This window comes from Chryseobacterium sp. Bi04 (assembly GCF_918698085.1).
Classification (GTDB): domain Bacteria; phylum Bacteroidota; class Bacteroidia; order Flavobacteriales; family Weeksellaceae; genus Chryseobacterium.
Window position 1 is genome coordinate 57,672 of record NZ_CAKKLP010000012.1, and the last position, 96,085, is coordinate 153,756.

The following is a 96,085-nucleotide window of genomic DNA, read 5'->3' on the forward strand; positions in this document are numbered from 1 at the left end:
GAACAGGAAGGCTATGTGAAAAAATATGCTGCGGTTCTTGATCCGGATAAACTTAACCGGGGTTTTACCGTTTTCTGCCAGATCAAGCTGAAAATTCATGACCGTTCTGTAGGCTATGATTTCGTTCATGAAATTCTGGAAATAGAAGAAGTGGCAGAATGTTATAATATTTCCGGAGATTTTGATTTCCTGCTGAAAGTTCAGGTCCGGGATATGAAACATTATCAGGATTTTGTATTCAATACACTGGGTTCTGTAGATTCTATCGGAAGTACGCACAGTACGTTTGTAATGGCAGAAGTAAAAAATACCCATGGATTAACAATCTGATATTTTTGAGTACAATTTTGAGTACAATCGTTTTTAGCGGGTAACAGGTATTTGGAGAAAATAAAGGAATAAATGGGTGAATTCCTGTTGTTTCAGGAGAAAAAGAAATAAAAATAAGACAGAAACAGTTTATTAAAATTGTTTCTGTCTAGGCTCCTATAAAGGTGAAATGTACACTTCTATTTTAGTGCCGTCATAATTAAAGGTTCCGTCTGAATTTCTTTTACCTAAGAAAACCCAGTCCATATCTACGGGAACAGACCATGCTGATCCTAAAGAGAATCCGTTTACAGATCGGATTTCATTACCATTTCCTGTAGTAATTGCTGAATGAAACCATGTTTTGTCGATAAGTCTGTAGAAGCCGATTGCTTTTCCTGCCGGAATGGGAGCGTATCCATCCCACTTTTCTCCTTCCGGATATCTGAATACAGTCAGCCATTTTTGTCCTGCTGATTCAGCAAGCTGATTCGGGCTTATCCGGGCACCTCGCATGTATAAAGCATAAGCTACTACATCATGACATACGCCGGTATTATACTTTGAGATATTTTCTGCGCCTGACAGAACGGCATGAGCAACGGGTGCTCTTTCTGTTACAGACAGCTGAGCTTTCCTTGCTCCTTCTGGGGTTACAAATGACATATTAATAATTTTGTTTGGTTATTGTAAAGATAGCTCTTTTAAATTTAATGCTAGTGAACTGTTGTTTTGAAGGAATTTATTCGAATTTAAAGTGGATTTTCAAGAATTTTAATAAGAATGTAAGTACACACTAAATAATTCTGAAAGCAACATAAAAGTGTAAAAGCTCTGTTTAAAAAAAGAATATAGTCTGAAATTCTGCCCTTCTGATCCCCATTGAGGAACCCGGAAAAACCTTAGTTACCTTATTAAACGATGTTAAACCTGTCTGTAAATAAAATATTAAGCTTCCAACTGAAAAAGTACCATAGTCGCATCATGATAATGGGCAGGAAGCCCTTCGGTATCAGCTATTTTTTTAGCGCCTAATTGGGTAAATCCGCATTGTATATAATAATCAGCCAGTCTTTGGTTTCCTGCTGTGGTATCCATTCTTACATATTTTTTCCCACTTTCCTTTGCGAATTGTGCCGACCATTCAACAATCTGTTCCACAAATTTCTGTCCTCTGAAATTTGGATGGGTAGCAATCCTGTGAATATAAACGGCAGGATCTGCATTTCTTTCTTCCCAAACCTGAGGATCATTAAATGTGATGCTCCAGACACAGGCAATCTGTCCGTCTACTATAATTTTCCAATGGCGGTTTTCTTTAATTTCTGTTTCTATCATGCTTCTGTCAAATTCCGGCCATTGTACCCCGGATACTGTTTTCTTGAAATCAGAAGCCATTTTATAAAGAGCAAAAACTTCATTAATATCCTGTAGAAAGGTGTTCACTATCATTATTACGTTATTGTTCTTCAAAAATACCAAAAAATAAACAGATGTATATTTATTATTGTTATTCAGAATGGGTATAAATTCCATTCTATTGCAGACTTCCGTTGGGAAAAGAAAATAAAAATACTATTTTTATCGTCCGATAAAGAAAACACACACTATGCCGACTGATGCTTCTCTCAAGCTGATTCCGATGACAACCTTTGTAATTGAATACTATTCTAATGAAGGGTATGCCGATCTTCAAATTTTAAATTTGATGAATAATTATGCTAATTTTCTAAGAAAACCACTCTATCTTGGAATGTTTGTTCCTGTAGATAAGCAAGGAAATGTACTGAAGGAGCCTAAAAATTATGCTTCCTGGAAGTCCCTGGAGCATAATGACGGAAAAAGAACGGATGTGGTAGGATTTGAAGAGTATGCAGAGTATCAGCAAGCAGAACAAAAATGTATGTTTGAAGGTTTTAAAGTGGATTATAACGGCTACTCAAAGGTGAGAATCGTAGCATCATATGATCCTTCCATAGAATTATCTTTTAATAAAAATGATATGATTCCTCTGGGTTTCAATGATGTGGAATCTCTTACTGTTTTTGATGATATTTATTTGACACCTGATGCTTTAAAAGTGATTGGAATAAAAAATAAGCGATAAACTAAACATCACCTGCAATATCCTGATTTTAATACAGTTTATACTTAATTTAAGTATTTTCAAGACTATTTATTTTCTTTTCTAAACTCAGACGGAGACTTCTGTTGATAGGCTTTGAATATTTTATTAAAATGGCTGGTATCATTAAAACCCAGTTTATCAGCAATTTCATTGATATTGTAATGACTTTGCAGGAGAAGCTTCTCTGCTGTTTTTATTTTGTATTGAATGATGTGCTGCTGTATTGAAAACCCGGTTTGTTTTTTCACATAAATACTGATGTAGTTGGGAGAAAGCATAAATTCTTTAGCCAGGTTCTCAATTTTCATTTTATCTGTATCCAGTACATTGACATTGATATAGTACAGGATCTTTTCAATCCTGCCTACATGCTGAAAAATCCATTTTTTATGGGTGGTGGTTTCCATGGTATTTCTAATCAGAACCGTTATAATTGCTGAGAAGATATCCGTTAGAATGTCTTTATTATATCTGCTTTGATGACTGAATTCATAGAGGAGAATATGGGCCAGCTGTAACAGGTGAGCTCTGTCAGCTTTATTGTTGATGGCCGACTCATAGACAAAAGACCGATCTTCCATAAGAAGCTGAATGACCTTTTTTAATTCATTCTTTTTATTCATCAACAGGTTTTCCCATATATATTGCTCTGTAAATTTTATATAGATAAACCTTGTTTTACTTTTTATAGAAAACTCATGCCCGTCACTGGGTCTGAGCAGAAAGACATCGCCTTTTTTATAAGGAAATACAATACCGTTCAGGTGGTGGAATCCTTTTCCTTTCTCAATGATAATCAATTCATAGAAGTTATGATTATGATATTCAACATCCCATACTTCTTTTTCAATACTGAAAACATTAAAGGAATTGAAATTAACAATGCGTTTCATAAAGAATGGATTTTTACAAATTTACCATTAATTTTTACAATATATAATGATTGAATACTAAGCAATTTTGCAGAACAAAAATATTCGAAATGAACTATATAAGACAATCAGCATGGTTGCTTTTCTCTACCGTATTCCTGGTTTCCTGCTTCAGTAATGACGACAGGACCCAAGGGGGAAATAGTAACCCAAAGGAAACACAAGTCAAAGGAAAAAATTATTGGCCCAATGGTGCTCAACTGGTTATTTCCGTCTCTATGCAGTTTGAAACCGGTGGACAGCCTGAAGGTGCTGAAAGCCCTTTTAGCGGGACTCCCCTTCCAACGGGCCAGCCGGATCTTCCTGCGGAAAGCTGGTACCGTTATGGGGCCAATGAAGGCATTTACCGTATGCTGGATCTTTGGAAAAAATATAATATTAAAGTAACATCCCATATGGTGGGAACTGCTGCCGAAAAATATCCGGAGGTTGCCAAAGCCATTGCAAATGGAGGCCATGAAGTAGCTGCCCATGGTTTTACCTGGGATAATCAGTGGAATAAAAGCTATACTGATGAATTGTATTTTGTGAAAGAAGGTGTAGACGTTGTTGAAAAAATAACCGGAAAAAGAGCGGTAGGCTATAACAGCAACTGGCTGAGGAGAAGTCCGAATACATTGAAAGTACTACAGGAACTCGGATTTTTGTACCATATAGATGATGTAAGCCATGATGAACCTTTCATTACTAAAGTTAAAGGGAAAAATTTCATGGTAATACCTTATACCATCCGGAATAACGATATTGTGAACATTGAAGGCAAACACTGGAGCCCTGATCAGTTTCTGGCTCAGCTGAAATTTGAGTTTGACCGTCTCTATGAGGAAGGGGCTTCTAAAAGGAGAATGATGAGCATAAGCTTTCATGACCGGATTGGCGGAACGCCTGCTATGATTCATGCCATGGAAGAGTTTATCAAATACACTCAGAAAAAACAGGGGGTTGTTTTTATGAGAAAAGATGATATTGCCAAAATGGTGATGAATGATCCCAGGACTCCTGTGGATAACAGTGAAGAGAAGTATAATAAGTAAGAGAGCATGTACTGTATACTTCCCTTTCAGATCCTCAAAAATAATATAACACATAAAAATAACAACAATGAATAAAAGAACCGGATACTTTTTCCTTCGTATATCAATGGGAATCAATTTTTTTGGACACGGGCTTGTGAGGCTCACCAAATTACAGGATTTTGCAGGCGGAATGACAACGGGTTTTGAAAAAAGCTGGCTGCCACAGGTATTGGTACATGCTTTTAGTACAGCACTACCCTTTCTCGAGTTTACAATTGGTCTGCTGCTTATGATAGGTTTCAAAACCCGTATTGCCACGATGAGTGGAGCATCACTCATTGTGATGCTGCTTTTCGGGTGCAGTACAGTTGAAAACTGGGAGGCCATGGGAATTCAAATGATCTATGCCGGATTATTTTATATCCTGATCAGCAGAATAGAGGATAATAGTCTTGCATTGGACAGGAAGTGATACCATGGCTGAAGGTGAGAAAACTTTTCTCACCTTCAGCCGTCTTTCAGAGATTGTGTTACAAATTCCGATGATTGGGATACCTATTTTTTCCGATGATGCCCGAATTTTGTATCAGAAATAAAGATGGTTATCAATGGTATTTTACTGATGATCAGTTTTAATAAGAAACTCTGAAAATAAAATAGTATGCAAACAATATTAGGAGCCAATGGGCAGATTGGGCAGGAACTGGCAAAGGAACTGAAACGGAACTATACCTCCGATATCAGAATCGTCAGCAGAAAAGCCGTTAAAGTAAATGATACCGATACTGTATTCTCTGCAGACCTCACAGACAGAAATAAAGCAATAGAAGCGGTAAAAGGATGTGAAATTGCTTATTTTACACTGGGACTTCCTATGGATACGGATTTATGGGAGAAACAGTTTTCAATGATTCTAAGAAATGTAATAGATGCCTGTATTATCAATGGAACGAAGTTGGTATTTTTTGATAATACCTATATGTACCCTCAAAATAACAAGGTCCTGACGGAACAGACTGCTTTTGCCCCTGTAGGAAGAAAAGGAATGGTAAGAAAAGAGATGACCGACATGCTTCTAAAGGAAATGGCAGCCGGAACTATAGAAGCGGTGATCTGCAGAGCGCCTGAGTTTTATGGACCTGGAAAGACACAAAGTATTACCAACAGTCTTATTTTCAATGCCATTAAAGAAGATAAGAAACTGAAAGTTCCATTGAGGGATGACCAACTTCGAAGCCTGATCTGGACCCCAGATGCCAGCAGTGCTACTGCTTTAATAGGAAATACGCCCGATGCTTTCGGTCAGACCTGGCACCTGCCTGTAGATGATCATAAACTGACCTATAAACAATTTATGACACTGGTTTCTCAGGTATATGGGAAAGAATTCCGGTATTCTGTCATTCCTAAAATAGCTTTCAGAATAGGTGCCCTTTTCAATAAAAATGCAAAGGAACTGCTGGAACTGCTTCCAAGATATGGGTATGATAATCTGTTCGATGATTCTAAATTTAGAAAAAGATTTCCCGATTTTCAGGTAACGACCTACAGACAGGGAATTGAGCAAATCCGAAAAGAACAGCTGGCAGCAAAGTAAATATATTCTTAGAATAAATCACCCTATTTTAAACCACAACTCGAAAATTCGATGCAGTAAAAGTCACAAAAGATTTTAGCACTTAGGTGGGAAGATCTCCAAAAATAAAATTTTGTACCTTTTTCATTCAATTATCAATACATTTAAAGTGGTAAAAGCAGAAAGCCAATGAAAGCACCTGAAAAAATAACCTCCATTACGACACTGCATCTTTATTTAAAGCTGGGAAGATCTTCCCATCCTTTGATCAGTGTTTTTGACTTTACTGAAGTTTCTGCTGATCCTAAGAGTCTTCGCAGTGCTGTAACTACAGATTTCTATGTTGTGGCCATTAAGAATGATTGTGCAGGAAAATTTAAATATGGCCAGCAATATTATGATTTTCAGGATGGTATCATGTATTTTATTGCTCCCCATCAGGTGGTACAGTTTGAAGATATTTTACTTTCCGAAGTCAAGGGCAGTGTATTGCTTGTTCATCCTGATTTTTTACAGGGATATCCTGTAGCATCCACGGTAAAGGAATATGGCTATTTTTCATATGCTGCCCATGAGGCTTTACATCTTTCTGAAAGAGAAGAAAAGTCTGTTACGGATATCATTGATAACATCCGCAGGGAAACCGAAAATAATATGGATGTTTTCACTCAGGATTTATTAGTCTCCAATATTGATTTGCTGCTGAAATACTGTGACCGTTTTTACAACCGCCAGTTTCTGACCAGAAAGAAAATGAATCATGATCTTTTGATTCAGCTTGAAGGGTTACTGAATGATTATTTTAAAAACGACAGATTAATTATGGATGGAATCCCTACTGTACAGTTTATTGCCTCAGAAATGAATATCAGTCCCAATTATTTAAGTGATATGCTTAGAGTTCATACAGGCCAAACTACGCAGCAGCACATTCAGAACAGGCTGATTGACAGAGCAAAGGAATTACTGTCTACAACAGCGATGACCGTGTCTGAGATTGCTTATCATTTAGGATTTGAGCATCCACAGTCTTTTCACCGTTTATTTAAAAACAGGACGGCAGTTTCACCGCTGGAATTCAGGCAGACGTTTAACTAAAAATAGCTTTATAAAAAGAAACACTTACTCTTAAGTCCTATGAGTATATTACTTATTTGGCCTTTGAAGGAGCAGTTACTTTCACGAGTCTGTAGTTCTTGTAAATATAATTGACCGGGCTGCATCATTCCCTGTACTACTCCATCTTTTATACTTTTAAATTATGACGGGATGTGCCCTTAGTCCTTTTTTTCTTTATCCAATTCTTCCTGAAATTCAATTAAAGCTTTTGTGGTACCGGATTTTAAACTTCCGTTTTTTTCTCCTTCTTCCCAGGTTTTAAAGGCTTTTTCTCTTAATCCCAATGTAAAATAATAAGTTCCCAATACGGTATATCCTTCAGGTTCTCCAAGATCTATAATTTTCTTTGATAGTGAGAGTAGTTCAGGATGAGGTTTTATTTTTTTTGACGCAATGTTTACAGGATCTGTTAGAAGACCAGGAGTATATTGCAGCATTTTTAACCCAAAAAGATTCATACAAGCCTTTGCTAAGCCTTTATTACACAGGTCTTCATTGATTTTTGAGGTTTTACCGGAGGCTAATGCTTCAAAATCAAGATCTGACCCTGTGGAACTTTTTGTTTTGTCATAATATTCGGCTAACAGCTGGGCTTTCTTTTGGGCATCTGCCGGATGACGTCTGTTATTGATTTCTGAGCTGTCTTTTTTGGGAATCCAAACTCCTTTTTCAACCCAAGCTGAGATTCCTGTAAGTTTTCCTTTTTTGATCTTGAAAATGAAGATACTTTTATCCGGATAAATGATCAGGCTGTCATTTCTTGTAAAATAATCCCCATAATCCATATCAGCTATCAATACTTTTCCATTGCCATCGAAATTAAAACTATTGTAAAGTGTTTTATCATTACTTGCCTTATAATAACCTTGTAAAGAATTATCTGCTTCCTGCGCTGATAACATATATGCTGAGAAGAATAGTATGGTTAAGAATAATTTGTTTTTCATCATTTTCTACTTCTTTATTATTGTAATAATTATTTTTTTACAAAGCTATTGAATAGAAAGCGAATTTAATTAGTCAATTTCAGCTATTTTTATTCATTACTTATTGCATTATTCACCCATGATCTGAATACAATTCCTAAAGAGCTTATACCCATTAAGGCAGAGACCGGCATTTATGAAATGGATCCTTTTACATGGCTAAGCTATTTTCTCTATCTTCCACAGACCCTGTATTTACTGTTCCTGTCCCTTTTCCTGTTTCAGGGATGTACCGGATTGGGAATTGATAAAAAATAAGCTCCCGTTATGAATCCTATTTAAACCGAAAAAGCTCCCAAAGGAGCTTTTTTTATGCCTGTATTATAATAATGATTTTATGATGGTGATAAGACTCATGACAATAACAACTACGCCTACTACAGCAAACATTTTATTAGTGGGTAATTTCGAGGTAAGCATCGCTGAAAACGGAGCCGTAAAAACGCCTCCCAACAGAAGCCCCAGCACAATATTCCAATGATGAATCCCAATGGTGAAAATAAAAGTGATGGCACTGGTGACCGTTAACAGGAATTTAGCAACGGTTGAGCTGCCTACCACATACCTTGGAATTCTTCCTTCTTTTATTAATGTTCCGGTAACCAAAGGCCCCCAGCCACCGCCTGCAAAAGAGTCTATAAAACCACCCACCAGTCCCAATACTCTGAGATTCGTTCTCCGTTTTGTTCTGATGCGGCCTGTTTTTTTGTTTTTAAAGGCATTTTTAAGGATATTGACTCCCAGATATAACGTATAACAAGCGATAATAGGCTTCACGATGTGGGCATAGTGTTCACCATAATGAGATAGGGTTAATGCTCCGGTAATGGAACCTACGATGGCTAGCGGGAACAATACCCACACCATTTTCTTATTGACATTTCCTAATTTGTAATGGCTGAATCCTCCGGCTGCAGTGGTAAATGATTCTGCAGAATGGATACTTGCGCTCACTACGGGTGGCGGAACATTGAGCAAAAGCAATATAGTAGTACATATCACACCATATCCCATTCCCATAGATCCGGCAACTATTTCTGCCATAAAACCTGCAAAAAGCATCCAGTAAAAGATATGACCATCTTTACTCAGGAAATTCTGAATATCACCGGAAAGATTGAACTGATAAACAACAAGCCCAAATATTCCAAACAGCAGCAAAACGCCGATAATCACCAGATAAATATTCGCCTTTCTCTGGGCTATTTTGGTAATATTGATCAACTTTTCAATTTCTATATTTGATGTTGCCGGAGAGGCCGTTCCTTCAGATAAATACTGGGTAGTTATTTTATTGAGCTCTTTTACTTTATAATTGAAGTCTCCCTTTAACTGGTTTCGGATATTGTGCATATTATCAAGTATATGCTCCATTTCATCAGGAATGGTTTCTGTAAATATTTCTCTTAACCTCTTGGCTATGGTTGGTGATTTTCCGTTGGTTGAAATGGCAATTTTAAGGCTTCCTTTTTTCACAATAGATCCTAAATAAAAATCACACAGATCCGGTTTATCTGCAATATTGACCAATACGTTATTCTGATGGGCCTGTTCTTTGATCTGTGCTGCCAGTGCAATATCATTTACTGCTACAATGGCCAGATCAATATTCTTAAAATCATTCTCGTTGTAAGGTCTTTCATGCAAAGTTACATTAGGGTATTGGTTTTGTAAAACCCTAACTTCCGGAATGATGTCTTTAGCCACCAGTTGTATGGAGGTTTCAGGTGAATTTCCAAGTACTGATTCTAATTTTTCAAGAGAAACCTTGCCACCACCAATGATTAGTAATGATAAATTTTCAAGCTTTAAGAATATGGGATATAGTGAGTTATTCATCTTAATTAAAGTTTTAAATCATAGGTGAAAGCGAGATAGTATAACCCTCCGATTTCAGGTCCGGCGGCGTACTGAAAATAACGGCGGTTAAGCAGATTGGTGGCCCCTACTTTTATATTCGCATGGATCTCAGGAAGTTTCCATGTTGCCTGGGCATCTAGGGTATAATAAGCCGGTATTTCTCCTGAAGCTAAAGGACTTTCCCACATAAAGCTGTTTTGCCACCTTGCGACCACCGTAAATCCAATATTCTTAATAATTTCCCTGTTGCCCACACTTATATTAACCATCCATTTCGGAGTATTGAATGCCGTAATAAATAGATCCGAATTGTTGTTGGAAGCAAGATCATTATAAGAGATATTGGTGTTGATGTTATAATTTTTAATAACATTATACCGGACTCCTAAAGAAGTTCCATAGCTTTTGTAGGTCGTGTTACTGTTTGTATAGACCCTGTATCGGTCCTGTTTGCTACGGTCCAGCATGGCAAGCACTGCCGTATTGCTTCCTACCTGGCTGTTTTTAGGAACGGCAACTTCTACCTGGCCGAGGAACCCTTCGTAGATATTGTAATAAAAATCCCAGTCCAGTACAAGTTTATTATTAAAAAATACAGATTTATAGCCTACTTCAAATGAATTGATCTTCTCAGGTTGTAGTTTTTGCAGATTAGCGACCGTTAAAAGCTGTTGACGGTCCTGTGCTGCCTGACTTTGACTTTTTCCTCCGTCTACATCCGCATTTACAGCAGAAGTAAATCTGTCAATAGAAGCAAGCGTATAAGAATTTTCCAGATAGCCTAATCCTTCATTTACTTTAGAAAGGCCTCCCACTCTTCGTACATTTCCGTTATTGACAAAGGAAAGCGCCTCAAAAAGTGAAGGAAAACGGTATCCGTTTTGAAAGGAAGCCCTGAAGTTATGTTGGGTAACAGGAGAATAGACGATACTTATTCTCGGGTTAAGCTTGGATTCAAATTCCGGGTTTCTATCAACCCGTAATGCTGCATTCAGTTTTAACTTATCATCAAAGAAAAGTTTGGTAATCTGTGCAAATACACCATACTTCTGATAGATAACATCTTTCCCGAATGTACCGTTGGCCAAAGGAATATTTCTTTCACTCACCGGCCTGTTGAAGTCTACGAAGTTGTTCCCATCTGGAGTGATGCTGTATAAACGGTAATCTATACCGGCAAGAAGATTAAATATTTTTACAAAGCGGGTAAGATCATAGGTAAGCTCGCCCTGATAAAAACGCGATTTTTGCTCCAGCTTGGCGCCACCAGTTGCTGGTGCTCCTGCAATTCCGGCATTGGCAGAATCCCAGTTATTAATTCCGATAATGGTATTTTTTAACTGTTCAAAAGCTGCAGTTCCCGGTACTGCTCTATTTTTATCGGCTTCCAGACGGGCCAGAATAAAAGCATTATTGAGACTTTGCCCCGCATTGAGATTATTCTGAAGGCTTGTCTGAAATATATTTTTCCAGTTGGTATTCGAAAGGTTGGTAAGATCCATGTTATCGGCTAAAGGTTTCAGGTTATAGGAATCTCCTGTATTTTCAATGGAGACATAAGCCCTGAAAGTCAATTCTTTGCCCGTAAGTTCTATTTTATGATTTTGAACGGTAGCATTCTGTAGCCTGATTTTATTCCCCCTTTGAAATGTCCCGTCCAGTAATCCGTACCGGTAAACATAGGAAGCTCTCCACTGATCTCCAAAGCGGTAATACAGCCCTGCATCAAATTTTATATTTTTTACCTCAGGACTTACCAGGTCTTTTTCCAGGTATCCTGTTCTGGAAACATTGAAAGTAGCAGGTTTTCCGTTATAATCAACTTTTACAGCCACTCTGTTATTTCTTTCGTCACCATATTTATTCCAGAGATCTTCAGCAGTATTATTTGCCAAAGAAAAATGAGGATTGGCGGTGATCAGTAAATTGGGATTTTGATCTGTCTGATTGTCTGAAATCCAATCTACTCCGCTGAAATAAGAAGCATTCACTTTAACAGCCCAGTTTTTGTTGAAAACTTTTGCAAACCGAATGGCACTTTCTCCCAGAGAAGATATTTTATGACTGACATTGTCCACATGATTGACCCCACCCCGAAAGTAAACACTTACTCCCTGAGAGGTAAAAGGATCTTTTGTCTGGAGGCTTGCCAATCCGTTGATGGCGTTCATCCCATACAGTGCAGAAGCCGCTCCCGGAGTCACTTCCATAGACTGAATGTCCAGTTCGGTAGGCCCTATTGCATTTCCCAATGGTACTCCCAGCGTTGCAGACTGTACATCTACGCCATCCACCAGCTGCATAAACCGGAAATTATTAGGTGAATTGAAGCCCCTGGAATTAGGGATCTTCAGGGTGAGACTTGAAGTCAGCAATTGAAGCCCTTTCACGTTTTCCAGCGTTTCATAAAAGGAAGCAGCAGGACTTTCCCGGATCGTTTTGATATCAATTTTCTCAATGGCAACCGGTGATCTCAAAATTTTTTCGGGAGCTCTTGATGCTGAAATAACAACCGCGTCAATAATGGTATTTTGAGGATTGAGTCCTATGGTTATTTTGTTGGTAGATGAAAGAACTTCAACCGTTTGGTTCGAAAACCCCTCTTTATTAATCACCAATCTGAATGGAATGGTAACTCTGGTTCTTATCTTAAAATTACCAAGTGGGTCCGTTAATGCTGTATCTTCTGTATTTTCAATCTGTACTTTTACTGAGTCAAGACCTTTACGGGTACCTGTATTCCTGATGCTCCCTGTTAATTCAATAAGTTGCTGCTGTGCTTCCGCCAGGTTAAAAAATAGAAATGTAAATGCAATAATGCCTGCTTTTGGTAGAAAGGCTCCTTCTTTTTTGTTTTTCATTTTTCTTCATTTTTTAGGTTGAGAATGAAGCTGTCTGAACTTTTTTAATAAAACACCATATTTTCTACCACAAAACCTTAAACACTTTAGTTTTTTTCAAGTGAAAATCTTCGTGTATAAGAAGTACATTAAGTTTTTTGAAAATCTCTGATTTTCCTAAGTATTTCAATTTAAGTACGGTATATTCCCCTCCTCCGGAGGGGTGGCAAACCAAAGGTTTGACGGGGTGGTTTTACTACATTATAAAAGTTAAACAGCCTGATTGGTATTGTTATCTGAGAATCAACAACAGATACACATTCGTTCGCCTAAGAGAAGATAGTGTTGGTTTATTTTTTTCCGGTCATAAAAAAGGCTAGTCATATTTTCAATTTTAGTTTTTTAATGTAGGGACGTATTTTAACCACAAAAGGGACAAAAGTTTCAACACTTTAGTTATTTTTTAAGTTAAAAGCTTTGTGGATAGTAAGTGCACTTCAGTTTTCTGAAAATCAAAGATTTTCTGCTTCTGTGAACTTTTTATACTGCATCATTTTAAACTGACTTAGGTGAACTAAAGTGTTTAAAATAAAAACTTTTGTGACTTTTGTGGTTTAGAATAAAAAGTTTAAACACCTGTTATCTCAATCTAAAGTTTGTAAGTAACGGTATGAAAAATCACCAAATGTTTCTTCCGTATGTCTGTCCTGTACATATCTTCCAAAAAGCTCATCCAGTGTCGCAAGAATCTCTTCTTCGCCAATATTCTCTTTAAATTTTGTATTAAGGCGCATTCCCAATCTATCTCCTCCGATATGAAGATTATATTTACCATAAGCAGTCCCTACAAATCCGATTTCCGCATTGGGAGATCTTCCACAGCCATTGGGGCATCCCGTCATACGGATGGTAATATCTTCCTGTAAAAGACCGTACTTTTCAAGGATAGGCTCTATTTTTGTGACTAAAGAAGGCAGATAGCGCTGAGCTTCGGCTAAGGCAAGTGAACAGGTGTTTAATGCCACACAGGCAACAGAATTTTTACGAAGGGCACTTGCCTGATCGGTATCATCTGAAATCCCATATTCTTTAAGAAGGTTTTCAATTTCGGTTTTATCCTCTTCATTGATGTCAGCAAGAATAAGGTTTTGGTTACAGCTGAAACGGAAATTAAGTTTCCCGGTTTGGGCTATTTTTAATAATCCTGACTTTAAAGGATATTCCTGGGTATCTAAAACGCGGCCATGTTCTACAAATAAAGTATAGAACCATTTCCCTTCATGGTTCTGTATCCATCCGTAGCGGTCTTTTCTCTGTTCAAACTTAAATGTTCTTGCCGGTTCAAAACTAAAGCCTGTTCTTTTTTCTACCTCAGTCCTGTACTGGTCAATTCCAAGTTTGTCAATTGTATATTTTAATCTGGACAGTTTTCTGTCACTTCTGTTTCCAAAATCCCGCTGTACCGTGATGATTTCATAAACAGCTTTTAAAACCTTTTCTTCAGTATCTACAAATCCAAGAACGGATGCAAGACGGGCATAGGTAGCTTCATTTCCATGAGTAGCACCCAATCCACCTCCGGCCGCAATATTATATCCAACGATTTCATTGTTCTCAATAATGGCAATCAAGGCTATATCATTGATGAATACATCCACATCATTATTCGGAGGAACAGCAATTCCTATTTTCAGTTTTCTGGGAAGATACCTATCCTGATACAGCGGATCTTCTTCAGCTTTTCGATCTACAATAAGCTCATCATCAATCCAGATATCATAATAAGACTGAGTCTTCGGAAGACACATTTCACTGATCTTGCCAGCCAGTTCATAAGCCTCCCGGTGCAATGGAGATTCAGAAGGATTGGCTGTACAGGTTACATTTCTGTTGACGTCTCCACAGGCTGCAATAGAATCAAGATGCTGCAGATTGAAACTCTGAATGGTTGGTTTTAAATGTGATTTTAAAATACCATGCAGCTGAATGGTCTGTCTTGTGGTGATTTTTATAGTTCCTGTAGAATGATCTTCAGCTGTTGCATTCAAGCCTATCCATTGATCTGAGGTTAAAAATCCTCCGGGAAGCCTTAATCTTATCATATAAGAATACAGCCATTCCAGCTTTTTGGAAACCCTCTCTTCCCTTCTGTCTCTATCGTCCTGCTGATACATCCCATGAAACTTGATCAGGGTCTGATCATCTTCTCTGATGGCTCCTGTGAAATCATCGGAAAGGCTTTCCTTTAATGTTCCCCTGAGGCCGTTACTTCCGGTTTTAATTCTTTCTACCGGTGAAAGGTTATCTTTATTGCTCATAATTGTTTTTTATGTTACGGTACTTTTGTAGGGTTAATAGACATCTTTAGCATATCTGCCACTCAGCTCCATGTCTTCCAGATAATGAATAGCTTCCTCTTTATTTCGTTTTCCCTGACGCTGAATGATATTGAGGAGGGTTTCTTCCACATCACGGCTCATAGGTTCTTTAGCACCGCATATGTAGACCGAGGCGCCTCCTTCAAGCCAGTAGAAAACTTCCTGGGCCTTTTGCTCCAATTTATGCTGTACATAGATTTTTTCAGCGGTATCCCGGGAGAAAGCAAGGTCTAAATGAGTAAGGCTGCCAGTTTTCAGGAAATCCTGAATTTCAGACTGATAGATGAAGTCTGATACAAAATTCCGGTCTCCAAAAAAGAGCCAGTTTTTCCCCTCTGCTCCTAAAGCATCCCGCTCCCAAAGGAATGATCTGAAAGGAGCGATACCGGTTCCGGGACCAATCATAATAATATCTTTATCGGCTTCAGGTAATCTGAAATGTCCTGCATCCTGAATGTAAAACTCTACGGTCTCTCCTTCACAGAACCCGCTAAGAAAGCCACTGCACAAGCCACTGTGTTTCTCATGGTCAACAAAGAACTCCGATTTGGCAACAGTGATATGAATTTCATTTTCACCATGAGCCTGCAGAGAAGAAGATATAGAATACAGACGGGGTGCCTGACCTGTTAATACCTGAATGACTTCTTCAAATTCTTCAGCCGTTTTTACAGGATAAATTCTCAAGAGATCAAGAAGACTTAAACGTACTTCCGGAATAGAATGTCCTGTGATCTTTGCATATTGGTTGACTACATTTTTTAATAAATAACTGATATTAAGATGTTTATATAGCAGTTCTTCTGCGCTGTCCGTTACTTTTGCTGTTTCAATTTTCTTTTTAGGATCAATTCCTGTGAGATTAATGATCTCATCCACGACAGATTTTGAATTGAAAGGGATAATGCCCAGTGCTGCCCCCGGCTGATACAAGAGAGGTTCATCTGTTTCTATTTCAATGTGATAGGTTTCTTTTTCAGAAGTAATATCATTCAGATTGATTAGGGAGGAAACCGTTCCCTTGTATTTCTTTCTTCCCGCTGATACTTTAGGAACACTGTTTTTTGGTTTCGTATCAGAAGTCTTACTGACTGTTTCAAATACCTGTTCTATCCAATGGGTGGCTTCCTGTTCATAGTCTATATCACATCTTTTCAACGGAATAATACGTTGTGCTCCCAATATTTCAAAACGGTAATCTATATCTTCACCAGTCTTGCAAAACTGAGGATAGCTGCTGTCCCCTAGTGCTAAAATTCCAAACTTCAGACCGGTGAGATTGACTTCATTCTCATGGATATAATCGTAAAATTTCTTCGCAAGAAGAGGAGGTTCTCCTTCTCCCTGTGTACTGATGATAACAAAGAAAAACTCTTCTTTATCCAGATCTTTTGGCTTATACTGGGAAAGGTCTGCCAGTTTAACCTGAATTCCCTTTTTCTTGATAATTCCCGTCAAACCTGTAGCCAGTTTTTTACTGTTTCCGGTTTCCGTACCATATGCTAAGGTTATCTTTTTTACTGTATTTTGATGGATATCCTCAGTTTGTAAAGGTGGTAATACAGCTGTGAGTGAAGTTCCGCCTGCAATACCTGCTAAATAGCCACTTGCCCAGATGGCTTCATCTCTGGAGAATTCACCGGATATTTGTTTTAATACATTTAATTTAGTTTCAGACAGCATATTCAAAGAAATTTTGAGTTTTTGATATAAGACTTCCGTTCTCCACCGATTTAAAATATAAACCTTCCTGTTCTGCATTTTCCATCCATGAAAATTCTTCATGTAGATGTACTATTTTACCAATGATCACCAATGAAGGTGAAGCAAAGTTTTTATCTCCAAAAGTCTCATTAAAATCATCAAATGAAGAGGTATACACTTTTTGATAAGGTGTAGTAGCCTGTTCGACAACCGCTATTTTTTTGTCCTTGGAAATCTCAAGCTGTTTCAGCTTTTCTACAAGATCTGTAAGGTTTCCTTTAGACATATAAAAGACAAGGGTATCATTGGTAACGGCCAATTCTTTCCAATATTCCTCAGTAAGAATTTCAGATTTATAATAGGTCAGAAACCGGACAGATGTTGAATATCCCCTTGCTGTCAGAGGCATCCCTGCAAATGCTGCTGCTCCTAAAGCTGCTGTAATTCCAGGGATAATCTCATAAGGAATATGGTGTTGTTTTAAAATCTGAAGCTCGTCCAGGATATTGGAAAATAGGGATACATCTCCTCCTTTAAGCCTTACAACGGTTTTATTCTGAAGGGTATAATCAACCATCAGGCTGTTGATATGAGCCTGAGGAGTAGATGCATTTTTACTGCATTCTTTACCCACATAGATGACTTCTGTATTTCCATTGACGTAAGTTTCCAGGATCTCAGGACTTACAAGACGGTCACATAAAATGACATCTGCCTTGGCAATGGCTTTTACGGCTTTTATGGTGATCAGTTCAGGGTTGCCGGGCCCTGCACCGATAAGGTAAACCTTTGGTGATTTTATAAGTGTTTTCATTGAAAGTAGGTGTTAGTTGAGGATTTAGAAGAGTCCTTCTACAGACAGATACCTTTCTCCGGTATCGTAGTTGATGGTAAGGATTTTAGCGTTAGGTGGTATTTGGGGTAAATGTTTTGCGATTGCTGCTAAAGCGGCTCCTGTAGAAACGCCTACGAAAAGACCTTCTTTTTTTGCTGCGTTAACCGCATATTCGTAGGCTTCTTCTTTACCTACTGTAATGACTCCGTCCAGAAGGGTGATATCCAAAATAGAAGGTACAAATCCGGCTCCTAGGCCTTGTAATGGATGCGGTGCAGGACTTCCTCCGCTTAATACAGGAGATAATTCCGGCTCTACAGCAATTACTTTTACATGGGGATAAGCTTCTTTTACCACTTTTGCAATGCCGGTAATATGCCCTCCGGTTCCTACTCCTGTTATAATATAATCCAGGCCGTCAGGGAAGTCTTTTAAAATTTCCTGAGCGGTGGTTTCTATGTGGATGTTTACATTCGCAGGATTGTCAAACTGTCTCGGGATCCATGAATTAGGCGTTTCTTCTGCCAGTTCATTGGCTTTTTCAATGGCCCCTTTCATTCCTTTTTCCCTGGGAGTAAGCACAAAATTGGCACCATAAGCTTCCATGATCTTACGTCTTTCAACACTCATGCTGTCTGGCATTACAAGAATAAGTCTGTAGCCTTTTACTGCAGCAACCAATGCAAGACCGATTCCTGTATTTCCACTTGTCGGTTCTATAATGGTGCTGTCCTGGTTTAATAATCCCTTAGCTTCTGCATCTTCAATCATAGCCAGTGCAATTCTGTCTTTAATGCTTCCTCCCGGATTGCTTTTTTCTAACTTGATCCAGATTTCATGATCTGAATTGAATAATTTATTGATTTTTACGACGGGCGTATTCCCAACCGTTTCTAATGCATTCTGAAATTTCATATCAATATAATTTTTATTTTTTGTTCTTTATATCACAAAGGTTAAGGATTCCGGTAAGGATGTGTTATCCTTTATTTTGATTTCACTTTTATGATAGACCAGAGAGTTGGCAGGAACGTCCTGTGTGATCCATACATTTCCTCCGATAATACTCTCTCTGCCAATGGTGGTGTCTCCTCCTAAAATAGTGGCTCCTGAATAAATAATAACATCATCTTCAATATTGGGATGCCTTTTCTGATGAGCCTTTTCTTTGGAGACATGTAATGCTCCGAGGGTTACTCCCTGATATATTTTGACGTTGTTTCCAATAACCGTAGTTTCTCCGATGACAATTCCGGTTCCGTGATCAATGAAGAATGATTTTCCAATGATAGCCCCTGGATGAATATCAATTCCCGTTTTACTGTGGGCATATTCCGAAATGACCCGGGGTAATATTCTTACTTCCTGATTCCAAAGCTGATGTGAAATACGATATACATAAGTAGCAAAAAATCCGGGATAGGCAAGGTATATTTCTTCCGGAGAGTGGGCAGCGGGATCAAACTCCAAAATAGATTTTGCATCCAGAACCAGCTGATCATACAATTCAGGCAAGGCTTCAAAGAATTGACTGACATTAACCTGAGTGATCTCTTTATTTCCTGTTACCGTAATAATCAGACTAAAAAGTGTTTCTTCCAATGATTGAAAATTCCTTTTCAACTGATCTTCAGTATTGTCATTCTGAGGAAGGAAAAGCGTCTCATACAAATCCTTAACCCATTTCTTTGTTTTGATCTTATCAAAGAATCCATGAATATTACTTTGTTTCGTCTGATGAATTCTTTCAATTAAATTATTAGGAATTGCCATTTTTTCTATTGAATTATACAGGCTGCAACAGTTGAATTAGACGTTTCATCTACTAAAATTGCAGATCCTGTTGTTTTATTATTGATAAAACTATCATAGACCAAAGGTTGTGCCGTTCGAAGCGTAACTTTCACAATTTCATTAAGTTTGATGCCAGTTTCAATTTGTTCGCGGCTAAGGGTATTGACATTGATCTTATATTCTACCTCTTTGACAACAGCTTTTACCAGTCTGCTATTCTGTTGTAACAGATATTTATTACCAGGCTGCAGAGGTTTTTGATCCAGCCAGCATAAAAGAACTTCCAGATCTTTTTCTACTGTTGGAAGCTGTTCTTCTGTTGCAAAAATATCCCCTCTGCTGATATCCAGATCATGAATGGTATGGATGACCGCAGGCTGACCTTCAAAAGCTTCATTTCTTTCAAATCCGTTGATCTCAATTTTAGCAATCTCAGTGGCTAAACCTGCCGGAAGAATATGGATTTTGTCTCCTTTTTTAAACTGTCCACTCAATATCTGCCCTGCATATCCTCTGTAGTCATGAAGCTCTTCGGTCTGCGGACGGATTACATACTGAACCTGAAAACGGCTGCCGGTATTCAGTTCTTCATGTAGGGTTACCTGTTCCAGATATTCTAAAAGTGAGCCTCCTTTGTACCAGTCTGTCCTGGAGGATTTTGAAACGATATTATCTCCTTTCAGTGCTGAAATTGGAAAATAGGCAACCTCATTAAGTCCCAGATGTTCTGCAATTTTAGAATAATCTGATCTGATGGTTTCAAAAACATCTTCTGAATAATCTACCATATCCATTTTATTGATGGCTACTGCTACTTTTTTCAGTTTCAGCAATGATGCTATGATAGAATGTCTTCTTGTTTGTTCGATCACTCCTTTACGGGCATCGATAAGAATAACCATCAGTTCGGAATTAGATGCTCCGGTAATCATATTCCGGGTATATTGTACATGGCCGGGAGCATCGGCAATAATAAATTTTCTTTTTGGGGTTGAAAAATAGCGGTAAGCCACATCAATAGTGATTCCCTGTTCTCTTTCTGCACGTAACCCGTCTGTTAAAAGTGCAAGATCTACCCCGTCTTCATTTTTGTTTTTAGAATGTTTTTCAAGTACCTCCAGCTGATCCTGTAAAATACTTTTACTATCGTAAAGCAGTCTTCCGATAAGTGTACTTTTACCGTCATCTACGCTTCCTGCTGTTATAAATCTTAATATATCCATCTGATTTTGAATTATAAATAATGAGTAATGGGCAATGAATAATGTATAATAAGTTATGGCTGTCAATTATAGTATTCACTGCTGATTGCTTATCTAGAAATAGCCTCCTTTTTTGCGGTCTTCCATGGCGGCTTCTGTTACCCTGTCATCAATACGGGTTTCTCCACGTTCTGAAATCCTGGTGGCCACTATCTCTTCAATTACGGCATCAATGGTATCCGCTTTAGATTCCACTGCAGCCGTACACGTCATGTCTCCCACGGTTCTGTAACGGATCTTTTTTGTTGTTACCACATCTCCGGGTTCTAAAAAGACATGTAAAGAGTTGGCAAGCCACTGTCCGTTAAAGTCTACCACTTCCCTTTCATGCGAAAAATAAATAGAAGGCAGTTCAATTTTTTCTCTTCGGATGTAGTTCCAGATGTCGAGTTCTGTCCAGTTACTGATCGGGAAAACCCTTACATTTTCTCCTTTGTGGATTTTTCCATTAAAGATATTCCACAATTCAGGGCGCTGAAGTTTAGGGTCCCATTGCCCGAATTCATCACGGACAGAGAATATTCTTTCTTTAGCACGGGCTTTTTCTTCATCTCTCCTTGCGCCTCCGATACAGGCATCAAATTCAAATTCTTCAATAGTATCCAGCAAAGTATAGGTCTGCAGCCAGTTTCTGCTGGGAAATTTCCCTTTAGCTTCTGTCAGTTTTTTACTTTTTATGGTATCTTCCACTTTTCTTGCAACCAGATCGACATTGAGCTGATTAACTAGCTGATCCCGAAATTCTAAGACCTCCGGAAAGTTATGGCCGGTATCAACATGTACAAATTTGAACGGAATCTTTCCGTATAAAAATGCTTTTTTAGCCAAATGAGCCAGTACAATACTGTCTTTTCCTCCGCTGAATAGTAGTGCCGGGCGTTCAAACTGTCCTGCGACCTCTCTTAATATGTAAATAGATTCAGCCTCTAATTGATCTAAGTAGTTTAATTGATGTATTGACATTTTTTCTTTTTTATTGATGAATATGTAAGCCGCATTCTTTTTTGTTGGCATCTTCCCACCACCAGCGGCCTGCTCTGAAATCCTCTCCTTCTTTAATGGCCCTGGTACAGGGTGCGCATCCTATGCTGACAAATCCTTTTTTGTGAAGGGAGTTATAAGGTAAATGATGTGTTTTCACATAGTCTGTTACCTGTTCAGACGTCCAATTGAGGAGGGGGTGAAATTTGATAATCTTATTATCCGGGTCCCATTCCAGTTGCGGCATATGTTGTCTGTTGGCAGAATGCTCTGACCGAAGTCCCGTGATCCATACTTTATAACCTTTCAATGCTTTTTTCAAAGGATGCACTTTACGGATTGTACAGCACATCTTCCTCTGCTCTACGGATTGATAAAATGAATCAGGCCCGTTTTCTGAAACAAAAGCTCTTATTTCTTCCGTATCCGGATAATAAACTTTGATATTCTTTTTGAAAAAAGCTCTTGTATTCGTCCATGTTTCGTAGGTCTGTTCAAAAAGTCTTCCTGTATCCAATGTGAAGATTTCTACTTCCAGATCTTTTATCAGATGGGTGATTACCTGATCTTCATAGCTAAAACTGGTCGAAAAAATAACCTTACCAGGGAATCTTTCTGCCAGAACCTGAAGACTGTTATTTTGAAAAGAAGCCTCAGAGGCCCCTTCCAGAAGTTGTTCAAATTCTTTTTTCAGATTGTTTTCCATATCCAATTGAAATTAATTATTGCAAATATATATAAAATTCTATAACTCCTATCAAATTAGTAGAATTTAAATGAAAAAAAATTTAATCTTTGTTGATAAACTTAGTAAGAGTGGCCTCCATCATGCTATTTCTGGTTTTTTCACGAACGATAATAAGTTCATTTCTCAGATAGCAGGTAGCTTCATCTACGCAGTCATCGCATGCTTCGTAGAAGTTTAAGGATACACATGGAGTAAGAGCGATAGGCCCGTCAAAAATACGGTAAATGTCTGCTAATGAAACTTCATCAGGGGATTTAAGCAAATAATATCCTCCTACTTTACCCTGCTTACTGTTAACAAGCTTGGCTCTTTTAAGTTCAAGAAGAATTTGTTCGAGAAATTTCTTGGGAATGTTCTCATCCTGTGCAATAACGGAAGTGGGCAGAAAGCCTTGATTGTAATTTCTTGCTAATCTGACCATTGCTTTCAGTGCGTATTTGCAACGTTTCGACATCATAATTTCTGCAAGTTATAACAAATTATCTGATAAATGAAATCTAATCAATCAGAGACAGGTTTATAATTAATTGATAAAAGATATAGGTTTGTGTTTCTCCATACAATATTGAATCAATGTAAACCATTAAGAGGTCAACCGCAAAAATCAGAAAAAGTATTTTTAACACTTAGTATAATGTAAGGTACAAACAGGCTGCTGAGAAGTTCTTAAGCTAAGGAAATCAGAGACTTTCACAAATATTTTATTGAAGGACTGTATATTCCCCTCCTCCGGAGGGGTGTCAAATCAAAGATTTGACGGGGTGGTTCTACAGTCGTTTCCACAAAAAAATTACAATGTCAGTACCCGACTCTCCTCCGGTTACTTCTTATTCAATACAAAATAAGCCAGTTCCCTATCCTCTCTTTGCAGATTTTCTATTCTTTGAAAACCGCTTTTTATAAGAACTTTTTGAGATCCTATATTATCCAGATCGGTTACTGCTACAATATCTTTCTTAAGATGTAATGAAGAGCAATAGTCAACAAGTGCTTTACAGACTTCCGTTCCGAGACCTTTTCCCCAGTAATTTTCTCCTAAGGTGTATCCTATTTCCAGCTGGTCAGGATTATCAAGGAAGATTCTGGCCAGGCACATTCCCACAAAATCATTATTCTTTGTGTTAAATATTCCCCATCTGCTGAATGGTTCTGTTTCATAATCTGCCAGTGCTTTGTCAAACATCTCTTTATATTCTTCAGGAGTTTTGTAAGGCAGATAGCGGGTAACATTCTCATTTTCAAAAAGAGTAGAAAATAAAGGGAATTCTTCGGGAGTAAATTCGCGGATGATGATGGTGTCGTTTTTATAATGCACTGAATATTGTTATCAAAGAATAAAATTACGTAAATAAATGAAGAATTGCTCATAAATAGGAAAAAAAATGGGCTTACAATGAAGCCCAATCAACTGTATATAAATACTAAACTATTATTCATATTTCTGAGAAAAGTGTTTTGTTATTTAATTTGAAAGAAGATTGTGGTATAGAAAAAAGAAAGATGAGCTCAATGAGCTCATCTTAATCCTGTACCATCTCAAAAGTACATGCAGGTAAAATATGAATGTTTGACGAATTTATAGTTAAAATAAAACCTAGTACTAACGATCATATTGTATCGATATAGCGTTTGATCCTATTTTTTAATGAATTTTTGGGAAGATTTCCCTAAAGAAGTTTCAATATCAATTAAATAAGTTCCGCTTAGGAAGTGTTTAACATCAACCTTATCACCAATAACTTTAGCATTCATTTTTCTTCCAAACATATTATAAACAGAAATTGACTTAATTTTCCCTTTTGTTTTAATATTCAATACATCAGAAACTGGATTTGGATAGATAGAAGTTTCTGAGTTTGTTGTATCAACGTCTGAAGTGGATAATGATAATGCACAAGGCGTTGTAATACTGCCATATGGTTGTGTATTGTATCCAAACTCAGTTACAGAATAACCTGAACCATTGGTCCCAACAATCAGTTTGAAATAGCCGTTAATATTGTAGCCTTCGAATTGGTTTCTAAAACCAACATAAGCGGTTTGGCCAGACCAGTTAGTGTATGTAGGGGTGTACACGTCAAGTTGTCCGGGAGTACCAATTGGGTAACCTATATTATTTGCATTAGTTATAGTGGTGCAAGCAGGAATTAAACTAATACTTCTTGTCCCCACACCACATACTAATCCTTTCCAATAGGTTTCAAATTTTAATTGATTTGCGCCATAGTACCAAGCGCCATACCCTGCATCATCACTAAGCTCCGGGTTAATGATAAAATATTTCCAAGGTGCTCCGGAGTTGGTTGTTACTGTTGTTGGTGTTGGATTGGCATAACTTTCCAGAGGAGTTCCTGTAACTATTTTATAAGGGTCTTTGTAAGAAAAAGTTAATGCCAAAGCTGTAGTTGATCCTAATGAAGTTACGCCTCCTGTTATAGCCCGATCTAGGAACGTAATTGATGAATTCAGGACCTGACTTTTAGGATGACTGGTTGCCGTACCATTTATGGTAAGTGTAGCAGTAGTAGGGCTTGTAACTGCTATAGCTGCTGTTAGTCCTGATGGTAATGAAGAAGTGAAATGTGTTCCTGCAGTAAGAGTTGTTCCATTTGGTACGGCAAATATTGCTCCGTTTAGGGTAATGGTTGATGTAGGGACAGATGCTGCTGTTCCATCTAATGACACGGCTCCATTATTGTTTAAGTTCTCTGTAAATGTACTGTTGCTAAGGGTTAATCTAGGTGGAGTATTGGCAACTCCGGTTGCGGCTAAGTTGGCAGGCTGCCATAAATTTATTCGCGAAGGATGGTTTAATGCTGCTAGCATTCTGCCAACTTGTCCATTGGTAAACATTTTATAACAACCGGAAGAACCATTGTATCCCATATAGTTTTCAACGTTCACTTTTTGTCCAAGACAATTGTTACCAGCTGTACATCCTAATCCGGAAGAAGTATTTTCTACAGGTGTGTCAGCAACTCCATCGCCATCATTAGTTGGGTTTGCAGTTGAACATGGAACATTAAACGTGTGCTGAAGATTTAACCAATGCCCAAATTCGTGAGTAAATGTATCAGAAAACTCGTTTGAAGCCACTGTTCCTGAAGCATTAAATATATAACGTCCATTATAAACAACTCTGGCTGTATTTACTGAAGTCATGTATGAATCCGGATACCAGGCAACTCCTGATTGATATAAATCTTTATTTGAATATAGATCATTTTGTATATACACATTCATATACTTTGTATTATCCCATGCATCTGCACCAATTTCTGCATCATATCCACCTCCATTGCCATATCCACCTTTGAAAGGATGAAAAATCACTCCGCTTGTTGCTTTTCCAGTTGGATCAATTTTAGCTAATCGAAATTCAATACTTAACGCTCTTCTAATGGATTGGAAATCAGGATCCACAGTATTTGAATCAGTGTTGATTCCATTGAAATTTAAGTTGATTTGTTGCAGTAAGTCAACTACTTTTTGGTAATTTACTTTTACATTACTTTGAGATTCTCCATACACATGAAAAACCACAGGGATGATGTAGGTTGGATTGGTGATCGTACTATTCAATGAATTTTTGTTTGATCCCATTTTTTTTATGAAATCTTTGGTGTATTTCTCAAAATTATCATATTCAGTCTTAGATTCAGGGTGCAGTTCAAAATGTTTTTTCATCATTTCATCTGCTTTACACTCATGAGGTCTATTTTCTTGAGCAAAACCTATTATTGGAAATAGGGAAACAAGTAGTAGTAATTTAAATTTTTTCATAAATTTTGGATTTGTTTGTTAATAAATTATTTGAATAATCAAATTGTTTTGGCCTTAATTTTGTGTGTTATGTGATGTTTTTTAACTAAATCTTTCAGGATTGAATATCTTTATCTCAACCGTTGGTTTTTGGTCATTGACAAGTTCTGAAACTGTTTTTCCAAAAATGGGTCCTAAACTTAAACCCATCATTCCCCCGCCGCCTGCAACGATTAAATTCTTTAGTTTTGAAGACTGCCCCAGATAAGGTAATCCATCCGGAGCACAGGGCCTGTACCCAAACCAAATGTCAGATTCTTTGGGCAGTTTTACCTGAAAATCGGGCAGGTATTGAGGAATAGACCGAACAATTCCTTCTACTCTTTTCATATTAATTTTATCCTGATGGGAAGCCAGTTCCATAGTGCCACCAAAGCGGATCTGCCCACCCATAGGGGTTACCGCTACTCTTGCCTCCAGTAATAAGGCTGCATGTTCCATTGTATTGACAGGATTTACAGGTCTATGCATGAATGAATAGCCCTTCCCCGGCATTAAGTGGATTTTAATACCCGCTTTTTGGGCCAGTTCAGGTAAAAATGACCCTCCTGTCATTACAAACCGGTCTGCGGTGAATCGGCTATTATTGGCAATCACTGCTTTAATATAGCTTCCGGAAGTTTCAATCCCTGTTAGTCTATGCTGAGTATGGAAAATGACACCATTAGTTTTAAGGTAAGAGATCATTTGCTTCATCAGTTTCATCGGGTTCATATGCCCGTCACATTTGTAATTGATTCCTCCGATAACATCCAGTTTTGTGTTGGGCTCCAGTTCCTGGATTCCTTTTTGATCCAGAATATCAACCGCTAATCCCAAATTCATGGCTTTATGGGCAAGTTCTGTTTCTTCTTCTGCTACTTTCTCTGTTTTATAGAGCATTAAAATGCCATTCTGGGTAAGCTCAAAGTCAAATTCCTCTTTTTCAGCAATTTCATTATAAAGTACACTGCTGGCCAGATTAAGATCCCGGATTGCTGATGCCGACCGGTCTACATGATGTTGGTTAGAATATTTTAAAAATTTCAGCCCCCATGATATCAGTTTGGAGTTGAGTGAAGGTTTGACATAAAACGGACTTTTACTGTCAAACATCCAGCGTATTCCCTGGGCAACTACTCCCGGAGCCGCCAATGGAGTAAAATGACTGGGTACAATCATCCCTGCATTGCCATAGGAGCAATTATTGGAAAGATCATTCTGTTCCAGGATCTCTACCTGCCAGCCTTTCTGTAAGAGATAATAAGCTGAACTCAATCCTGCGATACCTGCACCGATAATAAGTGCTTTTCCTTTATTCTGTGTCATACGTTTGTTTACATAACCTGAAATCCCTGCCAGTAAGGATCTTCATCGTCAATAATAATTTGATTATAGCCGGTAATTCTTGCCCAGCCCTCAACGGATGGAATAATAGCCGGTTTTCCGTCAACAGTAGCTGTTCCTTCAATTCTTCCAATAAACTGGGAACCGATATAGCTTTCATGGATAAATTCTTCTCCTTCTTTCAATTTTCCTTGGGCATACCATTGTGCCATTCTTGCAGAAGTTCCGGTACCGCAAGGTGAGCGGTCTAAAGCATTTTCACCCACTAAAACAGCATTACGTCCGCTGGCTTTGGGATCGGTAGGCTGACCTGTCCATTGAATATGGCTTAATCCGGTAATATGTTCGTTTTCAGGATGAATAAATTGATATTTCTCATTAAGTAATTTTCGGATCATTTTCCCATAATGAATAAGCTGGCTGGCTGTAAAATCTGATATATCCCTGAAATTTTCCTGAGGATCAATAATGGCGTAAAAGTTCCCGCCATAAGCTACATCTGCCTGTATCAATCCAAGATCCGGACATTCAACTTCCAGATTTTCAGCATACAGAAAAGACTTTACATTGGTCAGTTTTACAGACTTTACTTTTTTTCTTTCCTGTACGTAATCAATGAGAATAAGTCCTGCAGGGGTTTCAAGACGTAATTTTCCGGGAACTTTCGGAATTACCAACCCTTCTTCTATGGCTATGGTTACTGTTCCGATAGTACCATGTCCACACATAGGAAGGCATCCGCTGGTTTCAATATATAAAACCCCTATATCATTATTGTCGTCAATAGGGGGATACAGAATACTGCCACTCATCATATCATGTCCTCGGGGTTCAAACATGAGCCCTTTGCGGATCCAGTCATATTCCTTCATAAAGTGAAGCCGGCGCTCCATCATGGAGTTTCCTTTTAAAATAGGTCCGCCACCTGCAACAAGGCGCACAGGGCAGCCACAAGTGTGGGAATCTATACAAAAAAATGTTCTGTTCATGTTGTTTGCAATTTTAATGATCCTGAGTTCACTTCTCCATCTACCATTCTGCTGATTTGCAATGGATTTTCATCCTTCAGTTCTTCCGGTAAGAATTCATCCGGCCAGTTTTGAAAAGAAATGGGGCGAACAAACCGTTTGACGGCATCCGGTCCTACGGATGTAAAACGGGCATCTGTAGTAGAGGGAAAAGGTCCTCCGTGCTGCATAGCATAAACCACTTCTACTCCTGTAGGCATTCCGTTGAATAAAAGCCGGCCACATTTATCCTTCAGAATATCAATTAGCTTGATATTTAGACGCACATCTTCATCTGTAGCCGCTACGGTGATGGTTAACTGTCCTTTCAACGCCTGGGCAATCTGCAATATTTCTTCAGGAGTTTCACAAGCTACTATAATACCAAATGGTCCGAAAACCTCTTCACTTAAAATATTATTTTGAATAAAATGCTGACCTGTAGTTTCTGTAACCATAGCCCGCCCCTGCCATTCATTAATTTCTGTATTTACTTCTGCAATTACATCTACTCCTGATTGTTCACAAGTCCTACTTTTCAGTTTTTCGAAGTTTTCAAAAATACCCCTGTGAAGCATATTGACAGGAACAATGCCCGGAATTTCATTTTTTAATGTGGCAATAAATCTGGTCAGGCTTTCTCCTTTCAGAGCCACAAATACTCCCGGGTTGGTACAGAACTGCCCTACCCCCAGTGTTAAAGAGGATGCATATTCTTTTGCCAGATCTTCTGCTTTATTTTCCAATATATGCTCAAAGGCAAATACCGGATTGATACTTCCCATTTCTGCAAATACCGGAATAGGATTTTCGCGACGGTTGGCGATATCAAATAAGGCTTTTCCCCCACTGAATGAACCTGTAAATGCTACGGCATGAATATCTGTATGTTGGATTAAATAAGCCCCGATCTCATGGGATGGTCCCGTTATATGGCTAAAGATTCCTTCCGGCCATCCAAATTTTTCTACAACAGCTGTTATGGCATCAGCCATTATTTGAGAAGTTTGAGGGTGTGCAGGATGGGCTTTTACAATTACAGGGCAACCTGCTCCGATAGCACTTGCCGTATCGCCTCCAGCTGTAGAAAATGCAAATGGGAAATTACTGGCTCCAAAAACAACCACAGGACCGATGCCTACATTATATTTTCTTAAGTCTCCTTTTTGTCTGTCAGCTTGTGCGAGATCAATTCGTGGTTCTGTATATATTCCACTGGCTACTGCTTTTGCATAAGTTCTCCACTGTCCTGTTGTTCTGGCTTTTTCACCTGTGAGTCTTGCTAAAGGCAATGAAGTTTCAGCGTGAGCTGTTGTCAAGAGTTCTTCTCCTAAAGCTTCAATCTGATCGGCAACAGCATTCATAAATACCGCCCGTTCTTTTATGGTAGTATTCTTCAGGAACTGATAGGCCTCAGCAGCCATCTGAATCCTTTTCTCTATATTTTCTTTTGATGTTTCTGGAATCATAGCTTTATGTATGGTGTTAATCTAGTGCCGGACGGTTGCTTCTGCCCTCTTCAATGATCTTTTTAATTTTTACAGCCTCTTCACCTTGCAGTTCCAGGCGTGGTGCCCTTACATAAGGATTGCTTATTCCTTCTGCTGTGGCAGCCAGTTTAATATACTGAATGAGTTTAGGATGAATATCCAGTTCCAGCAAAGGCATAAACCATCTGTAGATGGCTAATGCTTTGTCATATTCACCTGCTTTAGCATAGTTGTACATGGCCATTGTTTCGTTAGGAAAAGCATCCACAAGGCCTGCAACAAGGCCATCTGCTCCAAGCATCAGTGTTTCCAGACAAATGGTATCTACACCGCCAAGAATTTTGATTCTCTTTCCAAAACGGTTAATCATTCTCGTTACATTGGCAAGATCTCTTGTAGATTCTTTAACAGCCTGAATGGTTGGGTATTGAATAAGCTCATCAAACATCTCAAGGGTAACATAAATTCCGTAGTCAACGGGATTATTATAAATAAGGATAGGAAGATCTGTAGCGGTAGCTACTGCTTTAAAATATTCTACGACTTCATGACTATCCGCTTTATAACGCATGGGTGGAAGAAGCATAAGTCCATCAGCCCCTGATTCTTTTGCTTTTTTAGCGAAATGTATAGCATTTTTGGTTGTATTTTCAGCAAGGTTGAGGATTACCGGGATTCTTCCTTCTGTCATTTTTTTAGCATACTTCAGCAGTTCAAACTTTTCTTCAGCTTCCAAAGTACTGGCCTCTCCTAATGTCCCTGCCAGGATAATGCCATGCACTCCGGCTTTAATCTGGGCTTCTGTATTGACTGCAAACATTTCAAAATCAATCTTTCCTTCTTTTGTAAAAGGAGTTAATACAGCAGGATAAATCCCTTCCCAGTTTAGTTTTGTACTCATATCAAATAATATTTATTCAAAACTAGGTGAATTTTAAAACGGTAAATGTTAATATTTTAATGTATTCTAACCGTATTTTAACATGTGATTATTCGTGGTCTGTAGTAGCCTCTTTATAATGCTTCAGATATTCTTTTGGAGAGTACTTCATGATGGATTTAAATACCCGGTTGAAGTTGGTAATACTGGTGAATCCGCTGTTAAAAGCAACGGAAGAAATGTTGTACATGTTGCTGGAGGTTAATAATCTACAGGCTCTCTGCACTCGTAATTCATTAAGATATTGAATATAGGTAATTCTGGTACGTTTTTTAAAAGATCTGCAAAATGCCTGTGGAGTCATACAAGCTTCTTTTGCAATGAGATCAAGGGTGAGTTTCTGCTGGGTGAAATTTTTCTTAATAAAGGTTTGAGCATCGATAATCCTTTTGTCGGTATCGGAAATATGAGTGGGCAGATTCTTCTCTGAAGATAAAGGAATATGCACATGCCTGTTTTGCATAAGATGGTTTAAGATCCTTATGAAATCTATGATCTGATCTACTCCTTTTGTTTTTTGTAATGCTGCAATGCTTTCTCCTACACTTGTTTTTAATTTTGAAGCCACTTTGAAACCTACCTCTGAGGTATCAATAAAATTTTTAAGCTCTTCAAATTCCGGTAAGTGGAAAAATGCGGAGATCTTTTTGCGGGGATCAAAAAAAATGGAGATTGAATGAACCTTTTGTTTTTCATTTTTATCAAAATCACCTTTGAAGACATGTGATTGATTGGCTCCAAGATAAAAAATATCCCCTGCTTCAAAAGTAAAGAGATTCTGTTCTATAGCCAGTGTTCCATGCCCCTTGAGGATCCACATGATCTGGGTTTCCGTATGGCGGTGAAAGTAAGGATAGAAATTAGGCATACTATCTTCCTGTATACGGATGCTTTTGTTGGTGTCGGCAGGCACTGAAAACTGGAGACTTTTCATAAAATCAATACTTTATGGGGACAGATTATGCAATATGTTAAAATATTGCCGAATTTAAGCAAAATATGAACATTGAATATCATATTAAAATCCAAACTTTACCTATTATTTATTTTAGTGAACAAAGCGCTACAAATAGTACAAAATCGTAACTTTAAACCTTTAAATAAAAAGTATTCATACTATATGTTTTCAGCACAAACTTACCAAGACAGAAGAGCCATATTACAAAGTAATGTGGCTAATGGAATTTTACTGTTTTTAGGAAATATAGAAAATCCTGTGAATTTTGAACACAATCCTTATTATTTCCGTCAGGACAGTACTTATTTATATTATTTAGGGATTCAGGAACCCCGGATTGCTGCCATTATTGATATTGATGAAAATAAGACGATTGTTTTCGGAGATGAATTAAGTATTGATGATATTGTATGGATGGGAAGGCAGGAAACACTGAAAGAGAAAAGCCTGAAAGCAGGTGTAGAGGAAACCTTGCCTTATGCTGAGCTTCCTCAGTATCTTCTAAAAGCACAGGCTTCCGGCAGAAAAGTACATTACCTTCCTCCCTATCAGTCTTCCAATAAAATTATACTGGCGGATCTTCTAGGTATAAAAATAGCAGAATTACATCCTTCTGTGGAGATGATTAAGGCTAGTGTAAAACAGCGTTCTATAAAAGAAGCCCAGGAAATAGTACAGATAGAAGAAGCGGTCAATGTATCTAATGAAATGCATCTGTTAGCCATGCGTATGGCCAGACCTGGCCGTAAAGAATATGAAGTGGCGAATGCTATTCAATATCTTGCAGCCAATAAAGAATGCCAGATGTCTTATCCCCCTATTGTAACGATAAACGGAGGTATACTCCATAATCATTACCGTCTCAATACACTGAAAGAAGGAGATCTCTTTCTTAATGATTCAGGAGCTGAAACGGCGATGGGATATGCAGGTGATTTAACCCGGACATTCCCGGTAAGCAGTACTTTTACCACAAAGCAAAAGGAAATGTATGAGGTGGTATTGAATGCTTTTGATAATGCCCAACGTCTTCTGAAACCCGGAGTTCGATTTAAAGATATTCACCTGAAAGCATCCCAGCACCTTGTAGAAGGTCTTATTGACCTGGGGCTGATGAAAGGAAATCCTGAAGAAGCAGTAAAAAACCATGCTCATACTCTATTCTTCCAATGTGGATTAGGACATATGATGGGACTTGACGTTCATGATATGGAGGATCTTGGAGAGCAATATATTGGTTATACCGAACAAGATCCGAAGGATACCAAAACATTTGGACTTAAATCTTTACGTTTAGGAAAGGAACTGGAATCAGGATTTGTAGTAACTGTTGAACCCGGTATTTATATGATTCCGGAGCTGATTGATATCTGGCAGTCTGAAAATAAAAATGCTGACTTTATTAACTATGATAAAGTAAATGAGTACCGGAATTTTGGAGGGATACGTGTAGAAGATGACTTCCTGATTACAGATAGCAGCTACAGGCTTCTGGGGAACGGACTGATTAAAACGGTTGCAGACATTGAAAACTACCGTGCTGAACATTTAGATTAATTGAAATATCATATGAAGAACATAAAAAAATTAACCGTCATTGCTTTATATTTTCTGTGCCTTTCGCCATTAGCTGCGCAAAAAACACAGTGGACTCCTGATGGCAATGCTTATTATTCATTTACAAAAAAAGGAATTGAAGTTGTTAATGTCCTGAATCCCGGAAAAGATCAGACTTTTTTAAACAGCAATGAATTAATTCCTTCCGGAAGCTCTACCCCTTTAGAGGTACAAAGCTTTCAGGTATCTCCGGACGAGAAAAGCTTATTAGTCTTTGCCAATACTCAGAAAGTATGGAGAGACAATACACGTGGAGATTATTGGATTTTTGATAAAAACACCAAAAAGCTTACTCAGCTTGGAAAAGGGTTGCCGACAGCATCATTAATGTTTGCCAAGTTCTCCCCAGACGGTAAAAAAGTAGCTTATGTGTCTAAGCATAATATCTATATTGAAGACCTTTCCAACAACCAGATCAGTAAAATTACCCAGGATGGCACAGATGGAATCATTAACGGTACTTTCGACTGGGCATATGAAGAGGAATTCGGAACTCAGGATGGTTTCAGATGGTCTCCGGACGGAAGTAAAATTGCTTACTGGAAGCTGGATGCAAGAGGAACCAAGAATTTCCTGATGATTAATAATACAGATAGCCTGTATTCGTTTACGGTTCCTGTGGAATATCCGAAAGTTGGAGAAAACCCTTCAGGCTGCAGCATCTGGTTTTATGATGTAGCCTCTCAGTCATCAAAGAAGGCCAATATTGCAGGAGATGAAGTACAAAACTATATTCCGAGAATGGAATGGGTACTGGATTCTAAGTCTGTTATTCTGCAGCAGCTGAACAGAAAACAGAATCAAAGTAAAATTATTGTAGCAGATGCCGGTTCCGGGAATGGAAAAACAATTTATACGGAAACAGATGCAGCATGGATTGATATAAAATCCCGTTGGAATGACAATGACCCAAGTGGTTGGGATTGGATAGACAACGGTAAAGAGTTTTTGTGGCTTTCTGAAAAAGACGGATGGCGGCATATTTATAAAATAGACCTGAATGGGAAAGAAACACTGATTACAAAAGATAATTTTGATGTTATAAAACCTGAATTTTTTGACGTTCCCCAAAAACAGATCTACTTTTTAGCTTCTCCTAAGAATGCCACTCAGAAGTACCTGTATAAAGTAAGCATGAAAGGAGGGCATGCACAAAGGGTAACTCCTGAATCCTATTCGGGTTCTAATAATTATATGATATCCCCCAACGGAAAGATTGCGATGTTTAGTAACAGCAGCGTCAATGCAAATTCTGTGGGAGCTGTGGTATCACTTCCGGATCATAAAGAGCTTGTGGCCGCAAAAAGATCAGCAAAGGCAGATCCTGCAAAATCTAAAGCAGAATTCTTCCAGATTACGACGCAGGACGGGGTAACCCTGGACGGCTGGGTGGTAAAACCTAAAAATTTTGATCCTAACAAAAAATACCCCATTGTTTTTACCGTATATGGGGAGCCCGGATCGCAAACGGTAACAGATAACTTCTATACAGGCAGGAATTCTTTATACGTTGGTGACATGGCTGAGGACGGTTATTTATATGTTTCTCTTGAAAACCGTGGAACACCTGCACCTAAAGGACGTGGATGGAGAAAATCTGTTTACCGTAAAATAGGTCAGCTTAATATCCGTGATCAGGCAATGGGAGCAAAAGCTTTATTTGCAAAATGGCCCTATGTGGATACATCCAGGGTTGCCGTATGGGGCTGGAGCGGTGGAGGTTCTTCCACATTAAATCTTTTGGGACAATATCCTGAAATTTATCAGACAGGAATTGCTATTGCTCCTGTAGCCAATCAGTTATTTTATGACAATATCTATCAGGAAAGGTATATGGGACTTCCCCAGGAAAACAGAGAAGATTTTGTAAACGGTTCTCCACTCGCCTATGCTAAAAACCTGAAAGGAAACCTTTTATTGGTTCATGGAACAGGAGATGATAATGTGCATTACCAAAATACGGAAGTATACATTAATGAACTGGTAAAATACAATAAACAGTTTCAGCTGATGTCTTACCCTAACCGAACGCATTCGATCAGTGAAGGAGAAGGAACATCACTCCATCTGGCCACCATGTTTACCAAATATCTAAAAGAACATTGCCCACCGGGAGGAAAATAATATAAAAAAATACCAGATATCAATTCATCTGGTATTTTTCTTTTAAATAGGGATAATGAATATGATCTTGTTAATTATAAACTGTAAGCAAATCCTACATTGCCTATTCCTTTATATCCAAAACCTACTTCAGCATTTACGCCAAGCCTGCCTCCTAATCTAATTCCTAATCCCGTGAGGTGAAAATTAACATGTGAAATACTTTCCGAAGGGTTCCTGCTCTTTTCCATCGTGAGTCCTAGCCCCACTCCGGAATACATGCGAAATTTTGGATTTGAGATATAGTTATAGTCGCTTTTTACCGCAACAGTATAATTGTGTGATTTTTGTAATACATGATCAGGGTACTCTCTCGTTATTTGCTGATATAAAAAGTCTGTTCCAATCACCCATTTATCTTGTATTGCATAGTTATATCCAAGAATAAAGGCGCCGGAATTCCTTTTCTCATAAAGACCATAACCCAATGTAAAAATAGAGCTGAAAGCATTAACAAAATCAGTGGTCGTACCAAGTCCATATGCTATTTTTATCTCGGAGCTTCCCTTCATTTGTGATTTAAACAAATTACTGCCAACCATTAAAAATAATAAGTAAAAAGCTTTACATACAGCCGCAAAATATTTCTTTTTCATTCTGCAAAATTAAAACTAATAATGCAACAGAATAGCTTTAATGCATTAGAATACAATTAGAGCTCACTTAAAATACGGTTAAAAACATCATTGCTACCAGCTTTTAATGCATCCAACTCTATATGATGATTAAAGAGAATTATAAAAATTTTGGATTTTCACTTTCAGGAACAGTTACAAACTTTGTATCTTTACTCCATGGAAAATCAGGAAGAGATAGAGAAGCAGATACTGGAGATTGTTAGAGTACAGCATGAAAAAGACGGAGGTAATAACGGCGTTACCTTTGGAGCTTTTGATCATATTCTCAATATGTCCATTGAAGACAGAAATGAAGTCTTGATGCGAATGGCTAGGGAAAAGAAAATATTTATCTTTAACAGCTTAAATATGAGACGTATTACTCTGCCTAAATAAAAAAAGAAATTCTCCGAGGATTAAAAATCATTGAAACCTATTTTTTATAGTGATACAAAATGATATTCATTAAAAAATAAAAACCATGTTAGAATTTACTACTGAAGAAAAAAAATTAATACTGTCAGCAATCAAATACGAAAAAGAAATACAAGATAGAGCTGATGAAGATGAAATTGACTATGTCGAAGAAATAGAAGACGAAATTCAAAAAGAAAATGTTTTTATTTCCAGAAGGCAGATAGATTCAATTATAATCTATTTAGGATACTTACTGGATAGAAGAGATCAGTATGATAATGGAGAAGTGCTGCTTTTGGAAGGTAAACTGGAAAGCTTTTCTAATTTACCGTAAACATTCCGGACCAATCAATAAATTTATTTTCTTTTAAATACAATGGTCCAGATAATATGAAAGGGTTCTCCTTTGTACTTGTCAGTATCTTTCATGACAATCTTCATTGTTGTTTTATCCAGCTGCTGGATTTCAAATTTTCGTTCATGATTGCCTCCTTCGAATAAGGATAAGATTTTTTCATCAGGATCTAATTCATATGAAAAATAAAGCTGCCCGCTATCAGTAATAGAACCGTCAGCATTAAACTCCATGAGATCTTTGCTGCTTAGTCTGTAATTTTTTACTGTTTTGTTTCCATTGGCTTCAATTCCTTCACTTGTTGAAAGTACCGGTTGCCATTTTCCAACAATCATTTTTTTATACGATTGCTGATAAGGAATATTGAATGACAGTGCCGCCAAACAAAAAGTAAATAGAAACAGGATCAGATTAAAGGGCTTCATCATATTTTATTTTTGGTGTGAAAAATGAAGATAACTAATTTCCAAATGTAGTAACAATCTGCTTAAGTCTATGAAATTTGTTTTTATATCATTAATTTTGATCTGTCAACTCATAAAATCATCGGTTTGAAATTACCACTCTCCTATTATTCCAATCAAGATGTCCTTTTCCTGGCTCAGAACCTTTTAGGAAAAGTTCTTTTTACAGCAATTGGTGATGATATTACGGCCGGAATTATTGTAGAAACAGAAGCTTACTTTGGGGTACAGGATAAAGCTTCCCATGCTTATGGAGGCAGGCGTACTAACCGCACTGAGCCGCTGTACAGCCATGGTGGTATTTCTTATGTGTATTTGTGCTACGGAATTCATCATCTTTTCAATGTGGTAACTTCTGTAGAAGATGATCCTCATGCCGTACTGATCAGAGCTGTGGAACCATTGATAGGGAAAGAAATTATGGAGTACAGACGAAATATGCCGTTCTCCAAAGCTGCTATTTCCTCTGGCCCCGGATCTGCAGCAAAAGCATTAGGAATTAATCAGTCTTTTAATAAAAAAGATCTGACCGGAGATGAGATCTGGATTGAAGATCATGGTATTCTGTACAAGCCTGATGAAATAATAGCCGGCCCTCGCATAGGAGTTGCTTATGCACAGGAAGATGCACTTTTACCCTGGCGTTTTTTTGTGAAAAATAATAAATATGTAAGCAAGCCCAACAAAATATAGGTCTATGTATTCCTGACTACTCCTGAATAGCCACATAAAATTCACGGTAAGATGCAACAAGATCGTCAAGAGAAAATCCACGGTTCAAACCACTGGTATTTGGCAGAACCCAAACCTTTGCACCACAAAAATCTTCAGACTGATGTCCCCAAAGAATTTCTTTCTTTTTAGAAAAAGCTTGGTATGCTGCCTTACCCAGAAATGCAACATATCTGGGCTGGAATTTTGTCATTTTCACTTTAAAAGCTTCAAGAGATTCGTCAAATTCTTCTTTTGAAAGTTCATCAGCACGGGAAGTAGCCCTTGCAACAGCAGTAGTAAGGCCATATCCGAAATCCAGAATAGAAGTATCATTGACCGCCTGAACCCCATAAGGTGTAAAACCGGACTGGTGGAGCACTTTCCAAAACCGGTTGCTTCTTCCTGAAAAATGATGGCCGTCATCCGCTGATTTCAACCCTGGATTGATCCCACAAAAAATGACATCGAGGTTGGTAGCAATTATATCTGTTAGCATAGTTGAAATGGAGCATATTAGGATAGAATACATCTGTTCTATCTGTTTTTACTGCTTAAAGATACCCTATTTAACTTACAGTTTATTTTAAAATACATAACGTTTCATTGTGAGTATATTACATTCTACCTGTGATTTTTGCAGTGTTACATCATTCATCTGACTGAAAGCAAACAGGTTGTACTAATTTTACTGCCGTAACATAGATGAGTACCTGATGATAGATAATAAGAAATCAATTGTAAGCTTAATCATGTTCATCAGGATAGATGAATTTCAATCCTAAATAATCTTAAAATAAAAAGTATGAATTGGATGGCATTAGTTATTGCAGGAATTTTTGAAATAGGATGGCCACTGGGACTTAAATTATCTCAACAGCCGGGTAGTAATAAATGGAGTTGGATCCTATTTTCAATTGCCTGTATGGCTGTCAGTGGCGGATTTCTCTGGTATGCACAGAAAAGTATTCCTATGGGGACAGCATATGCAGTATGGACAGGAATTGGTGCGGTAGGAACTTTATTAGTGGGTGTTCTGTTTTTTCAGGATTCTGCCCATATTTTCAGATTATTGTCTGCCTTACTCATTGTGGTCGGAATCGTTGGTCTCAAAGTATTTTAATAAAAAATAGGTCTGAAAATAAAATTGGCTTAAGATTATTACTAATCATTAAGCCAAAACATTATTCAATATTTGAATAATAAATCAACCACATTATAAGTCTGTTTAAACTTGACCACAAAAGTCACAAAATATTTCTAAACACTTAAGCTATTTAAGTTATATACTTCGTGTATAAAAAATACACTAAAGTTTTGTTGAAAATCAAAGATTTTCATCTTATGTGAACTTAATTATGCGGTATTCCTTCAAACTTTCTAAAGTGTACTGAAGTGTCTAAAAAATAAAAACTTTTGTGTCTTTTGACTGCGTCGAATCTTTGATTTGTAGTTTAGTGAAAAAGTTTAAAAAGCTTTTTATACATTTATATGATCATTCATTTTTTTCTGAATCAAATTTGAGCAAATAGCCGTTGATAAAGAAAATTAAGCTATCAATAAAGACTTGTGATCTACCAAAGGATAGTAAAAAGCCTGTATAAAGAAATACAGGCTTCAAAAGATTTACAAAATAAATGATATGAAAAAAATAAGAAACTCTATTTAATGGATATCCCAGAAAACTTTTGTAGTCAGTTTATCTCCGCCTATTGCAGCAGCAGCTTTGGCATAATTAGTACCATTGGTAGTTGCTTCTAAAGTTGGGTACTGTAATCTTACCGGAACTTTTCCTTCTGCATTGGCAATAGCTGTTGGGGGAGCCTGTAAAGCAGGATAATCTAATCTGCGGTAAAAATTCCAGGAAACTACCGGATGATTGTACATAGCAACCCATGCCTGCTCTCCAATAGATTTTTTCCAGTTGGAAGCATTGTAAGGATGGTCTGAGAGATAATTCTGGGCATCCTGGGAAGGGAGCCCCCATTCCTGGAATGAAGCCTGAACAGCGGTGTTGTAAAGGGCCTCCGGACTGCCGCCGATTCCAAATCGGGCTGCTGCTTCAGCCTTGTAAAAAGCTACTTCAGTATAAGTGATCAGAGTGCCGGGTGTTACAGGAATATATGCAAAGATCCCCGGAGCTGAAAAATCTGAAAAAACTCCCGGCAAACCAATTTCCTGCCCGATGTAAACGCCATCTACATCCTGAAAATATTTTGTTATTCTCGAATCAGAAGTTGTGATTAGAAAATCGACAAAAGGTTTTCCGCCAAAGAAATCGTCTCTTCCACTGTTCGCCAGGTTTTCAAATAAAGGATTGAAGTTTGGTGTTTCAGCCTGATATCTGAAAATAGCATTTTGTGATTCATCCATGATAACTCCACCGGAGATTGCAACATTAATGCTGGATTGGGCAAGCGTCGGGTTAATGTCAGAAACAGCAATTCCCAGTTTTAAGAGAAGGGAATTTCCAAACTTTTTCCACTTTCCTATATCTCCGCCGTAAAGAATATCGCCAGCTCCAAATGTTCCTTCTCCTTCCTGCAGGTTATTGATATCTGTTTTTAAACGGATGATAAGCTTTTCATAGATCTGTGCATCATCATCATAGGCAGGAAGCGGAAATTTTTCATTGTTAAGAGCCTGGCTGTAAGGGATATCTCCAAATATATCAGTCAAAGTCTGAAAGGTATAAACTGAAAGGATATCAATAATAGCCAATTGGTTCTGCTTTTTCGCAGGCCAGGAGTTTACCTCTGAAGCAGCCGGCTGATACTGTTCTACAAGCTCTTTTGCTTTGTTTAGATTATTGAGAACATTCACATAATTATCTCCCCAAATGTTATTAGAAACGTTTCTTGCCGTAAAATTGTAGTTACTTTCGCTTACATAGGTAGCTTCCTGCCAATACTGCATGGTAAGCCTGAAGTTATTTTCATTGACACTGGGCGTATTCATATAATCGCTGAGCTCCTTTTCTGCATAGGTAATCAGAGGTTCCGGTGACATATTGTAAGCTACATTAGGATCATTATTAACATCATCTGATGTACAGCCTGTCAACAATACGGTCAGAAAGGATATAAGTATAATAGTGTTTTTCATTGTAATAGATTTTAAAAATTTACTTTCAGATTAAATGAGAAGTTCCTTGTGGAAGGCATTACCCCTGACTGATACCCCTGTATACTTCCTGAAGAAAGCCCCGATTCCGGATCGGCATAAGGAAGGTTTTTATGGATGATCCAAAGGTTACTTCCCGTGAGTCCAAGCGTAAGACCTTGAATTCCTGCATTTTTTAAGAATGTATTATTGAAGGTGTAAGAAACGGATACCTGGCGAAGCTTTATAAAACTGGCATCATACACAAATGCGGCCACAGGAGGATCTGTTTCTAAATTCTGGCTGGAGATAGAACGGTCAAGACGTATTGTATTGGGAATATAATGTCCCGGATTATTAGGATCCTGCATTACCCCCGGTAGAATAAGTCCACCCCCATTTGCCAAAGTGTTTCTGACAGGATTTCCCAGGTCATTCAGGCCTACAGAATCAGGATAAAGACCTGTGCCATATCCATAATACTGATCCAGAGAAAATATCTTACCTCCTTTTTTCCAATCGATCTGGAAGCTAAGGTTGAAATTTTTATATGTAAAAGAATTATTCAGTCCTGCGATAAAATCCGACTGAAAGCTTCCTAAGTTATGATTGCTGTCATCTGTATGAAGATAAGCTCCGTTGGTTCCTATAATTTTATTTCCATTGGGATCATAAACGAAATCTGAGCCCCAGATGCTTCCATATTCTCCGTTAAGAGGTGCATTAATGCTAATGCCTCCCTGCAGCGTACCTATGGTGATATTTTCAATACCTTCCCTTAACGCGGTAACTTTGGTCTTAGGGTTAGACCAGTTCAACATCATATCCCAGGTGAAATTATTGAACTTTAATGGCGTAATATTTAAGGAAACTTCAAACCCTTTTGTCGTCAGTTCTCCTGTGTTCTGAATTTTAGCACCACTTCCTGTTGCCAGGGAAATAGGAAGTGGCAGTATTTGATCAAATGCCTTATTTCTGAACCATGCCAAATCAAATCCTATTCTGTTTTTAAAGAACTGCATATTGGTTCCTATCTCAATATTTTTAAGTTTTTGGGGAAGAAGATCTGCATTTCTTAACGTGGTATTATAAGAATAAACGGGATTATTTCCAAAAGAAGCCTGAGCAAGATATCTGTTCCTCAATTGATCTGCATTAGTATCCGAACCTACTTCCGCATAGGCTCCTCTTAGCTTTCCAAAGCTTAGCCAGTCCTGTTTCAGGAGATTAGAAAACACCATACTTGCCGAAACAGAAGGATAATAGTACGCTCCTTTTCCTTTAGGTAAAGCCGTAGACTGATCTCTTCTGAATGTTCCTTCCAGATAATAGGTGTTTTTATATCCTAAAGATGCCTGGATAAAAGCCCCATAAATATATTTAGAATTATCTGTAATAATAGGTTTTGCAGGAGTAGCAACTGAATTGGAAATGGTATAGAGATCCGGAATGTACAATCCTCCTGATGTAGTCTGTGCGTTAGAATAATTGGTCTGAACATTGATATTTCCCCCCAGTAATCCCTGAATACTCAGATCTTCAGTAATATTCTTTTTGTAAGTGGCTATCAGATCATAATTGGTTTCTGTAAAACGGAGATTCGTCACGGCATATCCTGAAGGCTGCTCAATCGTATTAAAGCTGAAAAATGCCGGAATAGAACCCACGGCCCTCCTTTCCTCAGTAATCATACTATATCCGTCGATCCCTACTCTTCCCAGTATATTGATGTTTTTTGACAGGTCGTAGCTCAGGCTGAAATTTCCTGCAAACCGTTCTCTTTTATCATTCTGGTAATTTTTATATCTTGTAAAATAGGGATTATCCCAATAAGCCGGCGACAGATTAACGGGAGACTTAATATTCCAGGTATAGTTTTTATCAAAAGTATCAAAAAGATATTTCTGGTACTGAATGTCTACATTCGTGGGCCACCACTGTCGGAAATTCCCCATAATATTATCGGTATACCCTGTAGAGTTCCTTCCTTTTGTATTTTGTGTAATATAATTGGCAAAAATAGTAGCGGTAAGGTTATCTGTAATTTTATAGGAGGCATTCCCACCAAAGTTATTCTTCATTAAAGAAGAGTTCGGCATGATATCCGTTGCATTGGTATTGGAATAACTTAACCTGAATGTTGCCCTGTCATTTCCACCGCTCAAAGCAATATTATTGGTTTGATTAATTGCTTTATCAAAAAAAGTAATAGGCCCGCTTTTAGCCATGACCCAAGGCGTTTTTTTTCCGAAATTCTGTGATTCGGGAATAAAAGCATCATATTGCCATACCATCAGATTAGGATCATAAGGCGCTCCATAAGAAGCATCATGCCAAAAGATGGCCATGGGGCTATTTTGATAGTTCGCAAAAATATTCCCGAAATAGCCCTGTCCATATTGCGTCTGATATTCAGGAAAGGTAGATTTGTCAACAGCAGAAACAGAAATACTTCCGCTATATTCCAAGCCAATTCCCTGCGTATTTTTCTTACCTTTTTTTGTAGTGATAATAATGGCGCCATTTTGAGCTCTAGACCCGTACAAAGCGGTTGCGGCAGCTCCTTTTAGTACATTTAATGTCTCAATATCATTGGGATTGATATCTGATACAGGGCTTCCATAATCATAGCCTCCGCCCCCATTTTGCTGCCCTGTAGAATTGATATTTCTATTGATAATCGGAACACCGTCTACTACAAAAAGAGCCTGGTTATCTCCCAAAATAGATTTGTATCCCCTGGAGACAGCATCTATGGAGCCTCCGAAATTAGTAGACTGTCTGATCTCAAGCCCGGCTACTTTCCCGGAAAGATTATTCAGAAAGTTAGTTGTTGGATTTTTGTTGATCTCTTCCCCTTTTAGTTCCTGTGTGGAATAGCCCAGAGATTTTTTCTCTCTTTTTATTCCTAAGGCCGTAACTACAATCCCTTCTATGTTCTGTGCTTTGAGGGTATCTTGCTTACCCTGGCTGAAATAGGTTTCACTTCCGATAAAAAAAGCAACACCTACACTGAAAAGCTTTAACCTGTATTTCATAATTATTAATTTTTATAACATGATTGTTATTCAAAATTCAATAATTAGTGAAAATTATAATCAAATCTATATATCAACAGCTCATTAACGTCTACTAAAAATAAATAGGGCCTTTAAAATCCTGCGAGTGGTTTATAAGTCCTTCCAACCGGAAGCTTTTTTCCGTTAACCTGAATGATGTTAGCAGATTTTATTTCCACTTTTGAAAGGGAAATAATATAAGATTTATGGATGCGGAGAAACATTTTTGGGTTCAGGCTTTCTTCAATCTTACTGATCGGCATTTTAAAAGTGAAGGTTTCTGTCTTTGTATGAATATTGATGTATTCTCTTAAACTTTCGATGTAAAAGATATCCTGCAGTATAATTTTAATCTGTTTTTTTCCACTGCTGATAAAAATATAATCACGCTCAGCCACTTCCAGCAAAGCATCTTCGGCCTGCATCAAATGCTTGAATTTTTCAACGGCTGTAACGAAACGGTCATAAGGGATAGGCTTCATCAGATAATCTGCGATATCCAGTTCATACCCTTCCACAGCGTATTGATGATAAGCAGTGGTTACAATGACGAAAGGAGGATTCTTTAATTTTCTTAGAAAGTCAAAACCTTTTACTACAGGAAGATGAAGGTCCAAAAACATCAGATCCACATTATGAATACTCAAAAGATTACTGGCATAAACGGCATCGGCACATTTCCCCACAAGATTCAGCTCTTCATCCCGGGAAACAAAATTTTCCAGAATTTCTGCCGCTATGGGCTCGTCTTCTACAATAATGCAGCTGTATTTTTTAGTGGTGGAGTGTATCATTGAAATCGATGGTTAATTGTACAATATATCGGTCAGTTTTATCTTCAACAGAAAGTATATGCTTAGGATAAAGCAACTCCAGCTGTCTGCGGATATTTTTCAGTCCCAGTTTGGTAGAATGTTCATGGGATCTGTCTTCTTTTGAATTTTCGATACAATAAACAAGAACTCTATTTTTCAATTGAATATCAATATGAATAAAAGCCTTTCCCAAGCTTTCGGACACCCCATGCTTAAAAGCATTTTCAACAAACTGGATCAGTATAAGCGGAGATATTTCCTGTGACGGATTATCTATATTTTCATTAAAATGAATGCTAAGATGGCGATGTCTTATTTTTTGGATCTGGATAAAATCTGTGATGTTTTCAATATCTTTTTTTATAGAGATATTTTTCTCCGCAGCCTCATAAATATTATATCTCATTATTTTAGAAAGCTGCAGGATAACATCCGGTGTTTCATCCGCTTTTTTAAGAGCCATCCCATAAATATTATTGAGGGTATTAAAAAGAAAGTGCGGATTGATCTGCGCCTTCAGCATCGTAAGCTCCTGATCCAGTTTTTCGGATTTCAATTGGGAAATCTGGTCTTTCAACACGTTTTTCTGTCTGGTGATTTCCACTCCAAAAACCAGCCCAACCATAAAAATAAGATCCATAAAAGAATTGAAGGCTACCAGTCCGTTAATATATCCTGAAAGCTCTTTGCCGTCCTGTGTTTCTTCAAGCCCATAGATATAAGGGTACATTACATAATGGGTGAAAAACCGATGTCCCAACACGGCTATTATCACAATAGCAATATAAAGAGTATATTTAAAAATGCTTTTGATATGCATCTTTTCATATACATATAACAAGGAATAGGCAAGCGGGATTTTAATCATAAGATAACCCAGCTCCAGCATAAAAGTATTCTGAAGTCTTATTTGCCATTTGAAATCCGGGAACTGATATTTTGACCAATAAAAATCAAGATAAACTTCCAGGATATAATAAAGTATCCAAAAGAGCAAATGAATACGGAGCTTAGATTTTCCGATAGGTTTCAAAATTATAATAATTTAAATGTACAAAGTAATATTGTTCAGTCAAATATAAAAATATAAAGTCTACCAAAGTATGGTACTCATCTATAAACGACTTGTTTTTTATGCTGTATAGGTTGGGTAAACAATAATCACGATGTCTTTTTAAAACGGATTTCTGGGAACATTAGATTGAGAAAGGAAAAAATCAACAGGAAATTAAATTCAACACCATTGGTGCCACCCCCCACAACAAACCAGCCGTTCTGCCAGTGAACATAATAAATTCCAAAAACAAAAATCAGGATATTGCAGATTGCCACCGGTTTAATATACCGGTCAACCCAGATTAAAGGGACTGAAAATAGATGGATCAGTTTAACAGTCCAGGCAACATAAAGCCCTACAGGACTGAACCCTATGGCATCCAGATAATGAATCCCAAAATTATTGACATCGCCACTGAAAATAGAAATCAGGCAATGCATTAACAAAATCACGGAGAGTGCAAAACGGAGGAAGATGCTTTTTTTCATAGAACTAAAGTAGGAAGCTCTGAGAAAATGTATTCTCAACTGTATATCAACAGCTTTTAAAGATAGATGAAAGTATTTTCCACCTTATCTATACAAAAACAGCAGTAAATCAATTACCGCTGTTTTTATACTAATTCTAATTTAAATTTTTCTTTAAAAAGTCTTCCAAATCTTTACCATGAAGGTTTTTAGCGATGATCATACCCTCTCCATCTATGATGACATTGAAAGGAAGTTCATCTACTTCATACAATTTTGCTACCGGGCTTTTCCAGAACTTTAAATCACTGACCTGAATCCAGTTAATAGCAAACCGGTCTATCGCTTTCTGCCAGTTTTCTTTATTTTTATCTAAAGAAATGCCAAGAATTTCAAATTTCTTGCTATCCTCCTGACCTGCGTAGGTAGTATACAGGGTTTTCAGTTCCGGCTGTTCTTCTACACAGGGGGCACACCAGGTTGCCCAAAAATCAATCAATACCATTTTACCTTTTAATGAAGAAAGGATAAATGTACTTCCGTCTGCCTTAGTCAGGGTAATTTCCGGAGCTTTCTTGCCTATTTCAATATTGCGGTTTTGAGCCATCATCAATCTAGAGAAAATGACACAAAATAATACGGTATAATACATCTTCATCTTAATCATTTGTAGGATAATCTTTATCTAACCAATCTGTTTTAATATTTTTCGGAAGGTTCAGAAGCTTTGCATTTTTAAAGCCCATTTCCATCAGCAGATTAAATGCCGGACGGATATTAGGACATTTTACAAAAGGACAGCATCCACAGTAGATTACAATTTCTTTGTTTTTAGGAATGCCCTTAAGGTAATTTCTCAATTTCTCCAGATTCTCAGGTTCATGCGTGGGACCTATGTCTACAGAACCTTTAATAATGGCTTCCGGACCTACAGAAATAATTACGATATCCTTTGTCTTATTCTTTACAATTCTGGAAGCCAACAATGCAGGGTCCATCAGCTGGCTATCTTTCCACGGATCTTGTTTTTGCTCTGCCTGACTCAGCATTGAGCAGACAAAACAAACCATAACAAACAAATACTTCATAGCTTTTCTATTTTTTACAAAGATAAATAAGAAGTTGACAGTGGAAAGAGGAATCTATCCGGAATACAGCTTTTACGTAGGTTTTCTAAAAACCCTGATGAAAAGTACTTCCAAGCTTTGTCACCTCATGGAAACAGGAAATAATTTTATTCCGGGTCAAACCATTCTTTTCGCTTCGCTACCTTTATCATATGGCTTATTGTTATTGATGGTTTATTTTCTGCTTTAATTTTAAATCCAAATGCAATTAAAATTTTATTAAAAAAGGGTATTTGATGAAAATATCTAGTAACATCAAAAGCATAACTATTCTCAATGTCAAATTCTTTAAAAAAAGATTCAAATAACGATTCTAAATCCATAAAATCTTCATTTACATCATTAATAATTGTTTTGTTCTTTAGTTTATCATCATAAACACCACATTTTTTAAAAAACATTATTGTTTTCTCCTGTACATCCATCATTCAATATTATTTATGAGTTCCATTATAGATGAGTTCATTTCCTACTCCTACTTTTGCACCTCCAAACCAAACAGCATTCTTGCCATAAAAACTGACCCAGTTTCTGACTTGACCAGCTTTAACACCAGTAAAAAGATTCTCACTCAATCCGGAGTATTAATTGTCGGAATAATCTAGTTCTTTTAAAACTACTATAGAATTTATGTTTTTTAATTTAGCTCCTTTTTTCAAATAAAATAGGACATACTGCTTTTCCCCTTCATTTAATTTATTAAAAATGGAAATGTCATATTTTTGAGATTTTGGAGCCTGTTTTGAACCGATTAATTGCACAAATATATCATGGCAGGCATCTCCGTGATTATATTTATCTGCCATTAGAATTGAGTAAGGTAAAAGTTCATTATGAAATGTTGATTTCAGATAATAAATACTTAATTTGTTATATGCATTAATATTACCATTTATTAAAATTTCTTTTTTGAATTTTTCTATTGTAACATTTTTAGATTTTTTTTGCTCTTTTTTCCTTTGAGCAGCATATTAGCAATGAAAATAAAAATAGTACTATGATCTTATTTAAAGATATGTTTTTCATAATTTTAATTTTTAAGGTATAGGATGATTACTGTATTTACCCCTAACTAATTTTCCATTCAATATGATATTATATTGTCCACCTCGATTTACCCATGCTTTAATTCCGTTTGACATGTAGTAATCACTAGGTGCAATTATAACAACGTTTTTAAAAATAGGGCTACTGGATATACGTGTAGCGAATCCTTTGTTGTCATGACCAGCATTACACGCTTTAATATCTAATATTAATTTTCCTCCATTTTTTTTAAAATTTTCCCAAGCTCTACTACGACCAGTTAAGACCTGATCCAATTGTTCAGCAGTATAGATATGTTCACCATTTGGTCCTACTATGAAGCTACCACTTGAATGAGCATAAATCTTGACTGTATTATCTGGTAGATAATTATCATTTACAGCTTGTTTAAACAAGTTTGGATTTTCATCACCAAACCAAATATTTTTATCTCCCTCAATCTTTTTTGAAGAAGATCGTTTTTTTATTTTATTATTAGCAGGTCCACCATCCATTGTATGCATCACATCATTAAACCCGGCCACGATTCCACCAATTAAAGCACCTTGCCAGAAATTTCCTCCTGTAAGTTCAGAGCCTACACCTCCTAAAACAATACCGGAAGCAATAGTTCCAACTGCACTATTGGCAAATTTCCCGGCAACTGCACCAAATGAAGAAGCCCCTATGCTTCCTAAAAATCCTGAAGCAAAAGCACTTCCAAAGCTATCTCCTTGTACCAGGGATAATACACCTGAGCTAAGTGATTCGTAATTTATACACAAAAATGATTCCCATTTCTTCTTAGTATTTCCTGTAAGATTAAATTCTTCCTTGTTTATAGAATTCCTTAAATATAGATTTTTTACTTTTATTCCGAGATCACCCCCCTCCTACATTTTGCAAGGATATTGAGGCATATTGTTGGAGATGAAAAAAAAATAAACCTAATCAATACAGTTTATACTTTCTAATTTATTTTCTTTATACTTCCTGTGGCAGACTACTCTTAAAGAATCTATATATTTATCTAAATCAGCACTTTCATAAAAATCTAATGCTTTTTTAAATGTCATTGTCATTTTGATATTTGGGTTATCTGCAGGTATGCTGGGAGGATAGTCTTTTTTTAGCCATTTATTAATCATTGATTGATAATTTTGATCAATATAAGAGGAATGATCTTCTGAATAAAAATCCATAAATAAACAATTTTCTTGGACCAACTCAGTAGAAGATAAATCGAATAAGGAGTCACATTTTTTTATATGATATTTTTTTTCTTCTTGTTGAATTTCTTTCCTGTATAAATCTATAAAAGCATATTTTTTATGTTTAGATAGTAATAATTCTATTTTTCTTAAATCTTGTTTGTTTATTGGCTTCTTGCTTGAAGTACAATAAATTAATCCAAGTAGCAGTAATAGACAAACAAGTGTATATTTATAATTCATATTATTTTGCTTTAATAAAATTTATTATAATATGGGGAATAAAGTGTATGCCCAAATACACCTTGACCATTTTTAAAAATGGGGCTACTTGATATACGTGTAGCGAATCTGACCAGTATTACATGCTTTAATATCTAATATTAATTTTCCTCCATTTTTTTTAATTTTCCCAAGCTCTACTACGGCCAGTTAAAACCTGATCTAATTGTTCGGCAGTATAAATGTGCTCACCATTTAGTCCCACTATGAAGCTACCACTTGAATGAGCTTAAATCCTTACTGTATCTGGTAGATAATTATCACTTAATGCTGTAGGAATTTGATAATATTAAAGTTAGTGTGCAAGAAATATACATTTCTTTTGTTTCAAAAATGGGTGTAGTTACATTTATTGTTTACTATGTAAAGTTACATTTTTTCCATTTTTTTCTTAATTTCATTTGCCTTCTTAACATCTTTTTCAACTCCAATTCCATTCCTATAAATCTCTTGAAGTTTAGACATACAATTAATATCATTTAAATTAGCTCCCTTTTCCAAATATTTTAAAGCTTCAGACCTTGCCTTTTCATTAATTTTTGCTAAATCTGTAATATCATAATACTCATTATTGTTATTCATTGCAATTATAGATTCAAAAACCATATTATATCCGTCTCCACTATTATATTCGTTTGCCATAATAAGGGCATATTTATATAATTCTTTATAATCAGAAAGATTGCCATAATGAATAATAAGCTTAACAAACGAATCAGGATCTCCTTTATTAATAACATTTTTTTGATACTCTTCTATTTGAAGCCTATTGAATACTGAAGCTGTATCTATTATGATTTTCACTGTATCGGGTTTAGTCATTAATTTAGAATCTGTATTTTCTGTAATATTTTTTTCATTCTTATTACTACAACTAATTATGAAAATTAAAAGTGCTGAATAGATTATTATTTTTCTCATTTTTTATAAAAGTATTTATCATATATCCCTCTTATATTTTGCCCATTGACAAAATAATTCCATCTTCCTGGTTTAATTAAATTATATTGACCTGCAACTCCGCTCCATGACCCATTTCTTGCAGCAACATAATAATTATTCGGTGCCATAACTGTAGAAAACATAAAAGACTTCGAAATTCTACTTGCAATACCATTACTTTTTCCACCGGTGTTACAAGACATTAATTCTATTTTTATAGTACCTCCATTTTCTCTATAATTTCTCCATGCTGGGCTTCGTTCCATTAAAACTCGATCAAATTTTTCTGGTGTATCTATCCAATATCTATCCGCGCCTTGTATACCTTTTGCATTTCCATGTGCATAAATCCTAACCGTCCCTTCTGGTACATTATTATCATTTTGGGCAACTATATAAAGACCTCCATCTTTTTCATTAAACCAATTCAATTTATCTCCGTGTGCATCATTACTTGCTCCTTCAGAGCTAGTATCAGCATCTGCATAATCTAATTGGGGATCAATTCTATTCATGACATGACTAAATCCTGCGACAAAACCTCCAATTAAAGCACCTTTCCAGAAGTTCCCACCAGTAAGTTCAGAGCCTACACCTCCTAAAACAACACCGGAAGTAATAGTTCCTACTGCACTATTGGCAAATTTCCCGGCAACTGCACCAAATGAAGAAGCCCCTATGCTTCCTAAAAATCCTGAAGCGAAAGCACTTCCAAAGCCATCTCCTTGTACCAGGGATAATACACCTTGTGCTAAAGCATGTGCGGTTCCCTGTACAAAAATAGTTCCCAGTTTCCCCAGCTCGGTTGCAATTTGGGTAGCAGTACCTGCCGAAGTGAAAAATATACTTCCTATCCCATATGTCACAGCTGCCGAGGCAGCACCAAATAATGTTGACTTCAGAAATGATCCTAAATTCCAATCCTGACCGGTAATAGAAACCATAACTGTATAACTAAAGGATGCTACCATAGCTCCGATAATTACAGCTGATAAGAATGCAGATTCCAGAATAAACTCACCACTTGGATCATTAAACATCAGTGGATTGTTCAAGACATACCCATATTTATTATAATTCTGGGTATTGTAAGAGTCCTGTATATTCTCATCAGCATTTAAAAATCTTCTTAACAATGGATCATACAGCCTTCCGTTCATGTGGATGATACTTACTTCTAAGAAGTGTTCATGAGAAGTGTACCCCCTGTCTAGCAGTAATCCGTATTTTTGAATGGTTTCTTCAATGGCAAGAGCATTAGTAATTACAGCACCATTCTTAATTTGAAGATGGGTGAAATTACCCCAAGCATCAAAATGTCTCTGTTCCAGCTTATTTCCTGCTTCATCGCTGATTGCTAAGATACTTCCAATATAGTCTTTATGTAAAAATTTGTAAGAACCACTGCTCTCCGTAAAGTCCTTTAAAAATACAATATTTGATTCATATGGCGTTCCTCCAATGTATAGGATATGCTTTTCTTTTCCGGTTGTATTGTCTTTTACGATTTCATAGCTTCCATCTTCACTATAATATTTAGTTAATCTACCTTCTCCATCTGTACTGAAGTTACCTCCATAGGTAACTCTTTGTCTCATACTTGTCAAGCCATACTGGAAGGCAACATCTCCTTTTTCACCATCGATGAATACAGGATCGTTATTCTCATTATAAACAATACTTTGGATTAAATCGTTATTATAATTTTGTGTTCCTGCCTCATTCAGAGTCATACCAGTTGGCTGGTAGACCTTGGCAGAATTTTCAAACTTAATCGTTCCAACCTGATCGTTTTGAGTAATTCTTCCTTTAACGTCATAAACGTTTCTGTTGGTTGACGGTTTTATTCCTGTTACAGGATTTGTCCAGTTGACTAAGCGGTTATTATCATCATAATCAAAAGATTCTACAATATTGAAATCACCTCCTGTTGTTCTGCTTTTTAATTCATTCTTAATTGCATCAAAAGAATAAGTGACTTGCAGGATACCTGGTTTTACCTGTGAAGAGTGATTAACACTGGTGAGGAAACCACTGGCATCATAAGTATTATTAATATCTGCAACACCTAGTTTAGCCTTTACTACCTGATCTTTTGCATTGGTCTCTTTCAGCTCCCAGAGAATTTTACCTGAGGTTTTATCTTTTACCTGATAGAGTTGACCATTCCAGGCACTGTACACATTTTCTATTTGTACTTTGGTTAAAGTACCGGAAGAATACAGCTGTTTCTCATAGGATATTATCCTTGCTTTATCATCATAAGTAATTCCTTTCTGAATAAAATATTTTCCATTGCTATTTTCAGATGATGATAATAATCTCCCTTGTGGGTCATAGGAGGCATTATTACTATATGCTTGCCCTTTGGAAGTTCCTGATTTGGCAACAACTCTTCCTTTATTATCATAAGTAAAAGAAATAGTCTTATTGGTTGCCTGTCCACCATCGGTAGTAGAAACCTCTTTTTGAGAAATGAGCTGTCCAAAATTATTATAGGTATATTCTTTCGTTCCTTTCGGACTGATAATCTTCTTTGGCTGACCAAATCCGTCATATTCATATTTATATATTCCATTGGAAGGATCGTTGAATTCTGATTTCCTGCCCCAAGAATCATACTTTGTTGTTACAGCATTTTCTGCATATTTTGCCTGTATCTGTTCCCCTGCAGCGTTATAGGAGAATTGAATAGTTCCCCCTTTATCAGTGGTAGAAACTATGTTTCCTAATGCATCTGTGGTTTTGGAATTGGTTCTTCCATAATCAGCAGGGTTTATTTCTTTAACAGTAGTAGTATTTCCGGAAATTGTGGTTTCCATCTGCTTACCATTAAATGAAGTAGTGGTTACTTTGGCAGGAAAAAAATTATCATTATAAGCAATTGTATTCCACTGGCTGGCAGACTGTCCTTCAAAATAAGGTTCAGATTCTTTGAGCTTTCTCCCCAAAAGATCATACTGTGTTTCCTGGGAAACAAATTTCCCCTGTCCGAAAGCTTTGGTGGAAACTTTATATTCCTGACCCAATTTATTGGTATATTTCATGGAGATATCTCCATCCGGGTCATATTGGGTAATTGTTATATTTGAACTGTCATCTCTGTTATACTGATAGGTTGTCGTCCCACCCAGATTGGTTTTAGAGGTTAATAATTTACCCCAACCATCGTATATGTTAACAAGCGTATTTCCTAATGCATCGGTCTGATTTTTTATCTGCCCCCAATCGTTGTATTCAATATTGGTCTCCAATCCCAGATTGTCTGTTTTCTTCAGTACAAACCTGCCTTTTGAATCAAACTCTGCTTTAGTAGTTTGCGTTTGTGGGTCTGCACTGTTATTAATTACTTTTTGAATTATATTCCCAAAACTATCGTAGCTATATGTTTCCAGTAGATAGCCTGTATTATCCCTGTTCCATGTTTTTAATGTCTTTAGCAGATTGTTTTCATACGTATATTCCTCTTTACCTGATTTTGTATCACCATAAGCTTGCTGCGTTTCTGTTTTGGTTTTTGGGCGACCTATATAATAATCTGCCCCACTTCCTGATAGATTATGAATGTATTCAAAATCAGAAGTGGTTACTGCATAACCATTATTAATATTAGTGATGCTTTGTTTCGGAAGATAATAATCTCCGTAGATAATAGAGCCGTTCGTTATTGTACCACTAAGGAAATCTTTTGCTGTGGTATTTTTCGGAACAGTAGCTGTTACAATCTTCGGTTTATCAGTATCAGAAACAGTAATGGGCTGACCATTTAATAATTTAAAATTTTCATATAGAATAGATTTAAAGCTTAAAAGTTGAGTATTGTTCTCAGAAATATCTGCAGGAAATATTTTGCTTTCATCATTGGTTCTAATTGACCATTCTTTTACAGGGACCCCGTCAAAAAGAGGGTCTATCTCTACTCCTGACCAGATTTTGGCATTTTCAAATCCATCTGCATACCAGGACGAGCGGGTACTTTGACGAAAACCAATCATGCCTTTTCCTGTAAGATGGCTTAAAAAGCCTCTATACCTGAAGTCCTGAATTAGTGTTTTATCAGGAATGTTTTGTTTAAGTCTTGATACAGCTGCTGATAAAGGAATTTGTTCCAATTCAAAATACGGAAATAATTCTTTTTTAATTGGTTTGTAAAAATTCTCATCAGCTTTAGGGTTAAGCTCCTGATAGGAAACTTCTGTTGTAACGTCGCCTTGTTTAATAAACTTAGCTCTTGCTAAAGAAGGAATATACGGATACCCATACTGAGTAACATAATTGTAAGTACAACCAATTACCCCCGAACAATCATCGGGTTTTCCTATAGATATAATTTGCTGGTTAGTTCGGTTTAGACTCAGAGTTCCGAAAGGAATAACTTTTTGAGCATATTCTCTTCTCCAATCCCTTACCCTATAAAAATTTAAATCTCCGTTTGTTTGGATCGGATTGTTTTGTAAAAAAGCACTATCTCCACCTGCACTTGAATAAAATGCCTTAGCAAAATTTGCAGTATTGTCTGTTGTTGTTTTATTAACTGAATACACAAAAGTACGCAGAACTGTTTTTTCCTGATCATGGTGAGAATTCCATTCATGATTAGACATAAATATATAGCTAACGACAATATCTGATTTTCCATCTGCATCCAGGTCTGCAACATTATATTGAAAATATCTGCTATCCGAAAATGAACAGCCTCCTCCTGCTTCCAATATATGATGGCTATTTTCCATCAATACTTCACCTCCTGAACTATAATAAATAAAGTTATTGATAAAAGACTGATTAAACTTTTTACCATCTGAAATATATAAATTCCAATTATATGATTTATTGGCTTGGGGAACCAGGACATCAACCTTGTTATCACCATTAAAATCTCCATATAATGCTGAGGAGGAAATACCTTCGAGCTTTTGTCCTGGAAAGATTCCAATACTTACTTTTACATAACTTCCTGCAGTTTGCTTACGGAAATTGTAAACATTAGTGATCGTTCCGTCTGGTTTAATCTGAATAATATCCTGTATGCCATCCCCATTCAAATCGGCAAAACGGTTATTTCTGTTATTATCCAATGAATTATTAATATTTACTCCTCCATCATATGTATAAATGCTGCTACTGACATCCGTATTTTCATCAATATCGATTAAATATGATGAATAATATGTAAAATAATCTATTGTACTGCCATCAGGTGGTATAATTCTATTCTGGGAGTTTTCTAATTCCAGATTTGCAAGAATATCATCTCCATACTCTACATTCGAGGAATTGATCCGAGGTTGTAGGAGGGGTAATTGAGAATCAATAAGCTCTGTTGTATCAGAATAACCAGGATTGGATATATTAGGATATGGTGCGCTCGTACATCTATTTCTTTTACTAAACCCTATCATCAGTTCTGAGATACCATCTCCATCATAGTCATAACTTTCTAAATAGTTTACATTGAGTGGTGAGGATGCAATGCATGCAGTATCATCACCCAACTCACCGCCCGGATTATATAGGGCAAAAGGAATTACTTTTGAATATTCCAGTTTAAATTTAAAGTCAGAAATATCCGCAGAATATATTAGTAATTCATAGTTTGGTTTCTGAGGATCTGAAGTCGCAACTTTATGCGGTATTACTATTCCTACCTTGTTTTTCATATAACCATCTTTTTTAAAGGTTACAGCTGTAGCCTTTGCAAATTCTTCCGCAGTAAATCTTGAGAGTTCATATTGCAATGGTATAACAGGAGAGTCTTTGTAAACCGAGTTTATAAAGTGTATAGCTCCTACCGGACCAGATGGAGAGCTACCGGCATTAGGTATGAATTCAAGATAATCAGTAATGCCATCCATATCAAAATCGCCATACTTTTTTGTATTATTGGTTGCAATATTGTTTTCTTTAATCGTTTCTTCATTACCTGCCTGATAAGATTCGTATTCTATTGTAACAGGATTAGCAGTCTGATTACTGGCATTATATTCTATTATTTTATTAGCAAACTGATAGCTTGTTCCATTATTAATATATTCTACTGCATACTTTTTAAACTGGCTTCCATTGGAACTGACTTTAATTTCTGATAAAAGTTTACCTTGGGTATACACCAACCCCAATACATAGGATTGTTCTTTTATATTTCTATCTATATAAGTGAATTCAATTTTATTAAAGTGAGTTTTTCCCAATGCTTCATTTCCTCCCCATTCTATGGATGAAATAATAGCAACATTGGTAGAAGCTACCTGTGAATAATTGTAAGTAATATAATTGCTTTGAGCATCTTTCCATTTTACAATATTATATTCAATAGGAGTCCTTGCCTGATTATTCCCTGAAACCGCCGCTCCATACCAGGCTTGTGATCCATCTTCAAAGGTAACTTCCCAATATTCTGGTCCCTGCCACGCTTGTCCAGTAACAGCTCCAACAGACTTTATTTTAATATTGGAATATTTTTCAGTACCATATTCGGCTCCATCTTTTCCATATTCTCCAGATTTAAGAATTAATCGCTGGCCGTTAAAGCTATAATAATCAGAGTAGTCTAGCTGGATCCCCTTTACTTCTCCATCTTTTTCAATAGTCTTGCCAATTCTTGAAATTGCTGTTATTCCTGAAAGATTCCATCCATAGCCTGCAATTCCATTTCCAGAGCCGCTATTATATACAAGATTAATTTGCGGGGCCACACTTTTCACTCCAGGAGGAAGTGCTATAGGTAAAGTAAATTGTAACTGCCCTGTCCCATTAACTTCAATATTCCCTTTGGTATCATGGAATTTTTTTTCTTCCGGAGCAGTAGTTCCTGATGGGTTGGTTGCCCCAGCTCCTGAATCTACAGGACCTCCTCCCGGATTTTCTGTTGCAGGTCCAATCTTAGCTATAAAAGGATTGGATACATCAGATTTAGCATAAAATCCCTGTGCCAGAACCACTGTCTGTGGATCCTGAACTGTACGGGATGTACTCTCTGCCTGATACAGTATGGTCTGTGAAAAGCTCAGCCCTGAGCAGAATGACAGTATAATTGATATAATAATTTTCATATTGTGTCTAATAAATAATGAATGCATGTAAGCAGAAAATAGCTTTATCTTTTCGTAATGTTTTTCCCAAAAACTCTTCCGTCTTTCAAGGTAAAACGTAAAATATAAACACCCCAATCATACCCATTCATATTGATTTTCAATTGCTTATTCAGATTGGGTAAGTTTTGTTGCTGAAATTTCCAATGGACAGTACTATGCTGGTAGAGTGAAACAGATTCTATTAATCCATCTACTTGCTCCGTCCAGTCAATGGTGAGTACATCATTAACCGGAACAGGATACAGCCTGATCTGCTTCCAAAAAGTAGCTTCATCCATAATCAAAGATTGAGGAGCAGGCTCACTTTGAACTGCAGAAACAGTTTTAGCTTCTGTTTTTACTGGTTCTTCTACTGTCTTTCCTGCGGAGTTTGTTCCTCTGTATCTTTGATTCCCCGCTTCATCATATTTGAAATACACTTCAGTTTGTGAAAAACCTAAGAAGCCTATGAATAAAGAGAATATCGAAAGTAATTTTGTTTTCATAGTTGTGTTTTTTACTTTTTTGTAGAAAGGATTTGCTGAACTTGCTTTTTCAATTCTTTAAGGTCATCAGATTGAGATTTTAAAGTTTTGTTTTCTTCCTGCAGTAATTTGATCTGCTTATTTTGTTCAATAGAATAGAGAGTAAGCTCTTCTATTTTCTGCAACAGTTTAATCTGGAATTCTCCTACATTTACTCCTTCTTTTTCCATTTCTTTGGCAGAGGCAACTTCAGGAAGGTGTTTTTTTTCTTTGATGTGTGTTTCTACGTCCTCCAATTTTGGCAGTTTATAATCTTCTTCAAACACAAAATCGGCAGTAGGGCCAAGAGTAACCTTTATTTCTTTTGCTTCAAATTTTCCATTTAATAATGCATTTCCGTTTTCGCCATTCATAATAAATGCTTTACTCCAGTCCCAATCGGTATTAGCAGCATTCATAGGAGCCATGTATAAGGTTTTCCTACCATCACCATCAGGGGTATGCCATATCCATGAATTACTTCCTGCACTCACAAAATCGAAGAATCTGGCACCACCATTTACATCAAGTTTAGTATCTGGCGAATCTGTTCCTATCCCCACATTTCCATTTTGTAGTAATTGAAAACCTACTCCTGCTCCTGCCCGGAGTCTTACTCCTCCATGCCAATTAATATCCAAGCCATCAGAGCCCGACACAGGATAATGACCTAAATAATAATTAGCAGGATCCGAGTTACCATACAGCTTGTCAAACGCAATATTTTGAGAAAATAATGATCCACAGATAGCCAGACCAAGAATTGATAATGTTTTTTTCATTTCTGTTACATTTATTTTATCGAAAGGTAATAGATAAAATTAAAAAATCTATAGAATGGGATTTAATACAACAAATCCCATTCTTGTATAGAAAGGGATTAGTTAATTTCAAAAAAAAATATTATTTTATTTTAGAAACTATGATTAGATCTTAAAAGAGGAAACTAAATTTTGAAACCAGGGGATAGAAATTTCACCAAAAATTTTGTTTTATGTAAAAATAAAGCTGCAAAATGAAGAAAAAATATTTATTTATAGAAATCTTCATTTTAATATTTATATCAATTCTTAACATTTGTATTGCCAAGATATACTGTTCTGCTCCTTCTTCCTATAAACCAAGTGAAGTGATAAAATATCTCTTGCGAAAGTTGTTGTATTGTTGTAGTCAAAAAAAATAAAAAAGTGCATGGTTTTAAAAATGATTTCACCTGAGCTCGAATTAGCAATTACCATCTTTTGAGACAGCAAATACGCTGTATTTACTACTATTATTCATTTATGACATTTTTACAAAGATAAAAAAGCCCCATCCTGCATTCGGATCGGGCTTGAAATAATTGTAAAATTCTATTATTAATCAGCTGAATACACTTAAGTTTTTAGCAATATCTTTTCCGGCATAAGGAGGAAAAACATCAAGTTCAAGATCCGGATTTCCAACAAGCATAGCTTTAGTATTGCTTAAAGCATCAAATCCTGCTTTACCATAATATTTGCCCATTCCTGAATATCCTACGCCTCCGAAAGGTAAACTGTCTATCCAGCAGTGTAAGTTCGTTTGATTGATACAACCACCTCCAAAGGAAACCGAATTAAGGAAATAATCGATGTTATCCTGGTTTTTACTAAAAATATAGGCTGCCAATGATTTAGGTTTACGTTTAATAATATTGGCAATCTCTTTTAAATCTGAATACACCATTACAGGCAAAACAGGTCCGAAAACCTCCTGCTGCAATGCAGGATCTTCCCAGGTACTCGGATAAAGAACAGTGGGTTCTACATATCGCTGAGCCACATTGAAACGTCCTCCGATAACTACCTTTTCAGGAATGATATAGGACGCAACACGTTCTGTGTCATGTTCACTGATCATTCTTGCGAAATCGGGGCTTTGCTGAGGATCCTCTCCGTACATTTTGCGGATGGAAGCCTTTAGCTTTTCAATAAATTCTTCAGCAATACTTTCGTGTACATATACATATCCCGGGGCAATACACCATTGTCCCGAAATCGCATTATGCCCCCATGCGATTCTGTCTACTGCGATGTCCAAATTGGCTGTTTCATCAACGACGGTAGGATTTTGCCCTCCTAATTCTAAAATAATAGGAGTCAGATTTTCTGCAGCAGCGCGCATTACTACTTTTGCAACATTGGAACTTCCTGTAAAGAAAATAAAGTCAAAAGGTAATTGTAATAATTCTGTAATTTCTTCCCGGCCTCCTGTCACTGCTGTTACAGCTTCCGGCTCAAAATATTTAGGGATAAGCTCAGCAAATAGCTGGGCTACAGTAGGAGTTGTGTTGGCTGGTTTTAGAATGACCGTATTCCCTGCTGCCAATGCTGCAATGGCAGGATCAAGCAATAACAATACCGGTGCATTGAATGGGCCAATGACTAACGTTACTCCATAAGGTTCTTTATAAATAATTCCACTGTTTCCGGTTTCTTCAAGACCTTTAGGGATTTCAGTCTTCTGAGGTGTCATCAATTGTTTAAGGTTTTCCTTGTAATATTTTATCACGCCCAGCGGTACTGTAATTTCAAATAGCTGTTCAAAAGGAGGTTTACCGAAGTCCTGCTCCAGGGCTTTGCAAAAAACGTCCTGGTTTTCTGTAAGAAATTTTTCCATCCTGTTGAGCTGATCCATACGCCATTCGTATGTTTTACTCTGATCACTGAAGAAAAATTCTTTTTGAGTATCAAAAATGTTTTGGTATTTGTTCATATGTATTGTGTGTTTTTTATTATAATAAACAGCCTATTCTGATAAAGCTTCAATGACCAATTGTGATGCAAGAAAACTGCTGTGCTGCTGTTGTGCAGTAATTAATCTTCCATCTCTCACTGCAAATGGTTCCAGAGGCCCGGCAACTTCAAATTTGGTGTTTGGGTTTTTTCTGGCTTCTGTTTCAATCGTATAATCATTGACAGTCATTCCGAACATTGTATTGATAATATCCTCTTCACTGTCTGCAAATCCTGTCCATGTTTTACCATCTGCCAAAAGTTTTCCGTTACTGAGTGTGGTCCACAACAGTAAAGAAGTTCCATGGCAGATAAGACAGGTAATTTTTCCTGCCTCATAAAAGTCTGCAATAAGTTTGTGTAGTTTTTTATCATCTTTAAAAGTGAGTAAGGGTGCTCCTCCTCCCGCAACACAAACGGCATCATAATTATTAATATCTATTTCCTCTACAGCTTTTGAATTTTGTAATAATTTTCCAAAAATAGGATGATGACGAAAACCAATGCTAATCAAGTCGTTAGGGTAAGCGCCATCCGGATTTTCAGGGTCTGAGTGGGCATCAAATTTCACTTCCCCTCCTTTTGGTGAGCATAGGTCCACATCATACCCTGCCTGTATAAAATCAAAAAAAGGACGTGTCATTTCTTCTGCAAAAAAACCGACGCTAATACCATGAAGATGAGTGGCATTAGAAACTAAGCACAGAATTCTTTTTTTAGGATATATGTGTTTTGGCTGTCTTCTGATTATATGGTCATGTTCATTCATATTATTTTTTTAGATTATTGAAGTGTTTTGTTTGTTTTTCCTTAAACAAAGTTATATAAATGAATAACTTATATATGGTGAGGTTTTCGGAACTTTAGAAAATTCAATTATTTTTTCCCGCTAATAGGAATTATAAAATCCCCTTCTTGAAAAATTAAACATTCGAAAATTGAAAATCATCTCTTGAAATAATTTTATCAGTCTAAGAGTAATATTTTATACATTTATATAAAGTATTGTTCAATAAAAATACCCCAGTAAAATGACAGAGACATTCCAGCCTGATGCTATTATTGTAGGAACCGGATTAGCGGGATTAACTGCCGCTATGGAAATAACCAATGCAGGAAAGAAAGTCCTTTTATTGGACCAGGAAACTGAAGAGAATATAGGAGGACAGGCATTCTGGTCTTTTGGAGGTCTTTTCCTGATCAATTCCCCCCAACAGCGCAGAATGGGAATTAAAGATTCTTATGAGCTGGCTTTACAGGATTGGAAAGGGACAGCAGGTTTTGACCGTAAAGAAGATTATTGGCCCCGTCAGTGGGCAGAAGCCTATCTGAAATTTGCGGCAGGTGAAAAATACAAATACATTTCCAGATTGGGAATCAAGTTGATGTTTATGGTCGGTTGGGCTGAGCGTGGTGACGGATCTGCTGCAGGACACGGAAATTCTGTACCCCGTTTCCATGTCAGTTGGGGAACGGGCACAGGGGTAATAAAGCCATTTGTAGAAAAAGCATATCAGGCGAAAGAGAAAGGTTTGTTACAAATGAAATTCAGACACAGAGTTACTGAATTGATTCTGGAAAATGGAAAAATAAAAGGACTTAAAGGTGACGTGCTGGAAAACGACTCTCAGGAAAGAGGAATGGCCACCAATAGAAATGTAATCTCACAATTTGAATATACTTCTCCTCATATTATTATTGCTTCGGGAGGTATTGGAGCCAATCATGAGCTGGTAAGAAAGAACTGGCCCGAGAGATTGGGACCTGCTCCCGAAAATATGGTGTGCGGAGTTCCTGCCTATGTAGACGGAAAAATGATTGGTATTGCAGAAAATATAGGAGCTGATATTATCAATAGGGATAGAATGTGGCATTATACAGAAGGAATCCAAAACTGGAATCCCATATGGCCTAACCACGGAATAAGAATATTACCCGGGCCTTCCTCATTGTGGTTTGATGCCCAGGGAAAGCGCCTTCCTGCTCCTTTCCTGCCCGGATTTGATACATTGGGAACTTTAAAATATATCCAGGATACAGGATTTTCTTATTCATGGTTTATTCTCACTCAAAAAATTATAAAGAAAGAATTTGCGCTTTCCGGCTCGGAACAGAACCCGGATATTACCAATAAAGACTACTCTCTCTTTTTGAGCAGAATTTTTGGCAAAAAGGCACATGGACCTGTTGAAGCATTCAAAGAACACGGAAAAGACTTTATTGTATCAGATAATCTGGAAGACCTTGTTTCTAAAATGAATCAGCTGGCCGGAAATCATCTTTTAAAGTATGAAAAAATAAAAGCACAGATTGAAGCCCGGGACAGGGAGCTTGATAATAAATTTTCAAAAGATACACAGGTCAATTATATCCGAAATACCCGTAACTATCTGGGTGATAAGCTTGGCCGTGTGGCAGCCCCACATAAAATATTGTCTCCTGAAAATGGACCTTTAATTGCGGTACGTCTTCATATTCTTACCCGTAAAACATTGGGTGGCATTAAAACAAATCTTAACGGCCAGGTTTTAAGACAGGATGAAAGCATTATTGAAGGACTTTATGCTGCCGGAGAAGTAGCAGGTTTTGGCGGTGGTGGAATGCACGGTTATCGTGCTTTGGAAGGGACATTCCTTGGGGGATGTATTTTTTCGGGAATGAAAGCCGGGAAATATATCGCCGGATTACAATAAAATCATTTGAATACAGAACTATTATGAGTACTTATTTTGACAATAAGGTTATTTGGATCACGGGAGCATCATCAGGAATTGGAGAAGCATTGACTAAGGAGCTTACCGTGAATACGAATGCAAAGATTATTCTTTCTTCCAGGAAGGAGGAACAATTATATGCTGTAGCAGAAAATGCAGGGCTTCCCCACTCCAGATATGCAGTGCTTCCTCTGGATCTAGCCAATTATAAAGATATGCCTGATATTGCAGGAAAAGCAATAGAAAAATTTGGAAAGATTGATATTCTCATTAACAATGCCGGGCTGTCTCAGCGCTCATTGGCCATGGAAACTGATATCGAGATTGATAAACACTTAATGGAAGTTGACTATCTAGGAACCGTTGCCCTTACCAAAGCGGTTGTTCCTTATATGATTAAAAACGGTGGAGGCCAGATTGCTGTAGTTTCCAGTCTCATGGGAGTATTCGGAGCTCCGATGCGAAGTGGCTATGCTGCTGCTAAACATGCGCTGCATGGCTTTTTTGATGCCCTGCGTGCAGAGTTATATGCTCAAAAAGTCCTTGTTACCATCATCTGCCCCGGATTTATACAAACCAATATTTCCATTCATGCGGTCACCGGTGACGGCTCCCTGCAGGGAACCATGGATGATGCTACTGAGAAAGGAATGTCTGCTGATATTTTTGCCAGAAAAATGCTCTCTGCTATAGGAAAAAAGAAAAATCAGAAAGCTATTGGTGGTAAAGAAGTATTGGGTGTTTATCTGAAAAGGTTTTTCCCTGCATTACTGGCAAAGTTCGTGCGTAATGCCAAGGTAGTATAGATGATTTTTTATTAAAAACCAATCCCGAGCTTCTGTGAATACCTGTAAAAATAGCTTGGATCGATTGATCCCTTTTTATCAGGAAAATTTATAACAGAATAAAGCGTCACTCATATGGGATGACGCTTTGTTTTTTTAAGACAAATATTATTCAACAGGTTTAAAAGATATCCATTTAAAAAGTTTTTATGAGCCCTATCCTTACTGCATTGTTTTGATAAAACGGCATCACCATTGTAGATGATAATGATGTATTTTTAGTTTTATTTTTTCCGCGAAGTAAATGATCAATTCTTGGATATAGCCAATATGCTAATTCTGTAGAAAGGATTCCGAATCCTGTTCCCGCAACAACATCTCCCAGCCAGTGTTTATCATTCAGCATCCGGTATACTCCGGTGAAGATAGCAAACGGATACCCGGAAAGACTTAACCAGAAGTTGGTGTCTTTATATTCTCTGAACATAAACTGTGCATTAGAAAATGCTGTTGCAGCATGACCTGAAGGGAAAGACATTGTATTGGAACGGTCAGGTCTTTCTTCTTTTACCATATATTTTAAAGGAAATGTAATAGCTGCTGCAATGAGTTGTGAAGAGACATAGATAATAGTACGGTCTCTTAAATTATGTTTTCCTTTTACCCCGGCCAAATTCAATCCATATACCATAATTCCCGGTGCATACAGCGTATAATTATCAAAATTTATCCGGGTAGGTTGGTGTTCATTAATTTCAGTTCTCGTTGAAATATTAAGCTGTCGGAGGTCTTTTATTGTTAAACCCGCTACTCCATACGTAATGAAGGCTGCCGGAATAATCAAACTTTTATAATTCAGTTTACTTTTTTGAATAGCGGTTGTAATGCTATCATGTATTGGTTCCTGAACTACAATCGTGTCGTTATTGTTTTGTGCATTGAGTGTACTGAAAGCTGAAATTAAAACAATGAAATAGATCAGCATTTTTTGACGGTGTTTTTTCATCCTGGATTACATTTGTAATTTTTACTTCTTTATTAAAATTTATAACTATACCCCAGTCTTACGACCTGAGTTTCATAATAATCATTGCTGGTATAAGCGAATCCCATTCCTTGAATTTTTTTCTTCATCACCATTGTATTAAGTATATCTGAAGCATTTAAAAACACTTCTCCCTTTCCTTTTTGAATGGCTTTTTTAATACCTAAATCCACCGAAAATCTAGACTTGATCCGTCCTTGGGGAATAATATCAGGAGCAAGGTAAACCGCTGTAAGCTGAGCATTCAGCCCTTTGGTAAAATGAAAAACATTATTCATCTTGATATTCCCTGAAATGGTGGATTGTTTGTCTGCTGAAAAAGTATTGGGCTCAGGATAAAGGTTTACTACTGAAAATGCATTGATCTGATTCCTATACATATTTCCATTGATATTAAAAGAATAGATATCTGATACTTTTTGGTTCCATATTGCTTCTAATCCTGTATTATAACTTCTCCCCACATTTTGGAATAGGGCATAAATCAGAGTACTGTTGGGTACAATACTTGAAATTCTGGTGATGGTTCCATTAGCAAAACGATGGTATAGTGCAGAATATAAATATCCGTTATCCCAATTGTATTTATATCCTAGTTCAATAGAGTTGGTAAATTGGGGCCTTAATGCGGGATTTCCTACTTTAATAATCTCTGCATCATCATATTTTGGGAAAATCCGGATATCCACTTCATTAGGACGGTCTACCCTTCTGTTATAAAAGATAGAAACCTTATTATGTTCGTTGAGCTTGTATGCTAATCTAAAGTTAGGAAAGGGCTGTGTATAATTGTACCCATCACTTGTATAGGTAGGATGATTAGGATTAACATCATATTGAATTTTCACATACTCAAGTCTTATACCAAGTTCTGCCTCCCATTTTTCATTTTCAAAAATATAATTTCCATACACTGCAGGGATGAACTCTTTATAGTTGGCCTTCCCTCCCGCAGAAATATCCAGTACAGAATTGGATCCCGGAATAAAATTCATATCGGTAGGGATACTTCTGTTTCTCAGTTTAATTCCAGTTTCAATCCTGCCATATTTTAAAGGTTTTACATAATCTACATTGAAATCATATACCTGTTCATCAGATAATAATTTAAAAGCATCCGTTCCGGCAGATACAGGCAAATAATTATCATAGAAATATTTTTCGTCCTCCCTGTGGAAAGTATAATTAAACCCTACATTCAATAGATGTCCGGCTTCTTTGAATTTATGCTGATAGGAAGCTGTTCCCATTGCGGTAGTTTTTAATTCATCTTCCAAAAACTGCCATAGACGAAGGCGTTGAGATACATCCCCGTTAAAAAATGGCTGGTCTCCACGATCTATAATTTTCTCACTTCCATACATGCCCGAAATAGTTAATGTATTTTGTGCGTCAATATTCCAGTCTATTCCAGCTTTAGTAGTAAAAAAATTGGTATTCCTATTTCTTTTCAGCTGTGAATTGATTATAGTTCCATTATCGTAAGTACGAGTTACAAACTCATTTTTATTAAGTGTTTCGGTATATAAATTATCGGCTTGTAAAAAAACATTAACCTTATTTTTTCTGTAGTTGAGAGAAAGCGAAGGATTGATCTTTGGGGTTAATGTATATTGTGACCGGATTGTCGGTAAATTTTCTTTTCTTACCCAAAGAGAACCTAAACCTGCTGTAAATCCAATCTTACCATTCCAGCCGTTTTGTTTATTTTTTTTCATGATAATATTGATGATCCCCGCGTTTCCATTAGCATCATATTTTGAAGAAGGATTGTTGATGATTTCAATTTTATCAATCGATGAGGCAGGTATATTATCCAGCCCTGTCTGGCTTCCGAAGCCTGTAAGAGCGGTTTGTTTACCATCTATCAAAACAGTTACTTTATCATTTCCTCTTAGCTGTACTTTGCCATCCTGAACCGTTATTCCGGGTAGATTTTGCATACTTTGCAATACAGATCCTCCGTTTTGGCTGATATTGTCTGCTACAGCATATGTTTTCTTATCCAGACGATTGTCTATTTCATTCTTTTTGGAAGCTGTAATGGCCACCTCTTCAATTTTTGTTTCCTTTCCCTGCTTTGGGATCAGTTCAATAATGGGGATTTCCAGGAACTCAGAAAGACTTCCTATGAAAACAGACTGCACCTGGGTATCATAGCCCGTCATAGAAGTTTCCAGCATATAATGATCAGGCTTTATACCCATAATAGAAAATCTTCCCTCTTCATTGGTGATGGTTCCGGCTACAAAAGCACTGTCTTTTTCCTTTTTTAAAATAATATGGGCATAGGCCAATCCTGTTTTTTCTTTATCGGTTATTCTTCCGGAGACTGTTACAGAATTGGTTTGCGCAAAGGCTATAGTAGAAATAATACATGTTGGAAAAAGGAGCAACTTCTTTCTATTCATCATAAATATTAATTTTTTAGGATTTTTTTAAGGTTAAAAAATAAGGGTGTTATCCCTGAAATGGCGATTTCTTAATATGTTCTCTTTGTGAAATCACAATCATGACAATCATTAAAGCAAGAGATATCAGCGAAGCATTCAATGTTCCAAGATCAAGACCTCCTTTTACAACAGGTTTGGTTAAAAGATCTCCGAATGTAGCTCCGAATGGTCTGGTAAAAACAAAAGCAATCCAAAACAATACAACATGATTGATCTTTGTAAAATAATGAAGCAAGACAACGATAAGGATGATCAATCCGGTAATACAGGCTCCAGTTAAGTAGCCTAGTCCCATATTGTCACTTAGAAAATCTCCGAATGCCGTTCCCAGGCTGTTGGAAAATAATATGGCGATCCAATAATAAAGCTCTTTATTTCTTTCAAAAATGGGATAGACTTCAAGGTTATTATACTTTTTGTACCATAAAAAAAGTGAAGCCAGAAGCCCGGAAAGAAGGATTAAGCTCCCTAATAAGTATCCTGCTTTCAATGTTCTGTCTATAAAATCAGAGATTTCTGTACCTAAAGTTGTTGTTCCTATAATTACCATCCAGTATACAGCCGGAACATATTTTTTTATGTTGAGTTGGATGGATAGTAGAATGGCAAAAAATAATAAGGTAACAAGAATTCCCATCGTGTATCCAAGATTAAGGGTCATAGAAATAAAGTCTCCCAGGGTCTCTCCAAGCGTGGTGGCTACGATTTTCATTAACCAGAACAGTACCGTGACTGCTGCTACTTTGTTCGCTGTCCTCATCTTGTTGTATGTTTAAAGGCAAAAAATTGCGCAAGATTGATAATCAAAAACGAATTATAAAAATATTTTACGGGTGATATTTTACTTAAATACAGCAAAGCAGGAAGCAAAACTGTCATCAGAGAGAAAAGCAGATATGAGATCAGAATCAATATAAGATTCACCTTACCGCCATACATAGCGCTAAGCCAGAATACAGGGATTATTCCCGAAAATAAAAGGGCAATTTTTACAATCATTTCTAAATAAAATCTACACGTAAGTATATTTCAATACAAAGGTGCAATCAGATTTAGAAGAAATTTTGAATTGTCCGGGTTCGGATATTTTTTTAACTATAAATTAACGGAAAAGATATGGTGGCTATTATCAAACCTGTAGCTGACTGTCCAATTATGAAATTTACAGATTTCCTGAATAATAGAGAGTCCTAGCCCACTTCCGTTATGATTTGCTGACAATTTTGAAAATCTTTTGAATAATAATTCGGCATCCAGTTTTTCCGTCCCGGAATTGGAGATTTCAAAAACAGAATCTGTTAATTTTATAGCAATAGATCCATCGGGTGAAGTATGCCGGATAGCATTAATAATCAAATTGTTAATCATAATTTCCGTTAGACTGCTGTTTCCGTTTAGCCGTACATCAGATTTAATATGTTCCTGTAGATCAATGTTTTTTTGTTCAAAATGTTCCTTGAGAATATCAATACTTTGATGGAGGAGCTGATCAAACGAGATATTTTCAGAATTATCAAACTGGTTATTATCTATTTTAGACAATAATATAAGGTTTTTATTGATGCGGGAACTTCTGGTAAGCGCTCTGTTCATTTCTTCAACAATCCGGTATTGTTTTTCTGTCAGATCCTGATCCTGTAATAGGAGATCCAGCTTATTTTTGATAATAGCAAGTGGTGTTTGCAGCTCATGGGAGGCATTTTCAGTAAACTCCTTTTGAGTTTTATAGACCGAAATATTGTGCTCTATCAGCTTATAAAGAGATTGGTTGAGTTCTTCAAACTCTGCGGTATCAGAAGATGAGAATTCAATTTTATTCTGGCTGTTAAGTTTAAAGGTTTTCAATCGGTCCAGTGTCTCCCGGAATGGCCTCCAGATTGATGCTGAAAGTCTTCTGTTCATATATAAAAGTCCCACTACAATCATCACAAAGAAAAAGATAGTGATCATGGCTATCACTCCTATTGTTTCATGGGTTTCCTCAATATTGGTCTGTATGGTAAAAAGATAGGGGTTGCTTTGGATATAAACCACCTTCTCCAGGCATCTGTACCGTTCTTTTTTGTGTTCAGCTATAAATGGAAGATGCCTTTCATTAGTATAAACACTATCACCTTTTATACGATTTGCGGAAATTTTTTCAATATTGGTTTCAGGCTGAATATCGTTCCATAATTTCATGCTTTTCCCCAGCTGCTCTTCAGACAGTTTCAACTGGTTGAACTCATATGCCGTTTTCTCTACAATAATCTGGTTATGCTCATCAAGTTCACTTTTCCAAATCGTGTCTACCACAAAGTAATACACAGGAATACTTATTGTCAATACAATAAGTACATAAATAAGAAAAGGCTTTGTCGTTTTGCTTAATAGAGGCTTCACAATAATGATAATGATGAGTTATAAGTTACAAGTTATGAGTTTTGGGATGTTTTTAAGATGAGTATATAAGATGGGTGTCTACTTTTTTATTTGCAATTTAATATTAATTGGCTATAAATTTCGTTCCGTATTTTAGAAGAAAAAACAATATTTGTTATTCCGAAGAACCTGATGAATTATTTCAGCTCTTTTACTATGTATGTTTTCATGATAAAAGAAGGTTAAGAAATACAATTGGCTTATGTTTCCCACTTATAACCTGTTCCATATACGGTTTTAAGGTAATGACTGCACCCCGCATCATATAATTTTTTCTTTAAATTTTTTACATGGGCATACACAAAATCATGATTGTCCAGCATATCTGCAAAATCACCGGAAAGATGCTCTGCCAGGGTGCTTTTAGAAATCACCTTATTTTTGTTTCCTATAAAATAGATCAGAAGGTCGAATTCTTTTTTGGTCAAAGAAATGATGTCATCATTTACAGACACTGTTTTGGCGAGTAAATCAATTTGAAGTTCATTCTGTCTGATTATATTGGAGCTGCTGAATTGCTTCCTGCGGATAATTGAATATACTCTTGCTATAAGCTCTGAAAGATGAAAAGGTTTGGTAAGATAATCATCAGCCCCCAGCTTCAGGCCTTCAATTTTATCATCCAGTGCGTTTTTGGCAGAAATGATAATAACGCCATCCTGTTTGTTCTGTTTTTTTAATTCCTCTAAAATTTTCAGCCCATTGCCGTCAGGAAGCATAATATCCAATAAAATGCAATCATATTGAAATGTTTCAATTTTATTCATAGCTTCACTAAATGTAGAAGCAAATTCACATAGATAATTTTCTTCAGAAAGATATTCCGAAATACTCTTAGCAAGCTCTGTTTCGTCTTCAACGATTAGAATTTTCATGTGATAAATCTATCATTAAATTTTGAAGAAATTTTGAATTTTCTGTTGTGTTTTAATAATTACGGTTGAGGAATCTGAACTTCCTTATAAATCAACCCCTCAGCTTTCAATTCTTGCCAGAAATCAAAAGGAATATGGGCGTGCAGCGCTTCCACATTATCTTTTACCTGTTCAGGTTTGCTGGCTCCGGGAATAATAGATGAAAATTCATCACAAGCAAGTACAAAGTGAAGGGCAGCATCTATAAGACTTATATTGTACTGTGATGCTATAGTTTCCATTCGGTCCCGTTTTTCATTCATCCCTTTTGGAATCAGATCCTTATAATTATACCGTTTTCTTCCTGCAATATAACCGGAGTTATATCCGGTTCCTGAAACCAGTTTTACCCCGGATTTTCTAACAGCAGGAAGAAGTCTGTCCACCGCATCTTCATGTTCTAAAATCGAATATTGTGTTGCAGAAAGGCAGACATCGGGATCTGCAGATTCCAGACAGTCTAAGATAGGTTCAATTGTATTGACCCCCATTCCCCAGGCTTTGATGACTCCCTGGTCCCGGAGTTCAGAAAGAACTTTAAAAGCCCCTTTTCTTGCCTGTTCCAGAAAATAGGGATAACGGTCCCCTACCTGGTCTTCAGACAAATCGTGAACATAAACAATATCAATGTGATTGAGTCCTGTTCTTTGTAAACTGTCTGCAATAGATCTTTTTATAGCATCAGCTGTATAATCATGTCTGAAATCATAGTTCAGGGGATTCTTCCACATGGTTGGGGGAACTTCCGATTCCGGAACTTCATTAAAAAGCCTTCCCACTTTTGTTGAAAATATAAAATCACTTCTTTCTTTATCCTTAAGGAAGTTTCCAAACCGTCTTTCGCTCTTGGTGAGCCCATACCATGGAGAAGTATCATAATATCTGATCCCGGTGTCCCATGCAGTCTGAAGTATTTCGTAAGCCTGTTCATCCGTGATATTTTCAAAAGCTGTACCTATGGCAACCCCGCCTAAGCCCAGACGGTGTTTTCCTGTTAAAATATCTGTTTTCATATGACAATATTTTGGGGTGTTGGCTATATAACCAACAAACATCGTGCAGACCTTAAGAAGAAGATAAAAAGCAAGTTGATTTTGTTTTTTTTATATGTTAAATGTTTGTTATCTAAGCTCCTTTGGTCCTGTTATTGAATGAAATAAAGAACATCATTTCAATATCATTTATTATGAAAAAGCATATTCTAATCGTCGGAGGAGGATTTGCCGGCATCAATCTTATCAAATCTCTTAAAAATGATAAAAGATTCAGAATTACACTGGTAGACAAGAATAATTATCATTTTTTTCCGCCATTGATCTATCAGGTAGCTACTTCATTTATAGAAGCATCCAATATCAGCTACCCTTTCAGAAAATTATTTTCAGAGAATAAGCATGTAAAATTTCACATGGGAAGCCTGATTAAAGTAGACCCTGAAAATAAAACAATAGAAACGGAAACAGGAAATCTCAGCTATGATTATCTGGTACTGGCATTGGGAACAGAATCTAATTTTTTCGGAATGGAAAATGTACAGAAATGTGCACTGCCGATGAAAAGTATTGAAGAGGCGCTGTACCTTAGGAATCATATATTGCTGACACTGGAAGAGGCTGCCCGAAATAAGGATATAAAACAGGCTGAAAAGCTGCAGAATATTGTTATTGCAGGAGGAGGCCCTACCGGGGTAGAACTCGCTGGAATGCTGGCAGAAATGGGCCGGTATATTGCTCAAAAAGAATATCCTGAAATCAAGATAAGTCTTTCCAGTATCTATCTGATTGACGCTTTACCTACCCTTCTTTCTCCTATGAGCCAGCTGGCTCAAAAAACAGCTTATGAAAAGCTGACAGAACTGGGCGTGAAGATTCTTCTGAACGTTTCTGTAAAAGATTATGTAGATTCCCAGGTTATTTTAAGTGATGGAAAATCCATTGCAACGGAAACCCTTATCTGGACATCCGGGGTGATAGGCCGGGAAATTGACGGACTGCCTGAAGCCAGTGTAGGAAAAGGCAGACGCCTGCTGGTAGATGCCTACAATAAAGTAGAACAAACAGAAAATATATATGCTATAGGAGATATTTGTCTTATGCTTTCTGAAGAAAAATTTCCAAAAGGACATCCTCAGCTTGCGCAGGTTGCCATCCAGCAGGGGAAAAATCTGGCAGCTAATTTTAAACGGATAGAAGATGGTAAAGTTCTTGAACCTTTTTATTACAATGATAAAGGCAGTATGGCTATCATCTCAAAATATAACGCTGTAGTGGATCTTCCGAAGAATTCCTTCAACGGATTTTTAGCATGGCTTACCTGGCTTTTTATCCATATCATCCCTCTTGTAGGGTTCAGAAGTAAAATACAGCTGGCCTTAGACTGGTTCCGTTTATTTATTACCAATAATCCGTCTATCAGACTTATACTTTTTCCTAAAAGAAATACAGGAAACGGATAGCAGAACAGCTTATAAAGTATATTTCAAATCACAATTAAATCTATCATTATGAAAAATTCTAGAAAACCTCCATTTTTTGGTGAAACGGTTGTCATTACAGGAGCCTCCAGCGGAGTTGGTAAGGCTGTGGCAGAGGCATTTGCTCAGCAGGGAGCAGATCTTGTTTTAGCTGCAAGGGGTGAAGAGGGCCTTAACAAGACAGCAGAAGTATGTAGGAAGTTAGGAGCCACGGTTATTGCTGTACCCACTGATACTTCCGTAGCCGAAGAAGTGCAGCATCTGGTAGATCAGGCTCTTCAATTTAGCGGTAAGATTGATTACTGGGTGAATAATGCAGGTGTTTTGGCTTTCGGTAAATTTGAGAAGATCCCTGTGGAAGTAACGGATCAGATTGTAAAAACAAATTTGTTGGGATATATGCATTCGGCACATGCTGTGCTTCCGGTCTTTAAACGCCAGAAAAGAGGTGTTTTACTGAATAATATTTCAATCGGAGGATGGATGCCTGCTCCATACGGAACAGCATATACTGCTTCAAAATTCGGAGTTCGCGGTATGGTGGAGACCCTTCAGGGGGAAGTGTCAGACTATCCCAATATTCATATCTGTGCCTTATATCCGGGATTTCAGAAGTCATCGGGAATAGATCATGCTGCCAATTATTCAGGAATAAAACTGAGTACGCCCCCTCCTTCATTTGATCCGCGTAAGCTTGCAGATTCCATTGTAAAGGCAGCTAAGAATCCCCAGGAAGCTATATATCCAGACTGGTCTGCTGTTGTATTTAAAAATATGTATGAAATATTTCCGGGGCTCATCAGGTATATTTCTTCTGCGGGAATGCGCGCGGTGATGAAGAAAGCCAATAAAGATGAGAAAGGAAGCGGAAATGTACTGGAACCTTCCAAAGGAAATACGGGAATAGATGGCAAAAAACAGATTTCTGTTTCTCCAAAAATGATAACCTATATGGGAGCCGGGGCGGTCATTATTGTTGCCGCAGGATTATTGTTTTCAGGAAAACTAAGGAAAATATAATATTCAAAGAATTTTAGAAATTTTTAATAGTTGGGCTTTCTTATTTGATTCTTAAAGATGTAAAGGTTTGGTAAGATAATCATCAGCCCCCACCTTCAATTTTATTATCCAGTGCGTTTTTGGCAAAAATGATAATAACGCTATCCATAGACAAATGTAATTTACTCAAAATAAATAATTTACATTAAAAATTAATTTAATTAATTATCATGTATGTAAAATTATTAATTTATTTGATTTTTGTATAGAAAATAATATTCTCAATGCAAATATGTCAAAAACAATAGTAAATTAATATTCTATTCATAGATTTATTATGAATATGTATTATTTTTGCTAAAATAAAAAACATTTATTATGAAAAATAAATTATGTACTGCATTCTATGCAATACTGATGCTTTGTTTCACTTCCTGCACAGATTCTGAGCTCGGTTCTACCTCTTCTTCAAATACAGAAGATACTTCAAATGCCAGTAATAGACAAACATCTATTGGAGAATATTCTTTTAGCATTATGCAATTGAATATATGGCTTGAAGGAACAAAAGTACCCAATGGTTATGATGCAATTGTTAATGAAATTGCTGCACGTGAACCGGATTTTGTCACATTATCAGAAGTTGGTACAAATACTAACTTTAATACTCGTATCCTGGCTTCTTTAAAACAGAAAGGGAAAATCTACTATTCATTCAATAGTAATGATACTACTGTTTTAAGTAAATACCCAATTAAGGAATATTCAAAGTTTAGCAGATATGATCGTATCGTAACCGAAATAATTGCTGGAAATGAAATAGCAGTTTATTCCGGGCATTTACATTATAAAAATTATGCAGCTTACTACCCAAGAGGATATGATCCTAATACTTTCACCAAATTATCTACTCCCATTACTGATCCTGTTACAATCTTACAGGAAAATGACGCATCTAATAGGCCCAGAGAAATACAGGATTTTATAACAACTTCCAAAAACGATATTGCAAGTGGCAGAACGGTAATATTAGGAGGAGATTTTAACGAGCCATCCTATCTCGATTGGACAAATGCCGCTAAAAATTTATATGACCACCGAGGAGCAGTTGTACCATGGAGTACAACTGCTACCCTTTCTAAAGCTAATTTTAAGGATAGTTATAGAGTATTATATCCAAACGAAATAGATTATCCAGGATTTACATGGCCAGCACAGGCATCATGGACTCCTAGTTCTGATGAACGTGACAGAATTGATTATATTTTCTATTATGATGATTCCAGAACAACAGTGAAAGACAGCTATATTGTAGGTCCGAAAAATACAGTTGTTAAAAATATTTCTATTCCGGAGGCTTCAAAAGATAAATTTTCAGAACCTGTAGGAGCTTGGCCTACAGATCATAAAGGAGTATTGACTGTTTTTACTGCAAAGATAAAAGATACAGCTCTTCCTAAGATAACCCTGAATAACACCAGTTATAAACTGAATGAAGATATTAATATTACCTATACCAATGGTTCTACAGATCCTAAGGCCTGGATTGGTATTTACAAACAGGGAATAATTCCTGGACAAAATACAAGTGTCAACTACTCAACTAAATGGGGATATACAAATGGGCAGACCAATGGTACACTTAATTTTAAATTAAGTACTCCCGGTAATTATTTTGTTGCCTATTTTAAAGATAATGGATATAATGAAATTGCCCAAAGAGTTTATTTTACTAGTAATAATTAAATCTTCATGTATTTGAAATTTTTGTATGAATAACAAGGATGAAGTTTTTTTATTTTAAGCTTTTATTTTAGCCTCCCTAATATGATTTCAGTCAATTTAAATGATAGTGTATAATAAAATTAACATAGAAGGAAAAATCAAATATGTAAATCCTAAGCCTGTTATTATTTTCTAAACATTCTTAGCTTTCTATTGATTCTTAATGTCTAGATACACTATGTAACTTAAAAGAAGATGACCTTAGTGATTTTTGTAAGATATTTCATAAATTTACATTTCTGTATCAAATTGATAGCAGTATTAAAATTCTTCCCAGGTGAAAATTCACAACAAAAAAAAATACTTAAGCTTCCTTAAATTTAAAAGAGATTTCCAAAAATACGGATTAGAAAAGGCACGCAGTTATGAGCTTATTCTGCATTGGCTGAACAACAGATTGAGCAGGAATCAGTTTCTTGTACTTTCCGGAATCCTTGTAGGATGTACTGCCGGTCTTGCAGGTGTCATTCTGAAAACTTTAGTACACGATATCCATAATTTCATCACCACTAAAGTTCATTTCGAATATCAGATATTATTTTATATTGTCTTTCCTTTTTTAGGAATTGTATTGACGACAATGATTGTTCTTACTTTGTTTAAAGGGCAGGACCGGAAAGGAATTGGCGCTATTCTTTATGAAATTGCCCAAAACTCCAGTATTGTGGCCTCTGTAAAAATGTATTCACAGGTAATACAGAGTGCTATTACTGTTGGGCTGGGAGGTTCTGCAGGACTGGAGAGCCCTATAGCTGTTACCGGAGCCGCCATCGGTTCCAACTATGCCCAGACCTACAGACTCAGCTATAAAGAGCGTACTTTATTGCTGGCTGCCGGTGCTACGGCGGGGATTGCCTCTGCATTCAATGCTCCTATTGCAGGGATCATGTTTGCCTTTGAAATTCTGCTGACCGGTGTAGTTTTTACAGACTTTATCCCTCTGGTTGTTGCTGCAGTCTGTGGAAGCCTTTTATCAAGAATTTTACTGCAGGAAGATGTTCTTTTCAGATTTTATACCAGAGAGCCTTTCAACTATAAAAATGTACCTTATTACTTTATTTTGGGAATTGTAACCGGATTATATGCCCGCTATTTTGTAATTATTTCTCAAAAAGTAGAACATTTTATAAAAGGTCTTCAGCTTTCAAGAATGCGTAAGGCCATGTTTGGAGGAGCTGTCCTTTCACTGTTGTGTGTGCTGTTTCCTCCTCTGTTTGGAGAGGGATATGAGACGGTAAAAGCTTTTACCAATGGAAATACGTATTCTATTATTGAAAACAGTTTTTTCAGATATTTTGAGATCGGTGAGTGGACTATTATTATATTTCTGGTTTTGGTATTGCTTTTAAAAGCTTTTGCAACCTCCTTTACGATCTTCAGTGGCGGAAATGGTGGAAATTTTGCTCCATCCCTTTTTGCTGGGGGTACTTTAGGTTATTTATTTGCCCTGGTCTGTCAGCATATCGGATTTACAGATGTACCGGTAACCAACCTTGTCCTTGTAGGAATGGCTGGAGCCATGAGTGGTGTATTATATGCTCCGCTTACTGCTATATTTCTGATTGCAGAATCCAGTTTTGGATACGATCTGTTTATTCCACTGATGATTGCTTCTGTAATATCTTATCTTATTGCCAAATGGTTTTCTCCTATTTCTCCGGAATTAAAATCTCTTGCCGATGAAGGTAAAATATTCACAAATAAGCATGATAAAAACCTTCTTTTTGCATTGAAAACAGATGATTTTATTGATAAATACTCACAGACCATCAATGAGAATGCATCTATCACAAATTTGTTTGAACTGGTAAAAAACGGAGATAAAAATATCTTTGCCGTAGTAGATGATCAGCGAAAACTGAAAGGAATTCTTACATTAGATGATATAAGACCCTATCTTTTTAACAAAGAAATTGATCCTTCCCAACTGATTGTCCAGGTAATGAAAGCACCGCCAGCTATACTCCACCGTGAAAATAAACCGCTGGAAATTCTTCAGATCTTTGATGATACAGGAGTATGGAATCTTCCGGTAGTCAGCGGGAATAATGACTTTATCGGGTTTATATCAAAATCTTCAATTCTGATGAGCTACAGACAATTATTAAAAGAATACTCTGACTAACAGATACTATTTAACACTACAAATTTCAGCTGCTTATACTATCCTGATATTACAATTGAAAGGCTGAGAATTCCCCTCCTCTGGAGGGGTGGCAAATCAAAGATTTGACGGGGTGGTTATAAAAAGAATTTCCATTTATAAAAAGCAATCCGTTCAAAACTGAACGGATTGCTTTTTATAGTGAATGATGATCATTACACCTAATTACTAGCCTTGTTAAGCAGGTCTATATCTTCCTGATCTAAAACAAGTTTTGGAGCATTAAACAGGGTTTCAAGCTGTGATGCACTGGTAGCACTTACAATAGGAGCTGTAATCAATGGATTAGCCAGCAACCAGGCCAGAGCCACAGTACTTTGAGGAGTATGATGCTTCTCGCCCACCTGATCCAATGCTTTTAAAACTTCAAGACCTTTGGCATTCATGTATTTTCGTACGCCTTCCCCTCTGGCACTTTTTGCAAAATCAGCTTCATCACGGTATTTTCCTGTTAAGAAACCGGCGGCCAGAGACCAATATGGAAAAACACTCAGATCAAATTCTTCTACCAAAGGTGCATAATTTTTTTCAAAACCTTCCCTTTCCATCAGGTTATAATGAGGCTGTAAGGCAACATATTTAGGAAGATTATGCTTTTCTGCAGCTTCAAAAGAGGCTTTTAAACGCTCTGGGGAAAGATTGGAGGCTGCAATATAACGTACTTTTCCTGCCTTAATGATCTCGTCATAAGCAGAAAGTGTTTCTTCTACCGGAGTAATGTTATCGTCAAAATGCGTATAATAAATGTCTATGTGGTCAGTCTGAAGTCTTTGCAGAGATTCATCCACTGATCGTAAAATATGTTTTTTGCTGATATCAAAACCATGTTCTTTTGTTTCAGAACCTACTTTAGTTGCCAGAACAATATCCTTGCGGCTGGAACGGCTTTTCATCCACTTTCCGATGATCTCTTCGGACTGTCCTCCTCTGCCGTTTACCCACCATGAATAGGTATCTGCCGTATCTATAAAATTGAATCCTGCTTCCGTAAAGCGGTCTAATATATCAAAAGATTGTTGTTCGTCCAGCGTCCATCCAAAAACATTCCCACCAAAATTGACAGGTGCTACTGCCAGATCGGTATTTTTGATCTTTCTTTTTTCCATAAAATGATTTGTTATTACAAAGTATTAAGTGACATCTAAGGTAAGGAATAAAGGCAAAAAGAGGGATTCAAAATAACCATACAGTCCATAGTTATTATAAATAGAAATTGTTATTCACTTTAGATTATTGATGTCTCTAATAAATATTTCACTTTTTATATCATGTAATATGGTGATTTTCTTCAATTACAAAATAGTTTATTATATTTTTCTTATTAAGCACCTAATTGCCTGATTTTATCAAATATGCTTAAAAATTAATATATCTTTAAACAGTTTAAAAATCTTTTTAGATAGTTTTATGGCCATATAAATGCATCAAAAATTTGTCCTACTAATGGAACAATTCAAAAAAATATATTCTGAATATAAACATAGAGTTTATTTCTTTGTTAAGAAATATGTTCAAAAAGAAGAGGATATAGAAGATATTGTCCAGGAAATTTTTATACATGTTTGGAAGTATAGGGATAAAGCTGCCCAAATTCCTATGGAAGCTATCATTTTTAAAACCTGTAAACAGGAGGTTTCTAATTTTTATCGTAAAAATAAATTATTATTTACTTTTTCTGAAAAAGAAATCATTACAGAAGAAGAGGAAACTCTCGATGAAAACAGCCATGAAGAACTGATTTCAAAGGTTAAGCGTCTTTTAGAAAAACTGCCTCAGAAAACCCGGGAATTATTTATTCAACATACAATTAAAAACATCAGTTATTCTCAATTGGCTAGAGAAAATAACCTGTCAAAAACAGCTGTCAGCAAACAAATACATAAGGCTCTAAGCTTTCTGAGAGGCAATCTGCATTAATTTACCATTATTATTTAATATGAACAAATTGTTAAATCCTGATTTTTAGGGTGAACGATTTGGCATTTCTGTGTATTTGCTAAAAAATGGTTTGAATGAAATCATAATGTATGCTGTATGAGTTTAGAAAAAAAATTTGCAGAAACCTGGAAAGCAGTTTCCGAGGAACAAAATAAAATAGATGCCACTACAGACCGAAGAATCTGGAAAAGTATCAATATAAAATTCAGGAAAAAAAGAAATATAAAAAAACTGTATTGGGCAGCAGCTATTCTTGTCCCCTTTTTTATTTTTTTAATGATGGATGAGAATTTTCAAAAAACGGCCATACAGCATAAACAAAAATATGTTTATGAAAGTTTTGAAGCTTCAAAAATTCTCAGATTATCTGATGGAAGTATCATCAAACTGATGCCATACAGCAAGTTGACTCTCAGTAAAAATTTTGGAGATAAAGACAGGGAAATCATCTTTACAGGACAAGGAGATTTTAGCATTGCTAAAGATAAAACAAAACCTTTCAGAATTAATGCCGGAGATTTTCATATACAGGTTTTGGGAACTCATTTCTTTTTAGACCAAAAATCTAAAGAAAAGAAAGTAGAATTATTTGAAGGAAAAGTAAAAGTAGAACACTTAGGGAAAATCACTTATTTACTGTCCAAAGAAATCTGGATCAGTAATAATAAGAATTCTGATTACCATTATTACAAAGCGGAGAAACAAATGAACTTCACATTCAATGATTCAGCATATTCAGAGGTGATTAAGCAACTGGAAGACATCTATAATGTAAAAATATCTTATCCTGATCAATATAGAAGCCGAACAGTAAGTGGTTCATTTACAGGAAACCTTAATGATATTCTCTCAATAATCAGCTATCCGTTTAATCTAAAAGTGAAAAAAATAAATGAAACAGAAATACTATTAAAATAAAGAAGCATCGATAATGGGGGTTATCGATGCAGATTTAATCAACTTAAAAACCTGTAGAAAGTTTAAAAATTAATATGGCAAATTTATGAAAAAAACAGCAATTAGTATTGCTATGCTTGGGATATTGTATGTTTCTCAGCGGTTACACGCTTCAGAAATTTATACTGATATGCATACAGCTTATGTGACAGCTCCACCTGTAACTAAAGTGTTGGAGAAGTTGAGTAAAATAACTAAAACACAATTTTTTTATTCAGTATCAGACCTTGAAGATATTTTGATAGATGATCAGGATATTGACTACAGATTATTACATCCTACATTGGATTATTTACAGAAAAATTATCCTATTGAATTTAGCATTCAAAATAATATTGTCACCGTAAGAAGATTATCAAGGAAGATTGAAAAGAAAAGCAATATTGAAATAAATCATATTTCTAAAAATGATACCATTACCGAAAAAGCAAAAAAGATCGATGAAGTAGTATTGGTAGGTTATGGAAAGCAAAATAAAAAAGATGTATCAGGTTCTATTGCTTCTCTTGTCGAAAAAGACCTGAAAAGTGTAGCCTCAGGCAATTTTGGGGATATGATTGCCGGAAAGGCCACCGGAATTCAGATTGCTTCAGCAAATGCGAGCCCCGGGTCTTCACCCAATATCCGTATCCGGGGAATCGGGACGTTAACAGCCGGGGCAAATCCCCTGATCGTTGTTGATGGTTTTCCACTTACAGAAGGAACCAATTTAAATTCAATAGATCCTAATTCTATTGCTTCGATAGATGTTCTTAAAGATGCAGCCTCAACGGCTATTTATGGATCAAGGGGAGCCAATGGCGTGATTTTAATTCAGACCAAAGAAGGTAAAAAAGGAAAACTTGAGGTGACTTTGGATTCCTATTATGGAATTCAGACAAGAAGTGATAATGAAAAGTTCGTTAATGCTTATGATATGGCCGTTTTCATGAAAGAATCCAGGGATAATAATTATCTTTCAAAAGGCGTCAACAGAAGTACTTTGGACGATACAGCAACAAGAATTTCTAAAGGAGCTACCTTGAGAGAACTTGTTCCTGATTATTTAACACCTTACTTGAACAAGCAACCCGGGCTCACAGATACTGACTGGTATTCAGTCGTATTAAGACCTGCTCCTATTAGCAACACTTCACTGAATATTCTTGGAGGAAGTGAAACAACAAAATACTCATTTACAGGAAGCTATCTGAACCAAAAAGGAATTCTGATTGGAACTGATTATGAGAAGTACTCCGGAAATATCAATCTGGTTACCAATATAACAGATCAACTGAAATTTGGAGTTTCCATGACTCCCTCTTTCTCAAAAGGAAGTTTTTTTGATATGGTAAACGGAGGAAGAACTTATAATCTTCTTCAAATGGCCACTACCATGTATCCGTTCTTTACCCCGAAGGATACCGATGGAAATCTTATTATTTCTCAACAGATAAAAGTAAATGGCCCTACGGATGGCGCTTTGGTTGAAAATCCTGTTGCTATTGCAGAAATGACAAAAAGGAAATATACTTTATTTAAAACATTTGGAAATATTTTTGGAGAATGGAATTTTTTAAGGGATTTTAAGTATAAAATTTCCGCAGGTGGAGATTATACAAATTATGAGTACAATTTTTTTGATCCATCAACGGTAGGAAGCTATAGAACTTCCGCTCCCGACGTTACCACAGCAAGCAGAACAGAGTATATTACCCAGAATTATCTGATTGAAAACTTACTGACTTATGATAAAAAGATTGATAGCCATTCTTTTAACGCCATTTTGGGACAGTCTTATCAAAGTGAAAATTCAAATCAAACTACAACTTTAGCTACTGGTTTTCCGGATAACAGTCTGGAAAATATTTCCGGTGGTACATCATTTAAAATTGATATCAATCAGTATAAATGGGCACTTATTTCTTATTTTACAAGACTCAGTTATACCTACAACAGTAAATATAGCCTCATGGCATCTTATAGAAGAGATGGATCATCAAGATTCGGGGCTCATTCCAAATGGGGAAACTTTTATGCCTTATCATTAGGATGGACTGTAAGTAAAGAACGTTTCTTTATGGAAAATAAGTGGTTGGATCCTTTGAAATTGAGGTTTAGTTTAGGAACAAACGGAAATAATCAGATTCCGAATTTTGGCTCACTATCCCTGATGGAAAAAGAAAACTATGTTTTTGGAGGAATATTGGTACCCGGATATCGATCTTCCACAGCAGCAAGCTTTGACCTTTCCTGGGAAAAATCAAAATCTGTGAATTTTGGAATTGATTTCGGGTTGTTTAATAAGTACTTAAATGTATCTGCTGACTATTATATTTTAAATAGAAACGGCTTGTTATTAGATGTGCCGGTTCCCCAGCAATCCGGATACTCTACATTGCTTCAGAATATTGGAAAAATCAGAAACAGAGGTTTAGAAATACAGCTTTCATTGAAAGCTATTCATATAGGAGAAGACTTTGAATATTCAAGTAATTTTAGTTTTTCTACTAATACCAATAAAGTATTGGCTCTTGCAAATGGGCAGTCACAAATTGTAACCGGAGCAAATAATTTTGCAGTAACAAGAGTTGGTGGTTCTATTGCTGAAATGTATGGCTATACTATTCTGGGAATTTATAAAAGCCAACAGGAAATAGATAATTCAGCTCATATTCCGGGAACATTAGTAGGAGATTATATGATGGAGGATATCAATAAAGACGGCAAGATTGATGCCAATGACAAGAAAAGTTTTGGCTCCGGAATTCCTAAATATGTGATAGGCTTCACCCATTCATTCCGATATAAAAATTTTGACCTTAATTTTACATTATATAGTGAGCTAAGCAGGAAAATCTATAACGGAGACCAGGTAAATAGTACAGAATCAGGGGAAGGTTTTGGAATGGCAACTCAGAACTATTTTGACAACAGATATAACCCGGTTACCAATCCCAACGGAATGTATGCAATGCCCAATATGAACTTCTCAAATAATAGAAAAGAAGCCAGAACTTCCAGTATTTTCTTTAAAAATGGAGATTATGTAAGATTAAGATCCTTAAGGCTTGCTTATAATCTTCCCCAACAGCTGGTTTCTGCCTTAAAGGTAAAATCAATTCAACTGTATTTTGTAGGAAACAATCTTTTCACCATAACTTCTTATAAAGGACAAAATCTTGATGCAACTTCAGAAAGTATTCTCACGCAAGGCTATGACAACGGTTATTATCCGGTAGCAAGAATCTATTCTTTTGGAATGAATATGAAATTTTAATTTGAATGCAACCTTAATATTTTAAAAATGAAAAAATTATATATCCCTTTACTTTCTTTATTCTTATTGCAATCCTGCTCATCTGATCTTTTAAATACCTCTCCTGAAAGTATTAAGCAAACAGATAATTTTTACAAAGATGAAACTCAGTTGGAGCAAGGTGTGAATGCAGTATATGGCTCACTTCAATATGTGGGGCAATATCAGTTAGCAATGCTGGCTATTGGAGAAATTCCATCAGATAATACTTATGATGAAGTTCCTGCCAACGATAATTTTACCTATGGAGAGCTTGATTTTTTTACAGTTCAGCCTAATAATTCTTTGCTGGCAAGCACCTGGAAAGAAAATTATATCGGAATTCAGCAGGCTAATATTGTTTTAAACAGAATTGGAAATGTTCCTATGAATCCTTCACAGAAAAATATCAGGATAGGTGAAATAAAATTTTTAAGAGCATTGATGTATTTTAACCTTGTAAGAATTTTTGGGGATGTCCCTTTGGTCACCAAGGAAAGTGTTAATGTCAACGATTATTTTGGGCAAGGAAGAACTTCAATAGAAATCGTTTATGGTTTTGTTGAATCCGAGCTTAAAGATGCCATTTCATTACTTCCTGAGACTACTTCTCAAAAAGGAAGAGTGACAAAAGGAGCTGCATTGGGAATCCTGGGAAAAGTTTTGATGACAAGGAATAAATATAATGAGGCTTTACCTTTTCTGAAGCAGGTTGAGGGTCTAGGATATAGTTTGTTGACTGATGTTACTAAGATATTTGATGTAACAAATAAAAATAATGCAGAGGTTATTTTCGATGTACAGTTTGCTTCAGGATTAAATGGGAATTCAGAAGGAAGTCAGGCATATCAGATGTTCAGTCCATCAGGGTTTTCTTCCGGGGCAAAAGGTCATAACCTTCCTACAAAAGAGATTTATAATGTTTTTACGACAGGAGACAAAAGAAGAGATGCTTACATCGGTTTAACGAATAATGGAATTCCTTATTCAAAAAAACTAACAAAGTCGGCTACAGCTCCTGCAGATGGAGGAAGTAATGTTGTAATACTTCGTTTGGCAGATGTTTACCTACTTGTTGCAGAGTGTTATGCAAAATCCAATGACCTGGTGAATGGAAATTTATATCTCAATAAAATTAAAAACAGAGCTGGTCTTCCTTCTGTAAATATTACTGATCAGACTTTGTTATTAGAAGAAATTGCCCTGGAGAGAAGGAAAGAACTGGTAGGTGAAGGGCACAGATGGTTTGATCTGGTGAGAACAGGAAAAGCACTTCAGGTGATGACAGCACATTTTCAGAACACCCCGGGATACGGAACGGCTACCATCCAATCACATAATTTAATTATGCCTGTTCCCCAAAATCAGATTAATACAGATCCTGCTATTCAACAAAATCCAGGATATTAAAATATACTTGTATGAAAAAAATAATAGAAAATATCAGTAAATTTTCTTTTGGGTTAGTTTTGCTATGCACCTCTATTACAGCCTATTCTCAACTATCATTAAGCAAATTTCCTGATAACAGGATCATGGTAGTAGCCCATCGGGCTGATTGGCGTGAAGCTCCTGAAAATTCAATTATGGCTATAAAAAAAGCAATAGAGAAAGGGGTTAATATGGTAGAAATAGATTTGTCCTTAACAAAAGATAATGTTTTGATTTTAATGCATGACAAAACTATTGACCGGACGACTACCGGAAAAGGAAAACCCTCTGATTATACATTAGAAGAAATTAAAAAACTATACCTGAAAGACGGATTAGGAGTCGCCACGAAGATGAGAGTCCCTACCCTTAGTGAAGTATTGGATGTAACAGATGGCAAAATTTTCATTAATCTGGATAAAGCATTTGACTATTTTGATTTGGTTTATCCGGTTTTAAAGAAAAGAAATATGCTTGATCAGGTTCTTTTCAAAGGAACAGCAGGCTATGATGAATTTAATCAAAAATATGGAAAAATAAAAAATGAGATTCATTATATGCCAATTGTAAGGCTGGATTCCGGAGAGGGCTGGCCCAAGGTCAATAATTATTTAAAAAATTACAGGGTGTATGGTTTTGAATTTACTTTAGGCCCGGACGAGAGCCATTTAATTAATTTTAAAGATGTTCAGGAAAAAGGAGTAAAAGTCTGGGTAAATTCTTTATGGCCTAATCTAAGTGCCGGTCACAATGATGATCAGATACTCGAAAACCCAAATGTCTATGAATGGTATCCCAATCATGATGTCAACATAATACAGACCGATAGGCCTAAGGAATTGATCGATTTTTTAAAAAAGAAAAATCTTTATTCTCCAGCCAGGTAAGGCACCATTCATTTCTGTTATTTTCACAAAATGATTAACTATTAACTGTTTGATCTGATAAATTAATAAAATATTTTAATTTAACTAATTGTAAGTCAGTTAATTATTAATTAAAATTAATATTGATTTTAACTTTTAATAATTCAATATATTGTGAAAATATATAAATTTATAATCAAAAAACAACCCTAATTTTTAACAATATGAATTCATTAAAACTTTTCAGAAGAAGAATTTTAAAAAGCGCTGTTGCTTTAATTCTTTATTTAGGAACCAACCAGCAAATTCATGCACAAGGTGGCTTCTACAACACGACACCTCCCCCAACGACTGTCAGGCCCAGTGTGGATCTTTTAAGGGCTACCCTACTGAACGGAAATAAAAATCCGGGATATGTATTCCTAGCCCTTCACAGAGCAGCATGGATTGACGGAACCCCTGAAAATTCGATTCTGGCCGTCTCAAAAGCAGCCAATAACCGCAATGTAGACATGATTGAGATTGATCTCAAAACGAGCAAAGACGGAAAAGTGTACCTGATGCATGATGACTACCTCCAGCGTACTACCAATTTTCTGGATTTGTACCCCAATACGTACGGTACAGGAAAAGATAATTATGGAAAAGCAAGTGAATATTCATGGAACGAACTGAGCAGGTTGAGATTGAAAAATGAAGAAAAAACATATACGAATGAGAAAATTCCGCTGTTGCAGGAAGCAATTACTGTTGCACTTGGAGCAGGTGTATTTCTCCAGCTTGATATCAATGATGACAGGACTTTTCAGGAAGCTATGAAGGTTGTACAAGCTGCAAATGCATTTTCAGTTGTCATGTTTAAAGGAAATAAAACACCCAATCAGTTTACTCCTTTTTTCAATCAGCTGACTGAGGCTCAGAAAAAGCAAATTATTTTTGCTCCTTTTGTAAAAATAGATTCTACACCGGATGGCACTACTACTGCTGATCCTATGAAGTTCTATGAACAGTGGGAAAGCTGGAGAAGAAGCAACCCTGCCTATACAGGAGTTGCCGGATTATATGAGATGGTATTTAAAACCCCTGCGGATACAGGCCTATTCCTGGTGGCTGAAAAAATAAGAGCCGGAGGGAAAAGAACCGGTACTTTTTCTGCACAGCCGGAATATTATCGGGGGCGGTATATCGGAAATGTCAATATCAATCAATGCTGCGCCAATAACCCAGAAAATGACCGGAGAGGAGATTTTGATTTTATCCTTGCTCCCAATAATAATAAAAATGCTGGGATCAACGGCTATATCATAACAGATGAAGTCACAACTTTTTTAGAATATTTTCCTAACAGAGTTATCCAGTAATACCATGAAAACAAGATACAACCGGCTAATTACTAATCTAAAAATATTTTCTTATGAAACCATCTAATCATACTTTATATAAAGATCCTTTTTTGAAAGAAAAAAAACCTGCTTCACCCTTTACAGCTTATTTCCTCTTTTTCATCCTTATAACATCCATCTCTCCGCTTTCTGCCCAGGAAGTATTTGACAACACTGCTACGGGAGAGTATTCTGCGAATACACAGGTTGCTAATTTATATGACCTGGCCCTCAGCAATTCATCCACCTGGCAAAATGATTTTAAGCATTCTACCAATACTGCTTATAAATTACAGGGAAACGCTAATACGGGGACTGCTGATAGATTTGGAAACCCTTCCCAGGCATTGTACTTCAATCAATATCAAAACATTACGATCCCTTCGGGGCCCATTAAAGATATTGTAAGCAGTAATAATGGATTTTCTGTTTCTGCATGGATCAAAGTTCCTGATAATGGAAAAGATTGCAGCATCTTAAGCTTTACCAACCCTGCTAATGGAAATAAGGAAGATATTCAGCTGCGGATGAAAGACGGCTATTTTCAGATATTAAAATATTCTGCAGTTGCTCAAAAAAAAGTGGTATTAGGACAGGCACGATACAAAATAAGCTATTACAGTGACAACACTCAAAATGAAATATATCCGGGACCTGATGAATACGGAGCTGGCTACATCTATTTCATGCTGAGCTCTAATAAATATTCTACCCGGTTGTATTTCAGCCGCCCGGGAGGACGTTTATATGCCAATTATTTCTGGTTTGGATTGTCTGATGTGCTTACCAATACCCATACGGCTACTTTTGGCACTGTTAACAACCAGCAAGGGGCTATATTAAGCGCAGTGGATGATATTATGGTGTATAAAGAAATGCTTACTCCGGAATTAGCGAATAACCACTTTCTGGTTCAGTCTCCGATATACCCATCAAGATCTTATATTGTAAGAAACTATCAGAATAAGCCTGTTGCTCCTGAAGGAAATACGTATGAGAGCGGATATATAAAGGCAATATCTGTTTTTAACCCTTATGAAGGTACCTATGGCGGTGCAAGATGGCAGCTCCCGGTCAGGGAAATTTCTGGCGGGAAAAAGCTAATAAATTTTCTCAATGCCAAATCATACCTGCCTATTGCAAGATGGAATGCCAATTCAGGAAATTATTTTTACCAGGAAAATGGTGATTATAATTCTGGAAGACAGCTTTTTGAAGCTCTCCGTATCACCAATCCAAATAATCTGACAGACTATAAGCAGAATACTTTTACATTCCTTATCAATGAATACAGATCAGACATGTATCAGCTGGGGTTCTCAGGGAATGAACTGTATGTGCAGTATCCTAATAAGCCTGATGATAACTGGTCTATTCAGGGGTCTTTCAGCACGGCAGTCAGAGAAAGATTTTCTCCTGTCAGCGAACTGGGAGTACGGTTGATCAATTATGGTACAAAACAAAGTATGGCACTTAATAATTCAAGTGGATCTAATTATTACTTATATCAAAGCTCTTCTACTTTTGAACCATTCTCTTTGGCAAGGCTGACGCCTAGATTTAGTGAGGCCAATTATAAATATGGATATGAAGATTTTAGATTTAGCAATATGGCAAAAAATTCTAGTCTGGCACTTAAAGGAGGTATAAAAAGTACTACTGAGCAAGATTATTTATGGTTGGACGAGGCTAATAGAGCTAACTTTCAGCTGTCTTATGTGAAAGACGATCCCAATGGAAAACCTTTATACCTTGTAAGAATAAACAATGGATACGGTGCCAGAATATTAATTCCAAATTATGAAACAGGAGGATATACGTATATTACCCAGAATTCTATTGTAGAAGACGGACCTTCATATCCTGATAATTATCTGTGGTCTTTAAATATGATTTATATTGAGGACGGTGATATTGTAGTGGCAAGAACAACAAAAGCGGCTCGTCCTGATATTACTGAGACCCAGGCATTAAATGTGTATCCTAATCCTGTAAAAGGAAATGCTACGATAGAATATACATTATCAAAATCCGGCCCTGTCAAAGTGTATATTACTAGCGCTACCGGAGCATTAGTAAAAACAGTAAAAGAGAATACTCAAAACAAAGGAACCTATAAAGAATCTCTTGATACATCCGGCTGGGTTTCCGGAGTATATTTCTGTGTACTTCAAACTGATGGACAAAAGATAATAACTAAAAAAATTATTGTACAATAAATTATTTTTCATCAATATAACCTAAAGTAAACAGCCTTCATTCACATGAAGGCTGTTTTACTCTATCAATTAAAAAAATACTGTTACTTCTCAACCTGAGGAACCTCAATGGCTGCAAGCATCAGTTTATATTCCTGCAGTTGCAGGGTTATGTTTTCCAATCCGTTTCTAAAGAAGGGTGATTCTTTAAACAGATGATGATAATATTCAATTCCTTCCAATATATTTTTTTTGAACGTATTCCATTTTTTTGACTGGGAATGCGTGATTTGAGCCGATGATTCTGTAATTTCTTTTTTCAGATAATCCACATACATTTTTAATTCATTGATGAACATATTCGGACGTTGGTTATCCGGAAGAATATTTGTGTTTCCATAGATATGCTTTACCATTTCAGAAAGGGAAACCTCTTTGTTAAAAAAAGCGATATTCGGTCCCGGGCATATGACAACGCCTTGTTTTTCACCCTTAATTTCCATATTATGTTCCATATAAGCAGCATTTACAAGACCTACACAAAGACAGGCTTTATCTGTAATCTCCGACTTTCTTCTGTTAAATTCTTCAGCCGTATATGTTTCCCGGCTGGAATACAGTTCTTTCAGTTTAATATCCTGATACTTCCTGGAAGCAGTACATGTTCCTTTAGAAGAAAACTCTTTGCTTAAAGCCAGTAATTTTTTCGGACATGAACTTCCATATTTCCCATGAGACTCTTTCTGTTGTTTTAATATATCATTGGATGTTCCTCTTACCGTATTAAATGGGACTCCCAATGGTGAAAGATTGCTCAGGTAAAAATCCTTTTCTTTAGATTGTACCAGTAAATTTCTGGTTTCTATATCTACAGAAGTGGCTTCCGGAACCAATAAAAACGGAGATCCCCATCCTACACTGTCTACATCATAATTTTCAAGCAGAAAATCATGTTCTTCAGAAGTTCCTACTCCGCCCTGAACGGTAATTTTCATTTCTAAAGGTCCGTCAACACAAGGTTTTCCTTTCTGTTCTAAAGCGGAAATCATTAAGGCATGGGCCGACTGAATCAGATCATTTTTTTTCTGTTTAAATTCTTCCATAATAGGCCCCAGGAGCAGTCCGTCTGTAGCAAATGCATGCCCACCACAGTTCAACCCGGATTCTATCCTGTATTCTGAAACCCAAAGCCCTTTTTTTGCCAGGAAATTTCCCTGAATCATTGCAGAGCGGAAATCACTTACTTTAAGAATGATTTTCTTTTTTAAAACTCCTTTCTGATCCGGAAAAAAATCTTCAAATTCTTCCATATAACTGTATAAACGAGGATTCATTCCTGCGGAAAGAACCATCGAAGAAGACAGTTTACTTTTTGCAAATCCACGTAAAGACGCATGGGCATCATTGTAGATTACAGAAAGCTGTTCGTCTTTTTTATAGTTGTCTTTATCAACTTTTGTCATGATGTTGACATCAATGCTTCCCGGCTTTAAGTTAGACTCAATAAAGCTTTTAATAGCTGATCCCCAGTTATCCTTTTGACTCATAAGGTTTTGAAGACCATCTTTCAGCTCTGATGTATTAGGTAACATCGTCATGAAATCTTTTAAAGCCTCTCTGTTTTTGCTGATTTCCTGTTTGAAAGATTCAAATTTTTCATTCACGATATCATCTACCATATCCAGATAAGCGGTAATTCTCTTTGCTCTGTAATCTTCTGTTTTGGAAGAAATTTTTAAATAATCCAGATTAAATTTCTGATTATAAAAGTTTTTCATTTTTTCCAAAATTTCGTCATCGATAATGGAAATGACGGAAGAAATTCCATATTGGGCAACACGAATCGGACTGTCTATAGTATAAGCCAGCCCCATTACCGGAATATGAAAATTGTGTAACGGTTTAGTTGTCATTATATTTCAATAAAGGTTCTCTCATTAATGCAACTAAAAATTCTAAAAAACTAATTCACTGCCTAAATATATCATTTTAAAATTAACTATGCATTAAATAATATTTATAATGTGGAAAAGATGCCAAATATCATCTTATCTTACGAATGCCTTAGCTGGGAAGGAGAAATATAAAGCATACTCAGCATTCTCTGCTAAACGAAGTGCCACTGCGAACTGAAAATAAAGATAAAACCTTGTGAACTCTGCGTTACTATGTGACTGACTGGTAGTCACTATTTCTTTTACAAATGATATATAAGGCTGGTTGCTAAATAACAAAGGTTTCATTTACCGTTACAGTAAACAAAACCTTTGATTAAAAATATTAACTTTTATAGGTTCAGGAAGTATTATTCCGCCTTATTCTTCAGCAGCATCAGCAAACTGTAAGCTCCTTTCTGCACAATTTTCTTATCTTTTAAAAAGTCAGCTTTTAGAATCTCTGTAAACTGATCATCTGCAATTCCTGTTACTACAGGGATCATCTTATAGTTTGATTTTCCCAGATCTTCAAAAACATAATTTTTATTCTCATAGGAAACTACCGCTTCATTGGGAAGTCCCTGTGTATTCCGGCTGCTGATATTGACCTCTGCATTGATATACATTCCTTTTACAAATTCAGGGTTTACGGCAGATAGTTTGGCTACAGCAGTAGCAGAACCTCCGTTTTCAATACTGGGAACTACACTTATAATTTTAGCGTTGTATTTCACGTCAGGTTTCTGGTTGTTATACACCAGAATTTCCTGTCCCGCTTTTACATCATTCACATCATTTTCAAAAACCTTTAATTCTAAAAGTAATCCTGCAGGATTAACCAGTTCAAATAAAGTGTCCGCAGAATTGATATACTGCCCGTTAGGTCTCAATCGGAATCTAATGCTGCTCCATGACAAATTACCATGATATGTCATATAATGTTCTACAAACATAAGTACTTTGAGTACTTCCCCCGCATTGATGGTAGCCATCATATACATCATCGAGCATAATATGGAAATCCATTTTAACATTGTCCTTCAAATATCAGGCTTAAATCTTTTTTTTAAATCAATTAGTATTCCCCTGTATGATAGCTTTTTACCAATGCTCTTCTTTGGCATTCTGCAAGCTGTAGTTCCAGAGTAAAATAGTTTCTTTTCCATTCATTATGCCGGGAAAACATGGTTTCTTCACTACTGCTCATCAATTGACATTTTTCCTTTTCAAGCTTTTCAGTCATACTTTTCAGTGCCGCCTGAATCCCTGAATCATTTGATTTAAAATCATTTAAAAACGAAACAGATTTTTTCAGAAGAAGCATATTCAGGGCTTTTTCTTCCTGTTTATCAGGAGCTGAAGGCTTTATCATGCTGATTAACCTGGGTAATGTTAATCCCTGAATCAGTAATGTAAAAACAATAACGCTGAAGCATATAAATAATACAGTATCTCTCTGCTCTATAACAGCTCCCTGATGATCTTTAAAGAGCAGCGCAAGGGCTGCAGCCAGTGAAACAACACCACGCATCCCTGACCATGATAAAATAATATATTCTTTCTTTGACGGAGTGAGAAAACCGCCTTCTTTTCCGGACCTGTTGTTCGAAAAAAGAGGAAATAAGGAAAGTACAGCCGACCGGATAACTACCAGAACAATAAACAATATAAAACCATAAAAAATAAGGACAGGAAGATCATTATCCTGTATATTCGAGATGATTGCCGGGAGCTGCATACCAAGAATAAGAAATACCAACCCATTCAGAATAAAGATAATAACTTCCCAAAAATGACTCATCTGTAACCGGCTTCCGGCGCTAAATAATGAAATTGAATTCCAGGAAAGAAACATTCCTAATAATACCACAGCCAATACTCCGGAATACCCCAGATGTTCTGCCAGACTATAGGCAGCAAAAGGAAGCAGGATCACTGCAAATGTTTCAGAACTGCTGTTTCCGTTACAATATTTGTGCAGCTTTAAAAATAGAAAGCCTATAATAAGACCAATGGCCAATCCTCCAAGACTGATGCCTATAAACTGCAGCCCGGCATTCCAAAATGAGAAAACACCGCTGGTAATAGCAATAACAGCACATTTGTAAGCAATTAAAGCTGAAGCATCATTCAGCAGGCTTTCCCCTTCAAGTATCGTTGTGAGTTTCTGTGGCAACGGAAGAGATTTTGTAATACTTGTTGCCGCAACAGCATCGGGTGGTGAAATGATGGCTCCCGTTACAAAGGCAAGCGGCCAGCTGAATCCGGGAATTAAAGTGTGAACAATTAAAGCAATAATAGTAGTGGTAAGAAAGACCAGTCCAATGGCCAGTACAGAAATTTTTGGGAATTCTTTTTTAAAATCAGGAATTGATGTGTTCCAAGCGGCATCAAATAGTATGGGAGGAAGCACCACATAAAAAATCATTTCCGGGCTCATGTCAATGGATGGCACAAGCTGGGTTACACTTAGAATCAATCCGGCTGTTACAAGTAAGATAGGAAGCGCAAGTTTTAATTTTTCGTTTACCGAAATAATAATAATAATAA

Annotated in this window: 78 protein-coding genes (1 of these 78 running past the window's edge); 25 read left to right on the plus strand and 53 right to left on the minus strand. The window is 36.6% G+C overall.

Annotated features, from left to right (window positions below):
* A protein-coding gene (locus tag LQV47_RS17185) for an Lrp/AsnC family transcriptional regulator (RefSeq protein WP_230039064.1) crosses the window boundary here: on the plus strand, positions 1-330 show its 3' portion. It extends 132 nt beyond the left edge of the window; 330 of the gene's 462 nt are visible here — the last part of the coding sequence; its start codon lies beyond the left edge, outside the window; it ends in the stop codon at positions 328-330.
* Between the two features lie 156 nt (positions 331-486).
* On the opposite strand, the gene LQV47_RS17190 is transcribed toward LQV47_RS17185, so the two are convergent.
* Both LQV47_RS17190 and LQV47_RS17195 read right to left on the minus strand, forming a co-directional pair.
* Positions 487-975: a hypothetical protein gene (locus LQV47_RS17190; protein WP_230039066.1), complete on the minus strand. Its 489-nt coding sequence runs from the start codon at positions 973-975 to the stop codon at positions 487-489.
* Positions 976-1,257: 282 nt separating this feature from the next.
* On the minus strand, positions 1,258-1,761 hold the full coding sequence (locus LQV47_RS17195; protein WP_230039068.1) for a GNAT family N-acetyltransferase: 504 nt from the start codon (positions 1,759-1,761) through the stop codon (positions 1,258-1,260).
* 157 nt (positions 1,762-1,918) lie between these two features.
* Between LQV47_RS17195 and LQV47_RS17200 the strand changes: the two genes are divergently transcribed.
* On the plus strand, positions 1,919-2,416 hold the full coding sequence (locus LQV47_RS17200; protein ID WP_230039070.1) for a hypothetical protein: 498 nt from the start codon (positions 1,919-1,921) through the stop codon (positions 2,414-2,416).
* Between the two features lie 65 nt (positions 2,417-2,481).
* Here LQV47_RS17200 and LQV47_RS17205 read toward each other — a convergent pair whose 3' ends face one another.
* Entirely contained in the window at positions 2,482-3,330 is an 849-nt protein-coding gene (locus tag LQV47_RS17205; RefSeq protein WP_230039072.1) for an AraC family transcriptional regulator, read from the minus strand.
* Between the two features lie 89 nt (positions 3,331-3,419).
* Between LQV47_RS17205 and LQV47_RS17210 the strand changes: the two genes are divergently transcribed.
* The 4 genes from LQV47_RS17210 to LQV47_RS17225 all read left to right on the plus strand — a co-directional run bounded on the left by LQV47_RS17210 (position 3,420) and on the right by LQV47_RS17225 (position 7,059).
* Positions 3,420-4,403 carry a polysaccharide deacetylase family protein gene (locus tag LQV47_RS17210; protein WP_230039081.1) on the plus strand — a complete coding sequence of 328 codons (984 nt, stop codon included), beginning with the start codon at positions 3,420-3,422 and terminating at the stop codon, positions 4,401-4,403.
* Between the two features lie 67 nt (positions 4,404-4,470).
* Positions 4,471-4,857 carry a DoxX family protein gene (locus LQV47_RS17215; RefSeq protein WP_230039083.1) on the plus strand — a complete coding sequence of 129 codons (387 nt, stop codon included), beginning with the start codon at positions 4,471-4,473 and terminating at the stop codon, positions 4,855-4,857.
* Positions 4,858-5,046: 189 nt separating this feature from the next.
* A complete protein-coding gene (locus tag LQV47_RS17220) occupies positions 5,047-5,982 on the plus strand; it encodes an NAD-dependent epimerase/dehydratase family protein (protein ID WP_230039086.1) in 936 nt (311 codons plus the stop codon).
* Positions 5,983-6,150: 168 nt separating this feature from the next.
* Positions 6,151-7,059, plus strand: a complete 909-nt coding sequence (locus tag LQV47_RS17225) for a helix-turn-helix transcriptional regulator (protein ID WP_230039094.1) — start codon at positions 6,151-6,153, stop codon at positions 7,057-7,059.
* 179 nt (positions 7,060-7,238) lie between these two features.
* Here LQV47_RS17225 and LQV47_RS17230 read toward each other — a convergent pair whose 3' ends face one another.
* The 19 genes from LQV47_RS17230 to LQV47_RS17320 all read right to left on the minus strand — a co-directional run bounded on the left by LQV47_RS17230 (position 7,239) and on the right by LQV47_RS17320 (position 31,987).
* Positions 7,239-8,030 (minus strand): hypothetical protein, encoded by a 792-nt coding sequence (locus LQV47_RS17230; RefSeq protein ID WP_230039096.1) that lies wholly within the window; start codon positions 8,028-8,030, stop codon positions 7,239-7,241.
* A gap of 357 nt (positions 8,031-8,387) precedes the next feature.
* Positions 8,388-9,905, minus strand: coding sequence for a TSUP family transporter (locus LQV47_RS17235; protein WP_230039102.1), 1,518 nt, complete (start codon positions 9,903-9,905; stop codon positions 8,388-8,390).
* A gap of 5 nt (positions 9,906-9,910) precedes the next feature.
* Positions 9,911-12,787, minus strand: a complete 2,877-nt coding sequence (locus LQV47_RS17240) for a TonB-dependent receptor (RefSeq protein WP_230039104.1) — start codon at positions 12,785-12,787, stop codon at positions 9,911-9,913.
* Positions 12,788-13,410: 623 nt separating this feature from the next.
* Positions 13,411-15,084, minus strand: coding sequence for an assimilatory sulfite reductase (NADPH) hemoprotein subunit (gene cysI, locus LQV47_RS17245; protein WP_230039113.1), 1,674 nt, complete (start codon positions 15,082-15,084; stop codon positions 13,411-13,413).
* 33 nt (positions 15,085-15,117) lie between these two features.
* The gene (locus LQV47_RS17250) at positions 15,118-16,827 is read right to left on the minus strand and encodes a flavodoxin domain-containing protein (protein ID WP_230039115.1); all 1,710 of its coding nucleotides are present in this window, start codon (positions 16,825-16,827) and stop codon (positions 15,118-15,120) included.
* On the minus strand, positions 16,817-17,662 hold the full coding sequence (gene cobA, locus LQV47_RS17255) for a uroporphyrinogen-III C-methyltransferase (protein ID WP_230039117.1): 846 nt from the start codon (positions 17,660-17,662) through the stop codon (positions 16,817-16,819). Before cobA ends, LQV47_RS17250 begins: the two co-directional genes overlap by 11 nt.
* Positions 17,663-17,686: 24 nt before the next feature.
* On the minus strand, positions 17,687-18,598 hold the full coding sequence (gene cysK / locus LQV47_RS17260) for a cysteine synthase A (protein ID WP_230039119.1): 912 nt from the start codon (positions 18,596-18,598) through the stop codon (positions 17,687-17,689).
* A 27-nt stretch (positions 18,599-18,625) separates the two neighbouring features.
* Entirely contained in the window at positions 18,626-19,456 is an 831-nt protein-coding gene (gene epsC, locus LQV47_RS17265) for a serine O-acetyltransferase EpsC (protein ID WP_230039120.1), read from the minus strand.
* Between the two features lie 5 nt (positions 19,457-19,461).
* Positions 19,462-20,700 carry a GTP-binding protein gene (locus LQV47_RS17270; protein ID WP_230039122.1) on the minus strand — a complete coding sequence of 413 codons (1,239 nt, stop codon included), beginning with the start codon at positions 20,698-20,700 and terminating at the stop codon, positions 19,462-19,464.
* A gap of 93 nt (positions 20,701-20,793) precedes the next feature.
* The gene (gene cysD / locus LQV47_RS17275; RefSeq protein ID WP_230039124.1) at positions 20,794-21,702 is read right to left on the minus strand and encodes a sulfate adenylyltransferase subunit CysD; all 909 of its coding nucleotides are present in this window, start codon (positions 21,700-21,702) and stop codon (positions 20,794-20,796) included.
* A gap of 10 nt (positions 21,703-21,712) precedes the next feature.
* Entirely contained in the window at positions 21,713-22,426 is a 714-nt protein-coding gene (locus tag LQV47_RS17280; RefSeq protein ID WP_230039126.1) for a phosphoadenylyl-sulfate reductase, read from the minus strand.
* Between the two features lie 82 nt (positions 22,427-22,508).
* Complete coding sequence (locus LQV47_RS17285) at positions 22,509-22,925, minus strand: Rrf2 family transcriptional regulator (RefSeq protein ID WP_230039128.1); 417 nt, start codon at positions 22,923-22,925, stop codon at positions 22,509-22,511.
* Positions 22,926-23,288: 363 nt separating this feature from the next.
* Positions 23,289-23,783, minus strand: a complete 495-nt coding sequence (locus LQV47_RS17290) for a GNAT family N-acetyltransferase (protein WP_230039130.1) — start codon at positions 23,781-23,783, stop codon at positions 23,289-23,291.
* Positions 23,784-24,103: 320 nt separating this feature from the next.
* On the minus strand, positions 24,104-26,158 hold the full coding sequence (locus tag LQV47_RS17295) for a zinc-dependent metalloprotease (RefSeq protein ID WP_230039137.1): 2,055 nt from the start codon (positions 26,156-26,158) through the stop codon (positions 24,104-24,106).
* Positions 26,159-26,332: 174 nt separating this feature from the next.
* Entirely contained in the window at positions 26,333-27,598 is a 1,266-nt protein-coding gene (locus LQV47_RS17300) for an FAD-dependent oxidoreductase (RefSeq protein ID WP_230039139.1), read from the minus strand.
* Between the two features lie 8 nt (positions 27,599-27,606).
* Positions 27,607-28,605 carry a 4-hydroxyproline epimerase gene (locus LQV47_RS17305; RefSeq protein WP_230039141.1) on the minus strand — a complete coding sequence of 333 codons (999 nt, stop codon included), beginning with the start codon at positions 28,603-28,605 and terminating at the stop codon, positions 27,607-27,609.
* Entirely contained in the window at positions 28,602-30,092 is a 1,491-nt protein-coding gene (locus LQV47_RS17310; protein ID WP_230039143.1) for an aldehyde dehydrogenase (NADP(+)), read from the minus strand. Before LQV47_RS17310 ends, LQV47_RS17305 begins: the two co-directional genes overlap by 4 nt.
* Positions 30,093-30,108: 16 nt before the next feature.
* Entirely contained in the window at positions 30,109-31,014 is a 906-nt protein-coding gene (locus LQV47_RS17315; protein ID WP_230039145.1) for a dihydrodipicolinate synthase family protein, read from the minus strand.
* An 88-nt stretch (positions 31,015-31,102) separates the two neighbouring features.
* A complete protein-coding gene (locus LQV47_RS17320; RefSeq protein WP_230039147.1) occupies positions 31,103-31,987 on the minus strand; it encodes an AraC family transcriptional regulator in 885 nt (294 codons plus the stop codon).
* 186 nt (positions 31,988-32,173) lie between these two features.
* On the opposite strand from LQV47_RS17320, the gene LQV47_RS17325 reads away from it, so the two are divergent.
* Positions 32,174-33,568 carry an aminopeptidase P family protein gene (locus LQV47_RS17325; protein WP_230039149.1) on the plus strand — a complete coding sequence of 465 codons (1,395 nt, stop codon included), beginning with the start codon at positions 32,174-32,176 and terminating at the stop codon, positions 33,566-33,568.
* A gap of 12 nt (positions 33,569-33,580) precedes the next feature.
* The gene (locus LQV47_RS17330) at positions 33,581-35,752 is read left to right on the plus strand and encodes a DPP IV N-terminal domain-containing protein (RefSeq protein WP_230039151.1); all 2,172 of its coding nucleotides are present in this window, start codon (positions 33,581-33,583) and stop codon (positions 35,750-35,752) included.
* 74 nt (positions 35,753-35,826) lie between these two features.
* On the opposite strand, the gene LQV47_RS17335 is transcribed toward LQV47_RS17330, so the two are convergent.
* On the minus strand, positions 35,827-36,387 hold the full coding sequence (locus LQV47_RS17335) for a hypothetical protein (protein ID WP_230039153.1): 561 nt from the start codon (positions 36,385-36,387) through the stop codon (positions 35,827-35,829).
* A 198-nt stretch (positions 36,388-36,585) separates the two neighbouring features.
* Here LQV47_RS17335 and LQV47_RS17340 point away from each other — a divergent pair, with 198 nt between their 5' ends.
* Entirely contained in the window at positions 36,586-36,804 is a 219-nt protein-coding gene (locus tag LQV47_RS17340) for a hypothetical protein (protein WP_230039155.1), read from the plus strand.
* Positions 36,805-36,889: 85 nt separating this feature from the next.
* The gene (locus LQV47_RS17345) at positions 36,890-37,159 is read left to right on the plus strand and encodes a hypothetical protein (RefSeq protein WP_230039157.1); all 270 of its coding nucleotides are present in this window, start codon (positions 36,890-36,892) and stop codon (positions 37,157-37,159) included.
* Positions 37,160-37,182: 23 nt separating this feature from the next.
* Here LQV47_RS17345 and LQV47_RS17350 read toward each other — a convergent pair whose 3' ends face one another.
* A complete protein-coding gene (locus tag LQV47_RS17350) occupies positions 37,183-37,608 on the minus strand; it encodes a hypothetical protein (protein WP_230039159.1) in 426 nt (141 codons plus the stop codon).
* Positions 37,609-37,731: 123 nt separating this feature from the next.
* Between LQV47_RS17350 and LQV47_RS17355 the strand changes: the two genes are divergently transcribed.
* The gene (locus LQV47_RS17355; protein WP_230039161.1) at positions 37,732-38,337 is read left to right on the plus strand and encodes a DNA-3-methyladenine glycosylase; all 606 of its coding nucleotides are present in this window, start codon (positions 37,732-37,734) and stop codon (positions 38,335-38,337) included.
* 16 nt (positions 38,338-38,353) lie between these two features.
* On the opposite strand, the gene mug is transcribed toward LQV47_RS17355, so the two are convergent.
* Positions 38,354-38,854, minus strand: coding sequence for a G/U mismatch-specific DNA glycosylase (mug, locus tag LQV47_RS17360; protein WP_230039163.1), 501 nt, complete (start codon positions 38,852-38,854; stop codon positions 38,354-38,356).
* Positions 38,855-39,160: 306 nt separating this feature from the next.
* Here mug and LQV47_RS17365 point away from each other — a divergent pair, with 306 nt between their 5' ends.
* Complete coding sequence (locus LQV47_RS17365; RefSeq protein ID WP_230039165.1) at positions 39,161-39,478, plus strand: multidrug efflux SMR transporter; 318 nt, start codon at positions 39,161-39,163, stop codon at positions 39,476-39,478.
* A gap of 542 nt (positions 39,479-40,020) precedes the next feature.
* Here the strand turns inward: LQV47_RS17365 and LQV47_RS17370 are convergent.
* The 18 genes from LQV47_RS17370 to LQV47_RS17455 all read right to left on the minus strand — a co-directional run bounded on the left by LQV47_RS17370 (position 40,021) and on the right by LQV47_RS17455 (position 62,565).
* Positions 40,021-41,460, minus strand: coding sequence for a SusD/RagB family nutrient-binding outer membrane lipoprotein (locus tag LQV47_RS17370; protein WP_230039167.1), 1,440 nt, complete (start codon positions 41,458-41,460; stop codon positions 40,021-40,023).
* Positions 41,461-41,471: 11 nt separating this feature from the next.
* Positions 41,472-44,495: a SusC/RagA family TonB-linked outer membrane protein gene (locus tag LQV47_RS17375; RefSeq protein WP_230039174.1), complete on the minus strand. Its 3,024-nt coding sequence runs from the start codon at positions 44,493-44,495 to the stop codon at positions 41,472-41,474.
* A gap of 113 nt (positions 44,496-44,608) precedes the next feature.
* On the minus strand, positions 44,609-45,310 hold the full coding sequence (locus LQV47_RS17380) for a LytTR family DNA-binding domain-containing protein (protein WP_230039177.1): 702 nt from the start codon (positions 45,308-45,310) through the stop codon (positions 44,609-44,611).
* Positions 45,291-46,364, minus strand: coding sequence for a histidine kinase (locus LQV47_RS17385; protein WP_230039179.1), 1,074 nt, complete (start codon positions 46,362-46,364; stop codon positions 45,291-45,293). Before LQV47_RS17385 ends, LQV47_RS17380 begins: the two co-directional genes overlap by 20 nt.
* Positions 46,365-46,492: 128 nt before the next feature.
* Positions 46,493-46,876: a DoxX family protein gene (locus LQV47_RS17390; RefSeq protein WP_230039181.1), complete on the minus strand. Its 384-nt coding sequence runs from the start codon at positions 46,874-46,876 to the stop codon at positions 46,493-46,495.
* A 136-nt stretch (positions 46,877-47,012) separates the two neighbouring features.
* Complete coding sequence (locus LQV47_RS17395; protein ID WP_230039183.1) at positions 47,013-47,513, minus strand: TlpA disulfide reductase family protein; 501 nt, start codon at positions 47,511-47,513, stop codon at positions 47,013-47,015.
* 1 nt (position 47,514) lies between these two features.
* Positions 47,515-47,943, minus strand: a complete 429-nt coding sequence (locus LQV47_RS17400) for a rhodanese-like domain-containing protein (protein WP_230039185.1) — start codon at positions 47,941-47,943, stop codon at positions 47,515-47,517.
* A 146-nt stretch (positions 47,944-48,089) separates the two neighbouring features.
* A complete protein-coding gene (locus tag LQV47_RS17405; RefSeq protein WP_230039187.1) occupies positions 48,090-48,410 on the minus strand; it encodes a DUF1493 family protein in 321 nt (106 codons plus the stop codon).
* A gap of 6 nt (positions 48,411-48,416) precedes the next feature.
* Positions 48,417-48,557, minus strand: a complete 141-nt coding sequence (locus LQV47_RS17410; RefSeq protein WP_230039189.1) for a hypothetical protein — start codon at positions 48,555-48,557, stop codon at positions 48,417-48,419.
* A 9-nt stretch (positions 48,558-48,566) separates the two neighbouring features.
* Positions 48,567-48,788, minus strand: coding sequence for a hypothetical protein (locus LQV47_RS17415; protein WP_230039191.1), 222 nt, complete (start codon positions 48,786-48,788; stop codon positions 48,567-48,569).
* Positions 48,789-49,019: 231 nt separating this feature from the next.
* The gene (locus LQV47_RS17420) at positions 49,020-49,793 is read right to left on the minus strand and encodes a hypothetical protein (RefSeq protein WP_230039193.1); all 774 of its coding nucleotides are present in this window, start codon (positions 49,791-49,793) and stop codon (positions 49,020-49,022) included.
* 162 nt (positions 49,794-49,955) lie between these two features.
* Positions 49,956-50,462 carry a hypothetical protein gene (locus LQV47_RS17425; RefSeq protein ID WP_230039195.1) on the minus strand — a complete coding sequence of 169 codons (507 nt, stop codon included), beginning with the start codon at positions 50,460-50,462 and terminating at the stop codon, positions 49,956-49,958.
* 408 nt (positions 50,463-50,870) lie between these two features.
* Positions 50,871-51,422: a hypothetical protein gene (locus tag LQV47_RS17430; protein ID WP_230039197.1), complete on the minus strand. Its 552-nt coding sequence runs from the start codon at positions 51,420-51,422 to the stop codon at positions 50,871-50,873.
* The gene (locus LQV47_RS17435; protein ID WP_230039199.1) at positions 51,419-58,495 is read right to left on the minus strand and encodes an RHS repeat-associated core domain-containing protein; all 7,077 of its coding nucleotides are present in this window, start codon (positions 58,493-58,495) and stop codon (positions 51,419-51,421) included. Before LQV47_RS17435 ends, LQV47_RS17430 begins: the two co-directional genes overlap by 4 nt.
* A 44-nt stretch (positions 58,496-58,539) precedes the next feature.
* A complete protein-coding gene (locus LQV47_RS17440; protein ID WP_230039201.1) occupies positions 58,540-59,022 on the minus strand; it encodes a T9SS type A sorting domain-containing protein in 483 nt (160 codons plus the stop codon).
* 11 nt (positions 59,023-59,033) lie between these two features.
* Positions 59,034-59,822 (minus strand): hypothetical protein, encoded by a 789-nt coding sequence (locus LQV47_RS17445; RefSeq protein WP_230039202.1) that lies wholly within the window; start codon positions 59,820-59,822, stop codon positions 59,034-59,036.
* A gap of 580 nt (positions 59,823-60,402) precedes the next feature.
* Complete coding sequence (locus LQV47_RS17450) at positions 60,403-61,776, minus strand: aldehyde dehydrogenase family protein (RefSeq protein ID WP_230039204.1); 1,374 nt, start codon at positions 61,774-61,776, stop codon at positions 60,403-60,405.
* 33 nt (positions 61,777-61,809) lie between these two features.
* A complete protein-coding gene (locus LQV47_RS17455) occupies positions 61,810-62,565 on the minus strand; it encodes a type 1 glutamine amidotransferase domain-containing protein (RefSeq protein WP_230039207.1) in 756 nt (251 codons plus the stop codon).
* Positions 62,566-62,827: 262 nt separating this feature from the next.
* Here LQV47_RS17455 and LQV47_RS17460 point away from each other — a divergent pair, with 262 nt between their 5' ends.
* The gene (locus tag LQV47_RS17460) at positions 62,828-64,489 is read left to right on the plus strand and encodes an FAD-binding dehydrogenase (protein WP_230039208.1); all 1,662 of its coding nucleotides are present in this window, start codon (positions 62,828-62,830) and stop codon (positions 64,487-64,489) included.
* Between the two features lie 23 nt (positions 64,490-64,512).
* Complete coding sequence (locus LQV47_RS17465; RefSeq protein ID WP_230039210.1) at positions 64,513-65,316, plus strand: SDR family oxidoreductase; 804 nt, start codon at positions 64,513-64,515, stop codon at positions 65,314-65,316.
* Positions 65,317-65,491: 175 nt separating this feature from the next.
* Here the strand turns inward: LQV47_RS17465 and LQV47_RS17470 are convergent, their stop codons facing one another.
* The 6 genes from LQV47_RS17470 to LQV47_RS17495 form a co-directional block, all read right to left on the minus strand.
* A complete protein-coding gene (locus tag LQV47_RS17470; protein ID WP_230039212.1) occupies positions 65,492-66,301 on the minus strand; it encodes a phosphatase PAP2 family protein in 810 nt (269 codons plus the stop codon).
* A gap of 32 nt (positions 66,302-66,333) precedes the next feature.
* A complete protein-coding gene (locus LQV47_RS17475; RefSeq protein ID WP_354961160.1) occupies positions 66,334-68,754 on the minus strand; it encodes a TonB-dependent receptor in 2,421 nt (806 codons plus the stop codon).
* Between the two features lie 46 nt (positions 68,755-68,800).
* Positions 68,801-69,553, minus strand: coding sequence for a hypothetical protein (locus tag LQV47_RS17480; RefSeq protein WP_230039214.1), 753 nt, complete (start codon positions 69,551-69,553; stop codon positions 68,801-68,803).
* A gap of 335 nt (positions 69,554-69,888) precedes the next feature.
* Complete coding sequence (locus tag LQV47_RS17485; RefSeq protein ID WP_230039216.1) at positions 69,889-71,175, minus strand: HAMP domain-containing sensor histidine kinase; 1,287 nt, start codon at positions 71,173-71,175, stop codon at positions 69,889-69,891.
* A 239-nt stretch (positions 71,176-71,414) separates the two neighbouring features.
* Complete coding sequence (locus tag LQV47_RS17490; protein WP_230039217.1) at positions 71,415-72,089, minus strand: response regulator transcription factor; 675 nt, start codon at positions 72,087-72,089, stop codon at positions 71,415-71,417.
* A gap of 59 nt (positions 72,090-72,148) precedes the next feature.
* Complete coding sequence (locus LQV47_RS17495; protein WP_230039219.1) at positions 72,149-73,141, minus strand: aldo/keto reductase; 993 nt, start codon at positions 73,139-73,141, stop codon at positions 72,149-72,151.
* 173 nt (positions 73,142-73,314) lie between these two features.
* Between LQV47_RS17495 and LQV47_RS17500 the strand changes: the two genes are divergently transcribed.
* The 4 genes from LQV47_RS17500 (at position 73,315) to LQV47_RS17515 (ending at position 79,510) form a co-directional block, all read left to right on the plus strand.
* A complete protein-coding gene (locus LQV47_RS17500) occupies positions 73,315-74,583 on the plus strand; it encodes an NAD(P)/FAD-dependent oxidoreductase (RefSeq protein WP_230039221.1) in 1,269 nt (422 codons plus the stop codon).
* Between the two features lie 48 nt (positions 74,584-74,631).
* On the plus strand, positions 74,632-75,621 hold the full coding sequence (locus tag LQV47_RS17505) for an SDR family oxidoreductase (RefSeq protein WP_230039223.1): 990 nt from the start codon (positions 74,632-74,634) through the stop codon (positions 75,619-75,621).
* A gap of 357 nt (positions 75,622-75,978) precedes the next feature.
* On the plus strand, positions 75,979-77,346 hold the full coding sequence (locus tag LQV47_RS17510; protein ID WP_230039225.1) for an endonuclease/exonuclease/phosphatase family protein: 1,368 nt from the start codon (positions 75,979-75,981) through the stop codon (positions 77,344-77,346).
* 316 nt (positions 77,347-77,662) lie between these two features.
* Positions 77,663-79,510, plus strand: coding sequence for a chloride channel protein (locus LQV47_RS17515; protein ID WP_230039227.1), 1,848 nt, complete (start codon positions 77,663-77,665; stop codon positions 79,508-79,510).
* 200 nt (positions 79,511-79,710) lie between these two features.
* Here LQV47_RS17515 and LQV47_RS17520 read toward each other — a convergent pair whose 3' ends face one another.
* Positions 79,711-80,655, minus strand: coding sequence for an aldo/keto reductase (locus LQV47_RS17520; protein WP_230039229.1), 945 nt, complete (start codon positions 80,653-80,655; stop codon positions 79,711-79,713).
* A gap of 313 nt (positions 80,656-80,968) precedes the next feature.
* On the opposite strand from LQV47_RS17520, the gene LQV47_RS17525 reads away from it, so the two are divergent.
* The 7 genes from LQV47_RS17525 (at position 80,969) to LQV47_RS17555 (ending at position 91,619) form a co-directional block, all read left to right on the plus strand.
* Positions 80,969-81,466, plus strand: a complete 498-nt coding sequence (locus tag LQV47_RS17525; RefSeq protein ID WP_230039231.1) for a sigma-70 family RNA polymerase sigma factor — start codon at positions 80,969-80,971, stop codon at positions 81,464-81,466.
* A 117-nt stretch (positions 81,467-81,583) separates the two neighbouring features.
* Positions 81,584-82,405: a FecR family protein gene (locus LQV47_RS17530; protein WP_230039233.1), complete on the plus strand. Its 822-nt coding sequence runs from the start codon at positions 81,584-81,586 to the stop codon at positions 82,403-82,405.
* Between the two features lie 85 nt (positions 82,406-82,490).
* Positions 82,491-85,703 (plus strand): TonB-dependent receptor, encoded by a 3,213-nt coding sequence (locus tag LQV47_RS17535; protein ID WP_230039235.1) that lies wholly within the window; start codon positions 82,491-82,493, stop codon positions 85,701-85,703.
* Positions 85,704-85,730: 27 nt separating this feature from the next.
* On the plus strand, positions 85,731-87,131 hold the full coding sequence (locus LQV47_RS17540; protein WP_230039237.1) for a RagB/SusD family nutrient uptake outer membrane protein: 1,401 nt from the start codon (positions 85,731-85,733) through the stop codon (positions 87,129-87,131).
* Between the two features lie 11 nt (positions 87,132-87,142).
* A complete protein-coding gene (locus tag LQV47_RS17545; protein WP_230039239.1) occupies positions 87,143-88,039 on the plus strand; it encodes a glycerophosphodiester phosphodiesterase family protein in 897 nt (298 codons plus the stop codon).
* Positions 88,040-88,242: 203 nt separating this feature from the next.
* On the plus strand, positions 88,243-89,379 hold the full coding sequence (locus LQV47_RS17550; protein WP_230039241.1) for a glycerophosphodiester phosphodiesterase family protein: 1,137 nt from the start codon (positions 88,243-88,245) through the stop codon (positions 89,377-89,379).
* Between the two features lie 53 nt (positions 89,380-89,432).
* Positions 89,433-91,619 carry a T9SS type A sorting domain-containing protein gene (locus LQV47_RS17555; RefSeq protein ID WP_230039243.1) on the plus strand — a complete coding sequence of 729 codons (2,187 nt, stop codon included), beginning with the start codon at positions 89,433-89,435 and terminating at the stop codon, positions 91,617-91,619.
* Positions 91,620-91,702: 83 nt separating this feature from the next.
* On the opposite strand, the gene LQV47_RS17560 is transcribed toward LQV47_RS17555, so the two are convergent.
* The 3 genes from LQV47_RS17560 to LQV47_RS17570 all read right to left on the minus strand — a co-directional run.
* Positions 91,703-93,511, minus strand: a complete 1,809-nt coding sequence (locus tag LQV47_RS17560; protein WP_230039245.1) for a hypothetical protein — start codon at positions 93,509-93,511, stop codon at positions 91,703-91,705.
* Between the two features lie 392 nt (positions 93,512-93,903).
* On the minus strand, positions 93,904-94,569 hold the full coding sequence (locus LQV47_RS17565) for an HlyD family secretion protein (protein WP_230039247.1): 666 nt from the start codon (positions 94,567-94,569) through the stop codon (positions 93,904-93,906).
* 41 nt (positions 94,570-94,610) lie between these two features.
* Positions 94,611-96,085 (minus strand): Na+/H+ antiporter (locus LQV47_RS17570; RefSeq protein WP_354961167.1); only part of this gene is annotated, 1,475 nt, incomplete at its 5' end.

What these genes read in the sequence shown, in the direction of transcription:
- LQV47_RS17190 (WP_230039066.1), bottom strand. Translation starts at nt 975, where the DNA reads ATGTCATTTGTAACCCCAGAAGGAGCAAGGAAAGCTCAGCTGTCTGTA.
- LQV47_RS17195 (WP_230039068.1), bottom strand. Translation starts at nt 1,761, where the DNA reads ATGATAGTGAACACCTTTCTACAGGATATTAATGAAGTTTTTGCTCTT.
- LQV47_RS17200 (WP_230039070.1), top strand. Translation starts at nt 1,919, where the DNA reads ATGCCGACTGATGCTTCTCTCAAGCTGATTCCGATGACAACCTTTGTA.
- LQV47_RS17205 (WP_230039072.1), bottom strand. Translation starts at nt 3,330, where the DNA reads ATGAAACGCATTGTTAATTTCAATTCCTTTAATGTTTTCAGTATTGAA.
- LQV47_RS17210 (WP_230039081.1), top strand. Translation starts at nt 3,420, where the DNA reads ATGAACTATATAAGACAATCAGCATGGTTGCTTTTCTCTACCGTATTC.
- LQV47_RS17215 (WP_230039083.1), top strand. Translation starts at nt 4,471, where the DNA reads ATGAATAAAAGAACCGGATACTTTTTCCTTCGTATATCAATGGGAATC.
- LQV47_RS17220 (WP_230039086.1), top strand. Translation starts at nt 5,047, where the DNA reads ATGCAAACAATATTAGGAGCCAATGGGCAGATTGGGCAGGAACTGGCA.
- LQV47_RS17225 (WP_230039094.1), top strand. Translation starts at nt 6,151, where the DNA reads ATGAAAGCACCTGAAAAAATAACCTCCATTACGACACTGCATCTTTAT.
- LQV47_RS17230 (WP_230039096.1), bottom strand. Translation starts at nt 8,030, where the DNA reads ATGATGAAAAACAAATTATTCTTAACCATACTATTCTTCTCAGCATAT.
- LQV47_RS17235 (WP_230039102.1), bottom strand. Translation starts at nt 9,905, where the DNA reads ATGAATAACTCACTATATCCCATATTCTTAAAGCTTGAAAATTTATCA.
- LQV47_RS17240 (WP_230039104.1), bottom strand. Translation starts at nt 12,787, where the DNA reads ATGAAAAACAAAAAAGAAGGAGCCTTTCTACCAAAAGCAGGCATTATT.
- cysI (WP_230039113.1), bottom strand. Translation starts at nt 15,084, where the DNA reads ATGAGCAATAAAGATAACCTTTCACCGGTAGAAAGAATTAAAACCGGA.
- LQV47_RS17250 (WP_230039115.1), bottom strand. Translation starts at nt 16,827, where the DNA reads ATGCTGTCTGAAACTAAATTAAATGTATTAAAACAAATATCCGGTGAA.
- cobA (WP_230039117.1), bottom strand. Translation starts at nt 17,662, where the DNA reads ATGAAAACACTTATAAAATCACCAAAGGTTTACCTTATCGGTGCAGGG.
- cysK (WP_230039119.1), bottom strand. Translation starts at nt 18,598, where the DNA reads ATGAAATTTCAGAATGCATTAGAAACGGTTGGGAATACGCCCGTCGTA.
- epsC (WP_230039120.1), bottom strand. Translation starts at nt 19,456, where the DNA reads ATGGCAATTCCTAATAATTTAATTGAAAGAATTCATCAGACGAAACAA.
- LQV47_RS17270 (WP_230039122.1), bottom strand. Translation starts at nt 20,700, where the DNA reads ATGGATATATTAAGATTTATAACAGCAGGAAGCGTAGATGACGGTAAA.
- cysD (WP_230039124.1), bottom strand. Translation starts at nt 21,702, where the DNA reads ATGTCAATACATCAATTAAACTACTTAGATCAATTAGAGGCTGAATCT.
- LQV47_RS17280 (WP_230039126.1), bottom strand. Translation starts at nt 22,426, where the DNA reads ATGGAAAACAATCTGAAAAAAGAATTTGAACAACTTCTGGAAGGGGCC.
- LQV47_RS17285 (WP_230039128.1), bottom strand. Translation starts at nt 22,925, where the DNA reads ATGATGTCGAAACGTTGCAAATACGCACTGAAAGCAATGGTCAGATTA.
- LQV47_RS17295 (WP_230039137.1), bottom strand. Translation starts at nt 26,158, where the DNA reads ATGATGAAAAAACATTTTGAACTGCACCCTGAATCTAAGACTGAATAT.
- LQV47_RS17300 (WP_230039139.1), bottom strand. Translation starts at nt 27,598, where the DNA reads ATGACACAGAATAAAGGAAAAGCACTTATTATCGGTGCAGGTATCGCA.
- LQV47_RS17305 (WP_230039141.1), bottom strand. Translation starts at nt 28,605, where the DNA reads ATGAACAGAACATTTTTTTGTATAGATTCCCACACTTGTGGCTGCCCT.
- LQV47_RS17310 (WP_230039143.1), bottom strand. Translation starts at nt 30,092, where the DNA reads ATGATTCCAGAAACATCAAAAGAAAATATAGAGAAAAGGATTCAGATG.
- LQV47_RS17315 (WP_230039145.1), bottom strand. Translation starts at nt 31,014, where the DNA reads ATGAGTACAAAACTAAACTGGGAAGGGATTTATCCTGCTGTATTAACT.
- LQV47_RS17320 (WP_230039147.1), bottom strand. Translation starts at nt 31,987, where the DNA reads ATGAAAAGTCTCCAGTTTTCAGTGCCTGCCGACACCAACAAAAGCATC.
- LQV47_RS17325 (WP_230039149.1), top strand. Translation starts at nt 32,174, where the DNA reads ATGTTTTCAGCACAAACTTACCAAGACAGAAGAGCCATATTACAAAGT.
- LQV47_RS17330 (WP_230039151.1), top strand. Translation starts at nt 33,581, where the DNA reads ATGAAGAACATAAAAAAATTAACCGTCATTGCTTTATATTTTCTGTGC.
- LQV47_RS17335 (WP_230039153.1), bottom strand. Translation starts at nt 36,387, where the DNA reads ATGAAAAAGAAATATTTTGCGGCTGTATGTAAAGCTTTTTACTTATTA.
- LQV47_RS17340 (WP_230039155.1), top strand. Translation starts at nt 36,586, where the DNA reads ATGGAAAATCAGGAAGAGATAGAGAAGCAGATACTGGAGATTGTTAGA.
- LQV47_RS17345 (WP_230039157.1), top strand. Translation starts at nt 36,890, where the DNA reads ATGTTAGAATTTACTACTGAAGAAAAAAAATTAATACTGTCAGCAATC.
- LQV47_RS17350 (WP_230039159.1), bottom strand. Translation starts at nt 37,608, where the DNA reads ATGATGAAGCCCTTTAATCTGATCCTGTTTCTATTTACTTTTTGTTTG.
- mug (WP_230039163.1), bottom strand. Translation starts at nt 38,854, where the DNA reads ATGCTAACAGATATAATTGCTACCAACCTCGATGTCATTTTTTGTGGG.
- LQV47_RS17365 (WP_230039165.1), top strand. Translation starts at nt 39,161, where the DNA reads ATGAATTGGATGGCATTAGTTATTGCAGGAATTTTTGAAATAGGATGG.
- LQV47_RS17370 (WP_230039167.1), bottom strand. Translation starts at nt 41,460, where the DNA reads ATGAAAAACACTATTATACTTATATCCTTTCTGACCGTATTGTTGACA.
- LQV47_RS17375 (WP_230039174.1), bottom strand. Translation starts at nt 44,495, where the DNA reads ATGAAATACAGGTTAAAGCTTTTCAGTGTAGGTGTTGCTTTTTTTATC.
- LQV47_RS17380 (WP_230039177.1), bottom strand. Translation starts at nt 45,310, where the DNA reads ATGATACACTCCACCACTAAAAAATACAGCTGCATTATTGTAGAAGAC.
- LQV47_RS17390 (WP_230039181.1), bottom strand. Translation starts at nt 46,876, where the DNA reads ATGAAAAAAAGCATCTTCCTCCGTTTTGCACTCTCCGTGATTTTGTTA.
- LQV47_RS17395 (WP_230039183.1), bottom strand. Translation starts at nt 47,513, where the DNA reads ATGAAGATGTATTATACCGTATTATTTTGTGTCATTTTCTCTAGATTG.
- LQV47_RS17400 (WP_230039185.1), bottom strand. Translation starts at nt 47,943, where the DNA reads ATGAAGTATTTGTTTGTTATGGTTTGTTTTGTCTGCTCAATGCTGAGT.
- LQV47_RS17405 (WP_230039187.1), bottom strand. Translation starts at nt 48,410, where the DNA reads ATGATGGATGTACAGGAGAAAACAATAATGTTTTTTAAAAAATGTGGT.
- LQV47_RS17415 (WP_230039191.1), bottom strand. Translation starts at nt 48,788, where the DNA reads ATGGCAGATAAATATAATCACGGAGATGCCTGCCATGATATATTTGTG.
- LQV47_RS17425 (WP_230039195.1), bottom strand. Translation starts at nt 50,462, where the DNA reads ATGAATTATAAATATACACTTGTTTGTCTATTACTGCTACTTGGATTA.
- LQV47_RS17430 (WP_230039197.1), bottom strand. Translation starts at nt 51,422, where the DNA reads ATGAGAAAAATAATAATCTATTCAGCACTTTTAATTTTCATAATTAGT.
- LQV47_RS17435 (WP_230039199.1), bottom strand. Translation starts at nt 58,495, where the DNA reads ATGAAAATTATTATATCAATTATACTGTCATTCTGCTCAGGGCTGAGC.
- LQV47_RS17440 (WP_230039201.1), bottom strand. Translation starts at nt 59,022, where the DNA reads ATGAAAACAAAATTACTTTCGATATTCTCTTTATTCATAGGCTTCTTA.
- LQV47_RS17445 (WP_230039202.1), bottom strand. Translation starts at nt 59,822, where the DNA reads ATGAAAAAAACATTATCAATTCTTGGTCTGGCTATCTGTGGATCATTA.
- LQV47_RS17450 (WP_230039204.1), bottom strand. Translation starts at nt 61,776, where the DNA reads ATGAACAAATACCAAAACATTTTTGATACTCAAAAAGAATTTTTCTTC.
- LQV47_RS17455 (WP_230039207.1), bottom strand. Translation starts at nt 62,565, where the DNA reads ATGAATGAACATGACCATATAATCAGAAGACAGCCAAAACACATATAT.
- LQV47_RS17460 (WP_230039208.1), top strand. Translation starts at nt 62,828, where the DNA reads ATGACAGAGACATTCCAGCCTGATGCTATTATTGTAGGAACCGGATTA.
- LQV47_RS17465 (WP_230039210.1), top strand. Translation starts at nt 64,513, where the DNA reads ATGAGTACTTATTTTGACAATAAGGTTATTTGGATCACGGGAGCATCA.
- LQV47_RS17470 (WP_230039212.1), bottom strand. Translation starts at nt 66,301, where the DNA reads ATGAAAAAACACCGTCAAAAAATGCTGATCTATTTCATTGTTTTAATT.
- LQV47_RS17475 (WP_354961160.1), bottom strand. Translation starts at nt 68,754, where the DNA reads ATGATGAATAGAAAGAAGTTGCTCCTTTTTCCAACATGTATTATTTCT.
- LQV47_RS17480 (WP_230039214.1), bottom strand. Translation starts at nt 69,553, where the DNA reads ATGAGGACAGCGAACAAAGTAGCAGCAGTCACGGTACTGTTCTGGTTA.
- LQV47_RS17490 (WP_230039217.1), bottom strand. Translation starts at nt 72,089, where the DNA reads ATGAAAATTCTAATCGTTGAAGACGAAACAGAGCTTGCTAAGAGTATT.
- LQV47_RS17495 (WP_230039219.1), bottom strand. Translation starts at nt 73,141, where the DNA reads ATGAAAACAGATATTTTAACAGGAAAACACCGTCTGGGCTTAGGCGGG.
- LQV47_RS17500 (WP_230039221.1), top strand. Translation starts at nt 73,315, where the DNA reads ATGAAAAAGCATATTCTAATCGTCGGAGGAGGATTTGCCGGCATCAAT.
- LQV47_RS17505 (WP_230039223.1), top strand. Translation starts at nt 74,632, where the DNA reads ATGAAAAATTCTAGAAAACCTCCATTTTTTGGTGAAACGGTTGTCATT.
- LQV47_RS17510 (WP_230039225.1), top strand. Translation starts at nt 75,979, where the DNA reads ATGAAAAATAAATTATGTACTGCATTCTATGCAATACTGATGCTTTGT.
- LQV47_RS17520 (WP_230039229.1), bottom strand. Translation starts at nt 80,655, where the DNA reads ATGGAAAAAAGAAAGATCAAAAATACCGATCTGGCAGTAGCACCTGTC.
- LQV47_RS17525 (WP_230039231.1), top strand. Translation starts at nt 80,969, where the DNA reads ATGCATCAAAAATTTGTCCTACTAATGGAACAATTCAAAAAAATATAT.
- LQV47_RS17530 (WP_230039233.1), top strand. Translation starts at nt 81,584, where the DNA reads ATGAGTTTAGAAAAAAAATTTGCAGAAACCTGGAAAGCAGTTTCCGAG.
- LQV47_RS17535 (WP_230039235.1), top strand. Translation starts at nt 82,491, where the DNA reads ATGAAAAAAACAGCAATTAGTATTGCTATGCTTGGGATATTGTATGTT.
- LQV47_RS17540 (WP_230039237.1), top strand. Translation starts at nt 85,731, where the DNA reads ATGAAAAAATTATATATCCCTTTACTTTCTTTATTCTTATTGCAATCC.
- LQV47_RS17545 (WP_230039239.1), top strand. Translation starts at nt 87,143, where the DNA reads ATGAAAAAAATAATAGAAAATATCAGTAAATTTTCTTTTGGGTTAGTT.
- LQV47_RS17550 (WP_230039241.1), top strand. Translation starts at nt 88,243, where the DNA reads ATGAATTCATTAAAACTTTTCAGAAGAAGAATTTTAAAAAGCGCTGTT.
- LQV47_RS17555 (WP_230039243.1), top strand. Translation starts at nt 89,433, where the DNA reads ATGAAACCATCTAATCATACTTTATATAAAGATCCTTTTTTGAAAGAA.
- LQV47_RS17560 (WP_230039245.1), bottom strand. Translation starts at nt 93,511, where the DNA reads ATGACAACTAAACCGTTACACAATTTTCATATTCCGGTAATGGGGCTG.
- LQV47_RS17565 (WP_230039247.1), bottom strand. Translation starts at nt 94,569, where the DNA reads ATGTTAAAATGGATTTCCATATTATGCTCGATGATGTATATGATGGCT.